Origin of the sequence: Winogradskyella sp. J14-2 (assembly GCF_001971725.1) — a bacterium.
Taxonomy (GTDB): Bacteria; Bacteroidota; Bacteroidia; order Flavobacteriales; family Flavobacteriaceae; genus Winogradskyella.
In genome coordinates, this window is record NZ_CP019388.1 from 922,743 (window position 1) to 1,038,085 (window position 115,343).

Here is a 115,343-nt window from a genome sequence, read left to right on the forward strand (position 1 = left end):
TTATTATGTATTCTGTCTACTTATAACATTAAAAACAAGAGATTTCCATATTACCGCTAAGCCAAAAATTAAAAAAAAGAGACCGCTAATTAAAAAAGTAGACTTAGTATTTTCACCAAATAGTTGGCTGAAATATTCTATCTTCCAAGTTAGATAAGGTGACGCAAAAAACAAGTTACGTGTAAAAATCAAAGTCAACACTAAGATAAATACATTATTTATGATACCGACTTTAAACTTTCTATTTAAAAGCAAAACTAAAATTATAATCACAAACGCAATCAGAGTCTTGCTATAAAAATGGTTAGCAAAAAATTGACCCAAACGAACGTCTGATATAGCCTCATAAGTATTAGTGGATTTACCTAATAGTGCATCCCATTCATCGGCATTGTAGGCTACATACAACCTATATATTCCAGTAAATACAAACTGTAGTCCAAAGCACTGTAATAGTATTAAAACAAAGTCAAATTTGCCTAATAATTTACCCATACCCATTAAAATAACCAAAAAGTTGGTATATAAACAGCGCTATTCCTGCCAAAACCAAGTACCAATTGACAGCTTTATAAAACGCTGGGAACTGTTTCCGTTTTCGAGACTGTGTAATGATAAACACAATAGGTATTAAAGCTAATACTTGACCGATTTCTACACCTAAGTTAAAACACAAAATTTTTGCCAACACCTGTTCTTCTCCAATATCAAAAGATTGTAATCGGGTTGATAAGCCAAAACCATGAATCAGTCCAAAAAGACCTACCATAAGCAGTAGGTTTGGTACTTTTAGTTTTTGAAAACCACCTAAGTTTTCAAATCCCTTATACAAAACACTTAAAGCAATAACAGCATCTACTAAGTGTTCATTTGCCGTAATACCAGAATACGTAGCACCTATTAGAGTGATACAATGGCCAATTGTAAATACTGTTATAAATTTTAGAATGTCTTTAAAGCTGCTTAGATAGAATACCACACCAGCCAAAAAAAGCAGGTGATCGTAACCGGTAAGCATATGCGTTGCTCCTACTTGAATATAAGCCCATAAACCACCATTGCGCAAAAGCTCTTGATCTGCGTTTGTAACACCATGTGCAAATCCAAAAAGTGGAAGTAACACTACTAATAGCGTTAACAGCCGCCTTAAGCTCAAAACCATTAGCTGTCTTTTTTTCTAAAGATGAAGAATAACACACCAATGAACGCTACACTGCCTAAAATGAACATCCAAATTGGGATGCCGTCTTCATGATCGCGGTCATGGTTGTGTGTATGTGTATCAGCATTATGGGCATGGCTTACCTCAAAAGTTAAAGTTGCCCATTTAGACCGATGTGTTAATTCATCGCTGTCTGCAACTCTAGTCATATGAATAGTTCTAAGGTAGTAAATCCCATCTTCTGGTAAATCTACGGTAACAATACCTTTATCATTAGTGCGTAATTGCTGTCCACTGGTATGGGAATGTGGCTTTTCTTCTTCGGCATTATGCGAATGCTTATGTTCATTAGTATCATGTCCATGTTTGTGCGAATGAACTTCACCTTTGTGTTTATGCTCATGACTGTGGGCTTCACTTGTACTAGAACTATGCTCGTGGCTGTGGTCGCCATCATCATGAGAGTGTTCATGTGAATGGGTTTTATCCTCATGACTATGTTTGTGAGTATTTTCATCGTGAGAATGCGCGTGAGCACCTTTAACGGCATCTGCAAAAATAAGTTGATTGGCTAAAGGTTTGCCATCCAACAGCAATTGAACATCGAGTTGCTCACCAGTATGTTTCTCATAAGGATTTGCCATGGGAACAAACTCAATAGGATACCCCAAAACTGTTTTCCAATCATCAGTCTTTACATCACCGACTTGATAAATAGCCTTAACGTGCTTTTGGTAATTCTCAACCACATCTTGGTCTAACAAGCTATCTGCAGTACGTTGTTTGAGCATATCCAAAACACCATCGCTTTTAAGATATTTATTGAATTTCTCTGCGGTAAGTTCAATATTTCTGGCTTTAGTAGAAACACCTGCTACATAAGTTCCTGCATCACCTGTATTAAAGGTTAATTTTGTAATCGTACTATCTTGGTCTTGCCATTGCTCAGGATTAATAGCTACTCGATTTCCATGCGAAACTATAGACGCATCCAACATTCGATCGCGAGCAATGGTATTATCACTTTTCTCAAAAGTACCGTTGTAAAGGTTTAAAACCGCTTCTTGATTAGGCTCTAAAAAATAGGTTTCTAATTTTATATACAAATCGTGACTGCAGAATAACACAAGCGCAGCCAAAAAATAAAAAGGCTTTAAAAGTTTATTAGTTATTGATGCTGTTATTTTTCTTTTTTTAAGTTTCATTGCTATAGTTGTTATAGGTTATCAAAGTGCTATAATATTTTGTTTGGCTTCCTCAAACTCTTTTACCATGTCGTTTACAATGTCTGCAACGGGTTTAATGTCGTGTATAAGACCTGCGATTTGTCCAATTTCGAGTTCGCCATCATCCAAGTCACCTTCAAACATACCACGTTTGGCTCTGGCGCGTCCTAGTAGTTCTTTAAGCTGCTCTGGTGTTGGTGCGGTTTTATAAAGTTCTTGTACCTCGTTGTAAAATTTATTTTTAACGAGACGCACTGGTGCCAGTTCTTTTAAGGTCAATTGCGTATCTCCTTCTTTAGCATCCACCACAACTTGTTTAAAAGCTTGATGCGCTGAGGATTCTTCACTCGCCACAAAACGACTACCAACCTGTACACCATCAGCTCCCAAAACCATACAGGCTAATATGGCTTTTCCGGTGGCAATACCACCTGCAGCAATTAATGGAATTTCTAAGTGTTCTTTTACCATTGGGATTAAAGTGAGCGTTGTGGTTTCGTCTCTACCATTGTGTCCTCCTGCTTCAAAACCTTCAGCCACGACAGCATCCACACCTGCGTCTTGGGCTTTGAGCGCAAATTTTACACTACTCACTACATGCACCACAGTAATGCCTCGCTCTTGTAACCAACTGGTCCATGTTTTCGGATTTCCGGCAGAGGTGAATACAATCTTTACTCCTTCTTCAACAATGATATCCATAATCTCTTCAATGTTTGGATATAGCATCGGCACATTCACTCCAAAAGGTTTGTCGGTTGCAGCTTTACATTTTTGAATATGCTCGCGCAACACATCTGGATACATTGAGCCTGCGCCTATTAAGCCTAAAATGCCTGCGTTACTTGCTGCTGAGGCGAGTCGCCAACCACTGTTCCAGATCATGCCTGCTTGTACGATTGGATGTTCTATATTGAATAATTCTGTGATTCTGTTTGCCATTATTGATGATTTATTTTAAAAATGCTTCGACTGCGCTCAGCATGACAATGAATAGTTTTGATAAAATTCGTCAATTCGAGTGAATTTCACGAATAGAAATGAGTGAAATTTTTATCGAGTATAAGAATTTAACGACTATTAGTTCTCGATACATTTTTAATCTCATTACAATCGATTAAAAACACTCGAACTGACATAACACTTAAAATAAAACCTTAGCCGTCAGTTCGAGTGGATTTTATGACGATAGGAATAAAATTAGTACTTCGACAAGCTCAGCAGAACTATCGAGAACTATTTCGGTAGCAAGACTTCTCGATACAATTCTTCGTACCTCAGAATCACTCGAAGTGACGTTATATTTTATTAAGAAATCACACCAGAGCCTAACAATTCATCATTGTTGTACCAAGCCACAAACTGACCTTCGGTAATTGCAGATTGTTTATTCTCGAATTCCACGTACAATCCTGAAGCGACTTTATGAAGTGCTGCCTTTTCTAAAGGTTGTCTGTAACGTATTCTTGCCATCACATCCATAGTTTCGCCATCGTTTAGGGCTAAATCTTCCCGAATCCAGTGCAATTCGTCATTAGACACAAATAACACATTACGAAGTAAACCAGGATGATTCTTTCCTTGACCAGTGTAAATCACGTTTTCTTCAACGTCAGTTTCAATGACAAATAATGGTTCTTTGGTACCTCCAACGGCTAAGCCTTTGCGTTGCCCTTTGGTAAAATAATGTGCACCTTGATGCTTACCAACGACTTTTCCATCAGATAAAACATACTTTGGTTTTTTGGCTAAATATGCCAATTCATTTTCTTTTGAAGTAAACTCTGGTTGCTTTTGGTTATAAACTTCAAGGGAATCTTCTACCTCAACAATAACTCCTTCTTTTGGCTTTAATTGTTGTTGCAAAAAATCTGGTAGTCTTACTTTACCAATAAAACACAAGCCTTGAGAATCCTTTTTCTCAGCCGTTATTAAATCTTGAGCCTTAGCAATCTCTCTAACCTCTGGCTTGGTTAATTCACCAATTGGGAATAGCGCTTTTGCTAATTGATCTTGCGATAACTGGCATAAAAAGTAAGATTGGTCTTTATTGTTATCTATTCCGGCTAAAAGCTGATGAATTTCTTTTCCGTCTTTTTCGATTGTAGATTTACGACAATAATGTCCAGTAGCTACGTAATCTGCTCCAAGATCCATGGCAATGTCCATAAAAACATCGAACTTAATTTCGCGATTACACAACACATCAGGATTGGGTGTGCGTCCTTTTTCGTATTCGTTAAACATGTAGTCTACAATACGCTCTTTGTACTGAACGCTTAAATCTACCGTTTGAAACGGAATGCCTAATTTATCGGCTACCAGCATAGCATCGTTGCTGTCTTCTAGCCAAGGACATTCATCTGAAATGGTTACAGAATCATCGTGCCAGTTTTTCATAAACAAGCCAATAACTTCGTAGCCTTGCTCTTTTAAAATATAGGCTGCAACGCTAGAATCTACACCACCTGAAAGTCCTACTATTACTCTTTTCATATCACCTTCCTGCCTTTCGACACTGCTCAAGATAAACTTCAGCAGGAATCTTTTTAATTAACTTATTTATTCATATTTCAATTAGAGTAAATCTGAGAATCGGAATTATATTAAGAACCTTTTGTAGCACAAAAACTTCTCGATACAAAATTCCTTAAAACGGAATTTTACTCGAAGTGACGTTATGAATTTAATTTATAAACTTAATTTTAGTCTCTTACTATATTGTCTGAAAAACTTCGGCAAAATTACAAATAAAAATAGCAATCTAATATAGACTGCTATTCCTAAAAATTATGCTTTTTATAGTTTAAATCTATTAGTATTTTTTAATGACCTTGTTGTTGGTATGGTCAATTTCTTTTTTGAGCTTTCCAGATTCATAATAAAACCAAATACCAGACTTTTTATCGTCAGTGTAATTGCCTTCAGAAGTTTTATTACCATCGGAATCGTAGTTAATGGTCTTACCATTTAATTCACCATTTATATAAACGGATTGGCGAAGCAGCATTTTATTTTCTGAAAACCATTTAGATTCTCCTTCTAATTTTCCATCTTTGTAATTTGTTTCTTCGGCTACTAGTCCATTTTTATAATAGACCGTTCTAACGCCTTCCAGCTTGCCTTCATCGTTGTAATGCTCTACAATCATTTTTGCGGAAGAATCTTTATGATAAAACACCCACTGACCAATGTAACGTTTACCGTTCATTTTGCCTTCGCTTATGACTTTCCCTTTAGAGGTGAAGAACTTTACATCAGATAAACTATCTTTTAAATTAAAGACTTTGGTGGCACTTAATACACTTTTACCTTTAGAAAGTGTGTAGTATTTAAAAGTATCCACCTCTTTACCATGTACAAATTGGCCTTCGTAGCGTTTTTGATCGGTCTTGTGGTAGTTCTTTGTCCATATACCATGACGTTTGCCGTTCTCATCAAATTGATTTACTGGCTTTTGAGCCAGTGCTACTGTTAAAATTATTGTAAAAAAAAGGGTGAAATAAACTTTTTGTTTAATCATTTCATAGCTTTGTTAGACAAACAATAACAGTTTGTATAATGTTGAACAATTTTAAAAACTCAAAAAAATGAAAATTATTTCAAAAACTTTCAAATTACTGACAGTATTTCTATTGGTTTTAGGTGTAACTGGATGTAGTGACGACGATGACAACAATGGACCAGGTGTGCAAACAACTACTGTTGTTGATGTGGCATTAGCAAATGGTTTAACTTCATTGGCTGCTGCTTTAGAAGCCACAGACCTAGTAACAACGTTGCAAGGCACTGGACCTTTTACAGTGTTTGCACCAGACAACGACGCCTTTACAACACTTTTAACCAATACTGGATTAGATTTAGATAATTTGTCTACTGCTGAAGAAGCTTTAGTAAGAAACATCTTATTAAATCATGTTATCGTAGGACAAAATTTATCTTCAACAGATCTTGTTAATGCAGGTTCGGGTTACACTAATGTGGCCGCAACAGGGCCTAACGGTGAAAATTTAAGTTTGTATTTTAACACTTCTAATGGTGTTGTTATAAACGGACAATCAACCGTTAGTAACGCTGACCTAACGGCTACGAACGGAACAGTCCATGTAGTAAATACAGTAATTGATTTACCAACCATTGCAACATTTGCAACATCTAATCCAGCGCTATCTGTATTGGTTGATGCCCTTGCATACGCAGATACAGGAACACCTACAGTACCGTATATTAATACAGTTTCTGATCCTGATGCAGGACCTTTTACAGTATTTGCACCAACAAACGATGCCTTTTTAGATCCCACAAATGGTATACTAGCAGAGTTAGGTTTATCTGGTTTTGGTGAAGGTATGGGCGAGTTAAACGCTGCTACCACTGATTCGGTATTATTATACCACATCGTAGCCGCCAACGTTCAGTCAGATCAGCTTACTACTGGCACGGTGTCTACTTTAGGAGGTGATATTACTGCAGATACCAGTAATTTTACGTTAACAGACGCTAACAATCGTGTAAGTAATATTGTAACCTCATTGGTTGATATACAAGCCATGAATGGTGTCGTGCATGTGATTGATAGAGTGATTTTATTTCCATTACCATAGTTTAGAAAGTCGAGGCTGATTACCTCATTTTTATATTGATTGATTTAGTTAGTAGAAAAACCCAGACATTTATTCGTCTGGGTTTTTTACTATAAATCACCTAAACCTTGGATTAATCAACCATGCATAACAAACACAATAAAGGTATGCATTACCTTCTAAAACTATTATGTAGGTAACCTAAGACTATTTAATTGCATAAGACTATTACATAACCACAGAGTTATACAAGTGTATTAAATCTATAAAAAAGCCTTGGCGCAATAAACCAAGGCTTTTTAATCTACGATACTCTCAGGCTTTTACTTTTTTCGTCTTTGTTGTGCTTGTTTTTGCTGCTCGGCTTGCTCCATCATTTCAGCCATTTTTTTCTGAAATTTATTCTGTTTCTTCGGTTTGCTCTTACTCACTTCTATTTTAGCCAGCACCTTCTTTTCATCGATAATGTAGTTTTTAATAACCAACATAATACCGATACTAATAAGATTGGATATAAAGTAATATAAACTTAAGCCAGAGGCATAGTTATTAAAGAAAATTAACATTAGTAGTGGTGAGAAGTAAATCATGTACTTCATTATTTTACTCATATCTGGCATACCTTCTTGTGGTGGTGCTTGCATTGCTGTTTGCTGACCAGTTGTCATTTTCATGTAGAAGAAAATAGCAATGGCAGCAAGTATTGGAAACAATGCAACATGATCTCCATAAAATGGAATATTTACACCAGGTGGAAAATTATAAATTGAGTCGTAAGAACTTAGATCATCTGCCCACAGGAAGCTTTTCTGTCTTAAATCAAATGCTGTTGGAAAGAACATAAACAACGCGTAAAACACAGGAATTTGCATTAAACCAGGCAGACAGCCACTTAGCGGACTGGCTCCAGCTTTACTCTGTAATGCCATAGTTTCTTGCTGTGCCTTTAACTTGTTGTCTTTATATTTTTCTCTAATGGCATCTAACTCTGGCTTTAATATTTTCATCTTTGCCTGTGATAAAAACTGCTTATATTGCACAAAAGACAGCATAAGTTTTACCAAAACAGTCATAACAATAATAGCAATTCCATAAGGCAACATACTACTTAACCAGCCAAATAAAGGAATGAATAAGGCCTTGTTTATCCAGCCAAAGATTCCCCATCCAAAAGGAATACTTTCCTCTAAGCTTTTATCATAAGTCTTTAAAATCTTAGCATCTGTAGGACCGTAGTATAATCCTAAGTTTTTATTAATCTCACCACCATTATAGGCTAATGGTATTTTTGAGGTGTATAGTTTTGTAAATAGCGTATCTACTTCTTCATCTTCAACTAAATTTTTAGAGGTTAGCTCTGCTTTTGAAAACGGATTATCTTTAGCTACCAATATAGAGCTAAAGAAATGTTGTCTGTACGATAACCATTCTACATCTTCTATGGTTTCTTCATCGTCACCCATTTGTGATAACTTTTCAACACGGTCTTCATCGTGCATATAGGTGAGCCTTGTATAACGGTTTTCGTAGCTAATGCTTTTTGCGTGCCTAATTCCTTTTTGCTGCCAATCTAAAGTAATTGGTTGCGATGTATTAAACTCTCCACTTAAACCTTGCGATTTGATTGAAAAGTCAATCATGTAGTCTTCTGGCTTTAACTCGTATCTATACTCCAAAAACTCTGTTTCAGAAAACTTAAGCTTCATAGACACAATAGTATTTTCACCACTCTTGCTTACGCTTGGTTGAAATGGGTAATCTTTTGTATTACGTATACGATTATCTGAGGTACCAAATGTGAGATTAAAGGCGCTGTTTTGGTCTTTAACCATATATATTGGTAGTGAATCGAAGGTTACAAACTTTTTAAGTTTTACTTCAGCCAAATGGCCTCCCATTCTGCTAAACTTTAACTGAAACACATCGGTTTCTACAGTTGTAAAGTCTTCACCAGGTATTGTTAAGGCATAGGCTAAAGATCCTTCTTTGCTTTGAAGTGATGCTAATTGCGTAGAATCTAAATCTTTTGTGTTGCTATAATCTGAGGCAGTTGTTACAACAGCTTCATTTTGTTTACTTTTCTTTTTCTCCGCCTCTATTTGCTCTTGCTCGGCTTGCTTTTGCGCTTTGAGCTCTTCTTCACTTGGTGTATTTTGATACATCATAAACACCAATATTCCGAAAATAAGGATAAATCCAATGATTGAATTAATATCGAGTTTCTTTTCTTCCATAATTTAGTTTGTACGCTACAATTGAATGATTAATGGTTTGGCTATCCCAAAAAGCTATCCAAAATTAATTTTACGCCAAAGTGGCACATTATTTTTTGTTCTTGTATTTTAAGGCTGCTTTTACAAATGCCACAAACAAAGGATGCGGATTGGCAACTGTGCTTTTATATTCTGGATGATATTGTACACCAACAAACCAGCTGTGCTCTGGTATTTCAATAATTTCTACAAGACCAGTATCTGGATTTAATCCTGTTGCTTTCATCCCAGCAGCTTCAATTTGTTCTTTGTAGTCATCATTAAACTCAAAACGATGTCTGTGCCGTTCTTTTATACTGGTACTGCCATAAACACTGTGTGCTACACTGCCTTCTGCAATATTACAGTCCCATGCTCCCAAACGCATTGTTCCGCCTTTGTCTACAACATCTTTTTGAGATTCCATAAGATTAATTACCGGATGCGGAGAACTCTCATCCATTTCTAAAGAGTTGGCTTCTTTAAGATTAAGTACGTTTCTGGCATATTCTATAACTGCCATTTGCATGCCTAAACAAATTCCTAAAAATGGAATATTATTTTCCCTTACAAATCTAACAGCGTCTATTTTTCCCTCAATACCACGCTCACCAAAACCTGGTGCTACTAAAACTCCATCAAGATGACCAAGTTTAAAATCTATATTATCTTCGTTTAAAAATTCAGAATGAATGGGCTCTACATTAACTCTAACTTCGTTTTCTGCACCTGCATGAATAAAAGCCTCTAAAATAGACTTATATGAATCTTGAAGCTCAACATATTTACCAATTAACCCGATTGTGACTTGGCTCTTTGGGTTTTTATGACGCTTTAAAAATTCGTTCCATTGGTCTAAATTTGGTGTATCACTTTTAAGATCTAACTTTTGTAACACAACTTTGTCTAAACCTTCATCTAACATTAAATTTGGTACATCGTAAATGGTAGAAGCATCGATAGATTGAATTACCGCTTCTTTCTTAACATTACAAAAACGGGCTAATTTTTCCTTTAAACCTTCTTGTAATTCGTGTTCTGTTCTACACACTAAAATATCTGCGTGTACACCACTTTCCATTAAGGTCTTAACACTATGCTGTGTTGGTTTGGTTTTTAATTCTCCTGCAGCAGATAGGTAAGGGATTAATGTTAGGTGAATTACCAATGCGTTATGCTCGCCCAGATCCCATTGAAGTTGTCTTACAGCTTCTATGTAAGGTAGAGATTCTATATCACCAACAGTGCCACCAATCTCGGTAATTACGATATCATAGTCGCCTGAATTGCCTAAAATTTGGATTCTATGCTTAATTTCATCTGTAATATGAGGAATAACCTGAACTGTTTTTCCTAAAAATTCACCTCGACGCTCTTTATCTATAACACTTTGGTAAATTCTACCAGTTGTAACGTTATTAGCTTGTGATGTTGGTACATTTAAAAAACGCTCATAATGTCCTAAATCTAAATCGGTTTCTGCTCCATCATCTGTTACATAACACTCACCGTGTTCATATGGGTTTAGTGTACCTGGATCTATATTAATGTATGGATCTAATTTTTGGATGGTAGTTCTGTAACCTTGGGCTTGTAATAATTTGGCGAGAGATGCAGCGATAATGCCTTTTCCTAGTGAGGAAGACACTCCGCCTGTTACAAAAATATACTTAGGGTTTGTGGTCATGTTGCGCTGTTAAACGCAGGCAAATTTACAATAAAAATTTGCTTAAGTGCAATTATAAAGTTGCAATCTTAAAATAAGTTGTATGGTTATACACTTATACTCTAAAATGACATTAATCTACGATTACTTACATTTTTATAGTTCTGTTTTTTAATCTGAAAATAGAAGAGTGACGACAGAAAAGTGACGTTTGGTTTGCGTCATTATGCTTTATAATCGCGTTTAATGGTATAAATCAATTCTTCGAGACCATTGATTTTTATCTCGTGCATTTGAATCATCATTTTACCTAGTTTACCGTCCGGAAATCCTTTTTGCTTAAACCATGTATAATAATACTCTGGGATGTCAACCAAAAATTCACCTTTGTATTTTCCAAAAGGCATTCTATAATTTGCTAACTCTACTAATGCTTCTTTATTAGGCTCCATAACTATATCATTATTAAAAATAGATTCCTGCTTTCGCAGGAATGACAAAAGGCATTCTATAATTTGCTAACTCTACTAATGCTTCTTTATTAGCCTCCATAACTATATCATTATTAAAAATAGATTCCTGCTTTCGCAGGAATGACAAAAGGCATTCTATAATTTGCTAACTCTATTAATGCTTCTTTATTAGGCTCCATAACTATATCATTGTTAAAAATAGATTCCTGCTTTCGCAGGAATGACAAAAGGCATTCTATAATTTGCTAACTCTATTAATGCTTCTTTATTAGCCTCCATAACTATATCATTATTAAAAATAGATTCCTGCTTTCGCAGGAATGACAAAAGGCATTCTATAATTTGCTAACTCTATTACTGCTTCTTTACTTCCTTCCAAAGGTACTAGGATTTGAATGTGTCTAATTTTTTGAGCTCCTCTTTGATGTAGTTTTCCCAATAGTATTGCGCTTCAACATTTATAGAGTGGTTGGTTTGCTGGTCGTACATCTTTTGGGTTTTATCTAAGGCCTCATTTATAGCTATATGAATTTGTTTCATCTGGGTTTTTATATTCTGGTTTACAACCAAGCGCTTTAATTGCTGTTTAAATTTTCTAACATAGAGCTCGGTAATATCAAAATGTAACTGCTCATGGGCAAGAATATAATCGTCTGCTTTTTCTGAGAGATACCAAGATTTATCTGGATAAAAATGTGCTTGCACTGATGTTTTGTACCCGATAATTCGCTTTCCTGCTGTTTTTACAGAATATCCAAAGGTAATGCCAGAAGCCGTTAAAGCCACTGCATCTGAATTTGGGTTGGGACTGCCTTTAAAATCTTTCCATGTTAGTTTGCGCATGTTGCTCCATGCAATGGTTTCTTCATTAGAAGACGACCCAACAAACAATAAGAATATTGAAATTATGAGGTGTTTAATTTGCATTTATTTCCAGTTAAACGTGATATCCTTTTCGATATCTGGATGTAAACTGTAATGCACAGGACAAGTATTTGCTGTATGCTCTAATATTTTTTTAGTCTTAGAATCTGCTTTAAACGGAAAATGAAGTACAACTTCTATTTTAGAAATTCGTCTGGGATTACTCACCATAGTCTTTGTAACCTCAGCTGTGGTTCCCGACATATCCACACCCATATCTCTGGCTTTAATTCCCATAACCGTTAGCATACAACTTGCTAACCCTGTAGCAACAGTATCTGTAGGAGAAAACGCTTCTCCTCTGCCGTTATTGTCTACAGGTGCATCAGTAATATAACTATTACTAGATTTTATATGCGTGTTTTCTGTTCTGAGATTACCGAGGTAAGTTACTTTAGATGTCATAATTTAATTGGCTTCAATAATTCTTAAATCATCATACTTAACTATATATACAGCTTCGTTAACATAACCTCCAAACAGAGATTTGTTATATCTAAACTTGTTTTCTATGTATTCTGTTTCAATTACCTCTTCTGAAGCGTCGTAGAGATTATCTTCTGTCGCAAGACGTAACAGAATATCTAATGTAATATCAAACCCTCTTGCTGCGTACTTACTTGGTGAAACACCAAATTCCTTTTTATATGCTTTTACAAAGCCATTAGATCCGTTCTCATTAAAGTTTTTGTGCACTGAAGGATAATGAAACTTAAGATTAGATAAGTGATTATTGGATATATCTTTACCATCAAACTGCTTCCCTTTATCTAATGTTGTAAGTATTATTTTAACCTTATTATCATTAATACCATTGAGCAAACTTATAACGCTAGATGCAAATGCATTACTTTTTGTTTCTAGAAAAACATAGGTTTTACCTTCTGTAAAGGTATTGTCTAGATCTGTAGGGTAAAAGTATGGCAATCCTGTTTTTTTGTGTTTTCTTGCGTACTTAACAGTAATATCTGGAATTTCCTTTTTTAAGAGTGATACATGAGCAGTACTTGCTTCGTCCGCAATAATCATAACTCTACTTTTTAGGCTGTCCTTCTTCACAAAATCTATCATTAAATTTTGTAATAACGTATCCTCTGGGATGGATTGAAAAACATTACTGTAGACTTCCTTAGGTTTATTTAATGCTGCAATTACAGGAACTCGATCTACTTTTAATGCCTTTGCTGCTCTATTAAAAGCTTCTACTTGCATTGGTCCAATTACAGCATCGTATTCTGAAAAATCGTTATCTGCCAAAATTTTGCTCACCTTAGAAGGTTGGTATTCTGTATCAAAAACTTTTAAGTCTGTAGAAATACCTAAGCGTTTTGCAGAATCTAAGGCCATTCTTACTCCAATATGAAAATCTAAGACTGTAGACAATAATTTATTGTTCTTGATCTCTTCTTTTGTTTCTTCAACAGAATCTACATCGATTCTGTGCAAACGATAAGGGAGCATTAGTGCAAGTTTTTTTACCTTGTAGTTTTTAATATTGGATGCTAGTTTAGTGGTTTCTACATCCGTTAATTCAGAGGTCATTTTGGCAGTAGCTGGTATTTTTAAAACCATACCTGCCTTTAATCCAGTTTGTTTTAGCTCTGGGTTAAGGTCTTCTAATTCTTCTTGTGTTAGTCCTGTTTTTATTTTTAATCTATAAAACCCTTCCTTTGGTAAAACCTCGTAATAATCATATTCTAAATCTATAGCTTTTTCATCTTTGTCTTTTATGTTTGGTACATTGAGCTCGTCACCGGGTTGAAGGATGGGAGGCATGTTAGGGTTTAAAGCTTCTAGTTCTTCAACAGTAATTCCAAATTTATATGCAATTCTCCACTTCCCTTCTTTAGGCTGAACTTTATACTTTTTGACCGTATTCTTTAGGCTAACTTTTGAAATAAAAGTCTTGTATCTAGGAATCCTTATTTTATCGCCTTTCTTTAAATTTTCAGCGTATAGAAAACGATTAGCCTTTTTTATATCCTCTTCAGAAACACCATACTTTTTAGACAAACCATAAAGTGTTTCTTTACGTTTTACCTTATGCGTTTTGTAGCCTATAAGTTCTTTTGATTCTTCGTCAATAGGTTCGTTTTTAATTTTTGAATTTGGTATAATTAAAATCGTATTAGGCTGAAACTTGGTTTTAGCGTCAGGGTTTAGTGCCAAAATATCAAAAGGTGTTACCAAGTACTTTTTTGCAATACTCTCTATGGTTTCGCCTTCTTTTATCTTGTGCTCGATGTAGTTTTGAGCCCCAAGGTTTAGTGCTAAACTAATTAGCATTACTGTAAGTAATTTCTTCATTGACTTCAAAATATTCAATATTTTATTTAAACCAGAGAGGTTCCTACTATTGCAGTAAGTTTATTACTCCCACTCTATTGTTGCAGGTGGTTTAGAACTGATATCGTAGACAACTCTATTAACACCTTTTACCTTGTTTATAATTTCGTTTGAGGTCTTTTGCAAAAACTCATATGGTAAATTTACCCAGTCTGCCGTCATTCCATCTGTACTCTCAACAGCTCTTAAAGCCACACATTTTTCATAAGTACGCTCATCTCCCATTACGCCTACACTATTTACTGGTAATAATATTGCACCTGCTTGCCATACCTTATCGTATAAATTCCAAGAGCGCAGGTTATTAATAAAAATAGCATCTACCTCTTGTAATATACGAACTTTCTCACGAGTTAGATCTCCAAGAATACGAATTGCCAATCCTGGACCAGGAAATGGATGACGACCTAATAAGTGCGAATCCATATTCATAGAAGCACCAACGCGTCTTACCTCATCTTTAAACAATGCCTTTAAAGGCTCAACAACTTTTAATTTCATAAAGTCTGGCAAACCACCAACATTATGATGACTTTTTATAGTCGCACTTGGCCCACCTGTTGCAGAAACACTTTCTATAACATCTGGATAAATGGTGCCTTGTGCTAACCATTTTACATCTTGTATGAGATGCGCTTCATCATCAAAAACCTCAATGAACACACGACCTATAGTTTTTCTCTTTTCTTCTGGGTCGCTTTTACCAGCTAAGGCATCCAAAAAGCGTGCCGAAGCATCTACACCTTTAACGTTTAATCCCATACCTTCGTATTGGTGCAGTACATCTTCAAATTCATTTTTACGAAGTAAACCGTTGTTTACAAATATGCAATACAGATTTTTACCTATAGCTTTATGCAATAGCATGGCAGCTACTGAAGAATCTACACCACCTGACAAACCTAATACGACTTTATCGTTACCAAGTTTTTCTTTGAGTTCGTCGACGGTTTCCTCTACAAATGCGCTAGGTGTCCAGTCTTGATTGACCTTGGCAATTTTTACTAAAAAGTTTTGAAGTAATTGATGTCCATCTGTTGAGTGGTATACTTCTGGGTGAAATTGAATAGCATATGTGTTTTCGCCTTCAATTTTGTAAGCGGCATTCTCAACATCTCCGGTACTTGCCAGTAAAACACCACCTTTTGGTAATTTTTTAATGGTATCGCTATGGCTCATCCATACTTGGCTGCCTTCGTGGATGTTTTCAAAAAAATCTTCGTTAGGTTTTATATAGCCAAGATGCGCTCTACCATACTCTCTGGTGCTAGATTCTGCGACTTCACCGCCCGAAAAATGTGCCAAATACTGCGCACCATAGCACACAGCTAACATTGGCTTTTTACCTCTAATGTTTGAAAGGTCTGGATGAAGTACATCTTCTCCTCTAACGGAATTTGGGCTTCCTGATAAAATTACGGCCTTAAAGCTATCTGAATCTGAAGGAATTTTATTGAATGGGTGAATCTCACAATAGATATTCAACTCTCTAACTCGGCGCGCAATAAGCTGCGTGTACTGCGATCCGAAATCTAAAATAAGGACTTTGTTGTGTTGCATGTGCAAAAATAACAAATGCGCTCACATTGAAGATTTGAGTTGTCAACTTTTTTTAGATATTTTTTTAACAACAATTATTCTAAAATTCTAAACTGAAAAATGTTAGATTCAGAGGTATTTCCTTCTGCATCTTTTGTTACAACTTTCCAATAATAAATGTTGTTTGGCGCTACAGCTACTGTCAGCTGATTTGCTGTTATATCACTCGTATTAAGTTCTGGTGGATTATTAGTAGAGACGTATACATTGTAACCAACAATATCATTTTCTACATCACTTCCTTCCCAATGCAATACCACCAAATTAGTACTCGGGATATTTTGCGCCATTATTGGAGCTATTAAATCTGCTGGAAAAGGCGGATAGGTAACAACACCAGGACCTGCGTTATAAAAATTCCAAATAGCACTTACTTTAGCTTCATCTTGGTGATTATACTCCACATACCACCTATACGCAACCGCTCGCTGAATAGTTATTGGCAATATAAAATCACTTGTCTCATATTGTGTTGTATTACCCGAAGATAAATTCTCTAAAGTAAGTGTATATGTTTCTGCATTACTATTTGGTTCCCATTCAAAAAACACGGTACTTTCTGTTTCCGTAATATTAGTGCCTTCATTACACAAATCATCTTGATGTGGAAAAACAAGATTAACTCCCGTAGGTAAATCTTGATCGTTTCCTCCACCGCTAGGGTTGCCATCATTGGTAGTATCGCTACAAGACACTATGAGCATAAAAGCACAAAATATATAGATCGTCTTTTTCATTTTTTAATGATTTTATAGGATGACACTCCAGATGTTGATCTAATTTTGAGTAAATACACTCCATGTCTGAGATTGTCCGTATTGAGTGTCATATCAGTACCTTTGTTTTCTATGACTTTACTTAAAACCATCTGCCCTAAACTATTGTAAACATTAATACTTATCTCATTCTCTACTATACCGTTATACATCTTTATTTCATCTTGAAAGGGATTTGGGTATATTAGATATTGATTATCATAAAAGAATCGTTTTTCATAACTGCCCTGACAATCTAAATCTGTTTCTATTTTTAAAATGTTCTCACCTTGTTGTAATTGTAATTCTAAATTTGAGTTATGGGTAGTAAATCCTTCACCATTAAAATCGACGTTGTAAACATTACCACCAGACAAATCAACCTCAATTATACCGTTCGAAGCTGGTCTACTGGCAAAAACCTCAAGTGGATTTGGCTCTGTTATCACTACATTATAACAAGACTCATAGTTTGGCCATTCTTCAATAGTAATGCACATTTGGTAAGTGGCTGCCAAAAGATTAAAAATTTCTACATCGTTGGTAAAATCGTATTCTTGGTAAAAATCTTCACCTGTTGGTTCAATAATATCTTCACTAAAAAGCGATACTGTATAATTATATAACTCTTGTGCAATAATAGTTACTTTACCATTATTACTATTAAGACAGGTTTCGCCAGTTATGGTTACCGAGAAATTATCAACTGGTAAATTGATTACTTCACAACCAAATAAATCTACAGGTGCACCAAACGTTGTACCAGGACAAAGGTCATCTTCATTTGGTACTCCATCATTATCTGCATCTTCGCAAATAATTTGATAACTCGCTGAAGCATCCTTACTCCAATTATCGTAAGTACCATCTTCATTATTAATTACTGCTACAGGATCATCCACCAAAATACACCCTAAACTAGGGTTGTTTGTAGCATTAAAAATCTGTAGGTTTTCATTGTTACCATTCTGAAGATTAAGTTGATCACCAGCCAAAGCGTTAGATTGACAAAACAAGATATTTAGGTTTGGATTCTGTGTAAGATCTAAACTACTTAACATATTGAATGCACAGTTAAAATCTTCTAAACCAAATAATATAGATACTTCTACCTCTGTAATAGAATTATTAGATATATCGAGGTTGATTAGACTCGTATTGCCACTAACATTAAGTTGTGAAAGATTATTATTTGAAACATTTAAAGTTGTGAGGTTTGGTAAGACCGAAATATCTATTTCATCTAATAAATTATCTGAAGCATCAAGGCTAGCCAATAACACATTATTACTAAAATCTACAGTTTCAATAAGATTATCTTCAATATCTAAACTCAGCAAGCCAAGAAAATCTTCAATTCCTGTAAGGTCTGAAATTTCTCTTGAGCTTATATTTAAAAATTCAATTTCTTCTATAGCTTCTGTGGTAACATAATCATCTAATGGACCAGAATCGTATCCAAAATCTATTAAAGCTTGTTCAAAATTATCGTCTGGCACATAAGTTTCACCAAAGAAACATTCTATTGCCAACTGCGTTGTAGTATCTATAGTCCAAGTTGCACCAACTGGTATTGCACCTGTATCTGTTTCTATACAAGTAAGATTAGGGTTGTTTTGCGCATTTAGATTTAATAAGATTGTATTTTGAGTGTTTCTTACATTAAGCGTTTCTAATACATTGGACTGACAACTAAGACTTGTTAGCGCTTGATTTTGCTGAAAATCTAAATCTAGTATAGCATTATCATCGCAATTAAAAACCTGAAGTGTTAGCACTTCACTTGGAAGAAAATCAGTAAAATCATTCGATGCAATATTTAAGTCTGTAAGGTTTGTATTATTGTTTAAATCTAGATTGCTAATTGTATTATTTGAGCAATTTAAATTTAATAAAGCTGTATTACTCATTACATCTAAACTTGATAGTTGGTTGTTAGAACAATCTAGAACAAACAAATTAGTATTAGAGCTTAAATCTATTTCTGAAATGGCATTAGACGAACAGTTAAAATTTTCTAAAGCTAAAAAGTCTTCTAGTCCAGTTAACTCTGCAATATTATTACCGCTTACATCTAAGGCTAAGACACCTTCAATATTTGCAGTAAGCACATAGTCGTTTAAAGGTCCTGAATCGTACCCTAAGTCTATGAGTGCCTGCTCAAAATTATCATCTGGCACATAGGTTTCGCCAAAGTTACAATCTTCGCCGTAAGATGTTGCTTCATCTTTTATCCATCCTGCAGGAACATTATTAACATCATCTACTTGTATACATTCTAGATTAGGATTATTAGATGCACTAAAGTTTATAACATCTTGATTGATTCCGTTTTGAATATTGATAAAACTAAATAAATTATTGGATACATTTATAGCAATACTTTCTGGACAAAATTCAGTTTGATTTGTCTGAAAAACACAAGCCGAAACAGCAATTGTAGTTAAATCTAAATCATTTTCGAGTTGATTGTTACTTAAATTTAATGTTTTTAGTAAGCTTAAATCTGTGCCCAAATTTACACTCGTTAACATATTGGCGCTGGCATCAACTTCTATTAGATTAGTATTGTTATTTAAGTCTAAGGTGCTTAATTGGTTTCCAGAACACTTTATAGATTTAAGTAATATATTTGAGCTTAAATCGAGATTTACAATTTCATTAAAAGCACAGTTTAAAAACTCTAATTGCGTATTAGAATTACTATTAAGTGTCGTTAAATTATTTTGCGATAATAAAGCCTCAACCAAGTTAACATTACTTGTTAGATCTACATCAGAAACCTGGTTGTTTCCTATTGATAAAAACTCTAATGAAGTGTTATTGGTAGTGTTAAGTTGTGTTAATTCATTAGATGCACAATTTAACCTTTCTAATCCTAAATAATTATCAACCCATAAATTCTGTAGGTTATTGTTAACACAACTTAGACTTATTAATGTATTGTTATTTACTGTTACTGTTTGCAAATTATTTAATGTATTACTATCACAATTAAGGCTTTCTAAAACCGTATTACTACTAATATCTAAATCTGATAAGTTGTTATTAGAACAGTTTAACTCTCTCAATACAATATTGCCAGAAACATTGAGCATTTCTAAGTTATTATCGGCACAGTCTAATAATTGTAAATTGACGTTCTGTGAAGTATCAAGATTATTTAGATTGTTGTTTGCGCAATAGAGTTCTACTAAATTTACAGTACCTGTAGTATTGAGCAACCCATTTGCATCATTAATATCATTGGTAAGTAAATAATTAGAACTACAGTTTAAACGCTCTAAATTTATCATATCGCTAACATCTAAAGCATCTAAAAAATTTCCACTACAATCTAACTCAATCAAAGATTGAAAATCTTGTATTCCCGTAAGATCTGATATACTCTCATTGCTGACATTTATAGTTTGTATATGCTCTATGTTAGCAGTTAGTACTTGCCCATCAATAACATCATCATAACCAAAATCGATTAAAGCTTGTTCAAAAAAAGCATCAGGTATCAGTGTAATTCTATTGTTAAAGCAGTCTCCATCGTAAACCGTAAAATCATCTTTTTGCCAGTTTGCAGGAATATTACCAACAACAGCATCATCTATATTTATACAGAATAAATAGGGATTTATTGTAGTATTAAACACTACTAGTGAAGCGTTATTACCATTTTCGATATTTAAAGTTCTTAGGGAATTGTTACTACAAAGAACTGAAGTTAAAGCTATATTTACTGTAAGGTCTAAAGCTTCTATCTGGTTAATAGAACAATCTAAAATTTGTAGTGCAGTATTATTACTCAAATCTAGACTGATAAGGCTATTGTTAGAACAATTTAAATCTTGTAGAGCGACAAAATCTTCAATTCCGGTTAAGTCTTCAATCGCTAAACTAGATACATCTAAAACCGTTACACCACTAATATCTGCAGTTGGTACAAAGTTGTTTAGTGTTCCATCAGAATCTATACCTTGGTCTATAAGTGCTTGCTCAAAGTTATCATCTGGCACATAAGTTCCACAATCTAAATTATAAGTAGCTATTGCATCTTTTTGCCAACCTGCTGCTGCATTTGCAAAAGCAACATTATCAACTTTTATACAGAATAAATTGGGATTATTTGTTGCATTAAAATTGGTGATTACATTGTTATTACCATTGCTCATATTTAGAGCAAATAAGTTATTGTTGTTACACAACAGACTTGTTAATGCAGTATTGAAGCTAACATTTAGATTCTCTACTTGATTCATAGAACAGTCTAAATCGGTTAACAATAAATTGCTGCTTGTATCTAAAGCAGTCAATGCATTACCAGAACAATTCAGTACCGTTAAAGCTGTATTTGTTTCTATATTGAGTTCTTCAACTGCATTCCCTGAACAATTAACTATAACCAAAGACGTATTTACACTTAAGTCTAAAGCTGATAAATTATTATTTGATATATCTATTTCTTGCAATGCTAGATTATTAGAAATATCAATAGTTTCGATTGTATTATTATTACAATCTAAAACTTCGAGTGCAGTAAAATCTTCTATACCTATTAAGCTCGTTATAGAAGCATTAGAAATATTTAAATCGATAACTGTTTCAATATTTGTAGTAAGTACCAAATTATCTAATGCATCATCATAACCAAGATTAATTAGTGCTTGCTCAAAATTATCATCTGGCACATAGGTGTAAATATCTACACAATTAGCATCTGTAAAGTAGGTCCAATCGTCTTTTACCCATCCGTTTGGTATAAAACCATTGTCTATTTGTATACAGAATAAATCAGGATTGTTTGAAGCATCGAAAATTGAAACCAAATCATTAAATCCATTAGCTACAATCAAAGATGACAATTGATTTCGGGATACGTTAATTGATGAAAAACCTTGACAGACCGTTACTGGATCTGTTTGAGGATCTGGGCAAACTACAGAGTTAATAACGCTTAAATCTAAGTTAGTTAAAGCGTTATCAGAAACATCAAGATTTCTTAATAACGTATTTGCCGAAAGATCTAGCATCGTAATTTGGTTTGATGCACAAAACAGACTTTCTAAATTTGTATTATTACTTACTACTAATTCGCCATCAATTCTATTATTAGACACATTTAACAATGATAAGTCTGTGTTAGCAGAAACATCTATACCTTGTAACTGATTACCAGACGCTGTAAGACTTTTTAGAGCAATATTATTAGTTACTACCAGGTTTTGAATTTGATTATCAGAACAGTTTAAGGATTCTAAATTTAGGTTGCTATCCACTACTAAATCCGTAAGACTGTTAGAGCCACAAATTAATGACACTAAATTTGTATTGCTTGAAACATCTAAAAAAGACAGGTCATTATTACTGCAAAGTAAATTTTCTAAATCTATAAAACCTTCAATACCAGTAAGATCTTCAATACCTAAATTACTAACATCGAGAAGCCCAACGGTATTGATGCTATTAGTAAAAACCAATCCATTATTACTAATACCATCTCCCATGCTTGTAATGTCACCTATAGCAACTTCAGTTCCATCTGCCGCATGTGTTTCTAGGTAATTCTCAAAGTTTGCATCTGGTATAGCAGTTGTCTGCGCACTCAAATCAGACCATAAAACAATTGATAAGAATGACGTTATTAAAACCAGTTTTTTCATAATGTTTTAGTTTTCAGACACGACTACGTTGAGTTTTAATTTCTTCCTTTGATATCAATCTCTTGATGAAAGTGAATTTGCTTACTTAATTCTTCTTGAATCATATTGAAAAACTTTGTTTTAAATTCCGCATCTGTTTTAAGCTTGTTTAAAGCTTCAACTAATTTTTCATTTTCGCCGTTTTTGTTAGAGCTAAGTATCATTTGCTCAGCAAGGATTAATCCTTTTTCAAAATCGTCTCTTGTAATTTCATGATATATGATATCGCTTTCTGGAGATTCAATGACTTCATATTTAGAATGGCTCTCTTTTTCAGTTTCAACTATTTGTCCTGTGTATGTTCCATTTTCAACATTATTTATTCTATCTAAAATGCTTTCTATTTGACCTTTTAAATAAGTGATTTCTTTTGCTTGCTGATCTACTGTTTGTTCTAACCTTTGAATAATAAACTGACTATCATTTCTATTAACACCAACAGCTGTATTGATTAATCGCATTCCCATAGGATCATGACTCTCCGTCCATGCAACACCCACAATATGTTTAAGTTGACTAGATGAAATGTACTCTGGCTTAATTGCCATACCAATACCGTCATTTTTACCACTAGGTATTATATAATCACCAATATTAACCTTACCAAACACTTTTACTGGCACTTGTCCCATAAAGGCTACTTTTTCGTATTCAGATTCTCGGTTGGGTTCTGGCATATTTCCAAGAACAATTGGCTTATAGGATACAACCATCATTCTATCAGCACCTAAAAGATTCTTGGTAATCTTCCCACCTTTTACACCAACTATATCACCAAAGACCATTTTTTCGTTTACATCTTCTCTTAATAAATATTCGGCATAATCACCTGCTCCAGAAGCATAGGTCACTCCTTCTAGCATGGCTTTATAATCTTGATAATAGTTTAGGTTCCCTTGCGTAATTCCAATACCAACACCAGCAACCACAATCTGAAGACCAGCAACAATAGATTGAGCTGTACTACCTATTATCCAAGATGGTATAGGTGCTGTAACACAAGCACCAAAGCCAACACAACCAGTAGATGATGTAGATGCAATACCAATTGTACCTAAAGACTTAGCAAATTCGTAAGCTGCAACACCAGTATCGAAAATAGCATCGTAAGAATCATACTCTAGCGTCTCTAGACCAAATTGATAATCGGCATTATTTACAAAGTCTTCTACGCGCTCACCTTCTATTCTTCCCCAAGACTGATCACTTAAATCATCAAAAAAGGTGATGAAATTTGTGGTGTTATCTCTTCCTCCATTAACCTTTATAGCTAATCCTTGTCGACCACCTTCAATAAGCATTACATGGTGATTTATATTAGTGTCTAACTGAAAATTATCTTGAAATATTCTATTGACCCTAACCTGAGACTGCGTATTAACATATAGTCCTCCTTGAAGCGTCGTAGAGTCCGTTACTTTTAAGGTTTCTGCAACCAAATCACCGAAAGCTGCTTCTCCGTTAACTGTAAGTGTATGTAACGTGGTGTGCCCACTTAATACATCTAAATCATCGTTAAGATTAGTTAAACCATCTACATTTAGTGTGCCTGTTAGATTTGTTGGACTTGTATTATTAACCGTAAGCGCAGCATTGAGATTTGTTATACCATCTACTGTTAAGTCACCACCTAATATTGAATTATTATCGTAAACCGTAAAAGAGCTGAATAAATTTGTTGGCCCATGAACTTCTAGTTCTCCATTTAAATACGTTCGGTCATCGACGGTTAAAGTTCCTGTTGCTGTTATGTTTCTATGATAAGCAAATGGCAAAAATGTTAAACGCTCCCTACTCATTTCTTCAAAATTACTTCCAGCTTCAAAATCGATTTCTACCTTTAAATCTTTTGGTGTACCATCCCAATTTATTTCTTTAAAGTAATCGTGCTCAGCTTCTCCAATTAAAAGATTAATTCTTCCGAAATCATCAGTCTCAGTAACTTGAACTTCTTCAAATTCTACTTGATTTCCACTATCGTAGATTGTAAATCTTATGGCTATAGTGGTATTTGGTAAATAATTACCTTCGGCATCTACACCTGGTAATTCTAAATCGTCAGGACCAATAATTACTGCTTGATAAGTAATACCATCAGTCTGTGCAACAGCTTGAAAAACAGCACAAACAAAAAATGTTAGGGTAAGTATTTTTTTCATAATTGGAGGTTTTTGGTTTTAAATCTTTATAAGTTTTGTATTGAAGTATTTTTCACCAGATGAGACGTTTAAAAAATAAGTCCCTGTTGAAATATCTTCTATTTGTAATTCAATTCGTTGTGCAGGAAGAAAGACTTTAGTGTAAATAACTCTTGATTTAATATCAAAAATTCTTATAGAGATATCACGCTGCACAAAATCGCTAAAGCTTATAAAAAGCATTTGGCTAAAAGGGTTGGGGTATACTTTAGCTCTAAGCTCTAGAGTTAAATTTTTGAGTGCTTTAAGCTTACTTATGGGTTGTTGATACCCTTGCCTTAAATAATAACCGTTATTATAATAAGTACCAATAACACTAGACTGACCAATACTTTGACTCACTTTATAAGTGCCATTTGCCGTCTGCAATGTCTGAGATGATCCACTACTCCCAACGTTAGAGCTTATAATGCGATACTCATTATTGTTCTGAGCAAATGAAATCTGAATTAAGCCTACAAGCAGTAAAAGTTGGATGTAATTTTTCATTTTTGGTGTTAGTTTATTTATGTTTAAAGCCTATTTGATTTTCAAATAAGTCAAAAATTATATCAAATACTTTATAGTTTCGGTAAATGATTTTTATGTCCACCTTTTGTCCACTATATTTCAAATTATCTAGTAACTACAGTAACATTTTGGCAGGTTAATTATAAACCCTAAACCAAATTGGTGTGCGTTTAATTTTAGTTTTTCGGCATTTTCATCACTATTAATCAACACTGATCTCCCATAACTGTACTCAACATAAATGGCCGTACTTCTTGATATAGGATATTGCATTTCTACACCTCCTCTAAAGAATAAGATGTTATTATTAAACTCATCCTCACCAACCAGATTAAAAACATCGTTGTTAATAGTTTGTGTTCCTCTAATTAAAAACTCTGAGGCTACTGATGCATTCGCTAAAAACGTTAGATCTCGTAGTTCAAAAAGTTTAACTCCTAATCCCGCTTTTAAACCCAGGTAACTGACATCCCACTCAAAGAAGTTATCTACACTGCTCTCGCTGCCAATAGCACCATAATTATTGTATGTAGCTCCAAGAGACAAAAACAAAGTGTTACCTGCATTTAGTTTTTGTCTGTAGCCCATACCATAATGTGTTTTTGATTTTGATAATAGATTGCCAAGGGGCTGCCCTTGGGAGTTTTCATAGTCAAAGGATGAAATGGTAGTACCAAAGCCAAAGTATAACTGTTGACAAAAACTTGAAATACTCATAAGTAAAACTATGGTTAGAATAATTATTTTGTTAGTCATCGGACCAGTTTTGTGAAAACAATATTAGATAAAAAACAGTCTGATTTTCAACAAAATAGGCCATGTCCACCTTTTGTCCACCATCAAAAAAAAGACTTCTTAAAATAATTAATGATATTTATTATAGGTAGACACACTATTACAATAAATTTTTAATTAACTGATTTTCAGTATTTTAAAATAGGAAAATAAATAAAACTATCTTAGATGACCTAACAGCCAAAAACTATGAATAATTTAACTCCTCTCTCTGATGTCCCTTTTTTAAAAAAAGTGACTAATAAATTCTTTAAGGTGGACAAATGTCCCTCTCTATTAATTATTATTTTTGGAATAATTACACAGTTTGGTTTCGGTCAAAATCAGAAAAAAGTCGATAGTTTATTAAAAGTTGCATCAACACAAAAGGATACAACTCAAATTATTACTTATGCCATGCTTTGGGCAGAATACCTTTATGTAGATCCTTTAGCATCAAAGCCCTATTTAGATAGCACCATAATTTTATCTAAGCGATTAGGAAATAAGAAATTTATAGCACGCACCACCAATTACCTTGGTGTGTATCATAATATGACGTCTCAATACGAAAAATCACTTCCTATATACGACGAAGTTATAAGACTATATACTGAACTTGGTGACACCACTCAAGTCTGTGCCGCAATGAATAACAAGGCAAACTCGTTTCGAAGTTTGGGTCGTTACAATGAGTGCCTAGAGACCCATATGCAAAGCTTAAAACTAAAAGAAAAGATTAATGATACAGAAGAGAGTATTGCCGCAAGTTACTGGAATATTGGAAATATACATGGAGATATTGAAAACTATGAAATTTCAAATTCCTATTATACAAAAGCCAAAGAAATCTATGAAAAATTGGGCGCAGCAGGCGATTTATTCAATATAAAATCCCTCATGGCAATCAACCTTAAAGGTATGAAAGCATACGAGAAATCTAAATCTATGTTGCTAGAGGTAGAACCTTATTATAAAGAAAAAAATTACAATAATGATCTAGCAGGACTATATGACAATTTAGGTTGGATTCTTACTCAGCAAGATAGCTTAGATCGTGCAGAAAAATACTATAACAAAGCCTTAGAAATTAGTAAACAGTATGGTGAAAAATCATTAATAGGCTTAAACTATAGACATCTTGGCGAACTTTACAACAAAAAAGGTGAGTACAGAAAAGCACTTATATACATGAAAGATGCACTTCAAAACGCAGAAGAAACCGGTACTCGCAAAAAAAAGATTGGAGACTTATTAGAAATTTCTAAAGCCTATGCTGGGTTGGGTCGCTACAAAAAGGCGTATGAATATCATGTCGATTACCACAAACTTCATGATGAAATTTTAGGTGAAGAGAACATAAAAAAAATGAATGAGCTAGAAATTCAATACCAAGCTGAAAAAAAGGAAAAAGAACTCATCATCAAGGAAAACAAAATTAAACTCATAGAAGAACAGAGACAGCGTGCCGAAACCACGCAACTATTCTTAATTATATCGCTCTTTGGAATATTATCTCTTGCATTTGCTATTGTCTACGGTCTGCGCCAAAAAATGAAACGTAACAAAATTGAGCGTGAAAAATTAGATAATCACTTAGCCTTTAAAGAAAAAGAGCTAACCACACATGCACTACATCTGGCACACAAAAATGAAGTGCTATTAGATTTAAAAGCGCAATTAAAAGAACTAAAATCTGAAAGCCCAAATTCTAGAAACTACCAAAAGGTGATTAATACTATTAACCTAGACATTAATAACGACAGTAATTGGGAACAATTTAGAACCTATTTTGAAGATGTACACACAGATTTTAACTCTAAAATAATGAATAGTTATCCAGAAGTGAGTAATAATGATTTGCGATTGATGTCTCTTTTAAAAATGAATCTATCTTCTAAAGAAATCGCCAATATCCTCAATATTTCAACTGAAGGTGTAAAAAAAGCACGTTACAGGTTACGTAAAAAACTGAATCTAACCAGTGAAGATTCGCTACAAGAATTAATATTGACATTATAACAAGCCTACATTGTAAGAATAGTAAACTCACCTTTTAAAGGCTGTAGATATTTCTTTAATTCTGGGATTAAAGCATCGCCAAACTCAAGATACAATTCAGAAAAATTAATATTACGCTCTTGTAGGCTTTGTCTTGGAAATAATTGTTCTTGTAAGTCAGTACAACGCTCTATTTGATCTTTCAACTTTCGTTTTTGTGCTTTAAGCAGACGTTTTTCAAGATGTTGCAATCCATTGATTTGCTTTACTTCTTGAGCTTTTACAGCTCCTAGAAAGGATTTATCTGTTTGTTCAGCTAATTGGTACAAGTCCTTAAATTGCTGTTCTAAATGTGTTATCTGATCTGAAAAATCAACATCAATATTAGAAATCTGTCTTACCTTCTTATTAATAAAGGAACTTCTATTCAAAAACAAATCAGCATCAGAAATATTGAGTTTCTCTAATTTTTCGGCTTGTTTTTTTGTTTTTACTAAAGCTGAATTTCTCAGTAACAACATCGGAAATGTAACGTTTTGCGCTTCAAAATTAGATTTTAACTGTAACCAGTAAATCATTTCTCCTCCTCCACCTATGTAGCACAGATTTGGCAGAATAACTTCCTGGTATAGAGGACGCATAATGACATTAGGTGAAAAACGTTCAGGATATTCATGTAAGTGATCTAAAAGTTCGTCTTTATTCCAAGTAATTTCGGTTTCTAAGACTTTAAATGTATCATCTTCAAAAATAATACGCTCACGCAAACCTTCATGGATGTAGAACAAATTAATCTCCCTAGGATTTACTTGAATTTTCAATCCTAAATCTTCTAAGATTTTATTGGTTTCTGAAACCGTTTTATAAGCTGGTTGCTCAACCAATTCCTTTTGCATTTGAGGAACAAACAAACGCTTTAATTCTCTCTCGTCTGCATCAATAATTACCAATCCATATGAACCAAACAACGCATTTGCTAAATACCGAGTGGCATCTGCTAGATTATCACAATTGAGATAAGCATTCTTAAACCAAGTTTTTAATTGCTCTGCAAATGTCCCAGAACCAAATTCCGCCGCAACAACCTCATAGACATCCTCTAAACCTTTGGTATTAAAATGACCAACAGCACCTGTTTGCTTAGAATTCCACTGAATCTTTTTCCCTTTGTAATTGAAATAATTGATTTCGTCAAAATCATGATCTTCGGAAGCCATCCAATATACAGGCACAAAATTATAATCAGGATATGCCGATTTTAATGCTTCAGTTAAATTGATGGTTGAAATAATCTTATATAAAAAATACAACGGTCCTGTAAACAAGTTTAACTGATGACCCGTTGTAATGGTAAATGTGTTTTCAGATTTTAAGCTTTCAATATTGTTTAAAGTTAATTCTGAAGCCTTAACGTTTGAATATTGATTTTTCAAAGTTTCAGAAAGCATCTTTCGATGAGATTCGGAAACAAGTTCAGAGTGGCACTTTTCTTCAATCTGAGCTTTAAAGTTTTCTATAGTTGGGAAACGGTGATACAGAGGTTTTAATTCTGGTTTTTGATCTAAATAATTACAAATAAAATCAGAAAAATATCCGGTTGCTCTAAACGGAATACAGTCAGTTGGCATAAAGATTACTATTATGGCATAAATATAAGGTACTTCTATTTTTTAACTGCTAATTTTTAGTTAATTCAATTTCACGAACTATCTTTACTAGCTTTGAAATAAAAATATCATATTTAATGCAAAAACTTCTTTTAGTCGTATTGGTCGCTTTTGGATGCTTAACCTTAACATCAGCACAAAATCTTCAATCACCTAGCACATTTTTAGGATACGACATTGGCACACAATTTAGTCGTCACCATCAAGTTGTAGATTATTTTAAGTCTGTTGCTGAGGCTGTTCCCAATAATGTAAAAATTGAACAATACGGAATTACCAATGAGCGCAGAGCCCTTGTATTAGCTTACATTTCCTCTGAAGAAAACATACAAAATCTCGAAACAATCCGTAAGAACAACTTAAAAAACACAGGACTTTTAGAAGGAGAACCAACCAATACTAATGTTGCTATTGTTTGGCTAAGCTACAACGTACATGGTAACGAAGCATCGAGTTCTGAAGCTGCAATGCTAACCCTATACAAACTACTAACAGAGCGAAAAGACTTGCTAGAAAATACTGTGGTTATAATAGATCCAGGTGTTAATCCAGATGGTCGCGATCGTTATGTAAACTGGTACAACGAAACTAAAAGCACGCCTTACGACATTGATCAACAAGCGAGCGAACACAAAGAACCTTGGCCAGGAGGACGACCAAATCATTACCTATTTGATTTGAATAGAGATTGGGCTTGGGTCACACAAATTGAAACTCAAGAACGCTTAAAAGTTTACAATAAATGGATGCCACATATCCATGTCGATTTTCATGAGCAAGGCCCAAATGAACCCTATTATTTTGCACCTGCGGCAGAACCTTTCCATGAAATTATTAGCGATTGGCAACGCGATTTTCAAACTCAAATAGGACAAAACCACGCCAAATATTTTGATGCTGAAGGTTGGTTATTCTTTACCAGAGAACGTTTCGATTTGTTTTATCCAAGTTATGGTGACACCTACCCTACATACATGGGAGCTATTGGCATGACGTATGAACAAGGTGGCCATGGTATGTCTGGCTTAGGCATTTTGAATGATGAAGGACATGTACTAACGTTAGTAGAACGTTTAACGCATCACACGGTTACAGGACTTTCAACGGTTGAAATGGCTTCAAAAAATGCAAAACAACTAAATACTGAATTTGCTAAATTCTTTGATAATAGTGATTTAAAATATAAAAGCTACGTCGTAAAAGGCAACCAAGACAAAATAAATAGTCTAAAAAACTTACTAAATAAGCACGAGATTAAATTTGAAAATGCTAATAATGGTAAAGTTTCAGGTTATGACTATACCACTGGTAAACAAGGCAATATGTCTATAGATAACAATTCCCTCGTAATCCATACCAATCAACCAAAAGGCAAAATGGTTAAAGTTTTATTTGAGCCTAGCGCAAAATTAAGCGACTCACTAACTTATGACATTACGGCTTGGTCTGTACCGTATGCTTACGGTTTAGATGCTATTGCCAGCACATCTAAAGTCAACAGTACTAAAACTTACGAAGGCAAAATGCCTACTGTACTTTCAAAGGCTTACGGCTATGTTAGTAAATGGAATTCACTAGAAGACGCACAGTTTTTGGCAGATTTACTTAAACATAATTTTAAAGTTAGATTTACAGAAAAACCATTCGCTTCTAATGGTGAAAAATTTGATAGAGGTTCACTAATAATTACACAAGGCGATAATAAACACCTTGAAGATTTTCTTGGCTTATTAAACCAGTTAAAACAAAAACATAAACAAAATCTATCTCAAATCAACTCAGGATTTTCTCAAACCACACCAGATATTGGTTCGCCAGACATTAAGTTAGTGAATAAGCAGAACGTTGCTGTATTATCTGGCGAAGGCACTTCTTCTTTGAGTTATGGTGAAATCTGGCATTTCTTTGAGCAACAATTACATTATCCTTTAACTTCTATCAATACAGACAATTTAAGCAGAACCAACCTCAGCAAATACAATGTGCTTATCATTCCGAATGGCTATTACGGAAGTGTGCTAAATGATACTAACATGCAGAAAATTAAGGATTGGGTACAAGCAGGCGGAAAAGTTATTGCCATTGATGGTGCGCTTAGAAGTTTTGCTGGTAAAGATGGTTTTAGTTTAAAGTACAAATCGTCAGACAACAATAATAGTAATGATAACCTAACACCATATGCTGAACGCGAGCGTGAATACACCAACAACCTCATTACTGGTGCTATTTTTAAAACTAAAATAGACAACACACATCCAATGGCTTTTGGTTATAGTAAAGATTATTTTACCTTAAAACTAGGCAGTTCCGCTTATGATTTACTGGGTAGTGGCTACAACGTTGGGCATTTAGCAGACACCAAAGTCTATTCTGGTTTTGCTGGTAAAGATGCACTATCAAATTTAGAAAACACTTTAGTTTTTGGTGAAGAACGAAAAGGCAGTGGTAGCTTTATCTATTTTGTAGACAACACCTTATTTAGAAGTTTTTGGGAAAACGGAAAATTATTCTTGGTGAATGCCGTTTTCTTTGTGAATAATAATGCGTACGAATTATAACAATCATCAATCAAAATACATTATGAAACCAATTAAATCTTTATGTCTAAGTCTATTTGTCTTAATAACTCTATCTGCTTGCAAACAGAACAACACCAAAGAGACTTCGCCAGAATTTAAAGTCGATTTTGAAAAATTCACTTTAGACAACGGCTTACAAGTTATACTGCATGTAGACCGATCGGATCCTGTTGCGGCAGTGGCATTAACCGCACACGTAGGTTCTGCAAGAGAAAAAGAAGGCAGAACAGGTTTTGCTCACCTTTTTGAACACTTATTATTTTTAGAATCTGAAAATTTAGGTAAAGGAGGCCTCGACCAGATGAGCGCGCGTATAGGTGGTTCTGGTGCCAATGGCTCAACAAGTAGAGATCGTACCAATTACTTTCAAACCGTACCAAAAGATGCCTTAGAAAAAATGATCTGGGCAGAAGCAGACAAATTAGGTTGGTTTATCAATACGGTTACCGAACCGGTATTAGCAAAAGAAAAAGAAGTCGTTAAAAATGAAAAACGTCAGCGCGTAGACAATCAGCCTTACGGACATAATTCTGCTGTGATTAACAGTAATTTATATCCTGAAGGCCACCCTTACAGTTGGGAAGTTATAGGCTCTCTCGAAGATTTACAAAACGCCACCTTAGAGGACGTCAAGGAATTTTTTAGACGTTGGTATGTACCAAATAACGTTACATTAACCATTGCAGGCGATATTGATGTAGAACAAACCAAGGCTTGGGTAAAAAAATATTTTGACGAAATTCCCAGAGGCGAAGACATTCCTGCATTAGAAAAGCAACCCGTAACTTTAAAATCTACCAAACGCTTATTTTACGAAGACAATTTTGCCAGAGCTCCACGACTCACTATGGCTTGGCCTGGTGTGCCTCAATACCATAAAGATTCATATGCTCTAAGTGTGCTTACTAACTATTTATCTAACGGGAAAAAAGCACCTTTAAACAAAGTACTTATCGACGACGAAAAGCTAACAGATAATGTCGTATTCTATCAAAACAATTCAGAATTGGCAGGCCAATTAATGCTCAGTGTTACAGCATTCGACCAAGCGGATTTAAACGCAGTAGCATCTGCCATAAAAGACGGTTTTAAGGATTTTGAGCTTAATGGTATTTCTGAAGACGATCTTAATCGTATTAAAGCAGGTCAAGAAACGGATTTCTACCAAGGCCTATCGAGCGTTTTAGGCAAAGGGTTTCAGTTGGCACAATACGAAATCTTTGCAGGTGACCCAGATTTCATAAATCAAGATGTAAAAAACATACTTGCTGTAACACCTAAAGATGTGATGCGTGTGTACAATACATATATTAAAAACAAGAATTTTGTAGCAACGAGTTTTGTACCAAAAGGTCAAAAGAATTTGGTATTAGACAATTCGCAATTGGCAGATATAAAGGAAGAAAACATTATTGAAGGTGCCGAAGATACATTCGATCCGAGTGTAGCAGCTACTTACGAAAAAACACCAAGTCGTTTTGATAGAAGTATTGAGCCGCCTTATGGATCCAGTCCAGAATTAAATATTCCAAAAGTTTGGAAAAAAGAATTAGACTCTGGTATTTCAGTGTATGGCATCGAAAATAGCGAAGTCCCTCTGGTACAATTTGAAATACAAATAACAGGTGGTTTATTATTAGAAAACAAAGACAAAGTAGGTGTATCTAACCTATTAGCCGACCTTATGACCAAGGGCACCAAAAACAAAACTACCGAAGAACTACAAAACGCCATTGAAAGCATTGGCGCAAGTATCTATACCTATGCCACAGAAGATAACATTACCATTGCTGGTACAACGCTTTCTAAGCACTTCGATAAAACTATGGATTTGGTTACTGAAATCTTATTAGAACCGCGTTGGGACGAGACCGAGTTTGAGCTTTTAAAGCAAAGTACCATAAGTAGCATTCAACGTAGTAAAGCCAATCCTAACAGTATTGCTTCGGATGAATTTTCAAAATTATTGTATGGAGATCATAACATTTTAGCATACAATAACAGAGGTACCGAAGCCTCAGTGCATAGCATTGATATTTTTGATTTAAAAGACTATTACAACAAAAACTTGTCACCGCAATTAACCAATGTGCATGTTGTTGGTGCCATATCAGAAACCGAGGTTGTTAACGCTTTGGACAACATCAATACGCAGTGGGAATCCAAAGCCATTGAAATTCCGGAATTACCAATGCCATTGTATCCAGAACAATCAACGGTTTACTTCTATGATGTACCTGGTGCCAAGCAATCTGTAATTCGTTTTGGCTATCCATCGTTAAAAGCGACGCACAACGACTATTACCTTGCCAATGTTATGAATTATCGCTTAGGTGGAGGTAGTTTTGCCTCACAGCTCACACAGCAATTACGCGAAGGTAAAGGGTACACCTACGGTATACGATCTGGCTTTTCTGGTTCAGAATATATTGGTGAATTTACCATAAGTAGTGGTATACGTACTAATGTCACTTATGAAGCAACCGATCTAATAAAACAAATTTTAGAAGACTACGGAAAAAATTATAACGAGGAAGACTTAGATATCACTAAAGGCTATACCATAAAAAGTACGGCCAGAGCTTTTGAAACGCTTGGTGCCAAACTCAACATGCTCAGCAATATTAGTAACTATGGCTATGCAGATGACTACGCTAAAGCACAAGAAAACATGGTAAAGGCACTGACCGTTGATGATGTTAAAATGCTGATTGAAAAATACATTAAACCAAACCAAATGGTATATTTAATCGTTGGCGATGCTGCCACACAATTGAATAAATTAGAGGCTTTAGGCTTTGGAAAGCCAGTGTTACTAAATGGCAATTAGCAACTTTGTGTAGATTGTTCGATTAGAATGATAAAATTTGTATTTCTTCAAACTCAGTAGAGCTATCGAAAACTACTTGCTATAATGCTTCTCGATACAATTCCTCATGCTTCGGAATCACTCGAAGTGATGAAACGCATAACAATCAAACTTAAATCGTCAGTTCGAGTGATTTGTGAGTGTGCGAGCAAATAGTATCGAGAACTAACGTATTGACAATAACATTTCATACCTTGTAAGACAAGAACTAACTAAAATCAAAACACTATGAAACTCGGTGCATTTTCAATCAGTCTCGCGGTTAAAGACCTTAACGCTTCAAAAGAATTTTACGAAACCTTAGGTTTTACCGTATTTGCAGGTGATCTGGACAACAATTACCTCATCATGAAAAATGAGTCTACATTGATTGGTTTGTTTCAAGGTATGTTTGAAAATAATATCCTTACGTTTAATCCTGGCTGGGATCAGGAGGCTAATACCTTAGACAACTTTGATGATGTTAGGGACATTCAAAAACATTTAAAAGCTAAAGGTATCACCTTTGCTAGTGAGATAGATGCTCCAGAATCTGGACCTGCAAGTTTTGTAATCTTAGATCCTGATGGTAATGCCATTTTGGTAGACCAGCATATCTAAGTTAGGGCTTTTTCCATAGCATAAAATGGATACTTTCGCTCTGGGAAATAAATATAACCTCTAACAACGTAATCTCGATTTTTATAAAACGTAACAACGGGTTTGTTCTGGGTATAAGCATCTAATCGAATTGACGTATAGTTGTTTTGCCTTCCGAATGCTTCTGCAAAATCCATCAGTAGTTTAGCAAAACCTTTATTTTGACTGTTAGGATGAACAACGAGTCTGTGAATTACCAATACCTTAGCATCATTAAATTGCCAATCAATCGTTTTGTATTCAGGCTCTTGAAGTTCACTAATGTTTATGGCACCAATGATTCTGTCATTATTTTTCAGGACATATAATACCTTACTTTCAATGTCATTTTTAATAATCGAGCTTTTGGGGTAATTGTTTGTCCATTGATAAATCTGGTCATTTTCTAGCCCATCTTTTGCTTTGTTATACATTTGAAATAGAACATCTAAATCTGCAAGAGTGCCTTTTTCAATAGTGAGCTGTTCTTTTTCTGAATGCCCTGTTTCAGTATCATAAATAAGAATACCTTGATGTGTGGTATCTAATTGAGAAACTCGCTCACCTTTTGCATTCCAAACTGTACTTTGACCTGCACTTATAAAATTATCGCAAGGACCAACACAATTAGCCATTATGATGGGTATGCTATAGGTTTTTGTCATTTTAGAAAAGAACTGATTGGCTTTGTCTATGCCTGTTTGAGGCTTAGCAACACTAGCGATATAAACATCTACCCGATTTTTTATAGCATTTACAAAATGTGTTTCTTGAAGTGTTTCATAGCAAATACCAAAAGCAACCTTCTTTTCTTTAATAGTAAAAATAGTTTGCTTATCGCCATTTACAAAGTAGGGCAGTTCATCTGCGTGTAATATTTGTTTAGAATAGACCGAACGTGCTTTGTTAGGTTGAAATATGAGCAAACTGATTTGAATTCCATCAGTCGCCATTGTTGGCATACCAACACCAATGACGATTTCATTTTTGTTAGATAGCTCCTGAAAGGGATTAAATAGCTTATCCTCCACTTCGGTGGCAAGTGCTTTGGCTAATTGAGGTTCGTAATTGGTTATAGATAATTCTGGAAATATTATAATATCTGCTTTTAATTTTATTGCACGCTCAATCAACATTAAATGATTTTCAATATTTTTTTGAATGTTTCCTTTTATGGATTGGGTCTGTGCGATGCAGATTTTCATCTGGTTTATTTTTTCAAACTTTCGAGTTCTTTTATTAAGTCTTTTTTTTCCTTTTCAGAATAGAATTCAGAGTCTGCCAATGATGCATTAAAGCGTTCTAAAGTCTCCGTAATATCTTGATGCAATAAAATTTGCGCATCCATAATATACAAGTAACCTTCAGAAAAATTGGGATAGGACAATAGTAATAACTCCCATGCTTCAATAGCATTTTTATAATCGTTATTGTTATAAAAAAACCACCCTTTTCCGTTTAATATGCCTAATGAAAAATCTAAGTTAGTACCATAGTGATTTTTGACATTTTGTTTTGATTGAAAATACACATCGATGCTAGAGTTTGAAGGTTGAAAAAAAGCAAATTGTTCTATGGACCAATACTCAAATATGTCGTATAGTGCCTCTGCAATGCCCAATCCTGGCACCGCGTGATGAAAAGCTCTGGGAAAATAGGTGCCTTTGATATCTATTTTTGAATTTTTGTTTTCTATTTCGGCAGTTTTAATGGCTATATAATCCTTTGGGTAATCCTTACCAATGGCGTAGCGATAGTATTTCGTATGGATTATGTTATGGGTTTTTAATGCAGATATGGAATCCATTAAAGACACATTTTTTTGGTTAAAAAAAGGATCTAGAGCTATAACTGCGGAAAGGCTATCACTATATTTTGTAAACATCGCTGTGGTAAAATGCCCATACCATGAGTGGCCAATTAACAACCTAAACGAATTTGCTTTGTATTTTGATTCTGCTAGAGCAATAACTTCCTCAAAGAGGAATTTTTCATTTAGATGTGCTTTTCCGCTTGTAGATGATTTGGGGCTTTTTGCTTCACTTATTCTTCTGGAATTGTCGGACTCAATACTGATTATAATTGCGCGAGGCATTTGTTCCGAAGCCGTTAAATAATCTATGGTGTTAATGATCTGGTTGTGGCTTCTTTTATTTTGTTGATCAAAAATTATAATTAGTGGATATTGCTTTGGGTTATTTTTTTGCCAATCGTTAGGTAGAAGCACGGATATCTTTTTTTCGTAACCCAAACGTGTAGATACAAAAGCGGTATCTATTTTTGATTTGTAAACGCTATAATTTTGACAATAAATTGTATTGGCAGTAATTAATAGGAACAAAAAAATAAAGAATGTGTTATTTATTTGTTTAAGATGGCTTTTCACTCGAGTCATTTTTACTTTTTAAATAGCTCCTTTCTGATTGAAAAAGGTAACCACATCATCATCTTTGGTTAGACTTTCCGTAAAGTTTATAATAGTTTCAGAAGTTAATTGTGGGCTTTTAATTTGAAAAGACCTGAATGTACCATCTTTTTGTGGTGCAATACAAATGGTTTTACCAAAATTGAGATGGAATAACCGCGTATTTATAATAGCGTAGGCACCGCCTTCAGCAGTTTTAAAAGCTACATAATCAATGGTGGTCGTTTTTGTTTTCACAAATCCCTGAGCCAGATAATCGGGATGATTTCGAGATATGGCTATATTTTTATTGAGGTTGTAATTTTCAGTATCTAAGGTATCGGTTAGCACCAAAAGTTGAAAAAACACGTCGTTATGCTTATCGCCTAGTCGTTTTTTATTGATGTCATTTTTTGCCACAAAAAAACTATTCATTACCACTGTTTTGTTACCAACTTTAAAATCCTCAGTTTTATTGCCTAGGCCCTTAAAGCTATTTTTGCCTAAAAGCTCATACTTAGGCACTGGAAACACACCAATCTCAAAAGGACCAAATTCTCCTATACCAATGAGTTGCTTATCGTTTTCAAGCATTTGGTTGTCCCAAGTGGTCTTATCGTTTCGGTTGTTTAAATGTTGTTCTCTTTTTTGTTGATTCCAAATTGTACGCGCCTCATCGCTTTCTAATTTAGAATTGTTTTCGACATTACTGCAACCAATACTTATACAGCAAAAAAATATGATGACTCTTTTCATCTTATAACATTTATTCATTTTCTGTTTTAAACTCTATTAAATAAGGCTTTAAAGGTCTGTTATCCGACGTTCTAAAATTGTTTGTGATGTAGATTTGATAGGTTTTATTAGGCACTAAATCAACAGGAATGTCCCAAGATTTTTTGTCTTTTGCCCATTTTCTTCCGTTTAATGTTCCATTAGGGAAGGCATCTCTTCCTAAAGGCCCTAAATCAACACTTGTTCGATAACCATCTAAAGCTTCTGAAAATTTTATGGTTATAGTTTTTAGTTTTGGATTAACATTTTGGCTCTTGTTCTCAAACTGCTCAATGCCTACGACTGTTGGTCGTTTGCTTTCAAAATTTTGTTCCAGCGCATCTAAAGTAGCAGAAAAATAGTTTGCTTTTTGAACAAACGCTTCAATTTCTGACTCGTTTTCGTAATCGAGCTCTATCATTGTTTTAATAGCTGCTTGTTTATCCTCTGCTTGATTGTAATAATTTTCACAAATCTGATAGCCTACATAATAGCCTAAATCTCGCATACCAAATTCGTTGGGTGCATCACCATTTAACCATTTATTAAAATTAGCGACGTAAAACATTTCGTTTTCAAAGACTTCTCTAATGCGGTTGGCATTATTTTTTCCGAATTCAATTTGTGGATTTGGTGACGTTTGGTTTAGTGCTTTTACGGTGATAAATTCGGCAACGCCTTCATACAACACTGAAGACAATAAATTATAAACCCTAGGTTTTTGTTGTGTATGCACATACTCGTGGATGTTTAAAAACACCAAATTCTTATTAGGATTGGTAGCAAAATAGGCTTTTAAATGGGATAGGTTTTCAGGCAATTCACTTGTATTAGTATTCGTATCTGCCATTGCCAATTCTGAACCAATAAGCACCAAACTATCAATCGTTGTGCCTGGTGTACGAAATGCACCAATAGAGAAATAAATTTTTGCAGGTTTTAGTTCTGGATAGATGGTTTTCAGTTTTACAATACCAATTTGCAATTGTGTACTAATATCACCGGCTTGTAATGTGTTTTCCCTAATTGAGTTCCAAAATTTCGGATATGCATTAATGGCATTTATGTATTCTTCTGCTGTATATCTTCTTGCTTCTATAATACCTTCTAAACCTGCGGTGCCTTTATCTAAATACAAACTATCTAAGTACTTATATTGTAATACAGAATCTTGGGTTGTTATGATTTGGTCGTACGCTTTCCAGAAGTTCGTGACATCGGTAGTAACAACATTATCACTTCGCACACTTTCTTTTGAGCTATTTTTGCAAGCCGAAAAAAATGCTAATAGCGCTATTATAATTATAGTTTGATTTTTCATTCTTAGATTTTTTAGGATTCACAATGCTCTTTAAACTGTTTATCGTCTTTAGGAAATATGTAAGCCGATGTTTGCTTTTTCCAACCGAGTTTTTCATAAAAGCATTCTTTGTTTGGTGCAGCCGTCAATGTAATAAAATTATAACCTTTTAATCTGTTTTTTAATGCATTAACGATTTGTGTTCCTATGCCTTTAGATTGGTATTTTGGATGCACAACGACATCAACGAGCAACGCATAGTATTGACCATCATCTACTGTTCTACCAAAGCCAACAATAACATCTTTGTCTTTTATAAAACAGGTGACCGCACTTTTTTTGAATGCTTTTTCTATGTCTCTTGGTAGTCTCATTCCCCAATTGACTTCTTGGAACATCGTTGAAATGGCTTTCCAATCGATAGTGTTTAAATCAGGGTTTATTTGTACTTCCATTACTTTAAATCAGTTTCATCGGTTAGTAAAAAACAGGCATTGTGTTGCGTCATCCCAATATTCGGATAATAGTGAACTGCTTTTGGTGCAGCTAAAAGAATAGTTGTTGCTTGTGGTGTGGCTTGTTTAGTTAATCTAATCAACTCCTTGCCTATGCCTTGTTTTTGATAGGCTGAATCCACTGCCAAATCTGACAGGTATGTACAATACACAACATCGGTTACAGACCTTGCCACACCAACGAGTTTATCTTTATCTCTTGCAGTAATGATTAGGTTGGCATTATTGACCATGGCTTCAACTCTTTTAAAATCATCTACTGGTCGTCTTTCGCCAAGGGTTGATTTGATGAGTAGTGCTTTAAACTCCAGTGCAGATAGATTGTTTTCAGTTTGATAGGTTATCATATTTTTGTTTTTTTATCACTTGTTTGTTCATTTTGATTGAAAACACCTCAGTGAAGCTGACAAATTGTATTGAGAACAAACTGATGTTTTAAATACCGCTTTTCGATATAAATTTTTCTCTTTTTAATCGAAAAATTCACTCGAAGTGACGAATTCTGTCAAAATTCTCAATAGGTTTTATTGTTCTTCTAATATCGATTCGCCTTTAGATTTATCGCCAGACGTCCATTGCCAGTTTTCATGCAATCGTATTTTACCATTCTCAAGAATTTCTGGTGTTGACTTGCATATTCCTGCATTCAACTCGCCATGAACATTAATCTGGTGGTAGCGCATGTCAATGTTGCCGTTTTCATCAACAAGACCTATTAAATGGCCTTTTTTGATTTTTCCGCCAGAATACTCCGAGGTTAAAATGTTTCCGACCTGTTTGTAAAGAAAAATGGTATCACTCGAGGTTTCTGCATTTTCAGAGTTGCTGACAGGTACAAAGACCTTATTGTTATAATTCATTTCTGCTAGTTTTTTTTCTTGTTAGTCCCTTTTCAATACGAGTTTGTTTCCATTGTAAACATATTTCACATTATCATTTTTAATAATGGTTTCATCCTTACTAGGATTTAACACTAAGCTATCTGCCTTAAAAGAGAACGTGATAACATTATCGTACTCATTGATTTTTATGATTTCCGTCAGGTACTTATCGCTAGATTGTTCTGGATTATAACCTTCAATATCGAGCGTTCCCATGTGTTTTATGGTTCCGTTTTCAAGTAGAAACGCTTCACCTCCAAAAGGATATTCAAAAGCCATTTGACAAATAATTATGGTTTTATTATTGGTATTGTTTTTATAAAAATGTGGTTGAAACAGATAAGGATCGCCTACGCCTGTGGATTCGTAAAGTATGTCATTTTTTTCATTTAAAATCAATAATCTGTCGCCCCAATTAGTATCTTTTTCATCCTTATTATCTTTATAGGCACTTAAAACTTTATAAGAATTTAAGGCATGGCCACTATTAACTTGAAAGTCTGGAATGTTTAGAGCTTCTATTTTTTTGGGTTGAAATTTAGAATAGCGTACTCCAATTACAGTACTTTCTTGTTCTTTATATTCTATATAGTTTCCGTTTTGAAATTTCAATTCCGAGGCTTGGGTATTTATAGACTCACTGTATTGACATTCTCCGTTTTCATCCTCAAAATGCTTAGTCTCCGTGATGGTGTTATTGACCAAAATATCGAGATAACCGTTTGTTTTTTCAGTTGAAACTGTCAGCGTTTTTTGTTGCTTTGCAAATTGACCTATACATTCTCCGTCCCATTCGCCACCTGAGTCTAATACCGAAAAACTTTTCATAACGTTTTTTAAGGCATTTCCTGATTTTATATATAGTGATACCTTCTCATTTTCATAAGGATTTACCCTTGAAGAACCTATATAATGCTCAGTTATACCGAAAGCAACTGTAGCTTCTGAAATTTGATATGGTGTTGCGTCTATTTTAATGGCATTTAATCTAATAGCATCAGAGGTTAAAGCCATAGGTTCTTCGCTTTTAAAGTACTTGCGATTATTATTTTCTAAATCGTTATCAGCAACTACAACATCTACATTAAGCTGTGTATAACCCTCTTCTTCATCAGTTACTCTTGGAAGGACGACAATGGTTTCCTCAGGGTTTTCGATATAAGTTCTTGAAGTGATTCGATTGGTTTTTAGTTGAATCCATTTCAAATCAAATTGCTCTAAAACAGCGTTGATTACATGATAATCTGCAATGGTTTTATGAAGGTATTCTGAATTGACCTTCTCAATCTTACCATCATTTTTAATACGGTATTCGGTTTGTTCAATTTCTTTATCATCAAACCATGTGATGTAATTTGTGGTAAGCGTATGTTTACTGATTCTGGAAACGCGTCTTGACCAACCTTCGGCAATTTCGTCATAAGACACTACTGCGTGGTCTATTAATTCACCGTCTTTGGTGTAATTGACCAATACGCTTTCCATTTCATTTTCACCTTTTTCTATGGTAATTACAACAGAAAAATAGTCCTCGTGTAATGGCAACGAATATATGCGAATTGCTCTGTAATTATGGCCTTCCTTATAAAAATTAGGATAGATGGTTTCGAGTTTAAACAGTTGTGCATCAATATCCTTGTAATCATCTGGATCTATAAAATCATCAAAATTTGTGGTTTCTATGTGCGGTAGCGTTTTGATAGAGGTTTCTTCTAAAACTTCTTTAAGGGTTAATTGCGATGCATCCGTTTTGGTTTTTGTAGCGCTTGCTTCAATATCATTAGCTTCAACAAACTCGACCACTTCTTCAACCTTTTGAGGTGTTTGATTGTGCTGTTTTTTGCACGAAAAAAAGATAATCAAGATAAGTAAATAGCTCTTTTTCATTTTTATTTAAGGGTTTCATTTTTAACTTCTCGGACCTTCATAAAAACACCAGCAAAATAGGTTGCCTTTACGGTTCTTCTGTTGTACCCAAATGCACCAACATCTTGAAATTGCAATTCTATCTGCTGATTTGGAAATTGAGGTAATTTCTTCAAGATTTTTTGGGTTTTCCATATACTTGAAGCAAAGACGATATTCAATGGCCCTTGAAACCCTATACCAAGTAACACTAATAAAGAGAGTACACCACCAAAAAATGGCTTGCGATTTAAATTATATAGAGAAATGACAAACAGCGTTGGTGCTATGCCAAGAAGACCAAAATAGACCAAACTTTTTAACGGCTGATGTCTTAACTCAATCCCGAAACCTATTTCAAGGAAAATGACCATTATAAAAATAATAAGTACTACACTTAGGAATGTTATTACTGGTATGGTTTTTAATAATTTCAAGGGCACGTTGTTACTGGACTACCGCATAATTTTTCAGAAGGCACCCAACCAGTTCCGTCTTTTGTTTTAAGTTTTATCCAATTGCAATGCATATCTAAAATGCTAAAGCCACCAGTCGTTTCTTGAGGTATGGTAACCACTTTTTTTCCTTTAGGTTTATCCAACAAATCGGTACTATATGTGAAGGCAGTATCTACTATAGATTGATGTATCCAAACTTCTACATCTGATAGCGTAAAGTTATAATAAATGCCATTTATCTCATTGACTTTAAACCAGCCATTTTTATAGCCTATAACAGTTAGCACTGAATTATCTGAGAGCTTATTATTTATTTTGAATACTATGTCTCCATTGGGCGCATCTCTTAAGTTTGAATAGATATCAGTGTCATTTATATACACTTCAAAGGGCTTAAACTCACAGTCCTGATTATCATTCTGTTGTGCTAAAAGACTATTAAACATTGCAATGCAATAGACAAAAAACAGTTTATATTTCATAGTTTTAATAGTTACTTAAATCTAAATCTTCAAAATCTTTGATTTCAGATAGTTTGATGAGTTGATTTATATTTATGATTGATTTTGTTGTTTTAAAGATTTCATCGTTACCTTCATCATCTTCATTGGTGTTTTCTCTATATGTTTTCTGTTTGGTCAAGAAATCAAGCTCAGTTATTGATTTTGTTATTGGCCCAAAAGTACGCGTGGCATTGTATTTAATTAACTTATAACTATCAACTATAAACCTAAAGGTGTAGCTCCATTGGCCATATCTGCCGTGTTCATAATTAAAAATAATATCTCCATTTTCTGTTTCTACATTTAGTTGTGGCGGATAATACACGCCACCATCTTCATTTTCGGAATAGAAGCAATCGTAATTTTTATCTACTAACCTGTAGCGATTCCCTTTTTTGAAAAGTATTATTATGCCTCTGTGATTACGATTTACCTTTTTATCAAACTGGTTAGTGACCATTTGATTGGAATCGGTCGCTTTGATGATGAGCATACAATCTTCAAATTTGTCATTATTTAAATCGGCATCTATACGTTCGTATAGCTTATAACCTTCTGGAATGAATTCTAAAACATCCCTATTTTGCAACCTGTTGGTTGCGCAACTCACCATCACTATAATGAGCAACATAGAAACAAGAATTTTACGATGGTGAATCATAGGTGTTGTTAGGAATTTATTTTAAATATTATCTATCACTTTCTCTGCAAAGTAGTGCAAGGCAAAGACTATTAAGGCTATTACGGTTATAAGATGTAGTCTTTTTATAAGTTTAAAACTGCACGTTAGGCTTTGAGGTCTAATTATTTGATAATCCATAATTATGAAAGATAAGGCAATTAAAATACCCAGAGGAACTCCTATATATAACGGTCCGAAATCAAAGAAAACTTTAAGGATATAGTCTAAACCTTCGGCAGACCTAAAATTTGGTGAAATTAAAATCCGCATATAGGTAATTCCTATGGCAATGCTTAGTACAATCCAAAGGCTATAGTTTAGTATTTGCTTCACAGTTTTAGACATTTATAAATTTACTCTAATCTATTTCATCTTCCCAATACGGTTCTATTTGCTTTTTGAAGTATTTCTCCAATGACCTTAAATCCAAATTATTAGACAACCAATAGAGTAGTAGGTATAGATCGTATTTAAACAAATTATCATCGCTAATGGTTTTTGCTTTTACAGATTCTATAAACTGAAGTATATTTTTGTCATCATCCTCATAATCGTACAAATGCACCAAATCGAAGTAATACTGTGCCAAAATTAAATCTTGAATAAAAGGGGATTGGGAATTAAGATGACTCATATAGGCGTTAAGCTCGTCTTCTGAAGCGCCCCATTTTGGAGATACAAACGAAAAGTAGTGCGCATGCAATTCTGCATTGTTTGGTGATTGCCGATCCGTTTCTTTAAATAATTGGTGTACCTTTTCTCTATTGACATCAATAGCTTTGTAGATTGTAAATAATGATGCGACACAACTTACCTTGTAGTTAGAGGTGTTTAGGTCTACTTTGAGCAGCAATTTTTCCGCTTTTTTCAAGTAACCCTTAAAGGTATTTTGGTTTTGGTTAGACACTGTATCTATGGTGTCTCTACCTCTGACTTCCCATGCCTGATGGATAAGTTGATGGCCTTTTATAATTTTTGGCAGGTCGTTATTTGGTTCTTTTACAAGCCATGCATCACTAACTGATTGCTCTCCATATTGCCCAAGACTTTTAAACCCAAAAGCTCGGTAGCTGTCATTAAAGCCTTTAAACAGCTGTTCTACGTTATGATATTCGCCCTTATTAAAATAAGCGATGAGTTGATTTAATTGTTGTTTGTTTAAATGACTGCGCATTTTAAATTTGTATCTGCCTCGCCGATTTAAAAGATTATCAATTGGGCTCCAAATACCGTATTTATCTAAAAAATACAATACGCCAAAACCTACTAAAATCCATTTAATAATTGGGTATTGATTGAAAAAGTCTAACATTACTTGTATTAATTTAATTCTTTTAATTTATAAATAAGCTATCCGTTAAAAGATATTCTCCGTTTTTAAAATAGTCTATTTTACCACAGTAATTTGCGTCAATATCATTGCAATTTTTGTAATAAAATTCAGCCAATCTATAATTGGTATACATGCCCAACTCTTCCGAAACAAAACCGCCTAAATCTTCTTCATGTTTTATAAAGTAAACCGTACCCGATTTATTGATAAAATTCAGGGAAAGCGGATTGTAATATTCATAAAAATAAATGGCATTGCGATTTGAATATGACAATTGATTTTCATTTTGAAGATCTGACATTAAGCGCTTTTTAATAATTTCAGTTATCGATGCTTTTAAAACAACATCATTGTTATCTGGATATTTTACCAAATACAAATTTGAATACACCTTAGATTGAATAAAGGTCATATTTTTAAAAAAGAAACGTCTAATTCCTAAATATGAAAGCGCAAATAACATCGCCACTATAGCAAATCTGACTCTAAATCTCGATTTAGAAATCCATTGAACACCTTTAAAACAGGCATAAATACCGAGAATAAAAACAAGAATTGCTATGCTAATCAGTACTACTTCCATGGTATAAATTTCTTAGTAAATCGATGTAATGGTGTATCATATTGCTAAACAGCATACAATTATACACAGCACCAATTTTCACTATCACTATAAAACTATGAGTTAGCCATCTTTCTACTTATAAAAATTTTAGCAAGCATCTTTTGCTATTGAGGATTTATTGTTGTAAAACCATCTACTTAAAGGATTAGAATTAATTCACTTCGCTATAAGAAATTCTAAGTAAAATTGGTTCTTCAGTTTCAATACCTTCCCAAATAGTCTCGATAGTCTCTACAAGACCGTTTTCACTGTAGGTATAAATCCATTCCGTACCAGTTGAATGACTCTTTGTCATATTGTTTGAAGAATAATTCTTTTCGAAAACAGCTAGTGTTCCAAAACCAGGAAGCGGCTCTATTTGAAAGATTTGATCTAATCCAAAATTTGGTTTTGTACCATTGTCATAGTCATACTCGTAACTTACTTCAATTGTATTCCCAGTAGGATTACCACCATCATCAAACTCTGGAAGAAGCGCAATAACTTCCTCTATGTTTTCGGTACCATTATAATTATAAGTAAACGTCGCAGTTATTCCCTCCGAAAACTTCACTACTTCTTGTATTCTGCCATTGTCATTGTAGACATAATCATTAGTCTCTACAATGCTCCCATAGTGATGCATTTCATCTTTAATAATTTGCCCTTCCTCATTGTACAACAAGTGAATTGAATGGTTAAATGATGGCATTTGAAAACTCTCAAAATCAATCTGAACAACGGTTTCGCCTTCGTATTCAAACTCGTATGTTGCTGCTAATTGGCTCTCAACTATTCTATCAAATTTTATTAGTTGGTTGTTATTGTTGTAAAAATATTCTGCCAAAAGGTTATTATTGTAATCATAGATTTTGTCTACAATAAACTGATCATTTAATTCACTAGCATTGCCATTATCATCATCGCTACACCCCATTACCAAGAAAAGGGCAATTAGTATTACAATATACTTTTTCATCTGTTGATATTTTATTGTTATTAATTGTCGGATGGAATTCACCTATAAACATTTTGATGGGTAACACCTAATTGATATAGCTCATTTCATTTCATAATTCTTAATTTGTATTACTTTAATTAAAGATGATGTAAACCAATAGCGACAGCATGGAATAGAATACTATTAAAAATAGTTCTAGTTTGTATTTCTCAATTCGTCTAATCATTTATTTCTATTGTACCACAACCTTTTTTACAACAGTGCCTCTATCAAAATTTAACCTCACAATATAAATGCCTTTAGCCCAAGTTTCAGTTGAAATATTAAAGGTGTTACCAGTAGCTATTTTAGCACCAGTGAGCGCATAGACTTCATAGTGGTTTAATTGTAAAACTTCATTGGTAACTATTTCTAATCTATTTTTTTGGGTAATTATTTTTACTGTATTGCCTAACTCAAACTCATCAATACTTAAAGCATCTTCGGTAACAGGGTTAAAGCCTGTCCATAAAGCACCAGGATCTGTAACGTAAGCTCCCAACGTGCCAGCAGGTATGTGAAGGTGAATTGTACTACGAGGCTGATTAAAAGTATCTGTGTTAAGTGAAGCACTTGTTGTTATTGTTGGTGGCACTGTACCTTGGCAATAAACATCTGTAATGGCATTTGTTCCACCCATTCCTCCAAATGCAATTAAACCTATATCTGTAACACTTGCAGGTATCGTAATTTCGTTTAAAGCACAAAAACGAAAAGCAAAGTCTCCAATTGAAGTAAGATTATTTCCTAACACAAGGTTTGTCATAGTTTGGTTTTGGGCAAAAGCACCTTCGTCAATATTAATAACACTATCTGGAATGGTTAAGGAAGCAATATCATTGATAAAAAAAGCACTTTCACCAATGTATGTAATTGAATTTGGTAATGTAACGTCAGTTAAATTGTTACTTTGAAAAGCATTGTTCCCTATTTCGGTAACAGTGTAGGTAATTAACCCATTAGGTATGGTTGCTGGGATATCTAAAACAGTTCCGCCAGCTGTATTGTAATCTACGGCTTTAACCGTACTGCTGGCAACAGAAATCACTTCGTATGTTATAAATCCATTTACATAAGTATCACCAACATTTAGGTTTTCTGTGACGGTATTAAACCCTGTCCACAGCGCACCAGGATCGGTTACATAAAGCGCAGAAGTGCCTGCCGGAATAATTAAATCAATACCACTTCGATCTCCATTAATAGTAAATGAATCATTTGGGCCACTAACTGTTGTTATTGTGGCTGGTGTTGCTGCAAGAGATGTTACGCTAGCTAATGGGTTTCCTCTAAAAGCACCAAATCCAATATTTAATACATTGCCTGGAATAGTAAGGCCAGTCAATTGATTATTTTGAAAGGCATAGTCACCAATAGTTTCTAAATTACTAGATAAAACTACTGATGTAAGATTGTTATTATCAAAAGCTTGTTGACCAATACTTACCACGGAGCTAGGCATACTAACACTAGCTATAATTGAATTAGAAAATGCAAAATTATCAATAGAGACTACGCTGTAGGTTGTGCCTCCGTTTGAAACCGATGAAGGTATATTTAAATTTATATTATTAATTGTACTTCCAACTATTACCGATACTGTTGAAGATGATGTTACATTATAGTTTATAATATTACCGTTACTATCTGTAGCTGTAAATGTTTGTGAAAATCCTAGCATGGATACACAAAACAAGATTAAAAAAAACACTTTTGTTTTAACGGTGTAACATATAGTGTTTGAGCTTTTGTAAAAAAGTGTAAAGTTTTTCATAATAAATGGGTTTAAGGTTATGGTAAATTTGTTTGTTAATAATCTGCTTTAATAAGGTCGCCATTTAAGGCATAGTAAAAGCTAAAGGTTGTACCACCGTTTTCTGGTTGAAGGTTAATCATATACTTTGCTTTAGAGATTTCTCCAGTATTAGGAAAGTTTAAACCTGCAATACTTAAGGTTGGATTGCTAAGTTGTTTTTCATCTTTTAACCTCTGTATGGACTTTTGTACGAGGCCACCAAGTTGAGACAAGCTTATGGTGTTGCCAAGTTGAAACATGTAATCAGAGGCCTTGGTACCAGCGGGAACTTCTACTGTAATATCAGAATTTTGTTGCCATATATCTTGGGTAAGATTCCATTGGCCCATTTTTAACGATTCTGGATTTTCTGTAACGGTAACACCTATAATATTGCCTATAGATTTATTATAGGTAATTGTTAAATCGGTGTAATAGGCGTCATCGCCAAATTTACTTTTCAGTTTGTTCTCAATTTCTGTAAAGCCTTCTTTGGTGGCAGGAAGGTTGCTTATAGAATCGCTACACGACACTAATAATGTTGAAGTAACGATAATGGCTAAAAACAAGCTCATCTTGTTACGTTTTGGGACATTGTAATTCATTCTACTTTAGGTTTATAGAATAAATGTATATGACAATTGTGAAGAAAGAAATACCAAAACTATTTCCAATACTTATTAATCAATAAGCGTGATAGTGTAGAAAATATTCGTGAAACTATGTATATCGCATGTCAACTAGTTATTGATATATCCCAAACATTTACTGACGGAACACTCAAACTGATGTTACAAATCAATTGAATACTCAAAAAGAGCAGTTATTTTAGTCTGAATTTCGATTTAGAAAAGCGGACACAAACTGATCTTTTTTACGGGAAGACACAGGAATTTTTTTACCGTTCTTAAGATGAATCACTCCAGATTTATCATATTTATCTATGAATTTTAGATTCACCATAAACGATTGGTGTGGCCTTATAAAATTAGCATCGTTTAAACGCGCTTCAAATACTTTTAATGTTTTTGAAATCAAATACTTTTTACCATTATTGCAATAAAACGTGGTGTATCCTTTATCAGACTCGCAATACATTAACGCATCTAAATCCACAACCTGAAAACTATCTTGAAGTGATAATATTAGTTGATTACCTTGTGTGTTCCAAACTTGTTTTGCAACATTAATCTGCTCCTTTTGTTCAATAACGGTTAACTGTTTCACTTTATTGAGCGCTACTTTTAACTCTTCTATATCAACAGGTTTTAAAAGGTAATCCACAGCACCCATTTTTAGAGCCTTTAAAGCAAACGCTTCGTAAGCCGTAATAAAAATGACTTTAAAATTAAGGTGTTGTGTTTGTTCTAAAAATTCAAATGCATCGCCATCAATTAGGTTAATATCCAAGAAAATAAGTTCTGGCTTGCAAGCATTGGCTACAATAACTGCTTCTTTTACAGATTCGCACTCACCTACTACTTTTACATCTGTATCAATGAGTTCTAAAAGATTAAGTAATCCTTTTCTTATATAGGCTTTATCTTCTACTATGATTGATTGCATTAGGCGACTTCTTTTTTGTAAGGGATTACCAATGTTACTATGGTACCTTGTTCATTATAGTGTTTTCTGTCTTCTATATGTACTGAACCATTAATATCTAAATCTTTAGACAACATTTTTAATCGCTCTGAAGTTATCGTTGTTGCTAACGACTTTTTATCTTTTCTTTTATGACCATTTGGTGTATCTATACCAATACCGTTATCTGTAATGGTACAAACCAATTTATCATCAATATTTTTAAGCTGAATATCTATTTTTCTATTGTCCTTTCGGTCTTCAAACGCATGCTCAACGGCATTTTCAATAAAAGGCTGAATAAGCATTGGCGGTATCTTGTATAACGTTTCGTCTATATTTTGATCTACTAAAATAGTATAATCATAAGATTGGCTGGCTTCGAGATTTTGGAGTTCTAAATAATTATTTACCGCTTCTAATTCTTGATTTAGAGGCACTAACTTATCTCTTGAATTTTCTAGAGTAATCCGCAATAATTTTGAAAATTTTGAAAGGTAAAAAACCGATTTTTTGTCTTCTTTATTTAATATCATGCCTTGCAAAACAGAAAGTGAATTAAAGATGAAATGTGGTGTCATTTGTGAACGCAACAATTTTTGTTCTATAACAGCATTAAGTGTTTTTGCCTTTTCATGTCTTAATTTTAAAAAGAAGATAATACCGCCTAAAATTATGGCTGTGGCTAAAAATCCGATAATCCCTAAAAATAAATTCCGTTGTGTTTTTTCTAAATCCTGTGATGTAGTTAACACCGTTTTTGTTAGTTTTAATTCATTTATACTTAAGGAATCTAATTGTTGTTTGTATTTATATTCGTATTCCAATTCGGTCATTTTCTTAATGTTTTCTTCGTTGAAAAGACTATCATTAAGCTTTTTGAAATTTTGATGTTCTTTTAGTGATTGCTCATAATTACCTAGATTTTCATAAATACTCGAAAGCATTTCTGAAACTTTGCTTTTTGCTTCAAGGAGATTCAAGTCGTCAGCTATACGCTTTCCCTTCAACGTATAGGAAAGCGCTTTTTGGTACGCTTTTTCATCGTAATAAGACTCAGCAATACCTAAATAATTAGCAGCTAATGAATATTGGTTATCGTTTTGTAAGCTTATTTCAGTAGATTTTTCAAAACTCTTACGCGCTTTTTCTGGTTGTTTGAGTAATAAATTAATTTCGCCAATACTGTACAAACAATTAGAAATTTGTCCTAGGTCTCCAATTTCTCTGCTTAATTTCAGAGATTCGTTAATATATTCTAGTGCTTTGTTATAGTCCTTCTTTTCTGTATAAATATGACCTATGTTACCTTTGTTTACTGCAATAAGGTCTTTGTTTCCAATAACTTCTGCTAGTTGGGTTGATTTTTTATGATATTCTAGGGATTTATCAAGCTTTCCAAGAGATCTATAGCTATTACCTAGACTATTTAATGTTTTTGACATGCCTATAGTGTCACTCAGCTTTTCTTTGTAAAGTAATGACTGATGGTAATAATCCATAGCTTTATAATGATTTCCTTGTTCGCTATAAATATGTCCTAAACCATTTAGGGTGTAGGGTATACCATATTCGTGATTAATGGCTTTACTTAGCTTTAGTGTCTTTTCATAGTATGAAATGGCTTCTTTATACTTACCTGTTTTAGCATAGATATTTCCTATATTTAGATATCCGGCCACCAATTGTTCTTGTGCTCCCAAGCCTTCATAAATAGCTATCGCTTTTTTTAAATTATCTAAAGCTTCGATATTTTTAGATTGCAGTAAGAAGTTAACACCAATAGAATTGTAAGAAGAGGCTATACCTTTTCTATCGTTTAAATCTTTAAATAATTCTAAGGATTTTTGAAAATAAACTAAACTTTGATGATAATGAGATGTTCTACTCGCCATAATACCTTTTAAGGATAAGATATCAGCTTTTCCTTTTCGGTAGTTTAGCTTATTTGAGAGCGCTTCTGCCTCTTTTATGTAAGTATTTGTGAGGCCTGCATCTTTCTGATAAAGAGAGAATGCCAAATCATACAAGAGTGTCACTCTAACCGTATCCTTTTTTTTATGATTTTGCAACTCTAACTTAAGACTATCAATTTTAGCATTTTGTGAAAACCCAGCCAGTGGTAAAAGTACAATAGTAATTAAAAAGTATATGCTTTTCATGAGTTCAATACATAATTAAATACGCTGTATAATCCTCATCATGAAAAGTAAACAGGTATAATTTTAGCTAAGTAACAATTAAATTAATATAAAAAATCAAAATACTAATATGTAATTCTGTAAAACACAGGGAATCTTTTTCTGTAGTCTTTAAACCCATATGCGTTGCCCTAGAGTTAATATCCGTGATTGATTATTAGGCAGTTTTTATTTGCACCACCTATTATGTCCACTCAATGTCCTTAAAGATAAATATGATGTCCACTTATTGTCCATATCGTATTTTTCTTTTCAATAAAATAGAACCGTAATTTTAAAAAGTCATAGAGTTTATGACAACCAGTTTTGTGGTGCCTTGCGCTGGATTAGGCTGCAGACTACCAGTTGCAAGTCGCTACAAAAGCTTAATTACGCACAGCATGACACTACTTCTAATATATAAGTTTGTAAAATGGTATAGAAAAAACAGACCAAAAGTGTCTATGCCCTAAGATACAACCTCACCATACAAATCAAAATCCTCAGCTTCAATGACCTTAACAGTTGTAAATTCACCTGTTTTAAGGTATGTATTGGTAGCATCAATCAATACCTCGTTATCCACATCTGGCGAATCAAATTCTGTACGACCCACAAAATAATTGCCTTCCTTTCGATCTATTACTACTTTAAATTCTTGGCCTATTTTGGCTTGGTTGAGTTCCCACGAAATTTGGGATTGAATTTCCATAATCTCGTTAGCGCGCTGCATTTTCACATCTTCGGGTACATCATCCTCTAGATTGAATGCATGTGTATTTTCCTCGTGCGAATAGGTAAAACAGCCCAAACGCTCAAAACGCATGTCTTTCACCCATTGCTTTAATGTTTGGAAATCTTCTTCGGTTTCACCAGGATAGCCAACAATTAAAGTGGTTCTTATGGTCATTTCAGGCACTTTTGCCCTAAATGCTTTCAACAGTTTTGTTGTTTTTTCTTGGGTAGTGCCACGACGCATACTTTTCAAAATTGCATCTGAAATGTGTTGCAACGGTATATCAAGGTAGTTGCAAATTTTAGGTTCGCGTTTCATAATATCTAACACATCCATCGGAAACCCTGTTGGGAAGGCATAATGCAGTCGAATCCACTCAATACCATCAACTTTTACAAGATTTTCAAGTAATTCAGCGAGATTTCGTTTTTTGTATAAATCTAGGCCATAATAGGTTAAATCTTGTGCAATAAGAATCAATTCTTTTACACCATTGGCAGCCAATTTTTCGGCTTCAACCACCAAATCTTCTATTGGTGTACTTTTGTGTTTACCACGCATTAGCGGAATAGCACAAAAACTACATGGTCTGTCGCAACCTTCGGCAATTTTTAAATACGCATAGTTTTTTGGTGTTGTGGTTAAGCGTTCGCCTATAAGTTCGTGCTTATAATCGGCACCCAAGGCTTTAAGTAAACTTGGGAGCTCTGTAGTACCAAAATACTGATCTACGTTTGGGATTTCTTTTTGTAAATCGGGTTTATAGCGCTCGCTTAAACAGCCTGTAACAAAAACCTTATCAACTTCTCCAGCTTCCTTTTTTTGCATAAACTCTAAAATGGTGTTTACGCTTTCTTCCTTTGCATTATTAATAAAACCACAGGTGTTAATCACCACAACATTACCGTCTTGCTCGTGTACCACATCTTTACCACTCGCTTTTAGCTGCCCCATTAACACTTCGCTATCGTAAACATTTTTACTACAGCCAAGCGTTACTACGTTGATTCTATTTTTCTTTAAAGTTTTAGTCCGCATGTTCTATAAATCAGTGCGCAAAGATACATAATGATTTATGATTTCTAATTGTGTTCACTTTGGCTTTTAAACCTTTTGTATATTTAACAGTCTAAACTAAAAACTTAATGATGAAAAATCATCCGCTTGCAACAGTCTTAATTGTCGCAATCCTTTGTATAACTTGTGCTTCTGCTGATGACCAACCACAATCAGACCCACCAATAAATGATACTATTTATTTTCCTCCTTTAAATTCTGACACTTGGGAAACCAAAACAATTTCAGAATTGAACTGGAATGAGAACGAACTCCAACCACTATTAGACTTTTTAGACGAAAAAAACAGTAAAAGTTTTATGATACTCCACAATGGTAAAATCGTAGTAGAAGCCTACTTTAATAACCATACAGCAACTTCTCCTTGGTATTGGGCAAGCGCAGGAAAAACATTGACTACTGCCATAACTGGTATTGCCGAGGATGAAGGTTTATTAGATACAAATGATAAAGTCTCTGATTATTTAAACATAGGATGGACAAGTGCTCCTTTAGAAAAAGAAAATCTAATTACCTGTAAGCATTTATTATCAATGTCTTCTGGTTTAGATGATAGCGAGGGTAATGACGTAGAACCTGAAAATCTACTATATATAGCAGACGCTGGCACACGTTGGGCCTATCACAATGTGTATAAAAAATTGCAGGATGTTGTAGCAGCTGCCAGCAACACAACATGGAACAGTTATTTTAACACCAAACTAAAGAACAAAATTGGTATGACAGGTGCTTGGCTAGAGAGTGCCGATTTTAACGTATACTGGAGTAACACCCGAAGCATGGCGCGTTTTGGATTATTAACTTATGCAAACGGCAAATGGGAAGACCAGCAAATTATACCAGAAGCTTATTTAAATGATGCCACAAACACGTCTCAAAATCTCAATTTATCCTATGGATATATGTGGTGGTTAAACGGTAAATCGTCTTACAGATTACCGCAAACACAAATTGTATTTGAAGGAGAACCTATACCCAGTGCACCATCTGATATGTATGCCGCATTAGGAAAAAATGACCAAAAAATTTATGTGGTCCCAAGCAAGAAACTTGTGATTATTAGAATGGGAGACGCTGCCGATGATGAAAACTTTGCACTCTCAAATTTTGATAATGAATTATGGGAAAAAATTAATGCTTTAACTAATTAATTATAGTCTTTTGGTGCTACTCGTGCTTTAGAAGCTTGCTCATATACATAAGCCCACTCTAGTAATTGTTTTTCTTGAAGTCTTTTAGCTATAAACGTTAGTCCTTTTGGTACACCTTTATCTGTATAACCCATTGGCACTGTAATAGCTGGATATTCTGCAACAGCAGCAAAAGCAGCGTGGTAATTGTTTATCGATAAGAATCCATCCAGATTGTGTTTCTGCATTGGTACATCAAAATACTGTTTACCATTTCGACTTAAAGTGTCTTTAATGCGCGCTAAGTATTCAGTATCACCATTATCTGTAACAATGCCTTTAAATAAACTTTGTCCATAAGGCATGGTTTTAATAGAATCCTTTAGATTGAATTCTATAACATCAGAAACTGATCTAATTGGAATATTTTTATTGGCATATGTATCAATGTACGCTGGCAAATCCTTTTTCATATCGAGATTAAGAAGATTTATAAAGTTCGGTAAACCTAATTGCATTTCATCTATCTCAATAATTTCGGCACCTTGTTGCTTTAAAACATCTAGAGCTTTTGCGTACAACGAATCCTCTAACAAACGTTTTGGTGCACCAAAGCGCTTACCGCTTATACTTACATTCTTTAAACCCTTAGTGTAAAAACCAGGCTCCCATAACGCATAGATGGATTTAGAATCAGATTTGTCTTCTCCGTATATTGCATCTAAAACTATGGCATTATCTGTTACCGTTCTGGTAATTGGACCTGCAGTATCTAAAGTTGAAGAAATTGGCACAATACCACTACGACTTACCAAACCAACTGTAGGTTTTAAACCTACTACAGAATTCTGACTTGCAGGCGATAATATAGAACCTGCGGTTTCACTACCAATGGTTACTGCAGCAAAATTAGCTGATACTGCTACTGCACTACCAGAGCTCGAACCGCCTGTATCTATTGTGCGTCTCCCGTAAGGATTTAACGTTTGGCCACCAATTGCAGAATATCCACTAGGACACTCGCCACAAAAGAAATACGCCCACTCGCTAAGATTTGCTTTGCCCAAAATTAAAGCACCTTTTAACCTTAATTGTTTAACAATAAACGCATCATCAGTAACATTATCTTTTAACGCCATTGCACCTGCCGTGGTTGCCATTCCTTTAGCATTAATATTATCCTTTAATAGTATTGGTATGCCATAAATTGGGTGTACATCCCAATCTTGACGATCATCTAAAATCTGTGCTTCTTTTAAGACGTTTGGATTAATAGAAATTACTGAATTAAGTGATAACTTATTTTCACGATCAAACTTACGGATACGATACAAGTAGAATGCAGTTAATTCTAAATAGGTCAGCTTTTCATTTGCAATTTGTTCTTGCAAAAACTGAATATCCTTTTCTAAAACCAAAGGCTTTAAGCGTTTATAATCAGCTTCAGTAAAGTCTTGCATCTGAGGACTGATTTCTGCCCAAATCTCTGCTTTAGTTAGATTTTTTGAATCTAATACCTTAAATTCTGCAAAATCCTTGGTAGAGATGGCATCTAACTCAGAGCGCTCTTTCGCAGTAGTTACCGTAGTTTCAGATTTTGAAATTGGCTCTCGTGCTTCTCGAGATTTATCATCTTTACACGAAAAAACAAAAAGGACAATTGATAAAAAAAGAATGTAGCGCATGGTAAGTATTTTTTATAAAAATACGAAAACCAAGAATAAAAAACCTCATTGGTTTTTACTCCAATAAGGTCTTAATATTTTAGCATATGAGATGCTGAAGCAAGTTCAGCATAACAAACTCTAATTATTATTTAAAAAACGAGTCTACAAACTCATACTTATTAAATACCTGCAAATCTTCAATACCTTCGCCTACTCCAATGTATTTTACAGGAATTTTAAATTGGTCACTAATACCAATAACAACGCCTCCTTTTGCAGTTCCGTCTAATTTAGTCACTGCTAAAGAGGTTACCTCTGTAGCTGCTGTAAACTGCTTGGCTTGCTCAAAAGCATTTTGGCCGGTTGAGCCATCTAAAACCAAAAGTACATCATGTGGTGCATCACCAACTACCTTTTGCATCACACGTTTTACTTTAGAAAGCTCGTTCATTAAGTTGACTTTATTGTGTAAACGGCCAGCTGTATCAATTATAATAATATCAGCCTCTTGATTAACACCAGATTGTAGCGCATCAAAAGCAACTGAAGCAGGATCGCTACCCATTGCTTGCTTTATCATTGGCACTTCTACTCTATCTGCCCAAACTTGTAATTGGTCTATGGCAGCTGCTCTAAATGTATCTGCCGCACCTAGTACAACTTTAAGCCCTTTCTTTTTAAATTGATATGCCAACTTACCGATAGTTGTTGTTTTACCAACACCATTAACACCTACAACCATAAGAACATATGGTGTTTTTTTACCATTATTTTGGACTGGTAATTTGGGAATTGTATAATCGGTTTCTTCGCCAGAATTGGTTTCTGATAATAAACCAGCGATTTCTTCGCGCAGAATTTTATTCAATTCTGAAGTTCCTAAGTATTTATCTCTTGCTACGCGTTCTTCAATACGCTCTATAACTTTTAGTGTTGTATTAACTCCGACATCACTAGTAACCAAAACCTCTTCAAGATTATCTAAAACGTCGTCATCTACTTTAGACTTTCCTGCTACGGCTTTATTTAATTTTGTGAAGAACGATGATTTAGACTTCTCAAGGCCTTTATCTAGGGTTTCCTTCTTTTCGGAAGAAAATATTTTTTTAAAAAAACTCATTTTAATTTATAGTTAAGTAATGTTTTTGACTACGCGCAACATGCTGGTTAAACTTTCTTAACAGTTTATGAAACAATAACCTTGCCCTTAACTTTTAACTGCTAAGTTGTCATTACCTGCCAAATATAGACATAAAAAAACTGCTTTCAAATGAAAGCAGTTCTGTATATTTATACCTGAAAGAGGTTTATTTTTTGTCTAAAAAGTCATTAACAAATTCTGGTGCCATTACTGATTCTACGAACATATAAGCACCTGTTTTTGGTGATTTAACCATTTTTATAGCTTTTGTCAAACGCTTTGATCCTGTCTGTAAAGACGCTACTGATTTCTTTGCCATGATTTATTATTTTATCTCTTTATGAACTGTCATACGCTTAAGTATTGGATTAAATTTCTTAATCTCCATACGATCTGGCGTATTCTTTTTATTTTTTGTTGTAATATATCTAGACGTTCCTGGCATACCAGAAGCTTTGTGCTCTGTGCACTCTAAGATAACTTGTATTCTATTTCCTTTTTTTGCCATTGTAAATTGACTTTAGCGAATGTTTTTATTTGTAAAATCCTTTTGCTTTAGCTTCTTTCAATGCTGCAGAGATACCAATTTTATTGATAGTCTTTAACGCAGATGTAGAAACCTTTAATGTTACCCACTTATCTTCTTCAGGAATATAAAAACGTTTTTTTATCAAGTTTGCATCAAACTTGCGTTTTGTTTTATTCATGGCATGAGATACATTATTCCCAACCATCGCTTTCTTCCCAGTAAGTTCACAAACTCTTGACATTGTATTCTTTCTTTAGGTACGTTATTTTTAAACAGGGTGCAAATTTAGTAAAACTTTATCTTTCAGCAAACATAAAGCACTACTTTTTTAATATTTCTTTTTGTAGCATCTCAAAAGACTTATTGGCAGCTTTCATTATTACCTTATCGCGATGATTTCCAAAGTTAAAAACTTCTGCCTTAACACCTTCCTTAGAAGCAATAGCAATCCATACAGTACCAACCTCGGCATTAGAATCTCCCTTTGCAGGGCCTGCATTTCCTGTGGTACTTATTCCGTAATCCGAATCAAATAATTTTCGCACATTAACAGCCATAGACTCAGCAACCTCTTTACTTACTACGGATTTTGAAGAAATATCCTCTTCTGAAACATTTAGAATATTTACTTTAGAATCTGTGGCATAGCTTACAATACTACCCTTAAAATATTTTGAAGCTCCTTCATTTGCAGTAATTGCTTTTGCGATTTGCCCTCCTGTACAACTTTCGGCAATTGAAATTGTTTTTCCTAAATGACTTAATTGCTTACCAATGATAGCCTCCAAGGATAAATCGTCTTCAAAACCAACAAAAATATCTTCAATTTGCGAAATTAATAATTCAATTTGTTTTTCTAATTCAGTTTCAACAACACTCTTATCCATCGCTTTACCAGACAAACGCAAGCGAACTTTACCTAAATTTGGTAAATAAGCCAGTTTAATAAAATTTGGTAGATTATCTTCCCAAGCTTCTATTCTATTGGCAATAGCACTTTCACCTAGGCCATAGGTTAATAAGGTTTTATGCTTTATATATGGAAACTTGAATTTTGCTCGTAAAGCAGGAAGCACTTCCGTTTTTATTAGTGCCTTCATCTCATAAGGCACGCCAGGAAGAGAAACAAAAACTTTTCCATTCTTTTCTAGCCACATTCCAGGTGCTGTCCCAAATTCGTTTTTAAGCACTTTTGCTTTTGAAGGCACTAAGGCTTGTTGGCGATTTAAATCTGAAATTGGTGTACTGATATACTTAGAAAATAAATGCTCTACATGCTTTAGCACTTCTTCATTTTCAACCAAAGTATCATCAAAGTATTCGCAAATGGTATGCTTGGTAATATCATCTTTGGTAGGTCCTAAACCACCTGTAATAATTATAATATCTGCATTTTCTTCCGCTTCTTTTAAAGCTTTAAGGATATGTTCCTTATCGTCTTGTACAGAAGTAATTTGATAGACCGAAATGCCTATCTTATTAAATTCCTTGCCTAAAAATGCTGAGTTTGTATCTACAATCTGACCAATGAGAATTTCATCACCAATTGTTATTATTTCTGCTTGCATTTATAATCCGAAGTCTGCTTTTATTTCGTTTGTAGCATTCTCTACTGCAGTGAGAACCATTTGTAATTGTGCATCAATATTTTTATCTGCTTGCTCAAATTTTCCCCAATCTTGTACCTCGATTAATTCATCATAAACTCCTAATTCAAACAACTCTATGGTTGGTTTCATTTTGTGAGCAGCCTGATAGGTTTCGTAATAATCACCTTCTGGAACAGCTTTTCGTAAGCGCTCCGCATCTTCTGGAACTTCTTCTATGAAGGCTGCTGCTAAAGCCATAACGAAGTCTTCGTCGTTATCAGCCATCTCGCGTACGCGATTTAATTTATAATGTTCTGCCATTTATTTTATTTTGATTGAAAACATTTCTTGGTCTTCAATATATCCTTTTAATTCGTCGTTTGCAAAAACCTTACCAACTCCGTAAGGTGTTCCGGTAAAGATAATATCTCCAATTTTTAAAGTAAAATATTTTGACACATATTCTATGAGTTCGTCAATCTTCCAGAGCATAAGCTCTGTATTACCAGATTGCACAACCTCATCATTTTTTTTTAAACTAAAATTGATGTTATCTACATTTTTGAAGTTTGATTTTGGCAACCATTTCCCTATCACAGCAGCACCATCAAAGGCTTTTGCTTTTTCCCACGGTAAACCTTTTGCTTTTAATTGGGCTTGGAGATCTCTTGCCGTAAAGTCAATTCCCAATCCTATTTCATCGTAATATTTATGAGCAAATTTCTTATCGATGTACTTGCCTACTTTTTTAATTTTTACCAAAACTTCGACTTCGTGATGGACTTCATCAGAAAAATCTGGAATAAAAAACGGTTGCTTTTTCAATAAAATTGATGTATCTGGTTTTAAAAACACCACAGGATCTGTAGGTTTTTCGTTTTCTAATTCTTTGATGTGGTCTGTGTAATTGCGACCTATGCAAATGAGTTTCATGAAAATTAGATTGTTAGACTGGTTAGATTTAGTTAGATAAAGTTAAGGATATTGCTGGTACTGCCTTCTTTTCACTTTTATAAGTATTAGCCGCATAAAAACGCCATTCACCAGAAATATACGATGCTACCATATACTCTCCTTCATTTTCACAAGTTGCTGAAAATGTAGGTTGATATTTGATACGCTTTTCTTTCTTCTTTTTTTTATCGGTAAAATGAAAAGTTACTTCTTCAGCATTATAAGGGATATACAACCATTCAAAAGCAACGTAAAAACCTTCTCTTGGAAAGAGAATGTCGTAGTTTGAAATATCAACAACAGCTTCCTTTTGTTTCTTTGTTAATTCTACAACGACACTCTCTTTCAAAATATCTTCATGCGGAAGACTGTCTTTTCCTATGGTAAATAGCCTTAATCTAAACTTCGCTTTTTTATTTTTAAAATTTCCAAAGTGAAATTTAACCGACTTCAGAAATTCTGTTTCTTGATAATCTTCGTTGTATGGAAAATACAAAGCCATTATCCATGGGTTTTCTGCTAATGAACCATATCCGTGACATAAATCTGAATCTTCAATTTTGTTTACAACATTAGTTTTCGCCTCAAACTTATCCTTAATGACCACTTCTTCTAAAACCTCTGTTTTAGGTTTCAAAAAAATCTTTTCAGACTTTAGAAATAAAGAAACTGGTATTTTGCTACTTGCATAGCCTAATGATGATAAACTGACCACTTTATTTGTATCATCTTCGTTAATTTCCAAACGAAAGCTTCCGTCATCATTACTAGAGGTACCAACTGTAGATTCTAAAATAGAAATATTGACATAAGGAATTGGCTCGTTAGTTACTTTATCTAAGACTACGCCTTTTGCAACTTGCTGTTGTGAAAAAGTTAAAAATGGGATAAGGATGAATAGAAATTTCATGAAAAAAGCGTATAAGATTCCTGCTTTCGCAGGAAGTTAAGACAATTTATTATTAAACTGACGTAACTTAATTGCAGTTAACACTTTTTTAGTATATAACGGAAAATCTGCATTTAACAACCAACCAAAATAGCCTGGCTCTTGCTCCATAACATCTACCACACGTTTACCTTTGTGCTTACCAAAAGAAAAACATTCTTCCCCTTCTTTGTTGAAAATTAAAAATCCAGCAAAATCTGCAAACTTTTTGCGAGAGCTAAATTCTGCTAAAAACTTGGTGTCATTTTCTAGTTCTTCATAACGCTCTAGCTGCGCTTTTAAAACCTCGTACGTTGCCTTGGTATCTGCTTCTGCACTGTGCGCGTCGTCTAAATTTTTATCGCAATAAAACTTATAGGCTGCGCTTAGTGTGCGTTGCTCCATTTTATGAAAAATGGTTTGTACGTCTACTGCTAAACGATTTTTCATGTCAAAATCAATCTCTGCACGCAACATTTCTTCTGCCAATAGTGGAATATCGAATCGGTTAGAATTGAAACCACCTAAATCTGAATCTTTGATTAAGTTATGTACTTCTTTAGAAATTTCTTTAAAGGTTGGTGCGTCTGCAACATCTGCATCCGAAATTCCGTGAACTTTGGTTACTTCTGGCGGAATTGGAATGGTTGGATTTACCAATTTGGTATAGGTTTCTTCCTTTCCGTTAGGATGAACTTTTAATATTGAAATTTCAACAATTCTGTCTTTTGAAATATTGATTCCTGTAGTTTCTAAATCGAAAAAACAGATGGGTTTGTTAAGGTTGAGTTGCATTTATGTATTCTTTAAAACAAAGGTAATGAGATTTAACATAAAAGACTTTAAATGATTAAAAAAGCTGGCTTGACTTTGTGAATTTAAAAGACTAACTTCGTTTAACGTTGGATATAAGTTACTTGTACTGAGCGTAGTCGAAGTGTTGAAACGACGCATATCCACGAACTATTGTACATAATGCAAAAAATCATCTTACAGATTATCTATTTCAGTTGCTTTATTGTTGTTGGACAAAGCACAAAAGATGATTATGATATCTTCTCAAAAACTATTGATTTTGGAGTTGCAAGTTTCGATACTGATATTGAATTCTACAATTTTGGAGATAGTCGAATGAAGCCATTTAAAACAGTTGTTCTAATGGAAAAATTGGAATTTGAATTTAAGGAAGATCATTTGATGTTAAAGAGTATGAAAAGCGTAAAGAATAAAGATTTAATTGACGCAATACCAGATTTAGATTCTTCATTTACTAACCATCCTAAAATAAATATAGATTCGCTAAAAATAAAATCATTAGAAGTTCATTCTTTGTCAAACAAGTCATTTAAAGAACTACTTGATAATTCAACAAATTCTTATGAAAGACGTTGGAGAAAAATAAATCGGAAATTTAAACATAGTCTTGCAATCGGATTGTCGAAAATAAAATATTATGGAAATTATGCTTCACTCTATTATTGGGTTGATTGTGGAAAATTTGGCTACTGCAAGAATGAATACATAATAGTATTTGAAAAGGTTGATGAAGAATGGACAATACTTGAAAATATAACTCTTTGGATAAGTCCATAAAATCAAAAAGCACTATGTACAACAATAGCTACAAATCATTGTGGTTTTGTGCCACACCAAAATAAAAGTAAAAATCAAACGGCTGGATTTCGGCGTAATAATTCTGTGGATGATTCCACAACGAAACCATAGCCAAAACCGGTAAACGAACTGAATTAAAAACATAAAAAAAGCACAGTCCTAAAACTGTGCTTCTTTTTAGATATGTGAGATGCTGAATCAACACTTCGACACGCTCAGTGCGACAGTTCAGCATGACAAAATTAGACTAGATTTCTCTATTAGAATCCCAAGCTTCAAGATAATCTTTAACTGCTTTAACAAATTGCCCACCTAATGCGCCATTGACCACACGATGATCGTACGAATGCGACATGAACATTTTGTAACGAATACCTATAAAATCACCTTGAGGAGTTTCTATAACTGCTGGCACTTTTCTTATAGCACCTAAAGCCAATATACCTACCTGAGGCTGATTTATAATTGGTGTACCCATGATGCTACCAAATGTACCAACGTTGGTTACTGTATATGTTCCGCCTTGTATATCGTCTGGATTCAGTTTATTTTCTCTGGCTCTATTAGCTAAATCGTTGACCTTTTTAGCCATACCTAAAAGATTTAATTGGTCTGCATCTTTTATAACAGGTACAATAAGGTTACCATCTGGTAAAGCTGCTGCCATACCTAAATTTATATGCTTCTTTTTAATGATACTATCACCTTGAACGGAAATATTCATCATAGGATAGTCGCGTAACGCTTTTGCAACGGCTTCCATGAATATTGGAGTAAAGGTTAAATTCTCACCTTCGCGTTTCTTAAAGCTATTTTTATGCTTGTTTCTCCAATTCCAGATTTCTGTTACGTCAGCTTCAATAAATGACTGAACGTGTGCAGACGTCTGTACAGACTCTACCATATGCTTAGAAATGAGTTTACCCATTCTGGTCATTTCTATAATTTCATCATCACCAGAAGCGACAACTGGTGTTGAAGCTGGTTTTTGTTTTGGTTGACTTGGAGCTTCTGTTTTAACCGTTGCTTTTTGTTCTACAACTGGTTGAGATTTTACTTCCTCTACAGGTGCGGAACTGCGCGATTCCAAATACGATTTAATATCATTTTTAGTAACACGACCATCCTTACCTGTTCCTGGTATGGTATCTAATTCCGCTTGAGAAATTCCTTCTTCCTTAGCTATATTTTTAACTAAAGGAGAATAAAAACGATCGCCCGAAGACATTATTGGCTGTGTAGTTTCTTTTGCAGCTACAACGGTTTGTGCTACTTCTGCTACTGCCTTAGGAGCTTCCTCTTGTTTAGGTTCAGCAGCTTGTGCTTTTACTTCAACATTATCACCTCCTTCAGTTTCTATTACTGCAATAGTTTGACCTACTTGTACGACATCATCAACATCAAAAAGTTTTTCTAGTAGTACACCATCAACTTCACTTGGTACTTCACTATCTACCTTATCGGTTGCAATTTCTAAGACGGCCTCATCAGCTTCAATTGTATCGCCAACCTCTTTTAACCAAGACGTTATAGTTGCCTCTGCAACACTTTCACCCATTTTAGGTAACTTAAGTTCAAACTTTGCCATATCTATAATTTGAAGGTCTTTATTTTAAAATCGAATGCAAAATTAATAAAAAACAGTCTGTTTTACTGATTTTTATTCAATAAAAATTAGAAGCTCACGACTTCTCCTCTACCTGTACTACTATCGCTTCCGAGCATAAAATTACTACTTTTTACCCATATTCTATAGGTGTTTTGGTTTCCAATATTTTTAGTTTTTATAAACTCAATGATAGTTTTGTAACTTAGAAATTCTGAGTCGAAGACTATTTGTGATTCTTTTGTTATATCTGCTAAATCTTTTGAAAACGACAGTGAAGTCGCCATTTTATTTCTTAATTGCTTATTAGGTGCATTAGATATTACCAAAGTTTCCTTTACAATTACTTTACTTAACGTATTTGCAGGTTTTCTCATAGAAGCTAGACCCAATATAACTTTAACAACAGTAGAGATTACAGCATGCTTTTTAAAGTGCTTTTTGTAAAAAATTTCCATAGCGCCATAAAAACGTTTAGCGTACACTTTATCTTTTAGGGTACTCTCGCCTTTGTAATGTATGATGGTTGTCTCTCCAAAAAAATAATTTTTATAACCGGCTTTTAATACTTTATAGGATAAGTCTACATCCTCACCGTACATAAAATAGTCTTCATCAAAGCCACCCACTTCATTATATACATCTCGTTTTAATATCATAAAAGCTCCTACAAGTACAGCTGTAACACCAATATCATTAGGCTTTAAATTAGTATTGTAATAGTTTTTTGAATTTGCTAATAGTTTTTGAAGTGCTACCTTAGGTGTTGGGATATTACGTTTACTTTCTGGAAGAAAATTACCTCTTCCATCGATAAGCTGACATCCTACAATACCTAGATGTGATTTTTGCTCTGCAAAAGCTAAGGTTTTTATAAACGTATCTTCTGCTACTACAGTATCTGGATTAAGAATGCATAAATAATCTCCTTTGGCATGGGCTACACCAATGTTATTACCTTTTGAGAAGCCATGATTTTCCTTATTCTCTATCAGTTTCACATTAGGAAACTGTAATCTGACCATAGCACAACTATCATCAGACGAATGATTATCTACAACTATAATCTCAGCTTCAATATTTGTAATGGCAGCTTCTACACTTCTTAGACAAAGCTCCAAAAAGTAACGCACATTATAGTTGAGTATGACTATGGAAAGCTTCAAAATACGATTACGATTTAAGTGAAGCCTCAAACGGAATACGATCTACAATACTTCTACCCAATGTAATTTCGTCTGTATACTCTAACTCATTACCAGCTGCAACACCTCTTGCTATTGTAGAGGTCTTAACCTTATAATCTTGTAGTTGCTTGAATATGTAAAAATTGGTAGTATCTCCTTCCATCGTTGGGCTCATAGCAAAAATAAGTTCTTTAACGGTGCCCAACTTTACCTTGTTGACAAGCGATGTAATATTTAAATCTTGAGGACCAATACCATCCATTGGTGATATTTTCCCACCTAAAACATGGTATAATCCTTTAAAAGAACTTGTGTTCTCTATAGCCATAACATCTCTAATATCTTCTACAACGCATATGAGTTCTTCGTTTCGATTAGGATTTTGGCATATCTCACAAAGCTCTTTGTCGCTAATGTTATGACACGATTTACAGAAATTAATATCTGCCCTTACTTTAGAGAGTGCGTCAGCCAACTGAAAAGTTTGATGCTCTGGTTGCCTTAACAAATGTAATACTAAACGCAATGCTGTACGCTTACCAACACCAGGTAATTGCGACATTTCGTTTACTGCATTTTCTAAAAGTTTTGAAGAAAATTCCATGAGTACGAAGGTACAGATTTTAGTGCTAAAAAAAGCCCAATTGAGATTGTTAACAATTGGGCTGTTGTAGGCTATCTCTTAATTAGTTTAAAATTAGCTTTTTAGTGATTTCTCCTTTGTTACTATTTAATTTTACAAAGTAAATGCCGTTGTTAAATGAAGATACATCAACCTTATACCCATTGTATAAGTTGATATTTTTTCCATAAAACATAAGCTTTCCTTGGGTGTCGAAGATTCTTAAACTTACGTTTTCTGGTTTATTCCATTTAAGATTAACTTGGTCTTTAGCCGGATTTGGATATAATGTTAAGTCATTAAATTCAAAGTCTTGTATGCTTAATGACGCATCGTAAACATCTGATCTCCATAACCCTCTACCATAAGTTGCCGCATAGATTTTATTATCTACCGTATTTATTTCTAACTCATTTATTCTAACATTGGGTAGGCCATTGCTAAAATTAACCCATCTTGTGCGTGTATTATCTGTGTAGAACACTCCATAGTTCATCCCAACATATAAGCCATCGTCTCCGTTATCTTGCCATGCCAAAGCTTGAGCGACAAAATTAGGGAGATTCATGCGCATCGATGTCCACGTTAAACCACCATCTGTACTCAAATAAACTTTTTCGCTATCCGTAGTAGCAACTGCAACTTTATTTGGATCTAATGGATGTACAGCTATTTCATTAATAATAGCTGTACCGATACTTAAGGGAGCAACCGTCCAATTAACTCCACCATCTGTGGTGTATCTTAAAACTCCATTAATTGCACAATACATTACTTGGTTATTACTTGGCGCTACCTTAAAGTGGTCTATATCTGCGTTAAAGTTCGGTGAAATAGACACCCAAGTAACACCACTATCATCTGACTTGTATACTTCGTCAAAAGCTACGTATATTGTATTTTGAGTTATTGGATCTTGCTCAAAGGGCACAACCCAATTCCAGTTACTTTGGCCGCCTTTACCTTCAGGTTGTGTTAATCCTGTTACATTACTACCAAAAACATTATATTGGGTTCTGTAGAGTGATCCGAACTGGGTTGTTCCGTACATAATAGAGGCATCATTCTTATCTACAAATCCCTCCATTCCATCAGCACCTAACCAATCGGTCCAGAGGCCATCTTCTCTTAATGTTGATGTACCATTATCTTGAGATCCACCAGTAACTATAACAGGATCTGTTTGGCTCACACCTATTTTATAGAATTGTCTTATTCCTAAACCTGGTGTTAAATCAGTGTAATAATTAGCATTTACATTGGTTGGGTCTTCTGCTCGGAAAATTCCGCCATCGGTACCAACAAATAACTTAGCGTCTGCACCTGTACCAGCAAAATGGAGTATGTCTACATCTGCATGGCAATATCCTATTCCTAAGCTATTTGCATTGCTTGGCACCCATTGAGAGGTTATGCTAAAACTGACTCCGCCATTTGTTGATCTCCAAGTATTGATACCTGCTATATGTACGTCATTGGCATCATTAGGGTTAACAGTAATATCCATATCTCTTGGTGCCTGACCAAGTGCATCGTTACCATTGGTATCGTAACCAAAAAAGTTTTGAGTTAAATTTCGTTTTAAAAAAGAGTTTCCGCTATTATTAGACACGTATAGTCCACCAAAAACTCCGCCATTAGCCTCAACAACATAGACAGTATTAGAGTTGGCTGCCGACACTCCAATCATTTTTGGTCCGCCCGAGAATTGATTAACACCAGTCCCTGTTATTTGCGTAAAACTATTTCCTCCATCGGTAGAAACATAAAACTCATTCCCAGAAGCATAAACTGTGTTAGAGTTTCCTGGTTTAAACTCAAAATCATAACCTGTGTTTGGTGGTATAAAGTATATTGAACTCCAAGTTATTCCACCGTCTGTAGATTTATATAATCCGTTACCTTGCACGCTAGCATAGATTTTCGAAGCATTTGTTGGGTCTATCAATATTTTGTTTACGATACCACCACCGAGATCGGCTAATAGTGACCATGTAGAACCGCCATTTGTCGATTTAAAAATTGTACCGCTTGTTGAGCCCCAAAAATAAGTATTACTATTTGTTGGTTCTATTGCTAAAGCATAGACATCAATATTAGATAAATTATCGGAAAGCACTGTCCAAGTTGCACCACCATCAGTACTTTTCCATACACCACCGGTTTCACTACCTGCAATAATATGGTTTAAATTAGACTCTTCTATTGCCATAGACGTAATTCTGCCTACACCTGGATTCCATCCCGACGTAGCATCCCAGTAGGTTGGCCCCATTTCTTCCCAGGTACCTACGGTTGTTTTAGCAGCTATGCCTTCAGCATTGGTATTAGCATTGTAGTTTTTTAATTCTTGATAATAAAATTGAGGTGATTTTAATCTCCCTGTTTCATCCATGGCACGTTCTGCAAAATACTGCCATCTTTTAAAAATCTTAAAACCAGTGCCTCTTCCTCTCCCTACAGAATCGAAATGTTGTTCTGCAACTTCAGAGATATATTGCACAGTATGATTTCCCTCTTCAATAAGCTTGCGGTAATCTTGAGCTGATACATTGAAGATAAAAAATACCAACGCAACGTTTAAAAATATCTTTTTCATAAAAACTTGATTTTAAATAGCTATTTTTTTCAAATGTACTATTTTTCATAAATTTTTCAGCAAAGAAATTCATTTATGAATCCAACTTCAATTTTAATTTTAATAGCTTGTTACTTTGCGGTTTTAGTATTGGTCTCTTATTTTACGGGAAAAGAAGACTCTAACGCTGCCTTTTTTAAGGCTAACAAATCTGCTCCTTGGTACCTCGTTGCTTTTGGCATGATTGGTGCTTCTTTGTCTGGTGTTACCTTTATATCTGTACCTGGAGCTGTAGAAACCAAACAGTTTGGTTATCTACAAGTAGTCTTTGGCTATTTTTTTGGATATTTAGTAATAGCATATATTTTACTACCGCTATATTACAGATTAAACTTAACTTCTATTTATACCTATCTTAGAGACCGATTTGGGAAAATAAGTTATAAAACTGGATCCGTAGCTTTTCTTATTTCAAGAACTGTTGGTGCAGCATTTAGGTTATTTTTAGTTGCAAAAGTTCTTCAACTTTTGGTTTTTGATTTATTTGATATTCCATTTGTTATTACCGTAGTTATTACCATCGCTTTAATTTGGCTTTACACCTTTAAAGGTGGGATTAAAACTATAATTTTTACAGACACCTTACAGACTTTATTTATGCTAATTTCTGTTGTGGTAACTATCATTTTTTTAGCTTCTGCTCTAGACTTAAATAATATCACTGAAGTCATTAATTATACCAATAATAGTAGTCTAAGTAAGGTTTTCTTTTTTAATGAAAGTAACGATCCTCAATATTTTTGGAAAAGCTTCTTATCTGGAATATTTATTACCATTACCATGACAGGGTTAGACCAAGATATGATGCAAAAAAATTTAACGTGTAAGAGTTTAAAAGACGCTCAGAAAAACATGCTTTCCTTTAGCGTGGTACTGATATTTGTTAACCTATTATTTCTTGTTCTTGGCTTAATGCTTACAGATTATGCAACTCAAAACGGAATTACAGCGAGTAAAGACGACCTATTTCCTACTATAGCAATGTTACCAGAAATAGGCATTGTTACATCTGCTTTCTTTCTATTGGGGTTAATTGCTGCTGCGTATTCTAGCGCAGACTCTGCCTTAACATCACTAACTACGGCTTTTTGTTTCGATATTTTAGATATAGAAAGTAAACCCGAAGCATCTAAAAAAGGCCTACGAAAAAAAGCGCATGTAGGCTTTAGCGTTATACTGGTTATTGTAATAATTCTTTTTGATTTAATTTTTAAAGATGTTTCTGTGATTTGGGAACTCTTTAAAGCAGCAGGTTATACCTATGGGCCATTATTAGGACTTTTTGCTTTTGGGTTGTTTACTAAATACAAAATAAAAGATAGGCTTGTTTGGGCGATTGCAATCTTAGCGCCTACATTATCCTACGTTTTAAATTTATATTCTAAAGAACTTTTTAACGGTTACGAAATTGGTTTCGAAATTTTAATCTTAAATGGTTTTTTAATGTTTTTAGGGTTATTACTAATTAAAGTAAAAACAAAACCTTAACCTACTGATATCCTGACATCTAGATCTCAAGCAAACAAACTGTTAATCAATTGTTAAATTATTCTTATTTTTGTTAAGTTGATTAACCATCTACGTTTAATGAAAATCTTTTACATTGCTTTGTTGATGTTATTATTATGTAATTGTAATGACGATTACAAGAACAACGCAAGCACTAATGTTTCATACCTACTTTCTAAGACTTCCGCACAAAAGTCGGGTATAGATTTCGTTAATTTGGTAAGCGAAGACCCAAAGCATAATATTATAAGCTATATTTATTATTATAACGGTGGTGGTATAGCTACAGGAGATATTAATAATGACGGTCTACCTGACCTCTATTTTGTTGCAAATACTGGAGATAACAAACTCTACCTAAATAAAGGCAACTTAAAATTCGAAGATATTTCAGAAAAAGCTAATATTTCTGGTAAAGCCAGTTGGCAAACAGGTGTATCTATGGTAGACATAAACAATGATGGCTTCTTAGACATTTATATTTGTGCAGTTTCTAAGTTATTGGACTTTGAGGGACATAATGAACTTTACATTAATAACGGTGACAACACTTTTACAGAACGCTCTAAGGAATTTGGTTTGGATTTTGTAGGACACTCAACACAAGCCTATTTTTTTGATTTTGACAAAGATGACGATCTGGATGTATACCTAGTGAATCATGCCGTACATACCGCACTCTCGCACGGAAGGGCAGATATGAGAAACAACCGCCAACCCTTAGTTGGTGACGTCTTGCTAAGAAATGATAATGGTAAATTTATTGATGTAAGCGAACAAGCTAATATCTACGGTGGCGGAAATGGTTATGGACTCAGTGCATCTATAGCAGACTTTAACAACGATGGCTGGGAAGACATATACGTTTGTAACGATTTTCACGAAGACGATTATTTTTATGTTAACAACCAAAACGGAACATTTACAGAGCAGCTAGCAAATTCTTTTACTACAATTAGTAGGTTTTCTATGGGAAGTGATGCGGCCGACATCAATGGAGACGGTTATCAAGACCTAATAACCTTAGATATGTTGCCTTTTGATGAGCGTGTAATAAAGGAAACAGAAGGAGACGATTCTATGTTTAACCTACAAACACGTCTAAACAAATTAGGATACAAAGATCAGTATTCTAGAAATATGCTTCAACTAAACAATGCCGGCAACTATTTTACAGAAGCAGCATTTATAAACAACGTTGCAGATACCGACTGGAGCTGGTCTCCTCTATTTGCAGATTACAATAATGATGGTCATCAAGACCTTTTCATTTCTAATGGAATCTTAAGACGACCTAACGGCTTAGATTTTAAAAAATATATTTCTAGTGCTTTTAAAGGTAGATCAGAGTCTGAAGGCATAGAGTGGTTATATAATTCTGTAAACGAAATGGGCAGTGGCAAGGTTTCTAACCAGATTTTTAAAGGAGATTCAAAAACTTTTGAAAACAAAACAGGTCTATGGATAGAAAACCAACCAACGTTGTCTAACGGCACTATTTATGCAGACCTAGACCTAGATGGAGATCTAGATCTTGTTACAAACAACTTTGGAGAAACTGCCGGACTTTACGAAAATACAACCAACAATTCAAAAAACTACATTTCTTTTGATTTTGAATATAAAGGTTCTAATAAAGAAGGTATTGGTACAAAAGTCTTAGTGTTCAATAAAGGCACCCTTCAGTTTAAACAACTCTTTAAGTCAAGAGGGTTTTTATCTTCTGTAGATAGTAAATTGCACTTTGGCTTAGGGGATGCAGTCAAAGTAGACTCAATTAAGGTTATTTGGCCAAACAATGAATTTAAAACCATTAAAGATTTAAATATTAATACCACCTTAAACATTATTTACTCATCTACAGGTCAATTTTATAATTATAAAGAAAATAAAACCAAATCATATTTTTTTAAGGAGGATCCAATACTAGACTATACTCATCAAGAGGATCGGTACAATGATTTTGCGGAAGAAAAACTCATCCCTTATAAAGTCTCCATGCAAGGACCAGCTTTAGCAAAAGGAGACATAGACGGTAATGGCTATGACGATATTTTTATCGGAAATGCTTCTGGTAAACCTGCAACACTATACCTTAATAACGGAACAGGGTTTAGTGAATCTAAACAAACTGCCTTTGAAGAAGATTACAACTTTGAAGATAATGATGCTACTTTTTTTGATGCAGATAATGATGGTGACTTAGACTTGTATGTAGCATCTGGCGTCAACGAATATAAAAACCTAAACTTACAAAATGATAGACTCTACCTCAACGAAGATGGTGTTTTTGTAAAATCAATAAACAAGATTCCTGAGAATAGTCTAATAAGCTCTACCGTCATAGCTTATGATTACGATAATGATGGTGATGAAGACCTATTTGTAGGCAACTTAAGCGATGTTCAAGATTTTGGAAAAACTATTGAGTCGTACATTCTAATTAATGACGGTAAAGGTAACTTTGCTAAAGATCAAAAATTCACTGTAAATTCTAAAGTAAACAAGGCCATTTGGCAAGATATTGACAACGACAATATAAATGACTTGCTAATTGCTACAGATTGGCATACCGCTTTAATCTATCTAAACGATGGCAATGGTAATCTAAAACTTTTGGATCTGCCAGAAAGCAGTCATGGTCTGTGGCAGACAATTACAACTTTCGATATTGATAGTGATGGCGATGAAGATATACTTCTAGGTAATTGGGGCACTAATACAAAATTTAGTCTCAACTTTGATGGTCCATTAATGATGTATCATAACGATTTTGATAAAAACAAAACCTTCGAAACACTTTTAACATACAATAAAAGCGGAAAGTACTACCCTCTAAATTCTAAGGACGAACTCGCTTCTCAAATGAATGTAGTAAACAAAGTGTATACTAACCACAAAAGTTTTGCAGGCGTAACCATTGAAGAAATTGTAGGAGATGCATTTTTAAAAAATTCAACACAATACAAAGCAGACATTTTAGCCTCAGGATACTTACAAAATGATAATGGTCAATTTAAAGAGTTTATTCCTTTTCCAAATGATTTTCAACTAGCACCAATTAATACATTTTCTAAAGTTAAAATTAATGGCAGCACACACCTATTAGTTGGTGGTAACTCTTATAAAGTTAATACGTATCATGGCTCTTACATGGCTTTAAAAGGGCTCTTGGTTAAAGATTTATTTAACTTCAAAAATGTATTTGAGCTAGGCATAGCACCTTTTAATGACCAAATTAAGCAAATTGAAACAGTTGAAATGCGAGATAAAAATGTTTTACTTATTGTTGCAAATAATAACAAGCTAAAAATATATTCCTATCCGAAATAATAAAATGAATCTAAAATCCCTTATATTTTCATCAATTTTATTTGCTTTCTTTTTTTCTTGCCAAAAACAAGACCAACCTATTATTATCACTGCAGAAGATTACCACAATGCAGTAGATAGGTTAACAGAAGTAATGGTACATGATATTTTTTCACCTCCAGTGGCAAGCAGAATATATACGTATCCCAATATCGCAGCATACGAAACCTTAAATCAAAACAGTAAAACGTATAAATCTTTAGCTAAACAATTAAAAGAATTAGATACTATACAAGGCACTGCCAATGCAAACACTAATTTAAGGCTATCTGCCATTATTGCCTACATTAATATAGCCAAAGAGCTTGTGTTTTCAAAAGAAAAAATCACCATCTACAGAGACAGTTTATACACCGTTTGGAACACCAAAAACCCTAATGAGTTTAATGATTCAAAAGATTACGGCATAGCAATCTCTGACCAGATACTCACTTGGATGAATTCTGATAATTATGCCAAAACACGCACAATGCCAGACTACAACATCTATACAAAAAATCCCTCACAATGGGAACCTACTCCTCCTGCCTACATGAAAGGTATAGAACCACACTGGAACAAGCTTAGAACATTCGCACTAGACTCAGCAGCTCAATTTAAACCCACACCACATCCAGAATTTTCTCTAGAAGAAGGTTCAGCGTTTCATAATGAGTTAATGGAAGTCTACAATATCACTAATGATATAAGAGAAAAAGGTGATGAAAGTGAAGAAATTCAAATTGCTCGTTTTTGGGACTGCAACCCTTTCGTTTCTGTAAACAAAGGTCATTTTATGTTTGCTGAAAAGAAAATAACACCAGGTGCACATTGGATAGGCATCTGCAAAATTGCTTGTAAAGAAACCAACTCGGACTTCGAAAAAACAGTATATGCATACACCAAAACATCTATTGCTATCGCTGATGCTTTTATAAGTTGTTGGGACGAAAAATACAGAAGTAATCTTATTAGACCCGAAACACTGATAAACAGATACATAGACACCGAATGGACACCTATTTTACAAACACCACCTTTTCCTGAATATACAAGCGGACATTCGGTAGTATCAGGTGCGTCTTCTGAAGTATTAACATCAATTTTTGGCGATGACTTTGCTTTTAATGATACGACAGAGCTTCCATATGGATTACCAATGCGTCAATTTCAGTCCTTTAGACTAGCAGCACAAGAAGCTGCTATGAGTAGAATGTACGGTAGTATTCACTACAGAGCAGCTGTAGAGGTCGGAATCGATCAAGGTATCAAAGTAGGCACATTAGTTAACGACAAAGTCAGCTTTATAAAATAACTAGTACTGATTAGTAGCTAATAAAACCAAAGTACAAGCCACTTCAAATTCAATATTATTCGCTCTTAGAATCTTATAAAGTTCTGGATTTTCTGTTCCCGGATTAAAAATTACGCGCTTAGGTCTTAGATCTAAAATATAGTCGTAATAAGCCTCTTGATGTTTAGGATTAAGATATAAGGTAATAGTATCTAAGTCTTCATAAGCTTTTAAACCCGTGTCTATCACAACATCATTTATCGCTCCTTGCTTTAAACCAAAAGCCACAACGTCGTGGTTTTTCTGCCTCAACCTATTAACTGCAATATTAGAATATCGGTCTGCTTTTAAAGACGCACCAAGAACCAATGTTTTTTTACTCATATGTTAAAAAGATGTTAAGTAGTGTTAATTAAAGTAACATGATGTAAAAATAGTCGTCTAGACATAAAGAAACTATCAATCAATCAAAATTCAATCAAAAAATGAAGCAGTTCTTACTATTGCTTATTTTGGCCTCATCAGCCATTTTAAGCGCTCAACCCAATTCCAACAAAGATATTAAAAACGGTTCTATATCTGGTCGTGTACTAGATGCTGGTCTTAACGAACCATTACCTTATGTAAATATTGTTATAAAAGATGCTACAAGTAAAGTTCTTACAGGTGGTATTACCGATAATGAAGGAAACTTCACTATCGAGAAAATTCCGGAAGGTTCTATACAAGTAGAAATTACATTCATAGGATATAAAACCATCTTAAAAAATGAAACTATCGGAAACGGTAACTACAATATTAAGATGGGAGACATTTTTTTAGAAGAAGATTCTGAAAGTCTAGATGAAGTTACAGTAGTTGCAGAAACCTCTACCATTCAACAAAAAGTAGATAGAAAAGTAATTACCGTTGGCAAAGATCTAACAACCTCTGGACCAACAGCTAGTGACATTATGAACAACTTACCATCTGTTAATGTAGATCAGCAAACAGGAGATATAAGCTTACGCGGTAACCAAAACGTGCAAGTTATGGTAGATGGCAAGCTCACTAACATATCGGCAGCACAATTGTTGCGCCAAATACCTTCTACTTCAATAAAACAAATTGAATTAATCACTAATCCATCAGCAAAATACAACCCTGATGGGTTAAGCGGCATCATCAATATTATTTTACACAAAAATGTTAATGTAGGTTTTAACGGTAATCTAACCTTTGGTTTAGCATATCAGGAAACACCAAAATTTAATAGTTCTATTGATATGAATTACAGAAATGGAAAACTTAACTTTTTTGGCAACTATGGTAATAATATTAACAGGAATGAAAACTACGGAAACGTTAACCGAACTAATGATGGCTCTATTCAACTATTCAATTTTTTAAATCGAGGCACTTCTCATTTATACAAGGTAGGTTTTGATTATTATATTAATGAAAAAAATACGCTCTCCCTTTTTACAAATCAAAACATCTTTGAAGGTGACACTTTTGGCACTACCGCTATACGTTTTGTTGATGCTAGCAGTAATGAGTTTCAGAATAATTTAAACGAAAACGAAAATGATTCGCAGCAATATAATTTTAACTATAAATTGGATTTTGATAAAGAAGGGCACAACATAGAGCTTGAGGTAGATCATAATATTTTTGATGGTGAATCCTTCAACGACAATAATTTTGTTTTACAAACCGATTTTATTGAAGACAACCTTATTGAACGCACACGAACAACAATCAATTTAGATTACGTTAATCCGTTGTCTGAAAAATCAAAGCTAGAATTTGGTTTACAAACACGCCTTTTTGATAATAAAATCGATTATTTTTCTGATGCCAGATTAAGAGATGAAAATGGTAACTCTTTTCCAGCAGACATTAACTTTGATTATTCCCGAAACATTTACTCTGCCTATGCTACTTATAGCAAATCTTTCGAAAAATGGTCCATGCAATTAGGTCTACGCGCCGAGACTGTAAATGTAGAGTCTGAAGCCTTACAAACTAACCTAAGTGATAACTCAAGTTTATTTATTCCTTTTGAGAACGATTATACAGAGTTTTATCCTTCAGCCTTTATTACATATAATGCATCAGAAAAAAATACATTTCAGTTTAGTTACAGCAGACGTATTGACCGACCAGGCATTGGGCAAGTCAATCCCTTACCAGAGTGGAATACTCCGTTAATTTCTTCTTTTGGAAATCAAGAACTTTTACCTCAGTTTACCAATTCGTTTGAGCTAAATCATACCAGAAATCTAGAAAAAGGCAGTCTAACCGGAGGTGTATTTTATCGTATTATAAATGACGAAATAAACCGCGCTGTTTTTATAGATCCTGCCGATTTAAACCGTATTATTTTAACGTTCGATAATTTTGATAATACCTCAGCTTACGGTATAGAAGTTAATGGAAATTACAAATTCTTTAAATGGTGGAGTGTTAATGGTAGTTTCGATTTATTTGGTCAAACTCAAAGAAGCATTTCTGAACGCTTAGACGTACCTACAGATATTGCAACGGTAAATGATATTATAAGAGAAGAAGTTAAAGTAGATAACGTCATTTGGAATTTTAGATTGTTCAACAATTTTAGAGTTAACGAATCGCTTTCATTTTCATTATTTGGTCTTTACAGAGGGCGAAATAAAGGAGTGCAGTTTACACAAGATGTATTTGCCTTTGTCAATGTTGGGATGCGCTATAATTTCCTGGAAGACAACAGAGCAACCTTTAGTCTTAATTTTAATGATATTTTTAATACCATGCAGTTTAAGTTTGAAGGAGATAGACCATTCCCTCAGTTTGGAAACTTTAACTGGGAAAGCCGAACCGTTTTTGCAGGATTATCGTACCGCTTTGGTGGTGGCAAATACAGAGCAAAGTCTCGTAAACAAAGAGATAATGATGTAAAGTCTGATGGTGGAGGTTTTATATAAAAATTAACAATAATAGCTGTCACATATTGTATTTTAAGACGTCTTTATAAACAGAAAACAACTTTACATTTAATAGTTGGCATAAATAGTTGATGGTTAGTGTTAATGTTTAACTGTTAAATGAAAAAGCCCTGACGGTTTTATACCGCTCAGGGTTTTTGTTAAAAACACGTTAAATATGTTAATCTTTGAAATAAAACGAAGCGTTATACGTCTAAGTATGTGAGATAAGTTTTAAGTAATAGTTGTTATAAGATTTTTTTAAATTTTATAATTGAGTGTTAGTTAAATTGGTTAATAGCTGAAAAGCCCAGACAATTTTAGGTTGTTTGGGCTTTTTTTATGATGACTCTATTGTAATAGTTTGATAAAAAGTCAAACTTTAAGTTTTACCATTTTATAATAGCGCTTCCCCAAGTAAAACCACTACCAAAGGCTGCTAAGACGACGTTATCACCTTCTTTTATTTTGCCTTCTTCCCATGCTTCAGTTAAAGCTATTGGTATGGAGGCTGCCGTGGTGTTTCCGTAGCGCATAATATTATTATAAACTCGGTCGTCACTAAGACCAAACTTCTTCTGTATAAACTGAGAGATACGTAAATTGGCTTGGTGCGGAATCAACATATCAATATCTTCCTTTTGCAAATTATTAGCCGTTAAGCCTTCAATAATCGCTTCACTAAAACGTACCACTGCATGCTTAAATACAAATTGGCCATTCATATAAGGATAATAAGACACATCGTCTGGGTCGTTTTCTTCCATAATAGCATCAACCCAACGGCCAGTACTGGGACCTTCTAAGGCAAGCTCTTTAGCATGTTTGCCTTCAGAATGTAAGTGTGTAGATAAAACACCTTTGCTGTTATCTTCTTCTCTACTTAGTACAACTGCACCTGCGCCATCTCCAAAAATAACCGTAACTCCTCTACCTCGTGTTGAACGCTCTAGACCACCAGAATGATTTTCACTACCAATGACCAGTATATTTTTATACATACCTGTTTTAATAAACTGATCTGCAACAGACAAGCCATAAATAAAACCAGAACATTGATTACGGACATCTAAAGCACCTATAGTATCCATTTCTAACAATTCTTGTACACGTACTCCACCACCAGGAAAATACATATCTGGACTTAAAGTTGCAAAAATGATAAAATCAATATCATCTTTAGTTAAACCTGCACGTTTTATAGCAATTTTGGCTGCTTTGGCTCCCATTATTGATGTGGTATCATCACTTGTTTTTGGGTCTATCCATCGACGCTCTTTTATTCCAGTACGCTCTTGTATCCACTCGTCACTGGTATCCATCCATTGTTTTAAATCGTCATTGGTCACTACGTTTTCAGGGACGTACTTTCCTAAACCTGTTATTCTAGAATTATACATGTTAACATCATAAGTTTGAACGACAAATTTAACCCATTTCTAAAGAAACTAACGTCTATTCGTTATGCATGCATAACAAACGAATCGATTCGGTTACAATCCACTTAAATTTAACAGTCCTCTTACATTCATCAAAATCGATTTTAAGTATCTTGAGAGCTCTAATCAATTATCAAAAAACATGAAATTTTTAATCAAAGTATTAGTATGCTGCTTTTTAGTAAGTGGTTATGCACAACAAAGTCTTACCTACCAACAACCCTCAGAAGAAATTTTGGAATTAGCTGATGTAGAATTAGCACCAGGAGTACAAATAGACAGTAAAGGTGAACGTATGGTTTTGCTTTATCGTAACCAATACAAATCAATAGAAGAATTGTCAGAAACCGAATTAAGACTTGCTGGTTTAAGGATTAATCCGGTAACTAATATTGGTAGTAGAACTAACTATTATACCAATCTTAAGGTTAAAAAGATTAAGGACAAAGAAGCTACACAAGTTTCAGGATTACCAGAAAACGCGCGTCTTTCTGGTTTTAGCTGGTCACCAGACGAAACCATGATTGCCTGCCTTAATACCACAACCAAAGGTGTAGAGGTCTGGGTGCTTGATATAGCACAGGCTAAGGTTACCAAACTAACAGACGCCAACGTTAATGCCAATATGAGAAGCACAATAAGCTGGTTTAAAGACAACAAACATCTTTTAGTTAAAATGTTGCCAAGTGACAGAAAAGATCTCATAGACACCGCAACTGCTGTACCAACAGGACCAACAGTTTCTGTAAGCGATGGCGCTAAAGCGCAAAACAGAACCTATCAAGATTTATTAAAAACTCCTAATGACGAGTTTAATTTTGAACAGTTAGCACGATCTGAAATTAAAAAGGTGTCCATTACAGGTACTGTAGAGGATTTTTTAGGAGCAGATATGTATCGTGGTGTAAGTTTTTCGCCAGATGGTAATTATATAATGGTTACTAAAGTAAAGCGTCCATTCTCTTATATTGTTACCTACACCAGGTTTCCTTATGAAAGCATTATTTACGACGTTAATGGTAAAATGATAAAAAGTGTAAACGACGTTCCGTTAGACGAAGTAAGACCAAAAGGTTTTATGGCTACAAGAATGGGTAAGCGGAGTATGCAATGGCGTGGAGATAAACCAGCAACTTTAGTTTGGGCAGAAGCACTAGATAATGGTGACCCTGAAGTAAAAGTAGATTACAGAGATGTGGTGTATCAGTTAGATGCACCATTTAATGGCAAACCAAAAGAAATTCTAAAGACTAAGCAGCGTTTTTCTGGTATACAATGGGGAAATGAAAATAATGCAATTGCTTTTGATTATTGGTGGAATACAAGAAACTTAAAAACCTATTTATTTAATCCTTCTAATGGTGATTCAAAAATTATTTCAGATCGCAACTATCAAGATGTTTACAGTGATCCAGGAAATTTTATCACTTCAAAAAATGAATATGGTCGTTACACCTTAACCATGAATGGTAATAAACTCTATTTAATGGGAGATGGTTATTCCGAAAAAGGTCAGTTTCCGTTTATTGATGAGTATAATATCAATTCAGGAAAAACAAATCGTCTTTACCAATCTGAATACACCGATAAATTAGAAAGCTTGTATGATGCTATAGACATGAAAAAAGGAGAAATCCTTGTGCGCATTGAATCTAAAACTGAATACCCAAATTATTACATCAGAAACATTAAAAAGGACAATTTAACTCCAATCACAGCTTTTGAAAATCCGTTTAAGAGTCTCGAAAATGTTGATAAACGTGTTATTAGTTACAAACGCGATGATGGATTAGATTTAGAAGGAACGCTCTACTTACCTTTAGATTATAAAGAAGGTGAAAAATATCCTATGATTTTATGGGCTTATCCTCGTGAATATAAGGATAAAGCGAGTGCCTCGCAAAGCACTTCAAATCCAAATGAGTTTGTATATCCATATTGGGGCTCACCGATTTATTGGGTAACCAAAGGCTATGTTGTTTTAGATGATGCCGCTTTCCCTATTGTAGGCGAAGGAGACGAAGAGCCAAATGATTCCTTTAGAACACAATTAGTAGCAAACGGAAAAGCAGCAATCGATGCGGTAGACAATCTAGGATATATAGATAGAGATAAAGTTGCCGTAGGTGGTCATAGTTATGGTGCTTTTATGACAGCTAATCTATTATCGCATTCTGATTTGTTTGCAGCAGGAATTGCCAGAAGTGGCGCATATAACAGAACCTTAACACCATTTGGCTTTCAAAGTGAAGAGCGAAGCTACTGGGAAGCACCAGAAATCTATTATAACATGTCACCTTTTATGCATGCCGATAAAATGAAGACTCCGCTCCTATTGATTCATGGTGTAGCTGATAACAATTCTGGTACATACCCATTACAAAGTGAGCGTTACTTCAATGCCTTAAAAGGCTTAGGTGCACCAGTAAGATTGGTAATGTTACCAAAAGAAAGTCATGGATACAGAGCAAAAGAGTCTATAATGCATATGCTTTGGGAACAAGACCAATGGTTAGAAAAGCACGTAAAAAACAGAAAAAAGAAAGAAGAAAAAATTGAAAAAGCAGAAATGATTAAAGACTAAAAATCTTCTTATAGCTACATAAAAAGCCGTTCTAGATAGAACGGCTTTTTTTATACCTTAAAGAGTTTGCGTGAAAAACTCGATTTGTCGCGCTGAATGTATTTCAGCGTTTAATTATTATTTGAACGTCAATCATTAAAGATTCTTAAACAAGTTCAGAATGACATAACGTTTTACTTCTCATGCAACATTTTTTTTATGCCATCTTGTCATAATTGTTCAATTGGTATTTTATTTGAACATTGCTGTTCAGAAATAAATTGACTAATAACGTCATTTCGAGTGTTTCGAATATATTTTGAAATGTATCGAGAAGTTCTCAATAGCTCTGCTAAGCTTGTCGAAGTGCTTCGACTTCGTCTCAACTCGAACTGACATTAAACTTAAAATACAATGGCAAAAGGAAGTATTAATGTATCGGTAGAAAATATCTTTCCGTTAATTAAAAAATTCTTGTACTCAGATCACGAAATCTTTTTACGTGAGCTCATCAGTAACGCAACTGATGCAACCTTAAAACTAAAGCACCTAACTAGTATTGGCGAATCTAAAGTTGATTACGGAGAGCCAAAAATCGAAGTTAAGATTGATAAGGAAGGTAAAAAGCTTCATATTATAGACCAAGGTTTGGGTATGACAGCCGAAGAGGTTAAAAAATACATTAACCAAGTCGCATTTTCTGGTGCCGAAGAATTCTTAAACAAATATGAAGATTCGGCAAAAGATGCTGGTATTATTGGACATTTTGGTCTCGGGTTCTACTCTGCGTTTATGGTAGCAGACAAAGTAGAAATCATTACAAAATCCCACACAGATGCACCTGCTGCGCATTGGACGTGTGACGGTTCTCCTGAATTTACTCTGGAAGAAGCGGATAAAACCGAAAGAGGTACAGAAATTATCCTTCATATTGCTGAAGGTGAAGAAGAGTTTTTGGAAGACGGAAGAATTCGTGAGCTGTTGACCAAGTACAACAAGTTTATGCCAATTCCGATTAAATTTGGAACTAAGGAAATTAACGACCCAGATTTTACACCAAAAACAACCAAGGACAAAGACGGAAAAGAAACGACTGAGCCTCACAAAAAAATTACTGTAGACGATATTATCAATAACCCTAATCCTGCATGGACAAAACAACCTGCAGACTTAGAGGACCAAGATTACAAAAACTTCTACAGAGAGCTGTACCCAATGCAGTTTGAAGAGCCGCTTTTCCACATTCATCTTAATGTAGATTATCCGTTTAACTTAACAGGAATCTTGTATTTCCCAAAGATGACGAATGATCTTAATATTCAAAAAGATAAAATTCAACTGTATCAAAACCAAGTTTTTGTAACCGATAATGTAGAAGGTATCGTACCCGAATTCTTAACTATGTTGAGAGGTGTTATCGATTCGCCAGACATTCCATTAAACGTTTCGCGCAGTTATTTACAGGCTGATGGTGCAGTAAAAAAGATTTCATCTTACATAACACGTAAGGTTGCTGATAAGTTAAAATCATTGTTCAATAGTAACCGTGAAGATTTCGAAAAGAAATGGGACGACATTAAAATTGTTATTGAATACGGAATGCTTTCTGAAGAAAAGTTCTTTGAGAAAGCTGATGCTTTTGCTTTATATCCAACGGTTGATGGTAAATACTTCACCTTTGAAGAATTAACCAATGCTATTAAAGCTAAGCAGACTGATAAGGATGATAAAATGGTGATTCTTTACGCGTCTAATAAAGATGAGCAGCATGCTTACATACAAGCAGCTAAAGATAAAGATTACGAAGTATTATTATTAGATTCTCCAATCGTAAGTCACTTAATGCAAAAGTTAGAAACCACAAAAGAAAATATTTCTTTTGCGCGTGTAGATGCAGATCATATTGATAACCTTATCAAAAAAGACGATACTACAATTTCTAAGTTATCTGACGATGAGAAAACAAAGCTAGATGAGCTTTTAAAAGAAGTTGTGCCATCAGAAAAGTTCATGGTACAATTAGAGGCTATGGATAGCAATGCGTCTCCATTTATGATTACACAACCAGAGTTTATGCGCAGAATGAAAGAGATGCAACAAACTGGTGGTGGTATGTTTGGTATGGGCAATATGCCAGAGATGTATAACTTAATCGTAAATACCAATCACGACTTAGTTAATGAAATTCTAAACACAAAGACCAAGAAAAAGCAAGAACGCTTAATTAATCAGAGTTTGGACTTAGCACGTTTATCGCAAGGCTTACTTAAAGGTGAAGAGTTAACAAACTTCATTAAACGCAGCTACGAGATGATAAAATAATTAATTGCATTAACAATTCCATATCTATATATCGTAACAACGTAAAATATAGCTGTAAAGAAAAAGACCATCAATAATGATGGTCTTTTTTATTTTAAAATTTGGGTTAATAAACTGCCATTAATCAAGGATTAGTTTATATGTTTTAGTTGATCTCAGTGAACTTATCTTTATGAGATAAATACCTGAAGCTATCCCACCAATATCTATTTGGTTAATACCGTTTCCGATGGATAAAGCCCTAACCAATTTGCCAGTTGTAGATATTATCTCAACGTTTACCTCGTCAGTAAAGCTTTCATCAATTACAATATTAAACTGTCCTTTAGTTGGATTAGGATAAATACTCAAAGCTGAAAGATTGTTAAATTCATCTATAGATAGTGCTATTTGCGACTCAAACGCACCAATATCTCTAGAAGTGCCAAACAATGGCTGTCCTATTTGATCTAAAAAAGTATCCACAGGATCACCAGCATCAAAGGCTGGAGAACCATTTAATAATTGATGTGTTAGAGTTGTACCTCCATTATCTTGTAATGGTCCAATAACCGGATCAGCACCTTCTATATCATTGGCTTGAGGTGTGAATACTCCTAAATCATCTGTTCCGATTAAATTATAATCGTTAGATGTTAAAGTACCAAATACATCATTTCCGTTTGCACCTGTGTTTAAAGCAACTATACTGTTTTTAAAAGCCACATTGTTAGCAGCATAAACACCACCACCGTTTCCTAATGCGGTATTATTTACAATAGTTACTGCATTAAATTCTAATGTTGCACCATCGTTACGAGCTCCTCCACCAGATCCACTAGATACGTTTCCTGAGATTGTACTCGTCATTACGGTAGTGATTGCTCCGGTATTGTTATAGATTCCCGCTCCACTACTAGCTGAATTATTATCTATGGTTGTTTCTGAAACAGTCATCACTGTTCCGTTCTGATTCCATAAGCCGCCACCTTCGTTTGCAGCAGAATTTCCAGTTATTGTACTTGTTGAAATTGTAATTAAACCAGATGTTCCCGTCACATGAAATCCACCTCCGTTTCCAGGATTTGCAGTTCCTGCACCACCGTCAACATCATTATTAGACATTATGGAATTCATAAACATTAAATTACCATCTATCAATTCAATAGCACCACCAGCTCTATTAGCTGAGTTGGCATCAAATGTGGAATCCGTAATTGTAACATCTCCAGTAGTACTTAATAGACCACCACCCGAAGCCGACGCACCCGAAGCAATATTATTAGATACAATTGTTCCGTTAGTAACATTTAGTGTTCCACCATTATTAAAGATTCCAGCACCACCATCATCTGCACTTGACCCTAAAGCTGTATTTGAATCGATAATAACTGCATCTATTGTCATAACACCTGAACCATTCCATAAGCCACCACCTTCTCTAGAAGCATTATTCATAGACACAAGACCTCCTGTAATATTAGAATCACCAGGGCCAGTAATATGAAGTCCACCACCGTTTCCTGGTGCTGCACCTGTAGTGTTTCCAGAAAGTGTGGTATTTGTTAAAGTCAATAAACCACCCATAACTGAGTTATCTTCAATTCCACCACCAGCTCTCACAGCTGTGTTGTTGTTCACTTGAGAATTAATTACGGTTAAAGTTCCCATATCATTTAAGATTCCACCTCCTGAACCAGCAGCTCCATCAGCATTGTTATTTGTAATTACACTGCCACCTTGAACGATGACAGTTCCTCCTGCATTAAAGATACCTCCACCACCTTCATTGGCAGCAGCTCCACTAGCTGTGTTATTATCTATTGTTGTGCCGTTAACTGTCATTGTACCAGAGCCATTCCATAAACCACCACCTTCTAGCGCAGCAATGTTTCCATTTACTGTACCTCCAGTAACTGTGGCATTACCAGGACCTGTGATATGAAGTCCGCCACCATTTCCTGGTGTTGCACCTGTTGTATTGTTATCTAATACAACGTTGACCAAAGTAATCGTACCTATACCGTTGGTTGAATTGTCTTCAATTCCACCACCAGCTCTATTGGACGTATTTCCTGTTACCGATGAATCTGATACTGATACAGAACCACCATCAACATTTTGAATTCCACCACCAGAACCAGCAGCTCCATCAGCCAGATTACTTGTGATAATTGTTCCATTTTGAACTATGAGAGTGCCTCCATTATTGAAGATACCTCCACCACCATTATCGGCAGTAGCTCCACTAGCTGTATTGTTTTCAATATTAACGCCATCTACAGTCATAATTCCTGAACCATTCCAAAGCCCTCCACCTTCTGAAGCAGCTGTATTTCCATTGACTGTTCCTCCAGTAATCATAGAATTATCACTACCTGTTATATGGAGTCCTCCACCATTTCCTGGCGCAGATCCTGTACTGTTTCCATTTAAAGTCACATTGGTTAAGGTATTCATACCTCCACCTGATGCTACCTCAATACCACCGCCAGCTCTCACAGCTGTGTTGTTGTTCACTTGAGAATTAATTACGGTTAAAGTTCCCATATCATTTAAGATTCCACCACCAGAACCAGCAGCTCCATCAGCATTGTTATTTGTAATTACGGTGCCACCCTGAACTATTACAGTTCCTCCTGCATTAAAGATACCTCCACCGCCTTGATCAGCAGATGCTCCACTAGCAGTGTTGTTGTCTATTATTGTTCCATCAACCGTCATCGTTCCAGTTCCGTTCCATAATCCACCACCTTCAGCAGCAGCAAAATTATTATTTACAGTACCTCCAGTAATTGCAGCATTTCCAGGGCCTGTAATATGGAACCCTCCACCATTTCCTGGCGCACTTCCTACTGAATTTTCATTCAAACTAACATTAGTCAATGTAATTGTACCAACAGCGTTGGTTGAATTGTCTTCAATTCCGCCACCAGCTCTGTTTGCTGTATTTAATATGATAAATGAATCTGAAACATTTACTATTCCACCATCAACATTTTGAATGCCTCCACCAGAACCAGCAGTTCCAGTAGCCGTATTTCCATTAATTGTTGTATTGTTTTGAACGATTAATATTCCACCGTTATTAAACAGAGCTCCACCACCATTATCAGCACCATCTCCCTGGGCATCATTTCCAACTAAAGTTGAAGAGTCGACCGTCATAGTCCCTGAGCCGTTCCATAATCCACCACCTTCGGAAGCGGCTGTATTTTCATTAATTGTACTACCAGTAACATCTACTGTTCCACTTCCGCTAACGTGCAGTCCACCACCATTACCAGGAGCACCAGCACCAGTTACAACACCTGTATCGTTAGAATTTAAAACCACATTAGTTAAGGTCACTGAACCCGTCCCGTTTGTTTCAATTCCACCACCGGCTCTATTAGATTGGTTATCTACAATTGTAGTGCCATTGGCAGTTAACGCACCTGAAGCATTTAAAATACCACCACCTGTAGATTGTGCACCATCAGCAATATTATTTACGATTGCTGTAGTACCTGAAATATTTACAGTACCACCTTCATTATAGATTCCACCACCACCAGCAGCGCCTGGCGTCATGGCATCATTACCTGAAGCCACATTACTATTAATAGAATGATCTATTATGGTCATAACTCCAGAACCGTTCCAAAGCCCACCGCCTTCATTGGCAGCTATGTTACTATTTGTTGTTCCTCCTGTAATATTTGTTGTTGCAGAACCTGTAACATGCAGACCTCCACCAGAACCTGGTGAAGCTACAGCAGGTGCAACACCAGCGTTATTGGAATTTAATGTTGTATCCACCAAGTTTAAAGTGCCGCCAGCAAGTTCAATTCCACCACCAGCTCTATTTGCACGATTTACTACGATGGATGCACCTGTAACAGTTACAGTGCCTCCAATACTTAATAAACCACCCCCTGAACCAGCAGCTCCGTCAGCAACATTATTGCTTAACGTTGTACCAGTTTCTACATTTAATGTACCTCCGTTATTAAAAATACCTCCACCACCATCGTCAGCGCCAGCACCACTTGCAATATTGCCATCAATCGTAGTTCCTGTTACAGTCATTGTTCCTAAACCATTCCATAATCCACCACCTTCTCTGGCAGCCGTATTAAGGTTTACTGTTCCACCTGTAATCATGGCATCTGCATTTCCTGTAATATGAAGTCCACCACCATTTCCTGGTGATGCACCTGTAGTATTTACATTTAAAGTTACTCCTGTAATTGTAAGCGTACCATCGATGGCTTCAATACCACCACCAGCTCTTACTGCATCGTTATTTGTAATCGTAATACCATCTAAGGTTACAGCACCATCTGTACTAAAAACACCACCACCAGAACCAGCAGTACCTATTGCACTGTTATTAGTGATACTTGTGCTTCCATTTACGTTTAAAGTTCCTCCATTATTGAAGATGCCTCCACCTCCAGTATCGGCAGCATCACCTTCAGCAACGTTAAGGTTTAAAATCGTTCCTGTAACGGTCATTGTTCCTAGGTTATTCCAAAGCCCACCTCCTTCTGAGGCTGCGGTATTAGAATCGATATTACTATTTTGTATGTTAGCATTTGTTGTTCCTGAAAGGTGAATTCCACCACCATTTCCTGGATTTGCCATAGTGCCCAAACCAATGTCTGAACCTGCTGAGTTACCAGAAAGCGTTACATTGTCCAACGTTAAGGTTCCACCAGAAGCATCTTCAATAGCACCACCAGCTCTACTTGCATAGTTTCCTGATATACTCAATTCTGGTGCAAGATTTAGTGTTCCTCCAGTTGTATTAAAAATACCACCACCACGACCACCTGGTGTGGCAGCCATTGCTATGTTTCCTGTTAACGTTGTTGCAGCATCAACATTTAGTGTTCCTCCATTATTGAACAATCCTCCTCCACCTGTAGCATTACCATTTGCGGTATTTCCTGTTATCGTTGTTCCGTTTATAGACATATCGCCAACACTATTCCAAAGTCCACCACCTTCAAAAGCGACATTATTTGAAACGGTTCCACCATTGTAAACTACGTCTCCAGGACCCGTAATATGGAATCCACCACCATTTCCTGGTGCTGGTCCGTTTACTATGTTTCCTATTAAACTAACATTATTAAATGTGTAAGTTTCACCACTACTACTTGCTATTTCAATTCCACCTCCTGCTCTGTTAGCGGTATTGTTTTCTATTGTTAAACCATCAATACTTAAGGTACCTGGTGATAATGAAAATATTCCACCGCCAGAACCTAAAGTTCCGGAAGCTGTATTGTTTATAATTGTTGTAGCTGCCGTGACAATTAAAGCACCTCCGTTGTTATAAATTCCACCGCCACCTGTATCGGCTTCATTACCTTGAGCGTCGTTATTGGATATAGTCATGCCATCAACAGTCATTGTCCCAAAGCCATTCCAAAGTGCGCCACCTTCAAGCGCTGCAATATTTCCTGTTGCGGTACCACCTGTGATATTTACAGAGCCATTGCTAGACACATGAATTCCACCACCATTTCCAGGTGCTGCGGTAGCTGGCATAACACCTGCATTGTTATTTATTAAATCTACATTGTTTAAAGTGGTTGCCAAGCCCGTACCTGTTTTATCTTCGATACCTCCTCCAGCTCTATTAGCTATGTTGTTTGAAATTTCAGAATTATTAATCACCAATACTCCACCAACGTCGTTAAAGATACCTCCACCTGATCCGGCAGGAGAGCCTATTCCGTTGGCAATATTATTGGTTATAACTGAATTATTGATTGTTACTGTTGCGTTGGTCATATAAATACCACCACCATCAAACGCTAAACCATTTGTAATTGTTAAATCATTTAGCGTAACATTACCTGCTGTGATATTTAAGGCTCTTCCATTATTATTTGCATCGATAGTTACGGTTGTAATGGCTGTTCCGTTTATTGTTAAATCTTTATCTATTAACAATTCGCTGTTTAAAGTTACTGTTAATACTGACGGTGCAAATGTAATTGTACCACCAGCGGGTGTATCTGCAATTTCATTTCGCAGTGTTCCGTCGGTTCCATCATCTGCGCCGCTAGTAACAAGTTGGGCAAATGATAAGGATGAATGAAGTATTGCTATGAATACAGCAATAAGAGTAATTTTGTGTTTCATTTGATGGATTTTAGAATTGAACGATTAATGCTTGTTGTAAATAAAATGTGAGGCATAATCTTTACGATATTATGCATTAGCCGGTTTTATAAATTGATTGATTTTAACATATTTTTAACAAGCAGAAGGTCGATTTAATCGACAATGGATAGTTGATTTTTTTTTCGCAATTCTCGCGCATCTACAATGCGATTAATTTTTCACCTTTAAATAAGACACAAGATGAAATATTCTTTGTGAGTGTTGCTTACTGACCTTAACTCGGTATTCCTAATAATACAAACCATTTAGAAAATCCTAAGTTGTTTTTTTGTAACTTTAAATCTGAGACATCGTCTTATTAAAGTAACAATCAATCAAACTATTCAATGAAAACAAAGATTTCACTCCTTATTGTTGTATGTAGCTTCCTTTTTACAACAGCCCAAGATCAAAATTTAACCCAAAAATTCGATGACATTGTAGCCCAATATTACAATGATTCTAATGCACCTGGAGCAACGATTTTGGTTGCAAAAAACGGGAAACCGATTTACAGAAAAGCTGTTGGTAAATCTAACTTAGAATTAGGTGTAGATATGATTCCTGAAAATGTATTTATGCTGGCATCCATAACTAAGCAATTTACGGCAGTTGCTATTTTAATGTTAGAAGAACAGGGAAAGTTAAGTTTAAATGATCCTATTACTAAGTTTATTCCAGATTATCCCACCCAAGGCAAAACTATAACAGTACATCATCTTCTTAACCACACCTCTGGTATTAAAAGCTACACGAGTATAGGAGATCTAAGACAGGTCGCCAGACAAGACAAAACCTTAGATGAGCTTATAGATTATTTTAAAAACGAACCCATGGATTTTGATCCTGGTGACGCCTATAGTTATAATAATTCTGGTTATGTGTTACTCGGTAAAATCATAGAGGTAGTATCTGGTAAAACCTATGCCGATTTTATAGACAACCATATTTTTCAACCCTTAGGCATGACAGCATCACAGTATGGTAGTCACAGCAAACTTATTAAAAACAGAGCTATGCCTTATGAAGAAACAGACAACGGTTATATTAATGCAAGTTACCTTAGTATGTCTTTACCACATGCAGCAGGTGCACTTACTTCAACAATCGACGATATGCTAAAATGGCAAAATGCCTTAGCAAATAACACATTGATAAAAGCATCTTCATTACAAAAAGCAATTAATGGTTCTGAATTAAATAATGGCGAACACATTGATTACGGCTACGGATTAGGCGAACTAACACTTAAGGGTTCTAAAGGTTATACGCATAGTGGTGGTATTTTTGGAACCTCAACAGACGGTATTTATTTGATAGACGAAGATGTTTATGTTATTGGATTAAGCAATTGTAGCTGCAATGATATTGGCTCTGTAACTACACAATTGGCTGCTGCTGCCATTGGTAAACCATTCCCTACGATGAAGGATGTAGTACAATTAAACGAAGATCAACTAAAAAAATGGGTTAGTGCTTATGAGTTTGAAGATGGTGCCATAAGACATATATTCTTTAAGGATGGAGCATTAAAAAGTATGAGAGAATCCGAAACCAATACCGTTTTTGACATCTATCCGTTGTCTGAAAACCGATTTATGTTTCCTGATGGAGCTATAGAATATAAATTCTCTTTAAATAAAAAGGGGAAAAAAGAAGTGATTTTTATAGCAGATGAAGAAATTAAAGGCATTGAAACAGACAAAGCAATGCCAAAAGAAAAAGAAGCAGTTACCTTATCCGTAGATATTTTAAACAAATATGTAGGCACTTACGAATTGGCACCAAACTTTAATGTTGTTATTACCGTAAAAGGAAATGACATTTATGCACAAGCCACAGGACAAGGCCAATTTCAGCTTTTTGCTGAAAATGAAACTACATTTTTTGCAAAAGTCACAGCCTTAAAGGTAGTGTTTAATAAAAATGCTTCGGAAAAAGTAGAAAGTTTTACACTGTATCAAGGAGGACAAGAAACGATCGCCAAAAAAATTGAATAGCAATAACGCTTCGTAAAAATATAAACCACTTAGAAAACTTCTAAGTGGTTTTTTTCTTATAGAAAGAAACATTTTAACTTCCTTTATTTTTCAAATATCGAATTTTACAGTTTTTAGTTGTTCTTTTATTTAATTTCAAGCAATTATCTACTAAAAAAAAGGTGAAATCATATCATTCTAAAATCAAAGAAATCTTCAAAGGTCTGACGTTTTCTGAAGACGAAATAAAACTCATAGAATCTGTTTTTCATAAAGTTATTGTTAAAAAGGGTGATATTCTTATTAGGCCTGGTAATAACGTGGAATCACAATATTACATTGTGGACGGCTGTTTAAGAGCCTTTCATACAGACAAGCAAGGGAAAGAATACACCATTCAATTTGGGATAAAAGATTGGTGGATGAGCGACTTTACAGCATTTTTTTCTGGTGAAAAAGCGATACTTACTGTTGAGGCTCTTGAAGATTCGACCCTGTATAAGATAAGCAGAAGGGATAAGGAATATTTATACCAACAAATTCCTAAAATAGATCGCTTTTTTAGAGAAAAATTAGAGAAAGCTTTTGCTGCTTTTCAAAAAAGAATATTAGCAGGCATTTCTAAATCTGCTAAAGAACGCTACATTGATTTTATGGTGACTTATCCTAAAATAGAAAAATATCTAAAAAACTACCATATCGCGTCTTTTTTAGGAATTACTACTGAAAGCCTTAGCAGAATCAGAAAAGAAATCTAATAAATCACCTCTAATATTTATTAACATACATCAATTTTTTATTGCTGTATTAATCTTAAATTAAGCAACCCTAACAATATCTTAATTATTCCCTAAGGATTAATAGCCAAAAAGCGCAGGTTAAAGAAATCTGCGCTTTTTTTTATTGATCTAAATCAATAAAATCCTCACCAAATCTTATGATACCGTTGGTTATATCAATTTTTATTTTGTTAGGATTTTTTTTGTCTCCGATCTCCATCATTTTAGAATGCTCTTTTTTACGGCTTGGCGGAATCTCCGTGATTAATTTTGCCCAATTATGCACAGTATTATAGCCAAACGTTTCGATGAAGTATTCGGACTTTTCAGGAAAAAACAGATTGATTTCGGAATAATCTGATGCCATCTGGAACGCTTTAAAGTTTTGTGAAAAATTATGAAACCAAAATTTACTATTGAAGTCAACAATCCTCACATTTTCAGCTATTTCACCAACTTTAACACTACTAAATTCAGTATCTATATCTACTTTTTTCAATTGCGCTACTTGTACCTCATCAACATGTGTAAATTTGTAGTTTCCTCCTTCTAAAAAATTTGCTCTAAAACTCCCGTTTGCAACGTCTAGAATATTCAATGGGTTTTGGATACTTTGAAACTTAAGTTTTGTAGTTCTGGTATTAAAAACCAATTGGTTTTTGATATCATCTTTAAAGATTAAATTAGAGTTTTCGGCCATTACTCGAAGCTTAATTTCTGGAGGTAGTTTTATAGAAAACTTTGTTCTTAAAATCTTTACATTTTTGGTGTTGATTTTTTTCTTGTTTCCTTTCTTATCTACTTCTCGTAAATTCTTTAAATACTCCTTAAGGCTTTTCCCTCTAGAACTACTATTTATTGCTAAAAAATACTGCTTAGATTTTCTAAACACTCGGTTAGATTTTTCTTTGAAATTTATAAAATCGCCTTCAAAAGTAATACCGTAAAGTGTCTCTAAACTGTAAGACACATCACTTTTTGCTTCACTTCCTCCTGTTTTAAACTCTAACACACCATCTTTTATTGATGCCTCAGTTTTAATCTCATTAAGCTTACTTTCTACCTCTTTTTTTGAATAGTTTTCAAACTCAATTGTATAATCAAAATAGACTCTATCGTCTTCAGATAATGAAAACTCTACATAGGTTCCATTAAGCTGAAGGTTAATAGTTTTTAAATCTTCAGCATTATAACTTTTCTTAAAAATTTCCTTTACCTGAGTGTTACCTATTACTGAGGTGATGAGCATCAGTAACAAGATTTTAAATTGATTTTTCATACTGTTCGTTATTTTGATTTAAAATTTTGATATGTTCTTGAATATCTTTAAGTATCTGAGATCGTGTTTGTAGATTGTCTATTAAAAGTTCTACGATTTCAAGGTTATTAGGATTGGCTCTAAATTGAATTGAAATATTCTTATAATCTGCATCTAACTCATCTAGTTTTTTCTTAAAACGTTCTACCAAAACCTCATCTTCTGCTATGGCTACAAAGTTTTGCCACTCGGCATTAATTTCTTTTAAATACTCAGCTTCCACGGCTTCTACTTGTGCTACTATTGGTGCCACATTTTCTGTTGGCTGTCTGTAAAGTAATGTAAAACCTACAGCTAATGTTATAATGACGACTGCCGCAATTTTTAACCATGTATAACCCACTTTTTTAGATTGGCTCTGTTTTTTCAACTTATCTAAAAACTCACTTCTATGATTTTCTGGAGGTGTTTTTAAGTCCTCTTCCTCCCTAAATAAATCTCTAATATCTTGCTTCATTGTACTTTGGTTTTAAGAGTTCTTGTAATTTTAATTTACCCCTTCTAAGATGTGTTCTGGATGTTTTTACTGGTATATCTAATATTTCTGAAATTTCACCATGGTCATATCCATCAATGAGGTAAAGCTTTATAACTATTTTATGTTTTTCGTTGAGTTGCTCTATGGCATTTAATATGTCTTTTTTACTGATGTTGCTATCAAAATCCCAATTATCTTCATTAGTTATTTGTAATTCTGAAACTATTACTTCTGAAAATTCAATCTTTCTTTGCCTTAAAACATCTAAGCACTGATTGATAACAATCCGCTTTAGCCATGCTCCAAAAGTGTATTCTGGCTTATATTTATCTAAATTCGTAAATGCTTTTAAAAACCCTTCTTGCATAGCATCTTTGGCGTCTTCATCATTATTGAGATATCTACTTGCTACTGTAAACATGGCATCGCAATATTGATCGTAAAGCCGCATTTGCGCAACTTGATTACCTTTTTTACATGCTCGTATTAATTTGTTTATTTGCTGATGCATTACTATTGGTTAGCGTCTTTGTATTTAAAAACGGAGAAAATTGATTAGGGTTTCATTCGTAAACAAAAAAAGAACTCAATCTATTTTTTTGAATTCTCTTTTTCGCATTTAATATGTAGTTATAATACTAATATGATAGTTTCTGATCGCAATACTGTTTTAGCAATGGAATTTGAATCGCTACCATTACAGCCAGTAATACTGTAGCGTACATTAACGTATTTGAAAAATCTACAGACAATTTATTGAGTAAATCAAAAGATACTTCTGGCAAATTATAACGGTCTGTAAGGCTTGAAGAATCACTAGATTTATTTAAAACAATATTTACAATCAAAGCCACAAAACCGAAACCTAACAACCACCAAACATATTTAGGAATTAGTGGTTTATAAACAATAGTTTTAGTTTCAGAAAGTGCTTCAATTTTAGACATTACACCTTCAGTAAAGTTTGTTGGAGCAGTTTCTAAACTGTCATTAGCCATCAACTTATTGATTAAATCCTCTATTCTTTTATCTTCATTTTCCATCTTTCAAGCTGTTTTGGGTTGAAAATACTGTTCTAAAATTACGGCCAATTTTTTTCGGGCTCTAAAAAGCTTCACTTTTACCGTATTGGCTTCAATATTTATAATTTTTGATATTTCATCTAAAGATAATTCTTCAAAATAAAATAACGTTAATAAGGCACTACTGTCTTCCGGTAATTTGCTAATACATTTCTTTATCAAATCACATTTTTCCTCTTTAATAATATTGTCTAATGCATTATCTATAGTATCTAATTTATTATATGTAAATTCATCTATAGCTACATTATTGAGATGCTTTTTATTCTTTTTAATTGTATCCAAGCATGTATTATAGGCAACTCTATATATCCAAGTAGAGAATTTTGAATCTCCTTTAAACTTGTCTAAAGACTTAAACACCTTAATGAACGTATCTTGCGCCACTTCCTCTGCCTCTTCTCTATGCTTTAACATGCGCAAGGCTAATGTATACACCAAATCCTTATAACGATCTACTAATTGTGCATATGCCTTAGTATCGCCATTTTTAATAGCAGTAATTAATATGTTTTCGTCGTTGGTGGTCATTTTGTAATTAAGACGACGCTTAGATACAATAGGTTACACTTATTTTTGAAAAAATTTTTTTTGCAAAAACTGTAACCTAAATTAAAACCATGTCGTCATAAGCTATGAAACAAATAAAATTAATCAATTAAAAAACAAACATCATGGACGAAGAAATATTAATACCTATCAGTCTTTTTGCAGCTATTTTTGGAATGGTATACCTATACTTTTCTACCAGAAACAAAGAACGTCTTGCACTTATAGAAAAAGGAGCAGATGCCAGTATATTTAATATTGGCAAGCGCTCTGGGTCTTCATGGAAAGTTATAGTACTAAACTTAGCATTTCTATTAATGGGTATAGGTTTAGGCGTATTTATTGCCAACATTTTAGACACTTATACTGTACTAGATGATGATGCAGTATATCCTTCAATGATATTCTTAATGGCTGGTATTGGTTTGTATGTGGGCTATACACAAACTAAGAAAGCTTTGGATTCAGAATAAAATTCATCAATCAATCAACCAATCGATAGAGGCAGTCTAAAAAGTCTAAAATCTGTCATTCTGAATTTATTTCAGAATCTTAATAAGCAGATTTTTAGTTTGTTTTAGAATCTGAAACGAGTTCAGATTGACAAAACACTGACTTTTTAGACAGCCTATTTTAATACAATTCATTTAATTATTTGTAGTGCTGAATTTATTTCAGCATCTTTATAATCTATGAGTTCCAAATTTTATATAACCTTACTTTCTATCGTTTTTGGATGCTACGTAAGCTTTTCTCAAATCAAAGTCTTAGATAGTATTTCACAAACTCCCGTTAGCTATGCAACCATATCATTTGGAAATGGCCAAGGTATTTTTGCAGATGATGATGGTATATTTTTTTTCAACAAAAAAATATATCCAGATGTAGACTCGCTATATATTTCTGCAATAGGTTTTAAAAACCTCAACATTGCTACAGAAAATTTATCTAACCAATTGTTATTACAGCCTCAAGCCGATGCCTTAGATGAAGTAGTACTTAGCACCAAACTAAATCGAAAATTTAAAGAAGAAACTTTAAAACCATATCTCGATGACGATTATTACAACTGTTGGCTACCAACTATAGCGTCTGAGATTGCAGTATATTTTTCTAAATCTTCAGAGCAAGACCAAAAATTAACCAGTGTTACATTTCCTATTGCTTTAGAGTCTAAAGATTGGAAAAAGCGAAAACGCGCCAATAGTGATAAAAAGAAATTTTCAACCTTATTTAAGGTACAATTTTATGCCAATGACAATGGTAAACCTGGTAAAGTACTTACTTATGAAACTATAGTTTTTAGAGCTACAGAAAAAAACGGAGATGCTTATGAGTTGAATGTTGAAGACTACGATATTTATATTCCAAAAGATGGTTTTTTTGTATCCATTCAAGTGATGGGCTACACCAATAAAGAAGGCAAACTTTTACCAAACAAGAAATACAAGGAAATAAAAACTAAAACTGGTACAGTAAAAATTCCGACCAATTTTAGACCACTTCTACCCTTTACTGATGAGATTGAAAGTAAAAACACTTACATAAAACGTATTTTTATAAATGGTAATAATTGGGTAAAATTCGATAAAGGCAACGGTTTTAAATCTAGCTTACTCGACAAAAATCTTTTTAATTACGGCATTGGCATAACCTATAAAATATTTAAAGATGAATAACCCAATTGGACTATACATTATGGCTGGCATGTACATTCTGGCAGGCCTTATGCACTTTGTTAAACCCAAAATGTATATGCGTATCATGCCAAGATACTTACCAAACCACAAATTTCTTGTGCTGCTGAGTGGTATTGCCGAAATTGTTTTGGGAGTTGCTCTATTATTCTCAGAAACTAGAGCATTTGCTATTTATGGTATCATAGCAATGCTAGTTGTATTTCTGTTAGTTCATTTTTATATGTTATCTAGTGAAAAAGCTTCTGCAGGCATACCAAATTGGATATTAATTTTAAGAATTCCACTTCAATTTTTATTGATGTATTGGGCTTGGGTTTATTTGAATTGAAAATGGACAATTTTGAAATTAAAGGATTTGGAGCCCATCTAAAAGTAGAGGTTTTTGAAGTTATTGGTTTTCCTAATAAGACTCACTTCGATGGTGGCTTTTATTGTAAATTAAATATTGAAATAAAAGTCGAAGATATTTCACTAAACTCATTTTTCTATGCCACCACAGAAAATCTATTAGAATTTAGAAGTAGTCTTATAAAATGCTACGAGTTAATAAAGGGAAAAGTAGTTTTCTTCCATCGCGATTCCAATTTAAATTTAAATCTTATCTTTCTAAGGAATGGCGGCATTCATATTTTTGGGAATTTCCAAAAACATCTATCAACCGATAATACTCTGAACTTTGAATTTTATAGTGACCAGACATATATAGCCCAAACTCTTAATCAAATGGATTTTTTAAACAAATACAAAATTTAGTTACTCAACCTCAAAATCAAAATAAGTTTTCGGGTAAGGTTCCCAACGCAAGGTAAAATGCCACCATTCTTTTGGGTAATTTCTAAAATTGTGTTTTAACATGATGCGTTGCAATATCTGACGATTCTCTTTTTGTTGCTCTGTAATATTAGGATAGTCTACCCAAGATTGTTCACCAAAAAAGTCAAAAGGACTTCCCATATCTAAGGGTTTACCAGTATTGCCATCTATAATCGTAAGATCAACTGTGCTTCCTCTACTATGTCCAGATTTTGAGGCTATGTAACCAGCCTTAAATAAATTCCGCTTTTTTACATCAGGATAAAAAACAGACTTATTCACTGTGTCATTCAATACTTTTGCCCAACGCACAAAATGGTTTACAGCACGCTGTGGTCTGTAACCATCATGAACCAACAAACATAAATTTTGCTCTTGCAGTTCTTCTTGCACTAACTTCAGCTTTTCTGCTGCTGCTAGAGTTAAAATTAAACGATTAGATTTGTAACCATCAATGGTATCACCAACAAAATTGTTTGTGGTATAATATTTTAACGCTACATCGAGATCTGGTATTACCGACTTAACGTACACAAATCCTTCAGGCAACTCTTTTTTCTGGTAAAAACCAAAGCACAAAAGACCTAAAGCAATTATTGATATGAGAATTTTATTTTTCATGACGATGCACTAATTTAGAGAAAAATTATGCTATGAACTTGTTTTCGGAAGAGAAACAACATTTTATTTTACCAAATGCCGAGCTTATCTATGTACCTGAGTTTTTCAATTCTCAGGAATCCGACAACTATTATAGAATTATAAAAGACGAAACGAACTGGCAACATGATGATATTACGGTTTTTGGAAAAACGTATAAACAGCCTAGGTTAACAGCACTTTTTGGAGAAACAAACCAAACCTACAGTTACTCTAACATCACAATGCATCCTGAAGCGTTTACGAAAGACTTATTGAATATTAAATCTAAAGTTGAAAAATTCTCAGATGAAACATTCAATACATTGTTAATCAATTTGTATCGCGATGGCAGTGATAGTAACGGTTGGCATGCAGATAACGAAAAAGAATTAGGAAAAAATCCAATTATCGCGTCAGTTAGTTTTGGTGAAGAACGACCATTTCATTTTAAACATAGAACCATCAAAGACGAACGTCACAAAATAATATTAGAACACGGCAGTTTACTACTAATGAAAGGCGAAATGCAACATTATTGGTTGCATCAAATTGCCAAAACTAAACGACATATACAACCGAGAATAAACTTAACATTTAGAAGACTTGTACAAGTGTAAAAACAAAAAACCGGGTTCCCTCAAACCCGGTTTTTCTAATTTGCTTTTTTTATTATGTAAGTAGATTTAGGGTCTCTAAGTCAACATAACATAATGCAAATATTAATTAATTAATCCATTGAACTAAAAACTAAATTTTAGTACACTTCAAATATATAATTAGGTTTTAGTTTTACCGCTAAAAAACATAATTAATCGATGAAATGCATTTAATTTTAACATTTAAAGACAAAAACATGCCTTTCGTCGATAAAATGCATGCGCGTTTAAAATAAAATTGTATAGAAAATGATCATAAAATGATTGCAAAAAAATTGAAAAACTAAATTATTAAAAACATTATCCGTTAACTTTACAACACAAAACCTTGTTAACAATGAAGCATTATATAGCATTAGTTTTAATATTGATTTTTTCCGTTTCTTTTAGTCAAGAAAAAACATTTACAGAAGAAGAAGTTTCAATTTCTAAATTTATTGATGGGACTTTACTAATCCCTAACGATGATCAAAAATCAGCTTTAGCTATTATTATAGCGGGTTCTGGTCCAACAGACAGAAACGGAAATCAGAACTTTTTAAAAAATAATTCGTTAAAAAAACTTGCTGAGAATTTAACTAACAGCGGTATAGCCTCTTTTAGATACGACAAGCGCGTGGTTAAGCAAATAAGGCAAGGTAATGTAGATAAAGATATGATGTTTGATGATTTTGTTAATGATGCAAAAGATGTCATCAATTATTTTAAGGAGAAAGAAACATACTCAAAAATCTATGTTATTGGTCATAGTCAAGGAAGTCTAGTTGGCATGCTAGCTTCAAAGGAAAATGTAGACGGTTTTATATCATTAGCTGGTGCAGGCCAAAACATTGGTGATGTTATCGTAGATCAGGTTACAAACATGGCACCCAAACTTGGTGAAGAAGCGCAAAAAGTGGTGGATAAACTAAAAAAAGGTGAAACTACAACTGATTATCCTCAGGCATTAGTTTCTGTTTTCAATGTAGATATTCAACCTTTTATGATGAATTGGATGCAATACAATCCTACCGAAGTTATTAACGAATTGAAGATTCCTGTACTTATTGTTAATGGTACTAAAGATCTTCAAGTATCAGAAGATGAGGCAAAACTACTTAAAGAAGCAAACGAAAAAGCTCAATTACAGATTATTGAAAACATGAATCATGTCTTCTTGGAAATTAAAGGTGATGATTTAGAAAATTCAAAATCTTACAATGAAGCTTTCAGAGAAATTTCAACTGAACTTGTTGATAGTATTGTAGAGTTTATAAATTGATTACTTCTCGAAAAATACAAATTACTAAACAGTATACAGTATAAACTAATTCGAATTACCAACCCTTCATCAATTTATATATTTTGATATATAATTTAATTTGTAATGATTTGAGAAATATAATTTTCAATATAGCACTACTACTTTTTCCAATCATTATTACTGCACAGGATTATAGCCTTAATGACTTTAAAGCAGACTCAATTCCAACCCAAGAAAATGTTTGGAAATCTAACCATTCCAAGTTTAATTGGATTATCACCAAAATTAATGATTCTATTGTAATTAAAGAGAATGACTTCAATTATCGTAAAGGAGATTCTTTACCTTTTTCTGAATTTAAAGTTGCTGAAAAACTGAACAACCAATATGCTATAAGAGCAGTAAAAAAAGTAAATGATGGGTACTTGATAGGGATAAATAAAGGTGAATTTGGAGGTGGGCTTTGGTTTTTATCATTAGACTGTAAAACATCATATGAAATAATTCCATATAAGAGAATTCATGAGATATTTGAGTTTAATAACAAAATTTATGTTTTAGAAGGTTTATCGCATATCACAATCAATAACGGAAGTTTGTTAGAAATAACAAAAAATGAAAAATGGGAAATTTCAAAAACATTTGATTTGCCTGATGCTCCTCGTTTTATATTAAAGGAAAAAGATAATATCTTAATTATATCATCTGAACATATTTTAAGTTTCAATAAATATGATAAGCTAAATTTAATTTTGAGAGCTCCCTTTAATTGGGCATTACTATTTCCTTCTTCTGCTGTTGTTATTGATAACGATATTTATATTGCTATGCGTGAAGGAATTCTTAAAATTTCAAGTTTTAAATATAATCGAAAATATACTTGGTACGTGATGGATTAACTTTTAAGAACCTTTTCCAATATTCAAAAATCTGTAAAATAGAGTTTGTAAATAATTAAAATTAAAAAAGCATCTCAAATTTGAGATGCTTTTTTACTAACTAACCAACCAAAATGTAATGTCGCGATTTTGTAGTGTTGTTACGCTTGTAACTCTCGCTTTATCCATTACACTTAATATATAACAAACTGCGTGCCAAACTCAAATTTTTAATTTTTTTCATAAAAATTGTAACAAATATTTGGTTTAACATACTAACATTGTATATCTTTATGATATCATTTTAATATCATATTGAACTTTAAATGATTAACCAATTAAATTTTTTATCATGAAAGAAGAAAAAATCATCATCCCAGCAAATGGCTACTTTATGCTGTTTGTATTTTTAGTTGTATTCTTTGGCAGTATTGCAACTATAATTACTTTAAAAACACCATGGCCAATTATTACTATAGTTTTATCTCTTGTTATGGCTTTTGGGTTTGTAATGGTACAACCAAACGGATCTAGAGTACTGCTCTTGTTTGGTAAGTATGTAGGTACTATTAAAAAGAATGGTTTTTACTGGGTAAATCCATTTTTCACTAAAAAGAAAATCTCACTTAGAGCAAGTAACTTTGATAGTGAGCGTCTTAAAGTAAATGACAAACTTGGTAATCCCGTGATGATAAGTACCATTTTGGTATGGCGTGTGCAAGACACCTACAAAGCTGCTTTTGATGTAGACAACTACGAAAACTTTGTGCGTGTGCAAACCGATGCTGCAGTGCGTAAATTGGCAAGTATGTATCCTTACGATAATTTTGCGGACGAAGGGCATGATGAAGACATTACACTTCGCTCTAGTGTAAACGAAGTTAGCGAGGCCTTAGAAAAAGAAATTGACGAGCGCTTATCTATTGCCGGAATTGAAGTTTTAGAAGCACGAATTGGTTACTTAGCTTATGCTCAAGAAATCGCAAATGCTATGCTAAAGCGTCAGCAAGCTACTGCTATTGTTGCTGCGAGACATAAAATTGTTGAAGGTGCTGTAAGCATGGTAGAAATGGCTTTAGAAGAACTCAATAAAAACCAAGTTGTTGAACTAGACGAGGAACGTAAAGCAGCAATGGTAAGTAATCTTATGGTTGTTCTTTGTGGAGATAAAGAAGCTGCACCAGTAGTTAATACCGGAACATTAAGTCATTAGTCGTGAACAAAAATCAAACATATAGCATTGCTTTAGGTAGCGCTTTCGGAACAAGTATAGGAACGTCTATCGGAGCTGTTACTGGTACCGTAGCTATGGGCACTGTCTACGGTTCTGTAATAGGCCTTATAGTAGGTGTAGTATTAGCATTGGTTATATTCAAAGCAGATAAAGAAAAATGAAAGAATACAAAGTTATAAAGCCAAAACTAGGCTGGAAAAATCATACTGACAGATTGGAAGACATTCTAAACAAGTATGCAAAAGAAGGTTGGCGATTGGCCGAAATAACACCAAACCAACATATGATATCGTTTATAGTTTTTGAACGTGATAAAAATAGATAATGCGAATTTTTAAAGAAGAACAACGTTTTAACCAAACATGGATTATTGTGCTTTTAGTACTCAGCGCAATAATCCCTTTAGTCATAATTACCAATAGGTATCTAGAAAATTCTGATTCATTATCTACAGCAGAATTTATTGGCACGCTATCTATTGTTTTAATTGCAACGGGATTAATTTTCTTCTTTAAATTATCTACCAGAATTGATGAAAAAGGAATTTACTATAAATTCTTCCCGTTTCAATTTAAATCCAAGCTAATAGAATGGCAAGAGATCAATAAAGCCTACGTTAGAAATTACGATGCTATTACAGAGTTTGGTGGTTGGGGACTAAAAGGTGGTGCGCTTTGGAATAAATCTAAAGGAAGAGCTATCAATGTATCAGGAGATATAGGTATCCAACTCCAACTAAAAAATGGTAAAAAATTATTAATTGGCACTCAAAAAAAAGAAGAAGCCATGCGTGTTTTAGAAGCGTACAAAACAAAATTAAATACTAATGTCTAAGAAAAAAGCCTTTGCATTACGAATAAATGAAGATATGCTAAAAGCCATTGAAAAATGGGCAGCAGATGAGTTTCGTAGTACCAACGGACAAATAGAATGGATGCTAATGCAACATCTAAAAGAACACAACAGACAACCCAAAAAGAAAGATAAACCAGATGAAGAAAAGTGATTGGAAACAGTCACTTTTTTATTGCCCTTTATTTTGGTATTTTGCGCATAACTAATAATCCTAACTATGGACAACTCTCCTATTTTTACTAACGATACAATTGTATTTGGTCTCCTAATGCTCGCCTTAGGTTTAGTCTTTATTACAGAATCTATTAAAACTGGTTTTTGGGCAAAATTCTACAAAATAGTGCCAGGCTTATTTATGGCATATATGTTACCGGCTGTTTTAACAACAACAGGACTTATTGCACCTGAATGGACAACAATTTCTGAAAATGGTGCAGAAACAGAACATAGCTCTAATCTATATTACGTCGCCAGTCGTTATTTATTACCTGCAGCTTTAGTTTTAATGACACTTAGCATTGACTTAAAAGCTGTTTTTAATTTGGGCTGGAAGGCTCTTGCCATGTTTTTTACTGGTACAATTGGTATTGTAATTGGTGGTCCTATAGCAATCTTATTAATCTCGCTAGTTTCTCCAGAAACTGTTGGTGGTGTCGGTCCTGATGCTGTTTGGAGAGGGTTATCTACACTTGCTGGAAGCTGGATTGGTGGAGGTGCTAACCAAACAGCCATGCTAGAAATTTATGGTTATAACCAAAAACTATATGGAGGTATGGTTTTCGTGGATATCGTTGTTGCAAACATCTGGATGGCCATCATTCTATTTGGCATTGGCAAACGCAACGGTATTAACAAGTGGTTAAAAGCCGATACATCTTCAATTGAAAGTTTAAAAGAAAAAGTGACTCAGTTTTCAGAGAAAGTAAAAAGAAATCCATCACTTACAGATCTTATGATTATTGTTGCTATCGCTTTTGGAACCGTTAGTATTGCGCACTTATGCGCAGGATATTTGGCGCCATTTTTTAAAGATGTAGTAAATAATATTCGATCTGAAACAACCAGAAACGTATTTACATTCCTCGATTCTTCATTCTTCTGGATGATTAGTATATCAACAATAATAGCAATTCTGTTATCCTTTACTAAAGCCAAAAATTATGAAGGTGCAGGTGCTAGTAAATTTGGTAGTGTATTTATCTATATCCTTGTTGCTACCATTGGAATGAAAATGGATCTAACCCTAATATTTGACAATCTAGGACTGATTGCTATAGGTGTAGTTTGGATGACGATTCATGCCTTGTTATTAATTCTTGTGGCAAAGCTTATTAAAGCACCATACTTCTTCTTGGCTGTAGGAAGCCAAGCTAATGTTGGTGGTGCCGCTTCTGCTCCAATTGTGGCTTCTGCTTTTCATCCTTCCTTGGCAACGGTAGGTGTTTTACTTGCTGTTTTTGGTTATGCTGTAGGAACCATTGCGGCAATCGGTTGTACAATTTTAATGCAATTAGCAGCTGGTGGCTAGTATTTTTAATTTCAAAATAAGATATTTGCGCTGCTAAATTTCTATCTATATATGACAAATTTCTATAAAACACTGAGCCTTTTAGCTTTACTATTAATGGTATGGTCTTGCGGAGAAGATAATGATACTAACTTCACCTTAAAAGGTAGTATTAAGGACCTAAAAAAAGGCGTTGTATATCTTCAAAAAGAAGTTGACTCTACCATAGTACATTTAGATTCTATGGTTATTTCTGGTCAACCAGAATTTACGTTAAAAACAAATTTAGAAGAGCCAATGCTTTTATACCTTAAGCTCTTTAAAAATGATGGAGAAGAACATTACATTCCGTTTTTTGCTGATGAGGGCGTTACTGAAATAAAAACTACACTTAAGAACTTTAATTTTGATGCTGAAATAAAAGGTTCTAAACCACAAGATTTGCTTAATGAATATACCAAAGTAATGTCAAAATTTAATAATCAGAATTTAGATATTATAGAAGCTAATTTCTTAGCTCAAAAGAATAATGACAGTATAGCAGCAGACTCATTAAATAAAGCCTCAGAAGTATTATACAAACGTAAGTACTCGTATACAATTCAGTTTGCTTTAAATAATAGAGACAATATTATAGCGCCTTATTTGGCTTTGTATGAAGTTCCTTCTGCTAATCCTATTTATGTAGATTCTATCTATAATGGTTTAACTGAAAATGTTAAAAACTCATTTTACGGCAAAAAACTTGGAGATTTCATTGCTGAAAGAAACTCTGAACAATAAGTGAACACTAATTTATTGAAAAATAAAGCTCTAACTACAGATTGTAATTAGCGCTTTTTTATTTAAAAGTAGACAGACGATTCCCTTCGGCTACGCTCAGGATAAACTTCTCGTCCTTTTAAATTAAAGTCAATAAAAAACCCTAACTACGTAAATTGTAATTAGAGTTTCAATTAGAGAGCCGATAGAGGGACTCCCTTCGGCTACGCTCAGGATAAACTTCTCGTCCTTTTAAATTAAAGTCAATAAAAAAAACCCTAACTACGTAAATTGTAATTAGAGTTTCAATTAGAGAGCCGATAGAGGGACTCCCTTCGGCTACGCTCAGGATAAACTTCTCGTCCTTTTAAATTAAAGTCAATAAAAAAAACCCTAACTACGTAAATTGTAATTAGAGTTTCAATTAGAGAGCCGATAGAGGGACTCGAACCCACGACCTGCTGATTACAAATCAGCTGCTCTAGCCAGCTGAGCTATATCGGCAAAAAGCGGATGCAAAATTAAACCTTAAATTCAATTTTGCAAGTGCTTTTATTTTAATTTATTTATTCTTTCGATTAATGCTCTGCCTTTAGATTCAAGGTCATTGTTAATTGCTTTAAAATGTGATTTTGCATCGTCTACACTTCTATCGTTTACGCGAGCAATTAATTCATCAAAAGACGCAATGGCCTCGTCAATAATAGCATTACTCTCCTTAGTTGGTTTCTCGGTGTTTTCTAATTCCCAATAATAAACCGCCTCAATGATATCTCCAAAAACGTAATTAATATCTTTTTTTAAATCTCTTTTATTTGCCATAATAATCTATGTTAATTTGGATACAAATGTACGGAATACTTGATATACTTTATTAATATTTAAACGTAAACTTCAAGTAGTTTTGCGCTGTTGGTAGACAATTTAAAATCTTTAATTACCGCTGGAATGAGAATAGTTTCACCTTTTGAGATTACCTCTCTTGTATTGTCTGCTACAACTTCCACTTCTCCATCTACACACATGTATATTAGAAATGAATCATGTGTGTTTTCTTTAACCAATTCACTATCTAATTCTAAATAATTAGTTGTAAAAAAAGGACAACTTACCATATTGTTTGCTGTGTTTTTTTCCTTTTTGTATTTAACTTTAAAATCATCTTTTAAATCAAATTTAAAGGCATCTATTGCAATGTCGTTATGTAACTCACGTTCATTGCCTTGGGCATCTTTTCTATCCCAATCATATACACGATAAGTAACGTCGCTCGTTTGCTGAATTTCTGCTAGTAAAACGCCTGCGCCAATAGCGTGCACACGACCTGCTTCTATAAAATAGGTGTCGCCTTCTTTTACTTTGTCAAAGTTTAGAATACTGGTAAGGCTTTTATTGTTAAGATGCTTTAGATATGTCTCCCTATCGATTTTTTGATTAAAGCCAACTATTAAATTGGCATCCTTGTCTGCCTGCATAACATACCACATTTCGGTTTTTCCGAATGAGTTATGTCTAGCTTTTGCTAATTCATCATCTGGATGTAACTGAATACTTAAATCTTGTTTGGCATCTATAAACTTAATTAATAATGGAAAATCATGACCAAATCTATCATAGTTTTTCTCACCTATTAACTCTCCTTTATACAGCTCTAAAATATCTTGAAGGTTTTGAGAATTGAGATCTCCATTGACAACTTTTGAAATATCACCAGGTACTGTACTGATTTCCCAACTCTCACCTAATTCTTTAGAGCTTGAGGCCTTGTTGAATTGCGTTGCTAATTTGGTGCCTCCCCAAATTTTGTCTTTTAGTATTGGACGAAATTTTAGAGGATATAATTGTTGTTTCATAAATTATTGGCCTGAATAGGTTACAAAATTACGTGGAGTTTCGTATAATGTAATTTCTAAATGAAACTTATCATCTAGTTTTGCCTTTATTTTATTGTATATAACTACAGCAATATTTTCTGCAGTTGGGTTTAAATCTTGAAATTCTGGAACTTCAATATTAAGGTTCTTATGGTCAAAAGCATTTTCTACCTCAGACTTAATTATGTCCTTTAAAATCTTTACATCTATAACGTAACCTGTTTCTGGGTCTATTTCTCCGGTTACACTAGCAATAAGTTCGTAATTATGACCATGAAAGTTAGGATTATTGCACAGTCCGAAAACTTCATCGTTTTTTTCAAAGCTCCAGTCTTTTCTGTAAAGTCTATGTGCGGCATTAAAATGTGCTTTTCTGTGTACAGTTACCTTCATGACTTATTAACGTTTATATGTTTATAGAATTTTTCAAAAATGATTTTAAACCAAGCTGTATAATGTTCTGGATGTAAGGATACATCAGCCTTTACGTCTTCTAAAGGCATCCATTTCCAATCGGCAACTTCTTTGGGATTTATATTAGGTTTATCATTATACTTTCCTACCATTATATGGTCGTACTCGTGCTCGGTTAATCCGTTATCAAAGGGAGCTTTATAAATAAACGAAGTGGTTTCCTTTAATTCGGTTACAAAGCCCATTTCTTCTTGTAGTCTTCTTTTTCCTGCATCGAGATTAGATTCTCCGTTGCGTTGGTGGCTACAGCAGGTGTTTGTCCATAATCCTGGTGAATGATACTTATGTAATGCGCGTTGTTGAAGCATTAGCTCGTTTTTATCATTGAATACAAATACTGAAAATGCACGATGAAGCAACGCTTTTTCGTGGGCTTCCATTTTTGGCATTAAGCCTATTTTATTGTCGTTTTCATCTACGAGGATGACCTGTTCTTCTATCATAAAGCAAAATTAATATCTATAGTATAAAAAATGCTAAAGGAATTCATAAAAAATAGCCGTTTAAAGGCTTAAACGGCTATTTTTTTATTCTACATCTATAATCTTATTCCTTATCGTCACAAGATTTACCATTTATACTTGTAATGATAAACTCACTACGTCTATTAAGTTGATGCTCTTCTTCAGAACAGCTAGACTCATTTGTTGGTTCACAGCCACAATCGTTAACTAACTGTGACTCTCCGTAGCCTTTAGCTGTTAATCGCTCTGCTGCAATACCGTTATCTATTAAGTATTGACGCGTAGATTTAGCTCTTCTATCAGATAATCTCTCATTATAGTCTGCTAGTCCTCTACAGTCTGTATGCGAACGAATATCTATATGCATTGTTGGATATTTATTCAGTACAGCCAACACTTTTTGTAGCTCAATCTCGGCATCGTATCTAATATTAGACTTATCAAAATCAAAATAAATGATAGGAATGTCTAAAATCTTCGCTAAATCATCGCAAGGGTTGATTTCTTGTACATCCTTTTCTAAAAGCAATTGCAACTGCAATTCTTGCTTTTTCTTAGGTGTAGTAAAACGTTTTTCATCAGAAATATAAGTGTCTTTTTCACCTCTAATTAGATATTCCATTTCACAATCTAGCTCAAATTCAAAAACTGCATCTTCGCCAACAGTTTTGCGCTCTATTTCTTTTCCTTCACCATCAAATAGAATAACTGTTGCATTTGGTATAAGCTCGTCAGTTTTTTTGTCTTGAACTGTTCCAAAAACTAACTGCTCACATTCTGGTACTTCAAACGTGTAGATATCATCACTGCCTTTACCTCCTTCTCTATTAGAACTAAAATATACACGTTTTGTTACTAGGTTTTGGTAATATCCAAAATCGTCTGCAGAACTATTTACAGGCATTCCAATATTTTCAATAGGAAAATTTCTATTAGAACCTGCTGCTACTTTTTGGTCTAATTCTTCGGATTTATAAACATCTAAGCCACCTAATCCTGGGAAACCTGTTGAAGAAAAGAATAAATTACCACTGGTATCCATAAATGGAAAAGATTCTTGTCCTTCGGTATTTACAGAAGGGCCAAGATTTTCTGGTTTTCCGAGCGTACCATCATCGTTGACATCTACCACAAAAATATCGGACTGACCGTATGTACCTGGCATATCTGAAGCAAAATATAGGCGTGTACCTGTTAAATTTAATGTAGGGTGCGCAACACTGTAATCTTCGCTATTAAAATGAACTTTGTGAATCTCATCCCAAGTACCGTCCTCACTTAATGTAGCTCTGTATAATTGTAATCTATTAATCCCTGTACCATCTTCTTTATACTTTAATCTATAGAAGTTATTTCTGGTAAAAAACATGTATTTACCATTTGGTGAAAACACAGCACTAGATTCGTGATATTTTGTATTTACTTTTCCTTCAACTTCTTTTACTTCTCCAAAACCATTTTCAGTTTTTTCTGCTACATATAAATCTAAATATGGCTCTTCATTCCAACGGTATTTACGACCTCCTCCTCTGGCTGAAGCAAACACAATTCCATTTTCGTATTCTGTAGTACCAAAATCTGAAAGTTCTGTATTTATTTCTAAATTCTGAACCTCAATATCATCACGACTTTGTTCCTGAATATTAGTTCTATAATCTACTCTAGAAAGAAATGCTCTACCTCTCATATCGTCTGGCTTAAGCTCATTGAACTTCTTCATCCACTTATCAGACTCTTCATAGTTTTCAATGCCTTTGAGTGCTAAGGCATACCTAAAATAATATTCGGGATCAATAACTTCGTTCATTGTAAATAGCTCGCCATACCACTTGGCTGCATTTGCCATATCATTTCTAAAATAATATGAATTTGCCAACTTCTGAAATAGGTCTGCAGACTTATAACCTTTATTGGCGACTTCTAAAAGGACTTCACTTGTTTTTACGTAAGCAAAGTCTCTGTAGTCGTCTTCAACACTTTTTATTTTGCCGTTTTGAGTATAGGCAGATACAGCAAATATACCTGCACAAACTAAACTTATATATCTTGAAATTGTTCTCATAGTCTTATTTTTAGAAGAAACGTGGTGATAAAATTCTACCTAATCGCTTCACTTCAAATCTTAAAGTTATTTCGTGAGTTCCACCATTATAGTTATTTAAACCTGTTGTTGTTAAATCATAACCGTAACCAATAAACATTCCTGGCGTTGCTTGAAAACCTACAAGAGCACTCACAGAATCATCCCATCGCCATGCCAAACCAGCTGTTAAATTCTTTTTATACCAGAAATTGGCGGACACATCAGCAATTAAGGGTGCACCAGAAACTCCTTTTACCAAAAATGCAGGTTTTAACTCTAAAGTTTCACTAAGGTTAAATACATAACCACCTATAGCGTAGAAGTGCATGCGCTCTGTAGCTCTAGATTCTTGAAAATCGTCATAGTGTTCCGTTTCTAAAAAGTTTGGCACAGCTAAACCTAAATACCATTTTCTGGTGTGCATGTATAATCCTGCTCCAACAGTTGGTGATATTAAATTTACATTTTCGTTAAACACATTATCTGGATCTTGGAAACGACCTTTACTCCAATCTAAGTCTAACATATGCAATCCACCTTTTACACCAAATGATAATTTTAAATCATTGGCATTTAAAGGAATAGTATATGAAAAATTAGCATCAATAAAATTTTCTCTCGCAGGCCCTAATGCATCACTTACAATATTTAGACCCAAACCTATACGCTCGTTGCGCAAAGGTGAGTGAATACCCAAGGATTGTGTTTGTGGTGCACCATCAATACCAACCCATTGTGATCTATGCAAACCTACAACACTCAGTGTTTCTCGTTGTCCGGCATAAGCTGGATTTACACTTAATGTATTATACATATAATGCGTGTATTGAGGATCTTGCTGGGCATTTAAATCCGTTGCTAATAGTGCAGTAAACACCATTAAAATTAAACTTGCTTTTGATAATATACGTATCATCTTTCTGTCTTTTTTCTAAAGTTGTTTACTTATCTATTTATATATAACCATCCTACTCTTGGCTCAGATCCATCGCCTAAATCTAGAACATAATAATATGTCCCTACAGGTAACTGATCAGATTGATTAATTACTGCTCTACCATTAGAAGTGCCATCCCAATCGTTCAGATATCCATTTTTAGAATAAACAATGTTACCCCATCTATTATAAACTTCTAATTTGTTGTTTGAGAATCGCTCTATACAATCAATGACAAAGGTCT

At 34.3% G+C, this 115,343-nt stretch carries 98 protein-coding genes and 1 tRNA gene (1 of these 99 only partly in view); 29 read left to right on the top strand and 70 right to left on the bottom strand.

Translation table 11 applies throughout. The features are described from left to right. Window positions 1-3 precede the first annotated feature (3 nt). The 6 genes from BWZ20_RS04385 to BWZ20_RS04410 form a co-directional block, all read right to left on the bottom strand. A complete protein-coding gene (locus BWZ20_RS04385; protein ID WP_076616850.1) occupies window positions 4-495 on the bottom strand; it encodes a hypothetical protein in 492 nt (163 codons plus the stop codon). Beyond that, window positions 488-1,123: a HupE/UreJ family protein gene (locus BWZ20_RS04390; RefSeq protein ID WP_232217141.1), complete on the bottom strand. Its 636-nt coding sequence runs from the start codon at window positions 1,121-1,123 to the stop codon at window positions 488-490. The genes BWZ20_RS04385 and BWZ20_RS04390 overlap by 8 nt, the downstream gene beginning before the upstream one ends. 38 nt (window positions 1,124-1,161) lie before the next feature. Further along, the gene (locus tag BWZ20_RS04395; protein ID WP_083677148.1) at window positions 1,162-2,367 is read right to left on the bottom strand and encodes a DUF4198 domain-containing protein; all 1,206 of its coding nucleotides are present in this window, start codon (window positions 2,365-2,367) and stop codon (window positions 1,162-1,164) included. Between the two features lie 21 nt (window positions 2,368-2,388). Next, on the bottom strand, window positions 2,389-3,330 hold the full coding sequence (locus BWZ20_RS04400; RefSeq protein WP_076616856.1) for an NAD(P)H-dependent flavin oxidoreductase: 942 nt from the start codon (window positions 3,328-3,330) through the stop codon (window positions 2,389-2,391). A gap of 366 nt (window positions 3,331-3,696) precedes the next feature. Then, the gene (gene mnmA, locus BWZ20_RS04405) at window positions 3,697-4,884 is read right to left on the bottom strand and encodes a tRNA 2-thiouridine(34) synthase MnmA (protein ID WP_076616859.1); all 1,188 of its coding nucleotides are present in this window, start codon (window positions 4,882-4,884) and stop codon (window positions 3,697-3,699) included. A gap of 319 nt (window positions 4,885-5,203) precedes the next feature. Further along, entirely contained in the window at window positions 5,204-5,911 is a 708-nt protein-coding gene (locus tag BWZ20_RS04410; RefSeq protein WP_076616863.1) for a toxin-antitoxin system YwqK family antitoxin, read from the bottom strand. A gap of 67 nt (window positions 5,912-5,978) precedes the next feature. Here BWZ20_RS04410 and BWZ20_RS04415 point away from each other — a divergent pair, with 67 nt between their 5' ends. Beyond that, entirely contained in the window at window positions 5,979-6,992 is a 1,014-nt protein-coding gene (locus tag BWZ20_RS04415; RefSeq protein ID WP_076616866.1) for a fasciclin domain-containing protein, read from the top strand. A 302-nt stretch (window positions 6,993-7,294) separates the two neighbouring features. Here the strand turns inward: BWZ20_RS04415 and yidC are convergent, their stop codons facing one another. From yidC to BWZ20_RS04475, 12 genes are all read right to left on the bottom strand, one after another. Then, on the bottom strand, window positions 7,295-9,205 hold the full coding sequence (gene yidC, locus BWZ20_RS04420; RefSeq protein ID WP_076616868.1) for a membrane protein insertase YidC: 1,911 nt from the start codon (window positions 9,203-9,205) through the stop codon (window positions 7,295-7,297). An 88-nt stretch (window positions 9,206-9,293) separates the two neighbouring features. Then, window positions 9,294-10,910, bottom strand: a complete 1,617-nt coding sequence (locus BWZ20_RS04425; RefSeq protein ID WP_076616870.1) for a CTP synthase — start codon at window positions 10,908-10,910, stop codon at window positions 9,294-9,296. Between the two features lie 203 nt (window positions 10,911-11,113). Continuing rightward, entirely contained in the window at window positions 11,114-11,341 is a 228-nt protein-coding gene (locus BWZ20_RS04430; protein ID WP_076616874.1) for a DUF3820 family protein, read from the bottom strand. A 405-nt stretch (window positions 11,342-11,746) separates the two neighbouring features. After that, entirely contained in the window at window positions 11,747-12,289 is a 543-nt protein-coding gene (locus BWZ20_RS04435; protein WP_076616876.1) for a DUF922 domain-containing protein, read from the bottom strand. After that, window positions 12,290-12,691: an OsmC family protein gene (locus BWZ20_RS04440; RefSeq protein ID WP_076616879.1), complete on the bottom strand. Its 402-nt coding sequence runs from the start codon at window positions 12,689-12,691 to the stop codon at window positions 12,290-12,292. Between the two features lie 3 nt (window positions 12,692-12,694). Continuing rightward, window positions 12,695-14,593 carry a LysM peptidoglycan-binding domain-containing protein gene (locus BWZ20_RS04445; RefSeq protein ID WP_076616882.1) on the bottom strand — a complete coding sequence of 633 codons (1,899 nt, stop codon included), beginning with the start codon at window positions 14,591-14,593 and terminating at the stop codon, window positions 12,695-12,697. 63 nt (window positions 14,594-14,656) lie between these two features. Then, window positions 14,657-16,192, bottom strand: coding sequence for a glutamine-hydrolyzing GMP synthase (gene guaA, locus BWZ20_RS04450; protein WP_076616886.1), 1,536 nt, complete (start codon window positions 16,190-16,192; stop codon window positions 14,657-14,659). A 74-nt stretch (window positions 16,193-16,266) separates the two neighbouring features. Then, entirely contained in the window at window positions 16,267-16,968 is a 702-nt protein-coding gene (locus tag BWZ20_RS04455; RefSeq protein WP_157358314.1) for a hypothetical protein, read from the bottom strand. After that, window positions 16,965-22,637, bottom strand: coding sequence for a T9SS type A sorting domain-containing protein (locus tag BWZ20_RS04460; protein ID WP_076616891.1), 5,673 nt, complete (start codon window positions 22,635-22,637; stop codon window positions 16,965-16,967). Before BWZ20_RS04460 ends, BWZ20_RS04455 begins: the two co-directional genes overlap by 4 nt. Window positions 22,638-22,672: 35 nt before the next feature. Continuing rightward, a complete protein-coding gene (locus tag BWZ20_RS04465; protein WP_076616894.1) occupies window positions 22,673-24,835 on the bottom strand; it encodes a hypothetical protein in 2,163 nt (720 codons plus the stop codon). Between the two features lie 18 nt (window positions 24,836-24,853). Next, window positions 24,854-25,363: a T9SS type A sorting domain-containing protein gene (locus tag BWZ20_RS04470; RefSeq protein WP_076616897.1), complete on the bottom strand. Its 510-nt coding sequence runs from the start codon at window positions 25,361-25,363 to the stop codon at window positions 24,854-24,856. Between the two features lie 129 nt (window positions 25,364-25,492). After that, window positions 25,493-26,140 (bottom strand): outer membrane beta-barrel protein, encoded by a 648-nt coding sequence (locus tag BWZ20_RS04475; RefSeq protein WP_076616900.1) that lies wholly within the window; start codon window positions 26,138-26,140, stop codon window positions 25,493-25,495. A gap of 228 nt (window positions 26,141-26,368) precedes the next feature. Here BWZ20_RS04475 and BWZ20_RS04480 point away from each other — a divergent pair, with 228 nt between their 5' ends. Beyond that, window positions 26,369-28,180 carry a tetratricopeptide repeat protein gene (locus tag BWZ20_RS04480; RefSeq protein ID WP_076616902.1) on the top strand — a complete coding sequence of 604 codons (1,812 nt, stop codon included), beginning with the start codon at window positions 26,369-26,371 and terminating at the stop codon, window positions 28,178-28,180. 5 nt (window positions 28,181-28,185) lie between these two features. Here the strand turns inward: BWZ20_RS04480 and bshC are convergent, their stop codons facing one another. Then, window positions 28,186-29,787 carry a bacillithiol biosynthesis cysteine-adding enzyme BshC gene (gene bshC, locus BWZ20_RS04485; protein WP_076616905.1) on the bottom strand — a complete coding sequence of 534 codons (1,602 nt, stop codon included), beginning with the start codon at window positions 29,785-29,787 and terminating at the stop codon, window positions 28,186-28,188. Between the two features lie 116 nt (window positions 29,788-29,903). Here bshC and BWZ20_RS04490 point away from each other — a divergent pair, with 116 nt between their 5' ends. The 3 genes from BWZ20_RS04490 (at window position 29,904) to BWZ20_RS04500 (ending at window position 35,874) form a co-directional block, all read left to right on the top strand. Beyond that, window positions 29,904-32,384 (top strand): M14 family metallopeptidase, encoded by a 2,481-nt coding sequence (locus BWZ20_RS04490; protein ID WP_076616908.1) that lies wholly within the window; start codon window positions 29,904-29,906, stop codon window positions 32,382-32,384. Window positions 32,385-32,406: 22 nt separating this feature from the next. After that, entirely contained in the window at window positions 32,407-35,235 is a 2,829-nt protein-coding gene (locus tag BWZ20_RS04495) for a M16 family metallopeptidase (RefSeq protein WP_076621258.1), read from the top strand. A 267-nt stretch (window positions 35,236-35,502) separates the two neighbouring features. Beyond that, entirely contained in the window at window positions 35,503-35,874 is a 372-nt protein-coding gene (locus tag BWZ20_RS04500; protein ID WP_076616910.1) for a VOC family protein, read from the top strand. Here BWZ20_RS04500 and BWZ20_RS04505 read toward each other — a convergent pair. The 20 genes from BWZ20_RS04505 to rimO all read right to left on the bottom strand — a co-directional run bounded on the left by BWZ20_RS04505 (window position 35,871) and on the right by rimO (window position 55,584). Continuing rightward, complete coding sequence (locus tag BWZ20_RS04505; RefSeq protein WP_076616913.1) at window positions 35,871-37,097, bottom strand: GNAT family N-acetyltransferase; 1,227 nt, start codon at window positions 37,095-37,097, stop codon at window positions 35,871-35,873. The genes BWZ20_RS04500 and BWZ20_RS04505 overlap by 4 nt on opposite strands. 5 nt (window positions 37,098-37,102) lie before the next feature. After that, window positions 37,103-38,278, bottom strand: a complete 1,176-nt coding sequence (locus BWZ20_RS04510) for an alpha/beta hydrolase-fold protein (protein WP_198034971.1) — start codon at window positions 38,276-38,278, stop codon at window positions 37,103-37,105. Between the two features lie 18 nt (window positions 38,279-38,296). Further along, window positions 38,297-39,052 (bottom strand): hypothetical protein, encoded by a 756-nt coding sequence (locus BWZ20_RS04515; protein ID WP_157358315.1) that lies wholly within the window; start codon window positions 39,050-39,052, stop codon window positions 38,297-38,299. 10 nt (window positions 39,053-39,062) lie between these two features. Further along, entirely contained in the window at window positions 39,063-40,391 is a 1,329-nt protein-coding gene (locus BWZ20_RS04520) for a DUF2268 domain-containing putative Zn-dependent protease (RefSeq protein WP_076616923.1), read from the bottom strand. 11 nt (window positions 40,392-40,402) lie between these two features. Then, window positions 40,403-40,825, bottom strand: coding sequence for a GNAT family N-acetyltransferase (locus BWZ20_RS04525; protein WP_076616927.1), 423 nt, complete (start codon window positions 40,823-40,825; stop codon window positions 40,403-40,405). Beyond that, the gene (locus tag BWZ20_RS04530) at window positions 40,825-41,232 is read right to left on the bottom strand and encodes a GNAT family N-acetyltransferase (RefSeq protein WP_076616930.1); all 408 of its coding nucleotides are present in this window, start codon (window positions 41,230-41,232) and stop codon (window positions 40,825-40,827) included. The genes BWZ20_RS04525 and BWZ20_RS04530 overlap by 1 nt, the downstream gene beginning before the upstream one ends. A 177-nt stretch (window positions 41,233-41,409) precedes the next feature. After that, window positions 41,410-41,745: a n-acetylglutamate synthase gene (locus tag BWZ20_RS04535; protein ID WP_076616932.1), complete on the bottom strand. Its 336-nt coding sequence runs from the start codon at window positions 41,743-41,745 to the stop codon at window positions 41,410-41,412. 21 nt (window positions 41,746-41,766) lie between these two features. Further along, window positions 41,767-43,653 carry a hypothetical protein gene (locus tag BWZ20_RS04540; protein WP_076616935.1) on the bottom strand — a complete coding sequence of 629 codons (1,887 nt, stop codon included), beginning with the start codon at window positions 43,651-43,653 and terminating at the stop codon, window positions 41,767-41,769. Window positions 43,654-43,655: 2 nt separating this feature from the next. Beyond that, on the bottom strand, window positions 43,656-44,108 hold the full coding sequence (locus BWZ20_RS04545) for a hypothetical protein (RefSeq protein ID WP_157358317.1): 453 nt from the start codon (window positions 44,106-44,108) through the stop codon (window positions 43,656-43,658). Next, window positions 44,105-44,611 carry a hypothetical protein gene (locus BWZ20_RS04550; protein ID WP_157358319.1) on the bottom strand — a complete coding sequence of 169 codons (507 nt, stop codon included), beginning with the start codon at window positions 44,609-44,611 and terminating at the stop codon, window positions 44,105-44,107. The genes BWZ20_RS04545 and BWZ20_RS04550 overlap by 4 nt, the downstream gene beginning before the upstream one ends. Window positions 44,612-44,615: 4 nt before the next feature. After that, on the bottom strand, window positions 44,616-45,293 hold the full coding sequence (locus BWZ20_RS04555; protein WP_076616943.1) for a hypothetical protein: 678 nt from the start codon (window positions 45,291-45,293) through the stop codon (window positions 44,616-44,618). Window positions 45,294-45,314: 21 nt separating this feature from the next. Further along, the gene (locus BWZ20_RS04560) at window positions 45,315-45,647 is read right to left on the bottom strand and encodes a hypothetical protein (protein ID WP_157358321.1); all 333 of its coding nucleotides are present in this window, start codon (window positions 45,645-45,647) and stop codon (window positions 45,315-45,317) included. A gap of 25 nt (window positions 45,648-45,672) precedes the next feature. Beyond that, the gene (locus BWZ20_RS04565; protein ID WP_076616948.1) at window positions 45,673-46,626 is read right to left on the bottom strand and encodes a hypothetical protein; all 954 of its coding nucleotides are present in this window, start codon (window positions 46,624-46,626) and stop codon (window positions 45,673-45,675) included. A gap of 22 nt (window positions 46,627-46,648) precedes the next feature. Beyond that, window positions 46,649-47,230 (bottom strand): hypothetical protein, encoded by a 582-nt coding sequence (locus tag BWZ20_RS04570; RefSeq protein WP_076616951.1) that lies wholly within the window; start codon window positions 47,228-47,230, stop codon window positions 46,649-46,651. A 193-nt stretch (window positions 47,231-47,423) separates the two neighbouring features. Next, complete coding sequence (locus tag BWZ20_RS04575; RefSeq protein ID WP_157358323.1) at window positions 47,424-48,230, bottom strand: hypothetical protein; 807 nt, start codon at window positions 48,228-48,230, stop codon at window positions 47,424-47,426. A gap of 214 nt (window positions 48,231-48,444) precedes the next feature. Continuing rightward, entirely contained in the window at window positions 48,445-50,025 is a 1,581-nt protein-coding gene (locus tag BWZ20_RS04580) for a leucine-rich repeat domain-containing protein (RefSeq protein WP_083677150.1), read from the bottom strand. A gap of 35 nt (window positions 50,026-50,060) precedes the next feature. Then, window positions 50,061-50,651, bottom strand: coding sequence for a hypothetical protein (locus tag BWZ20_RS04585; protein WP_076616961.1), 591 nt, complete (start codon window positions 50,649-50,651; stop codon window positions 50,061-50,063). 223 nt (window positions 50,652-50,874) lie between these two features. Then, on the bottom strand, window positions 50,875-51,612 hold the full coding sequence (locus BWZ20_RS04590; protein WP_076616964.1) for a LytR/AlgR family response regulator transcription factor: 738 nt from the start codon (window positions 51,610-51,612) through the stop codon (window positions 50,875-50,877). Continuing rightward, window positions 51,612-53,792, bottom strand: a complete 2,181-nt coding sequence (locus BWZ20_RS04595; protein ID WP_232217142.1) for a tetratricopeptide repeat protein — start codon at window positions 53,790-53,792, stop codon at window positions 51,612-51,614. The genes BWZ20_RS04590 and BWZ20_RS04595 overlap by 1 nt, the downstream gene beginning before the upstream one ends. Before the next feature lie 487 nt (window positions 53,793-54,279). Next, on the bottom strand, window positions 54,280-55,584 hold the full coding sequence (gene rimO, locus BWZ20_RS04600; protein ID WP_076616967.1) for a 30S ribosomal protein S12 methylthiotransferase RimO: 1,305 nt from the start codon (window positions 55,582-55,584) through the stop codon (window positions 54,280-54,282). Window positions 55,585-55,694: 110 nt separating this feature from the next. On the opposite strand from rimO, the gene BWZ20_RS04605 reads away from it, so the two are divergent. Next, window positions 55,695-56,774, top strand: a complete 1,080-nt coding sequence (locus BWZ20_RS04605) for a serine hydrolase domain-containing protein (protein WP_076616969.1) — start codon at window positions 55,695-55,697, stop codon at window positions 56,772-56,774. On the opposite strand, the gene BWZ20_RS04610 is transcribed toward BWZ20_RS04605, so the two are convergent. The 10 genes from BWZ20_RS04610 to BWZ20_RS04655 all read right to left on the bottom strand — a co-directional run bounded on the left by BWZ20_RS04610 (window position 56,771) and on the right by BWZ20_RS04655 (window position 64,356). Continuing rightward, window positions 56,771-58,438, bottom strand: coding sequence for an amidase family protein (locus BWZ20_RS04610; protein ID WP_076616972.1), 1,668 nt, complete (start codon window positions 58,436-58,438; stop codon window positions 56,771-56,773). The genes BWZ20_RS04605 and BWZ20_RS04610 overlap by 4 nt on opposite strands. A 127-nt stretch (window positions 58,439-58,565) precedes the next feature. Continuing rightward, window positions 58,566-59,540 (bottom strand): signal recognition particle-docking protein FtsY, encoded by a 975-nt coding sequence (gene ftsY / locus BWZ20_RS04615; protein WP_076616975.1) that lies wholly within the window; start codon window positions 59,538-59,540, stop codon window positions 58,566-58,568. A gap of 187 nt (window positions 59,541-59,727) precedes the next feature. After that, window positions 59,728-59,880 (bottom strand): DUF4295 domain-containing protein, encoded by a 153-nt coding sequence (locus tag BWZ20_RS04620; RefSeq protein ID WP_076616978.1) that lies wholly within the window; start codon window positions 59,878-59,880, stop codon window positions 59,728-59,730. 6 nt (window positions 59,881-59,886) lie between these two features. Beyond that, window positions 59,887-60,069, bottom strand: a complete 183-nt coding sequence (gene rpmG, locus BWZ20_RS04625; RefSeq protein ID WP_076616981.1) for a 50S ribosomal protein L33 — start codon at window positions 60,067-60,069, stop codon at window positions 59,887-59,889. 25 nt (window positions 60,070-60,094) lie between these two features. Next, the gene (gene rpmB, locus BWZ20_RS04630) at window positions 60,095-60,331 is read right to left on the bottom strand and encodes a 50S ribosomal protein L28 (RefSeq protein WP_076616984.1); all 237 of its coding nucleotides are present in this window, start codon (window positions 60,329-60,331) and stop codon (window positions 60,095-60,097) included. A 79-nt stretch (window positions 60,332-60,410) separates the two neighbouring features. Then, complete coding sequence (locus BWZ20_RS04635) at window positions 60,411-61,658, bottom strand: competence/damage-inducible protein A (protein ID WP_076616986.1); 1,248 nt, start codon at window positions 61,656-61,658, stop codon at window positions 60,411-60,413. Beyond that, window positions 61,659-62,000 carry an Hpt domain-containing protein gene (locus tag BWZ20_RS04640; RefSeq protein ID WP_076616989.1) on the bottom strand — a complete coding sequence of 114 codons (342 nt, stop codon included), beginning with the start codon at window positions 61,998-62,000 and terminating at the stop codon, window positions 61,659-61,661. Then, entirely contained in the window at window positions 62,001-62,612 is a 612-nt protein-coding gene (locus BWZ20_RS04645; protein ID WP_076616992.1) for a fumarylacetoacetate hydrolase family protein, read from the bottom strand. It lies immediately after the preceding gene. A 28-nt stretch (window positions 62,613-62,640) separates the two neighbouring features. After that, entirely contained in the window at window positions 62,641-63,543 is a 903-nt protein-coding gene (locus tag BWZ20_RS04650; RefSeq protein ID WP_076616994.1) for a carboxypeptidase-like regulatory domain-containing protein, read from the bottom strand. Window positions 63,544-63,579: 36 nt separating this feature from the next. After that, complete coding sequence (locus BWZ20_RS04655) at window positions 63,580-64,356, bottom strand: 3'-5' exonuclease (protein ID WP_076616997.1); 777 nt, start codon at window positions 64,354-64,356, stop codon at window positions 63,580-63,582. A gap of 180 nt (window positions 64,357-64,536) precedes the next feature. Here BWZ20_RS04655 and BWZ20_RS04660 point away from each other — a divergent pair, with 180 nt between their 5' ends. Continuing rightward, window positions 64,537-65,154, top strand: a complete 618-nt coding sequence (locus BWZ20_RS04660; RefSeq protein WP_076617000.1) for a hypothetical protein — start codon at window positions 64,537-64,539, stop codon at window positions 65,152-65,154. 268 nt (window positions 65,155-65,422) lie between these two features. Here BWZ20_RS04660 and BWZ20_RS04665 read toward each other — a convergent pair whose 3' ends face one another. The 4 genes from BWZ20_RS04665 to BWZ20_RS04680 all read right to left on the bottom strand — a co-directional run bounded on the left by BWZ20_RS04665 (window position 65,423) and on the right by BWZ20_RS04680 (window position 71,189). After that, the gene (locus BWZ20_RS04665) at window positions 65,423-66,763 is read right to left on the bottom strand and encodes a dihydrolipoamide acetyltransferase family protein (protein WP_076617002.1); all 1,341 of its coding nucleotides are present in this window, start codon (window positions 66,761-66,763) and stop codon (window positions 65,423-65,425) included. An 86-nt stretch (window positions 66,764-66,849) separates the two neighbouring features. Further along, window positions 66,850-67,947, bottom strand: coding sequence for a glycosyltransferase family 2 protein (locus BWZ20_RS04670; protein WP_076617005.1), 1,098 nt, complete (start codon window positions 67,945-67,947; stop codon window positions 66,850-66,852). Between the two features lie 7 nt (window positions 67,948-67,954). Further along, entirely contained in the window at window positions 67,955-68,572 is a 618-nt protein-coding gene (gene recR / locus BWZ20_RS04675; protein ID WP_076617008.1) for a recombination mediator RecR, read from the bottom strand. 82 nt (window positions 68,573-68,654) lie between these two features. After that, the gene (locus BWZ20_RS04680; RefSeq protein WP_076617011.1) at window positions 68,655-71,189 is read right to left on the bottom strand and encodes a VPS10 domain-containing protein; all 2,535 of its coding nucleotides are present in this window, start codon (window positions 71,187-71,189) and stop codon (window positions 68,655-68,657) included. A gap of 75 nt (window positions 71,190-71,264) precedes the next feature. Between BWZ20_RS04680 and BWZ20_RS04685 the strand changes: the two genes are divergently transcribed. The 3 genes from BWZ20_RS04685 to BWZ20_RS04695 all read left to right on the top strand — a co-directional run bounded on the left by BWZ20_RS04685 (window position 71,265) and on the right by BWZ20_RS04695 (window position 77,403). Next, window positions 71,265-72,716, top strand: coding sequence for a sodium:solute symporter (locus tag BWZ20_RS04685; protein WP_076617013.1), 1,452 nt, complete (start codon window positions 71,265-71,267; stop codon window positions 72,714-72,716). Between the two features lie 99 nt (window positions 72,717-72,815). Further along, complete coding sequence (locus BWZ20_RS04690; RefSeq protein WP_076617015.1) at window positions 72,816-76,070, top strand: VCBS repeat-containing protein; 3,255 nt, start codon at window positions 72,816-72,818, stop codon at window positions 76,068-76,070. A gap of 4 nt (window positions 76,071-76,074) precedes the next feature. Further along, the gene (locus BWZ20_RS04695) at window positions 76,075-77,403 is read left to right on the top strand and encodes a vanadium-dependent haloperoxidase (RefSeq protein ID WP_076617018.1); all 1,329 of its coding nucleotides are present in this window, start codon (window positions 76,075-76,077) and stop codon (window positions 77,401-77,403) included. Here the strand turns inward: BWZ20_RS04695 and BWZ20_RS04700 are convergent, their stop codons facing one another. Further along, a complete protein-coding gene (locus BWZ20_RS04700) occupies window positions 77,404-77,766 on the bottom strand; it encodes a CoA-binding protein (protein ID WP_076617022.1) in 363 nt (120 codons plus the stop codon). 101 nt (window positions 77,767-77,867) lie between these two features. Here BWZ20_RS04700 and BWZ20_RS04705 point away from each other — a divergent pair, with 101 nt between their 5' ends. Continuing rightward, window positions 77,868-80,327 (top strand): TonB-dependent receptor domain-containing protein, encoded by a 2,460-nt coding sequence (locus tag BWZ20_RS04705; RefSeq protein ID WP_076617025.1) that lies wholly within the window; start codon window positions 77,868-77,870, stop codon window positions 80,325-80,327. 389 nt (window positions 80,328-80,716) lie between these two features. Here the strand turns inward: BWZ20_RS04705 and BWZ20_RS04710 are convergent, their stop codons facing one another. After that, window positions 80,717-81,727 carry a 3-oxoacyl-ACP synthase III family protein gene (locus tag BWZ20_RS04710; RefSeq protein ID WP_076617028.1) on the bottom strand — a complete coding sequence of 337 codons (1,011 nt, stop codon included), beginning with the start codon at window positions 81,725-81,727 and terminating at the stop codon, window positions 80,717-80,719. A 181-nt stretch (window positions 81,728-81,908) separates the two neighbouring features. Here BWZ20_RS04710 and BWZ20_RS04715 point away from each other — a divergent pair, with 181 nt between their 5' ends. Further along, window positions 81,909-84,350 (top strand): alpha/beta hydrolase family protein, encoded by a 2,442-nt coding sequence (locus BWZ20_RS04715; RefSeq protein WP_076617031.1) that lies wholly within the window; start codon window positions 81,909-81,911, stop codon window positions 84,348-84,350. 393 nt (window positions 84,351-84,743) lie between these two features. Beyond that, entirely contained in the window at window positions 84,744-86,651 is a 1,908-nt protein-coding gene (gene htpG, locus BWZ20_RS04720; RefSeq protein ID WP_076617034.1) for a molecular chaperone HtpG, read from the top strand. Between the two features lie 120 nt (window positions 86,652-86,771). Here htpG and BWZ20_RS04725 read toward each other — a convergent pair whose 3' ends face one another. Next, the gene (locus BWZ20_RS04725; RefSeq protein WP_076617037.1) at window positions 86,772-92,771 is read right to left on the bottom strand and encodes a choice-of-anchor Q domain-containing protein; all 6,000 of its coding nucleotides are present in this window, start codon (window positions 92,769-92,771) and stop codon (window positions 86,772-86,774) included. Window positions 92,772-93,139: 368 nt separating this feature from the next. Here BWZ20_RS04725 and BWZ20_RS04730 point away from each other — a divergent pair, with 368 nt between their 5' ends. Further along, on the top strand, window positions 93,140-94,792 hold the full coding sequence (locus BWZ20_RS04730) for a serine hydrolase (RefSeq protein WP_076617040.1): 1,653 nt from the start codon (window positions 93,140-93,142) through the stop codon (window positions 94,790-94,792). 161 nt (window positions 94,793-94,953) lie between these two features. Next, the gene (locus BWZ20_RS04735) at window positions 94,954-95,529 is read left to right on the top strand and encodes a Crp/Fnr family transcriptional regulator (RefSeq protein ID WP_083677151.1); all 576 of its coding nucleotides are present in this window, start codon (window positions 94,954-94,956) and stop codon (window positions 95,527-95,529) included. 142 nt (window positions 95,530-95,671) lie between these two features. Here BWZ20_RS04735 and BWZ20_RS04740 read toward each other — a convergent pair whose 3' ends face one another. The 5 genes from BWZ20_RS04740 to BWZ20_RS04760 form a co-directional block, all read right to left on the bottom strand. Beyond that, on the bottom strand, window positions 95,672-96,829 hold the full coding sequence (locus tag BWZ20_RS04740; protein ID WP_076617042.1) for a hypothetical protein: 1,158 nt from the start codon (window positions 96,827-96,829) through the stop codon (window positions 95,672-95,674). Further along, a complete protein-coding gene (locus BWZ20_RS04745) occupies window positions 96,813-97,325 on the bottom strand; it encodes a hypothetical protein (RefSeq protein ID WP_076617044.1) in 513 nt (170 codons plus the stop codon). Before BWZ20_RS04745 ends, BWZ20_RS04740 begins: the two co-directional genes overlap by 17 nt. Then, window positions 97,309-97,857: an RNA polymerase sigma factor gene (locus BWZ20_RS04750; RefSeq protein ID WP_076617047.1), complete on the bottom strand. Its 549-nt coding sequence runs from the start codon at window positions 97,855-97,857 to the stop codon at window positions 97,309-97,311. Before BWZ20_RS04750 ends, BWZ20_RS04745 begins: the two co-directional genes overlap by 17 nt. 127 nt (window positions 97,858-97,984) lie before the next feature. Further along, window positions 97,985-98,389, bottom strand: a complete 405-nt coding sequence (locus BWZ20_RS04755; protein ID WP_076617050.1) for a hypothetical protein — start codon at window positions 98,387-98,389, stop codon at window positions 97,985-97,987. A gap of 3 nt (window positions 98,390-98,392) precedes the next feature. Next, window positions 98,393-98,959, bottom strand: a complete 567-nt coding sequence (locus BWZ20_RS04760; RefSeq protein WP_076617051.1) for an RNA polymerase sigma factor — start codon at window positions 98,957-98,959, stop codon at window positions 98,393-98,395. Between the two features lie 143 nt (window positions 98,960-99,102). Here BWZ20_RS04760 and BWZ20_RS04765 point away from each other — a divergent pair, with 143 nt between their 5' ends. From BWZ20_RS04765 to BWZ20_RS04780, 4 genes are all read left to right on the top strand, one after another. Further along, complete coding sequence (locus BWZ20_RS04765; protein ID WP_076617054.1) at window positions 99,103-99,450, top strand: DUF6249 domain-containing protein; 348 nt, start codon at window positions 99,103-99,105, stop codon at window positions 99,448-99,450. A 219-nt stretch (window positions 99,451-99,669) separates the two neighbouring features. Beyond that, window positions 99,670-100,656 (top strand): hypothetical protein, encoded by a 987-nt coding sequence (locus tag BWZ20_RS04770; protein ID WP_076617057.1) that lies wholly within the window; start codon window positions 99,670-99,672, stop codon window positions 100,654-100,656. After that, a complete protein-coding gene (locus tag BWZ20_RS04775) occupies window positions 100,649-101,005 on the top strand; it encodes a MauE/DoxX family redox-associated membrane protein (RefSeq protein WP_076617060.1) in 357 nt (118 codons plus the stop codon). Before BWZ20_RS04770 ends, BWZ20_RS04775 begins: the two co-directional genes overlap by 8 nt. A gap of 2 nt (window positions 101,006-101,007) precedes the next feature. Continuing rightward, window positions 101,008-101,430: a hypothetical protein gene (locus BWZ20_RS04780; protein ID WP_076617062.1), complete on the top strand. Its 423-nt coding sequence runs from the start codon at window positions 101,008-101,010 to the stop codon at window positions 101,428-101,430. Here the strand turns inward: BWZ20_RS04780 and BWZ20_RS04785 are convergent, their stop codons facing one another. Then, the gene (locus BWZ20_RS04785) at window positions 101,431-102,111 is read right to left on the bottom strand and encodes a M15 family metallopeptidase (protein WP_083677152.1); all 681 of its coding nucleotides are present in this window, start codon (window positions 102,109-102,111) and stop codon (window positions 101,431-101,433) included. It lies immediately after the preceding gene. Between the two features lie 32 nt (window positions 102,112-102,143). Here BWZ20_RS04785 and BWZ20_RS04790 point away from each other — a divergent pair, with 32 nt between their 5' ends. The 10 genes from BWZ20_RS04790 to BWZ20_RS04835 all read left to right on the top strand — a co-directional run bounded on the left by BWZ20_RS04790 (window position 102,144) and on the right by BWZ20_RS04835 (window position 109,288). Then, entirely contained in the window at window positions 102,144-102,749 is a 606-nt protein-coding gene (locus BWZ20_RS04790) for an alpha-ketoglutarate-dependent dioxygenase AlkB family protein (RefSeq protein WP_076617065.1), read from the top strand. 376 nt (window positions 102,750-103,125) lie between these two features. Continuing rightward, window positions 103,126-104,049: an alpha/beta hydrolase family protein gene (locus tag BWZ20_RS04795; RefSeq protein ID WP_076617068.1), complete on the top strand. Its 924-nt coding sequence runs from the start codon at window positions 103,126-103,128 to the stop codon at window positions 104,047-104,049. A 110-nt stretch (window positions 104,050-104,159) separates the two neighbouring features. Beyond that, window positions 104,160-104,930 carry a hypothetical protein gene (locus tag BWZ20_RS04800; protein ID WP_076617071.1) on the top strand — a complete coding sequence of 257 codons (771 nt, stop codon included), beginning with the start codon at window positions 104,160-104,162 and terminating at the stop codon, window positions 104,928-104,930. Between the two features lie 331 nt (window positions 104,931-105,261). After that, complete coding sequence (locus BWZ20_RS04805) at window positions 105,262-106,122, top strand: SPFH domain-containing protein (protein ID WP_076617074.1); 861 nt, start codon at window positions 105,262-105,264, stop codon at window positions 106,120-106,122. A 2-nt stretch (window positions 106,123-106,124) separates the two neighbouring features. After that, the gene (locus BWZ20_RS04810; RefSeq protein ID WP_076617077.1) at window positions 106,125-106,304 is read left to right on the top strand and encodes a hypothetical protein; all 180 of its coding nucleotides are present in this window, start codon (window positions 106,125-106,127) and stop codon (window positions 106,302-106,304) included. Next, window positions 106,301-106,468, top strand: coding sequence for a DUF4177 domain-containing protein (locus BWZ20_RS04815; protein WP_076617080.1), 168 nt, complete (start codon window positions 106,301-106,303; stop codon window positions 106,466-106,468). Before BWZ20_RS04810 ends, BWZ20_RS04815 begins: the two co-directional genes overlap by 4 nt. Next, entirely contained in the window at window positions 106,468-106,977 is a 510-nt protein-coding gene (locus BWZ20_RS15390; protein ID WP_198034972.1) for a hypothetical protein, read from the top strand. The genes BWZ20_RS04815 and BWZ20_RS15390 overlap by 1 nt, the downstream gene beginning before the upstream one ends. After that, window positions 106,970-107,149: an Arc family DNA binding domain-containing protein gene (locus BWZ20_RS04825; protein WP_076617084.1), complete on the top strand. Its 180-nt coding sequence runs from the start codon at window positions 106,970-106,972 to the stop codon at window positions 107,147-107,149. The genes BWZ20_RS15390 and BWZ20_RS04825 overlap by 8 nt, the downstream gene beginning before the upstream one ends. A 66-nt stretch (window positions 107,150-107,215) precedes the next feature. Continuing rightward, entirely contained in the window at window positions 107,216-108,526 is a 1,311-nt protein-coding gene (locus tag BWZ20_RS04830) for a DUF819 domain-containing protein (protein ID WP_076617087.1), read from the top strand. A gap of 51 nt (window positions 108,527-108,577) precedes the next feature. After that, window positions 108,578-109,288, top strand: a complete 711-nt coding sequence (locus tag BWZ20_RS04835; RefSeq protein WP_076617090.1) for a DUF4369 domain-containing protein — start codon at window positions 108,578-108,580, stop codon at window positions 109,286-109,288. A 409-nt stretch (window positions 109,289-109,697) separates the two neighbouring features. Here the strand turns inward: BWZ20_RS04835 and BWZ20_RS04840 are convergent. From BWZ20_RS04840 to BWZ20_RS15255, 8 genes are all read right to left on the bottom strand, one after another. Further along, a tRNA-Thr gene (locus tag BWZ20_RS04840) sits at window positions 109,698-109,771 on the bottom strand. 48 nt (window positions 109,772-109,819) lie between these two features. Further along, window positions 109,820-110,089, bottom strand: coding sequence for a hypothetical protein (locus BWZ20_RS04845; RefSeq protein ID WP_076617092.1), 270 nt, complete (start codon window positions 110,087-110,089; stop codon window positions 109,820-109,822). 59 nt (window positions 110,090-110,148) lie between these two features. Beyond that, the gene (locus BWZ20_RS04850) at window positions 110,149-111,120 is read right to left on the bottom strand and encodes a type I phosphomannose isomerase catalytic subunit (RefSeq protein WP_076617095.1); all 972 of its coding nucleotides are present in this window, start codon (window positions 111,118-111,120) and stop codon (window positions 110,149-110,151) included. A gap of 3 nt (window positions 111,121-111,123) precedes the next feature. Further along, window positions 111,124-111,534 (bottom strand): 6-pyruvoyl trahydropterin synthase family protein, encoded by a 411-nt coding sequence (locus BWZ20_RS04855; protein ID WP_076617098.1) that lies wholly within the window; start codon window positions 111,532-111,534, stop codon window positions 111,124-111,126. After that, a complete protein-coding gene (gene idi / locus BWZ20_RS04860; RefSeq protein WP_076617101.1) occupies window positions 111,531-112,058 on the bottom strand; it encodes an isopentenyl-diphosphate Delta-isomerase in 528 nt (175 codons plus the stop codon). Before idi ends, BWZ20_RS04855 begins: the two co-directional genes overlap by 4 nt. Window positions 112,059-112,161: 103 nt before the next feature. Further along, window positions 112,162-114,141, bottom strand: coding sequence for an OmpA family protein (locus tag BWZ20_RS04865; protein ID WP_076617104.1), 1,980 nt, complete (start codon window positions 114,139-114,141; stop codon window positions 112,162-112,164). Between the two features lie 10 nt (window positions 114,142-114,151). Further along, window positions 114,152-115,078: a type IX secretion system membrane protein PorP/SprF gene (locus BWZ20_RS04870; RefSeq protein WP_076617106.1), complete on the bottom strand. Its 927-nt coding sequence runs from the start codon at window positions 115,076-115,078 to the stop codon at window positions 114,152-114,154. 29 nt (window positions 115,079-115,107) lie between these two features. Further along, window positions 115,108-115,343, bottom strand: the 3' portion of a protein-coding gene (locus tag BWZ20_RS15255) for a gliding motility-associated C-terminal domain-containing protein (RefSeq protein ID WP_076617110.1). The gene runs 15,721 nt beyond the window's last position; only the last 236 of its 15,957 coding nucleotides appear in the window; its start codon lies beyond the right edge, outside the window; the stop codon is at window positions 115,108-115,110.

Bases quoted from the DNA above. Each gene is read 5' to 3' on its own strand.
- BWZ20_RS04385 (WP_076616850.1), bottom strand. From the start codon at position 495: ATGGGTAAATTATTAGGCAAATTTGACTTTGTTTTAATACTATTACAG.
- BWZ20_RS04395 (WP_083677148.1), bottom strand. From the start codon at position 2,367: ATGAAACTTAAAAAAAGAAAAATAACAGCATCAATAACTAATAAACTT.
- BWZ20_RS04400 (WP_076616856.1), bottom strand. From the start codon at position 3,330: ATGGCAAACAGAATCACAGAATTATTCAATATAGAACATCCAATCGTA.
- mnmA (WP_076616859.1), bottom strand. From the start codon at position 4,884: ATGAAAAGAGTAATAGTAGGACTTTCAGGTGGTGTAGATTCTAGCGTT.
- BWZ20_RS04410 (WP_076616863.1), bottom strand. From the start codon at position 5,911: ATGATTAAACAAAAAGTTTATTTCACCCTTTTTTTTACAATAATTTTA.
- BWZ20_RS04415 (WP_076616866.1), top strand. From the start codon at position 5,979: ATGAAAATTATTTCAAAAACTTTCAAATTACTGACAGTATTTCTATTG.
- yidC (WP_076616868.1), bottom strand. From the start codon at position 9,205: ATGGAAGAAAAGAAACTCGATATTAATTCAATCATTGGATTTATCCTT.
- BWZ20_RS04425 (WP_076616870.1), bottom strand. From the start codon at position 10,910: ATGACCACAAACCCTAAGTATATTTTTGTAACAGGCGGAGTGTCTTCC.
- BWZ20_RS04430 (WP_076616874.1), bottom strand. From the start codon at position 11,341: ATGGAGCCTAATAAAGAAGCATTAGTAGAGTTAGCAAATTATAGAATG.
- BWZ20_RS04435 (WP_076616876.1), bottom strand. From the start codon at position 12,289: ATGCAAATTAAACACCTCATAATTTCAATATTCTTATTGTTTGTTGGG.
- BWZ20_RS04440 (WP_076616879.1), bottom strand. From the start codon at position 12,691: ATGACATCTAAAGTAACTTACCTCGGTAATCTCAGAACAGAAAACACG.
- BWZ20_RS04445 (WP_076616882.1), bottom strand. From the start codon at position 14,593: ATGAAGAAATTACTTACAGTAATGCTAATTAGTTTAGCACTAAACCTT.
- guaA (WP_076616886.1), bottom strand. From the start codon at position 16,192: ATGCAACACAACAAAGTCCTTATTTTAGATTTCGGATCGCAGTACACG.
- BWZ20_RS04455 (WP_157358314.1), bottom strand. From the start codon at position 16,968: ATGAAAAAGACGATCTATATATTTTGTGCTTTTATGCTCATAGTGTCT.
- BWZ20_RS04460 (WP_076616891.1), bottom strand. From the start codon at position 22,637: ATGAAAAAACTGGTTTTAATAACGTCATTCTTATCAATTGTTTTATGG.
- BWZ20_RS04465 (WP_076616894.1), bottom strand. From the start codon at position 24,835: ATGAAAAAAATACTTACCCTAACATTTTTTGTTTGTGCTGTTTTTCAA.
- BWZ20_RS04470 (WP_076616897.1), bottom strand. From the start codon at position 25,363: ATGAAAAATTACATCCAACTTTTACTGCTTGTAGGCTTAATTCAGATT.
- BWZ20_RS04475 (WP_076616900.1), bottom strand. From the start codon at position 26,140: ATGACTAACAAAATAATTATTCTAACCATAGTTTTACTTATGAGTATT.
- BWZ20_RS04480 (WP_076616902.1), top strand. From the start codon at position 26,369: ATGAATAATTTAACTCCTCTCTCTGATGTCCCTTTTTTAAAAAAAGTG.
- bshC (WP_076616905.1), bottom strand. From the start codon at position 29,787: ATGCCAACTGACTGTATTCCGTTTAGAGCAACCGGATATTTTTCTGAT.
- BWZ20_RS04490 (WP_076616908.1), top strand. From the start codon at position 29,904: ATGCAAAAACTTCTTTTAGTCGTATTGGTCGCTTTTGGATGCTTAACC.
- BWZ20_RS04495 (WP_076621258.1), top strand. From the start codon at position 32,407: ATGAAACCAATTAAATCTTTATGTCTAAGTCTATTTGTCTTAATAACT.
- BWZ20_RS04500 (WP_076616910.1), top strand. From the start codon at position 35,503: ATGAAACTCGGTGCATTTTCAATCAGTCTCGCGGTTAAAGACCTTAAC.
- BWZ20_RS04505 (WP_076616913.1), bottom strand. From the start codon at position 37,097: ATGAAAATCTGCATCGCACAGACCCAATCCATAAAAGGAAACATTCAA.
- BWZ20_RS04515 (WP_157358315.1), bottom strand. From the start codon at position 39,052: ATGAAAAGAGTCATCATATTTTTTTGCTGTATAAGTATTGGTTGCAGT.
- BWZ20_RS04520 (WP_076616923.1), bottom strand. From the start codon at position 40,391: ATGAAAAATCAAACTATAATTATAATAGCGCTATTAGCATTTTTTTCG.
- BWZ20_RS04525 (WP_076616927.1), bottom strand. From the start codon at position 40,825: ATGGAAGTACAAATAAACCCTGATTTAAACACTATCGATTGGAAAGCC.
- BWZ20_RS04530 (WP_076616930.1), bottom strand. From the start codon at position 41,232: ATGATAACCTATCAAACTGAAAACAATCTATCTGCACTGGAGTTTAAA.
- BWZ20_RS04535 (WP_076616932.1), bottom strand. From the start codon at position 41,745: ATGAATTATAACAATAAGGTCTTTGTACCTGTCAGCAACTCTGAAAAT.
- BWZ20_RS04540 (WP_076616935.1), bottom strand. From the start codon at position 43,653: ATGAAAAAGAGCTATTTACTTATCTTGATTATCTTTTTTTCGTGCAAA.
- BWZ20_RS04550 (WP_157358319.1), bottom strand. From the start codon at position 44,611: ATGAAATATAAACTGTTTTTTGTCTATTGCATTGCAATGTTTAATAGT.
- BWZ20_RS04555 (WP_076616943.1), bottom strand. From the start codon at position 45,293: ATGATTCACCATCGTAAAATTCTTGTTTCTATGTTGCTCATTATAGTG.
- BWZ20_RS04565 (WP_076616948.1), bottom strand. From the start codon at position 46,626: ATGTTAGACTTTTTCAATCAATACCCAATTATTAAATGGATTTTAGTA.
- BWZ20_RS04570 (WP_076616951.1), bottom strand. From the start codon at position 47,230: ATGGAAGTAGTACTGATTAGCATAGCAATTCTTGTTTTTATTCTCGGT.
- BWZ20_RS04575 (WP_157358323.1), bottom strand. From the start codon at position 48,230: ATGAAAAAGTATATTGTAATACTAATTGCCCTTTTCTTGGTAATGGGG.
- BWZ20_RS04580 (WP_083677150.1), bottom strand. From the start codon at position 50,025: ATGAAAAACTTTACACTTTTTTACAAAAGCTCAAACACTATATGTTAC.
- BWZ20_RS04585 (WP_076616961.1), bottom strand. From the start codon at position 50,651: ATGAATTACAATGTCCCAAAACGTAACAAGATGAGCTTGTTTTTAGCC.
- BWZ20_RS04590 (WP_076616964.1), bottom strand. From the start codon at position 51,612: ATGCAATCAATCATAGTAGAAGATAAAGCCTATATAAGAAAAGGATTA.
- BWZ20_RS04595 (WP_232217142.1), bottom strand. From the start codon at position 53,792: ATGAAAAGCATATACTTTTTAATTACTATTGTACTTTTACCACTGGCT.
- rimO (WP_076616967.1), bottom strand. From the start codon at position 55,584: ATGCGGACTAAAACTTTAAAGAAAAATAGAATCAACGTAGTAACGCTT.
- BWZ20_RS04605 (WP_076616969.1), top strand. From the start codon at position 55,695: ATGAAAAATCATCCGCTTGCAACAGTCTTAATTGTCGCAATCCTTTGT.
- BWZ20_RS04610 (WP_076616972.1), bottom strand. From the start codon at position 58,438: ATGCGCTACATTCTTTTTTTATCAATTGTCCTTTTTGTTTTTTCGTGT.
- ftsY (WP_076616975.1), bottom strand. From the start codon at position 59,540: ATGAGTTTTTTTAAAAAAATATTTTCTTCCGAAAAGAAGGAAACCCTA.
- BWZ20_RS04620 (WP_076616978.1), bottom strand. From the start codon at position 59,880: ATGGCAAAGAAATCAGTAGCGTCTTTACAGACAGGATCAAAGCGTTTG.
- rpmG (WP_076616981.1), bottom strand. From the start codon at position 60,069: ATGGCAAAAAAAGGAAATAGAATACAAGTTATCTTAGAGTGCACAGAG.
- rpmB (WP_076616984.1), bottom strand. From the start codon at position 60,331: ATGTCAAGAGTTTGTGAACTTACTGGGAAGAAAGCGATGGTTGGGAAT.
- BWZ20_RS04635 (WP_076616986.1), bottom strand. From the start codon at position 61,658: ATGCAAGCAGAAATAATAACAATTGGTGATGAAATTCTCATTGGTCAG.
- BWZ20_RS04640 (WP_076616989.1), bottom strand. From the start codon at position 62,000: ATGGCAGAACATTATAAATTAAATCGCGTACGCGAGATGGCTGATAAC.
- BWZ20_RS04645 (WP_076616992.1), bottom strand. From the start codon at position 62,612: ATGAAACTCATTTGCATAGGTCGCAATTACACAGACCACATCAAAGAA.
- BWZ20_RS04650 (WP_076616994.1), bottom strand. From the start codon at position 63,543: ATGAAATTTCTATTCATCCTTATCCCATTTTTAACTTTTTCACAACAG.
- BWZ20_RS04655 (WP_076616997.1), bottom strand. From the start codon at position 64,356: ATGCAACTCAACCTTAACAAACCCATCTGTTTTTTCGATTTAGAAACT.
- BWZ20_RS04660 (WP_076617000.1), top strand. From the start codon at position 64,537: ATGCAAAAAATCATCTTACAGATTATCTATTTCAGTTGCTTTATTGTT.
- BWZ20_RS04665 (WP_076617002.1), bottom strand. From the start codon at position 66,763: ATGGCAAAGTTTGAACTTAAGTTACCTAAAATGGGTGAAAGTGTTGCA.
- recR (WP_076617008.1), bottom strand. From the start codon at position 68,572: ATGGAATTTTCTTCAAAACTTTTAGAAAATGCAGTAAACGAAATGTCG.
- BWZ20_RS04680 (WP_076617011.1), bottom strand. From the start codon at position 71,189: ATGAAAAAGATATTTTTAAACGTTGCGTTGGTATTTTTTATCTTCAAT.
- BWZ20_RS04685 (WP_076617013.1), top strand. From the start codon at position 71,265: ATGAATCCAACTTCAATTTTAATTTTAATAGCTTGTTACTTTGCGGTT.
- BWZ20_RS04690 (WP_076617015.1), top strand. From the start codon at position 72,816: ATGAAAATCTTTTACATTGCTTTGTTGATGTTATTATTATGTAATTGT.
- BWZ20_RS04695 (WP_076617018.1), top strand. From the start codon at position 76,075: ATGAATCTAAAATCCCTTATATTTTCATCAATTTTATTTGCTTTCTTT.
- BWZ20_RS04700 (WP_076617022.1), bottom strand. From the start codon at position 77,766: ATGAGTAAAAAAACATTGGTTCTTGGTGCGTCTTTAAAAGCAGACCGA.
- BWZ20_RS04705 (WP_076617025.1), top strand. From the start codon at position 77,868: ATGAAGCAGTTCTTACTATTGCTTATTTTGGCCTCATCAGCCATTTTA.
- BWZ20_RS04710 (WP_076617028.1), bottom strand. From the start codon at position 81,727: ATGTATAATTCTAGAATAACAGGTTTAGGAAAGTACGTCCCTGAAAAC.
- BWZ20_RS04715 (WP_076617031.1), top strand. From the start codon at position 81,909: ATGAAATTTTTAATCAAAGTATTAGTATGCTGCTTTTTAGTAAGTGGT.
- htpG (WP_076617034.1), top strand. From the start codon at position 84,744: ATGGCAAAAGGAAGTATTAATGTATCGGTAGAAAATATCTTTCCGTTA.
- BWZ20_RS04725 (WP_076617037.1), bottom strand. From the start codon at position 92,771: ATGAAACACAAAATTACTCTTATTGCTGTATTCATAGCAATACTTCAT.
- BWZ20_RS04730 (WP_076617040.1), top strand. From the start codon at position 93,140: ATGAAAACAAAGATTTCACTCCTTATTGTTGTATGTAGCTTCCTTTTT.
- BWZ20_RS04740 (WP_076617042.1), bottom strand. From the start codon at position 96,829: ATGAAAAATCAATTTAAAATCTTGTTACTGATGCTCATCACCTCAGTA.
- BWZ20_RS04745 (WP_076617044.1), bottom strand. From the start codon at position 97,325: ATGAAGCAAGATATTAGAGATTTATTTAGGGAGGAAGAGGACTTAAAA.
- BWZ20_RS04750 (WP_076617047.1), bottom strand. From the start codon at position 97,857: ATGCATCAGCAAATAAACAAATTAATACGAGCATGTAAAAAAGGTAAT.
- BWZ20_RS04755 (WP_076617050.1), bottom strand. From the start codon at position 98,389: ATGGAAAATGAAGATAAAAGAATAGAGGATTTAATCAATAAGTTGATG.
- BWZ20_RS04760 (WP_076617051.1), bottom strand. From the start codon at position 98,959: ATGACCACCAACGACGAAAACATATTAATTACTGCTATTAAAAATGGC.
- BWZ20_RS04765 (WP_076617054.1), top strand. From the start codon at position 99,103: ATGGACGAAGAAATATTAATACCTATCAGTCTTTTTGCAGCTATTTTT.
- BWZ20_RS04770 (WP_076617057.1), top strand. From the start codon at position 99,670: ATGAGTTCCAAATTTTATATAACCTTACTTTCTATCGTTTTTGGATGC.
- BWZ20_RS04775 (WP_076617060.1), top strand. From the start codon at position 100,649: ATGAATAACCCAATTGGACTATACATTATGGCTGGCATGTACATTCTG.
- BWZ20_RS04780 (WP_076617062.1), top strand. From the start codon at position 101,008: ATGGACAATTTTGAAATTAAAGGATTTGGAGCCCATCTAAAAGTAGAG.
- BWZ20_RS04785 (WP_083677152.1), bottom strand. From the start codon at position 102,111: ATGAAAAATAAAATTCTCATATCAATAATTGCTTTAGGTCTTTTGTGC.
- BWZ20_RS04790 (WP_076617065.1), top strand. From the start codon at position 102,144: ATGAACTTGTTTTCGGAAGAGAAACAACATTTTATTTTACCAAATGCC.
- BWZ20_RS04795 (WP_076617068.1), top strand. From the start codon at position 103,126: ATGAAGCATTATATAGCATTAGTTTTAATATTGATTTTTTCCGTTTCT.
- BWZ20_RS04805 (WP_076617074.1), top strand. From the start codon at position 105,262: ATGAAAGAAGAAAAAATCATCATCCCAGCAAATGGCTACTTTATGCTG.
- BWZ20_RS04815 (WP_076617080.1), top strand. From the start codon at position 106,301: ATGAAAGAATACAAAGTTATAAAGCCAAAACTAGGCTGGAAAAATCAT.
- BWZ20_RS15390 (WP_198034972.1), top strand. From the start codon at position 106,468: ATGCGAATTTTTAAAGAAGAACAACGTTTTAACCAAACATGGATTATT.
- BWZ20_RS04825 (WP_076617084.1), top strand. From the start codon at position 106,970: ATGTCTAAGAAAAAAGCCTTTGCATTACGAATAAATGAAGATATGCTA.
- BWZ20_RS04830 (WP_076617087.1), top strand. From the start codon at position 107,216: ATGGACAACTCTCCTATTTTTACTAACGATACAATTGTATTTGGTCTC.
- BWZ20_RS04835 (WP_076617090.1), top strand. From the start codon at position 108,578: ATGACAAATTTCTATAAAACACTGAGCCTTTTAGCTTTACTATTAATG.
- BWZ20_RS04845 (WP_076617092.1), bottom strand. From the start codon at position 110,089: ATGGCAAATAAAAGAGATTTAAAAAAAGATATTAATTACGTTTTTGGA.
- BWZ20_RS04850 (WP_076617095.1), bottom strand. From the start codon at position 111,120: ATGAAACAACAATTATATCCTCTAAAATTTCGTCCAATACTAAAAGAC.
- BWZ20_RS04855 (WP_076617098.1), bottom strand. From the start codon at position 111,534: ATGAAGGTAACTGTACACAGAAAAGCACATTTTAATGCCGCACATAGA.
- idi (WP_076617101.1), bottom strand. From the start codon at position 112,058: ATGATAGAAGAACAGGTCATCCTCGTAGATGAAAACGACAATAAAATA.
- BWZ20_RS04865 (WP_076617104.1), bottom strand. From the start codon at position 114,141: ATGAGAACAATTTCAAGATATATAAGTTTAGTTTGTGCAGGTATATTT.
- BWZ20_RS04870 (WP_076617106.1), bottom strand. From the start codon at position 115,078: ATGATACGTATATTATCAAAAGCAAGTTTAATTTTAATGGTGTTTACT.